This window comes from Caballeronia sp. GAFFF2 (genome assembly GCF_023631485.1).
In the GTDB taxonomy this organism is placed as follows: Bacteria; Pseudomonadota; Gammaproteobacteria; order Burkholderiales; family Burkholderiaceae; genus Caballeronia.
Genome location: NZ_JALQDA010000028.1, coordinates 56321 through 168222 on the forward strand (window position 1 = coordinate 56321; position 111902 = coordinate 168222).

Annotated in this window: 113 protein-coding genes; 52 read left to right on the plus strand and 61 right to left on the minus strand. The window is 62.3% G+C overall.

Annotation, left to right across the window (positions count from 1 at the left end; genetic code table 11):
* The first annotated feature begins 12 nt into the window (after positions 1 to 12).
* Positions 13 to 1947, plus strand: coding sequence for a PAS domain-containing hybrid sensor histidine kinase/response regulator (locus NCT04_RS20715; RefSeq protein WP_250467513.1), 1935 nt, complete (start codon positions 13 to 15; stop codon positions 1945 to 1947).
* Positions 1948 to 2035: 88 nt separating this feature from the next.
* Here the strand turns inward: NCT04_RS20715 and NCT04_RS20720 are convergent, their stop codons facing one another.
* Positions 2036 to 3133: an FUSC family protein gene (locus tag NCT04_RS20720; RefSeq protein ID WP_250467514.1), complete on the minus strand. Its 1098-nt coding sequence runs from the start codon at positions 3131 to 3133 to the stop codon at positions 2036 to 2038.
* Positions 3134 to 3215: 82 nt separating this feature from the next.
* Complete coding sequence (locus NCT04_RS20725) at positions 3216 to 4139, minus strand: LysR family transcriptional regulator (RefSeq protein ID WP_244828769.1); 924 nt, start codon at positions 4137 to 4139, stop codon at positions 3216 to 3218.
* Positions 4140 to 4255: 116 nt separating this feature from the next.
* On the opposite strand from NCT04_RS20725, the gene NCT04_RS20730 reads away from it, so the two are divergent.
* Positions 4256 to 4690 carry a VOC family protein gene (locus tag NCT04_RS20730; RefSeq protein ID WP_244828770.1) on the plus strand — a complete coding sequence of 145 codons (435 nt, stop codon included), beginning with the start codon at positions 4256 to 4258 and terminating at the stop codon, positions 4688 to 4690.
* Positions 4691 to 4875: 185 nt separating this feature from the next.
* Here NCT04_RS20730 and NCT04_RS20735 read toward each other — a convergent pair whose 3' ends face one another.
* From NCT04_RS20735 to phnG, 9 genes are all read right to left on the minus strand, one after another.
* On the minus strand, positions 4876 to 5145 hold the full coding sequence (locus NCT04_RS20735; protein WP_244828771.1) for a hypothetical protein: 270 nt from the start codon (positions 5143 to 5145) through the stop codon (positions 4876 to 4878).
* A 269-nt stretch (positions 5146 to 5414) separates the two neighbouring features.
* Complete coding sequence (locus NCT04_RS20740; protein WP_244828773.1) at positions 5415 to 6779, minus strand: MFS transporter; 1365 nt, start codon at positions 6777 to 6779, stop codon at positions 5415 to 5417.
* A 168-nt stretch (positions 6780 to 6947) separates the two neighbouring features.
* Positions 6948 to 8081, minus strand: coding sequence for an alpha-D-ribose 1-methylphosphonate 5-triphosphate diphosphatase (locus tag NCT04_RS20745; RefSeq protein WP_250467515.1), 1134 nt, complete (start codon positions 8079 to 8081; stop codon positions 6948 to 6950).
* A complete protein-coding gene (gene phnL, locus NCT04_RS20750) occupies positions 8075 to 8848 on the minus strand; it encodes a phosphonate C-P lyase system protein PhnL (protein WP_502800687.1) in 774 nt (257 codons plus the stop codon). Before phnL ends, NCT04_RS20745 begins: the two co-directional genes overlap by 7 nt.
* Positions 8849 to 8858: 10 nt before the next feature.
* A complete protein-coding gene (gene phnK / locus NCT04_RS20755) occupies positions 8859 to 9629 on the minus strand; it encodes a phosphonate C-P lyase system protein PhnK (protein WP_250467516.1) in 771 nt (256 codons plus the stop codon).
* Positions 9626 to 10492 carry an alpha-D-ribose 1-methylphosphonate 5-phosphate C-P-lyase PhnJ gene (locus tag NCT04_RS20760; protein WP_244828776.1) on the minus strand — a complete coding sequence of 289 codons (867 nt, stop codon included), beginning with the start codon at positions 10490 to 10492 and terminating at the stop codon, positions 9626 to 9628. Before NCT04_RS20760 ends, phnK begins: the two co-directional genes overlap by 4 nt.
* Positions 10489 to 11580, minus strand: a complete 1092-nt coding sequence (locus NCT04_RS20765; RefSeq protein WP_244828777.1) for a carbon-phosphorus lyase complex subunit — start codon at positions 11578 to 11580, stop codon at positions 10489 to 10491. The genes NCT04_RS20760 and NCT04_RS20765 overlap by 4 nt, the downstream gene beginning before the upstream one ends.
* Positions 11580 to 12203, minus strand: coding sequence for a phosphonate C-P lyase system protein PhnH (phnH, locus tag NCT04_RS20770; RefSeq protein WP_250467517.1), 624 nt, complete (start codon positions 12201 to 12203; stop codon positions 11580 to 11582). Before phnH ends, NCT04_RS20765 begins: the two co-directional genes overlap by 1 nt.
* Positions 12200 to 12679, minus strand: a complete 480-nt coding sequence (phnG, locus tag NCT04_RS20775) for a phosphonate C-P lyase system protein PhnG (RefSeq protein WP_244828779.1) — start codon at positions 12677 to 12679, stop codon at positions 12200 to 12202. Before phnG ends, phnH begins: the two co-directional genes overlap by 4 nt.
* A gap of 158 nt (positions 12680 to 12837) precedes the next feature.
* Between phnG and phnF the strand changes: the two genes are divergently transcribed.
* The 4 genes from phnF to NCT04_RS20795 are packed head-to-tail and all read left to right on the plus strand — an operon-like array spanning position 12838 to position 15737.
* Positions 12838 to 13596 (plus strand): phosphonate metabolism transcriptional regulator PhnF, encoded by a 759-nt coding sequence (gene phnF / locus NCT04_RS20780; RefSeq protein WP_250467518.1) that lies wholly within the window; start codon positions 12838 to 12840, stop codon positions 13594 to 13596.
* Complete coding sequence (locus NCT04_RS20785) at positions 13593 to 14291, plus strand: DUF1045 domain-containing protein (RefSeq protein ID WP_250467519.1); 699 nt, start codon at positions 13593 to 13595, stop codon at positions 14289 to 14291. The genes phnF and NCT04_RS20785 overlap by 4 nt, the downstream gene beginning before the upstream one ends.
* Entirely contained in the window at positions 14288 to 14854 is a 567-nt protein-coding gene (gene phnN, locus NCT04_RS20790; RefSeq protein ID WP_244828782.1) for a phosphonate metabolism protein/1,5-bisphosphokinase (PRPP-forming) PhnN, read from the plus strand. Before NCT04_RS20785 ends, phnN begins: the two co-directional genes overlap by 4 nt.
* A 55-nt stretch (positions 14855 to 14909) precedes the next feature.
* The gene (locus NCT04_RS20795) at positions 14910 to 15737 is read left to right on the plus strand and encodes a CHAD domain-containing protein (protein WP_250467520.1); all 828 of its coding nucleotides are present in this window, start codon (positions 14910 to 14912) and stop codon (positions 15735 to 15737) included.
* Positions 15738 to 15743: 6 nt separating this feature from the next.
* On the opposite strand, the gene phnE is transcribed toward NCT04_RS20795, so the two are convergent.
* The 4 genes from phnE to NCT04_RS20815 form a co-directional block, all read right to left on the minus strand.
* Positions 15744 to 16514, minus strand: coding sequence for a phosphonate ABC transporter, permease protein PhnE (gene phnE, locus NCT04_RS20800; protein WP_250467704.1), 771 nt, complete (start codon positions 16512 to 16514; stop codon positions 15744 to 15746).
* A gap of 59 nt (positions 16515 to 16573) precedes the next feature.
* A complete protein-coding gene (phnD, locus tag NCT04_RS20805) occupies positions 16574 to 17545 on the minus strand; it encodes a phosphonate ABC transporter substrate-binding protein (protein WP_250467521.1) in 972 nt (323 codons plus the stop codon).
* Positions 17546 to 17574: 29 nt separating this feature from the next.
* Entirely contained in the window at positions 17575 to 18402 is an 828-nt protein-coding gene (phnC, locus tag NCT04_RS20810; RefSeq protein ID WP_250467522.1) for a phosphonate ABC transporter ATP-binding protein, read from the minus strand.
* 117 nt (positions 18403 to 18519) lie between these two features.
* Entirely contained in the window at positions 18520 to 19413 is an 894-nt protein-coding gene (locus NCT04_RS20815; protein ID WP_250467523.1) for a LysR family transcriptional regulator, read from the minus strand.
* Between the two features lie 143 nt (positions 19414 to 19556).
* On the opposite strand from NCT04_RS20815, the gene NCT04_RS20820 reads away from it, so the two are divergent.
* From NCT04_RS20820 to NCT04_RS20830, 3 genes are all read left to right on the plus strand, one after another.
* Positions 19557 to 20936: an NAD(P)H-dependent oxidoreductase gene (locus NCT04_RS20820; protein ID WP_250467524.1), complete on the plus strand. Its 1380-nt coding sequence runs from the start codon at positions 19557 to 19559 to the stop codon at positions 20934 to 20936.
* A 100-nt stretch (positions 20937 to 21036) separates the two neighbouring features.
* Complete coding sequence (locus NCT04_RS20825; protein WP_244828789.1) at positions 21037 to 22341, plus strand: MFS transporter; 1305 nt, start codon at positions 21037 to 21039, stop codon at positions 22339 to 22341.
* 103 nt (positions 22342 to 22444) lie between these two features.
* Entirely contained in the window at positions 22445 to 23197 is a 753-nt protein-coding gene (locus tag NCT04_RS20830; protein WP_250467525.1) for a Pr6Pr family membrane protein, read from the plus strand.
* Here the strand turns inward: NCT04_RS20830 and NCT04_RS20835 are convergent.
* From NCT04_RS20835 to NCT04_RS20885, 11 genes are all read right to left on the minus strand, one after another.
* Positions 23194 to 24399, minus strand: a complete 1206-nt coding sequence (locus NCT04_RS20835) for a YbfB/YjiJ family MFS transporter (RefSeq protein ID WP_250467526.1) — start codon at positions 24397 to 24399, stop codon at positions 23194 to 23196. The genes NCT04_RS20830 and NCT04_RS20835 overlap by 4 nt on opposite strands.
* Positions 24400 to 24436: 37 nt before the next feature.
* A complete protein-coding gene (locus tag NCT04_RS20840) occupies positions 24437 to 25051 on the minus strand; it encodes a TetR/AcrR family transcriptional regulator (protein ID WP_250467527.1) in 615 nt (204 codons plus the stop codon).
* A 154-nt stretch (positions 25052 to 25205) separates the two neighbouring features.
* Positions 25206 to 25514: an EthD family reductase gene (locus tag NCT04_RS20845; RefSeq protein WP_244828793.1), complete on the minus strand. Its 309-nt coding sequence runs from the start codon at positions 25512 to 25514 to the stop codon at positions 25206 to 25208.
* A gap of 39 nt (positions 25515 to 25553) precedes the next feature.
* Complete coding sequence (locus tag NCT04_RS20850; RefSeq protein ID WP_244828794.1) at positions 25554 to 26471, minus strand: MBL fold metallo-hydrolase; 918 nt, start codon at positions 26469 to 26471, stop codon at positions 25554 to 25556.
* Positions 26472 to 26482: 11 nt separating this feature from the next.
* On the minus strand, positions 26483 to 27346 hold the full coding sequence (locus tag NCT04_RS20855) for a quinoprotein dehydrogenase-associated SoxYZ-like carrier (protein WP_250467528.1): 864 nt from the start codon (positions 27344 to 27346) through the stop codon (positions 26483 to 26485).
* 34 nt (positions 27347 to 27380) lie between these two features.
* The gene (locus NCT04_RS20860) at positions 27381 to 28307 is read right to left on the minus strand and encodes a quinoprotein relay system zinc metallohydrolase 2 (RefSeq protein WP_250467529.1); all 927 of its coding nucleotides are present in this window, start codon (positions 28305 to 28307) and stop codon (positions 27381 to 27383) included.
* A complete protein-coding gene (locus tag NCT04_RS20865; protein ID WP_250467530.1) occupies positions 28304 to 29278 on the minus strand; it encodes a LysR family transcriptional regulator in 975 nt (324 codons plus the stop codon). The genes NCT04_RS20860 and NCT04_RS20865 overlap by 4 nt, the downstream gene beginning before the upstream one ends.
* Before the next feature lie 66 nt (positions 29279 to 29344).
* Positions 29345 to 30097 (minus strand): hypothetical protein, encoded by a 753-nt coding sequence (locus tag NCT04_RS20870; RefSeq protein WP_502800688.1) that lies wholly within the window; start codon positions 30095 to 30097, stop codon positions 29345 to 29347.
* Complete coding sequence (locus NCT04_RS20875) at positions 30094 to 31023, minus strand: substrate-binding domain-containing protein (protein ID WP_250467531.1); 930 nt, start codon at positions 31021 to 31023, stop codon at positions 30094 to 30096. Before NCT04_RS20875 ends, NCT04_RS20870 begins: the two co-directional genes overlap by 4 nt.
* Before the next feature lie 57 nt (positions 31024 to 31080).
* Positions 31081 to 31494, minus strand: a complete 414-nt coding sequence (locus tag NCT04_RS20880) for a c-type cytochrome (RefSeq protein WP_244828799.1) — start codon at positions 31492 to 31494, stop codon at positions 31081 to 31083.
* A gap of 122 nt (positions 31495 to 31616) precedes the next feature.
* A complete protein-coding gene (locus NCT04_RS20885) occupies positions 31617 to 33434 on the minus strand; it encodes a methanol/ethanol family PQQ-dependent dehydrogenase (RefSeq protein ID WP_244828800.1) in 1818 nt (605 codons plus the stop codon).
* 347 nt (positions 33435 to 33781) lie between these two features.
* On the opposite strand from NCT04_RS20885, the gene NCT04_RS20890 reads away from it, so the two are divergent.
* The 9 genes from NCT04_RS20890 (at position 33782) to NCT04_RS20930 (ending at position 41372) form a co-directional block, all read left to right on the plus strand.
* Positions 33782 to 34156, plus strand: coding sequence for a 4a-hydroxytetrahydrobiopterin dehydratase (locus tag NCT04_RS20890; protein ID WP_244828801.1), 375 nt, complete (start codon positions 33782 to 33784; stop codon positions 34154 to 34156).
* Between the two features lie 83 nt (positions 34157 to 34239).
* Positions 34240 to 35289 (plus strand): beta-ribofuranosylaminobenzene 5'-phosphate synthase family protein, encoded by a 1050-nt coding sequence (locus tag NCT04_RS20895; RefSeq protein WP_250467532.1) that lies wholly within the window; start codon positions 34240 to 34242, stop codon positions 35287 to 35289.
* Between the two features lie 42 nt (positions 35290 to 35331).
* Complete coding sequence (locus tag NCT04_RS20900; RefSeq protein ID WP_244828803.1) at positions 35332 to 36261, plus strand: NAD(P)-dependent methylenetetrahydromethanopterin dehydrogenase; 930 nt, start codon at positions 35332 to 35334, stop codon at positions 36259 to 36261.
* Entirely contained in the window at positions 36258 to 37430 is a 1173-nt protein-coding gene (locus tag NCT04_RS20905) for an ATP-grasp domain-containing protein (RefSeq protein ID WP_250467533.1), read from the plus strand. The genes NCT04_RS20900 and NCT04_RS20905 overlap by 4 nt, the downstream gene beginning before the upstream one ends.
* The gene (gene mch, locus NCT04_RS20910) at positions 37427 to 38425 is read left to right on the plus strand and encodes a methenyltetrahydromethanopterin cyclohydrolase (protein ID WP_250467534.1); all 999 of its coding nucleotides are present in this window, start codon (positions 37427 to 37429) and stop codon (positions 38423 to 38425) included. The genes NCT04_RS20905 and mch overlap by 4 nt, the downstream gene beginning before the upstream one ends.
* A gap of 2 nt (positions 38426 to 38427) precedes the next feature.
* Positions 38428 to 39375: an ATP-grasp domain-containing protein gene (locus tag NCT04_RS20915; protein ID WP_250467706.1), complete on the plus strand. Its 948-nt coding sequence runs from the start codon at positions 38428 to 38430 to the stop codon at positions 39373 to 39375.
* Entirely contained in the window at positions 39368 to 40204 is an 837-nt protein-coding gene (locus NCT04_RS20920; RefSeq protein ID WP_250467535.1) for a triphosphoribosyl-dephospho-CoA synthase, read from the plus strand. The genes NCT04_RS20915 and NCT04_RS20920 overlap by 8 nt, the downstream gene beginning before the upstream one ends.
* 168 nt (positions 40205 to 40372) lie before the next feature.
* On the plus strand, positions 40373 to 40882 hold the full coding sequence (gene fae / locus NCT04_RS20925; RefSeq protein ID WP_244828807.1) for a formaldehyde-activating enzyme: 510 nt from the start codon (positions 40373 to 40375) through the stop codon (positions 40880 to 40882).
* 88 nt (positions 40883 to 40970) lie between these two features.
* Complete coding sequence (locus NCT04_RS20930) at positions 40971 to 41372, plus strand: hypothetical protein (RefSeq protein ID WP_244828808.1); 402 nt, start codon at positions 40971 to 40973, stop codon at positions 41370 to 41372.
* A 66-nt stretch (positions 41373 to 41438) separates the two neighbouring features.
* Here NCT04_RS20930 and NCT04_RS20935 read toward each other — a convergent pair whose 3' ends face one another.
* Positions 41439 to 41924, minus strand: coding sequence for a dihydroneopterin aldolase (locus tag NCT04_RS20935; RefSeq protein ID WP_250467536.1), 486 nt, complete (start codon positions 41922 to 41924; stop codon positions 41439 to 41441).
* 323 nt (positions 41925 to 42247) lie between these two features.
* Between NCT04_RS20935 and NCT04_RS20940 the strand changes: the two genes are divergently transcribed.
* Genes NCT04_RS20940 through NCT04_RS20950 form a run of 3 tightly spaced genes read left to right on the plus strand, consistent with a single transcriptional unit; the run spans position 42248 to position 46337 of the window.
* Positions 42248 to 44350, plus strand: a complete 2103-nt coding sequence (locus NCT04_RS20940; protein ID WP_250467537.1) for a sigma-54-dependent Fis family transcriptional regulator — start codon at positions 42248 to 42250, stop codon at positions 44348 to 44350.
* A complete protein-coding gene (locus tag NCT04_RS20945; RefSeq protein WP_250467538.1) occupies positions 44347 to 44958 on the plus strand; it encodes a flavoprotein in 612 nt (203 codons plus the stop codon). Before NCT04_RS20940 ends, NCT04_RS20945 begins: the two co-directional genes overlap by 4 nt.
* Complete coding sequence (locus NCT04_RS20950; RefSeq protein WP_250467539.1) at positions 44937 to 46337, plus strand: DUF6513 domain-containing protein; 1401 nt, start codon at positions 44937 to 44939, stop codon at positions 46335 to 46337. Before NCT04_RS20945 ends, NCT04_RS20950 begins: the two co-directional genes overlap by 22 nt.
* Position 46338: 1 nt before the next feature.
* Here the strand turns inward: NCT04_RS20950 and NCT04_RS20955 are convergent, their stop codons facing one another.
* Complete coding sequence (locus tag NCT04_RS20955; RefSeq protein WP_244828813.1) at positions 46339 to 46890, minus strand: thioredoxin family protein; 552 nt, start codon at positions 46888 to 46890, stop codon at positions 46339 to 46341.
* A 93-nt stretch (positions 46891 to 46983) separates the two neighbouring features.
* On the opposite strand from NCT04_RS20955, the gene NCT04_RS20960 reads away from it, so the two are divergent.
* A complete protein-coding gene (locus NCT04_RS20960) occupies positions 46984 to 47238 on the plus strand; it encodes a type II toxin-antitoxin system Phd/YefM family antitoxin (RefSeq protein WP_250467540.1) in 255 nt (84 codons plus the stop codon).
* Positions 47238 to 47615, plus strand: coding sequence for a type II toxin-antitoxin system VapC family toxin (locus NCT04_RS20965; protein ID WP_250467541.1), 378 nt, complete (start codon positions 47238 to 47240; stop codon positions 47613 to 47615). Before NCT04_RS20960 ends, NCT04_RS20965 begins: the two co-directional genes overlap by 1 nt.
* A 59-nt stretch (positions 47616 to 47674) precedes the next feature.
* On the opposite strand, the gene fba is transcribed toward NCT04_RS20965, so the two are convergent.
* From fba to NCT04_RS21000, 7 genes are all read right to left on the minus strand, one after another.
* On the minus strand, positions 47675 to 48712 hold the full coding sequence (fba, locus tag NCT04_RS20970; RefSeq protein WP_244828816.1) for a class II fructose-bisphosphate aldolase: 1038 nt from the start codon (positions 48710 to 48712) through the stop codon (positions 47675 to 47677).
* A gap of 29 nt (positions 48713 to 48741) precedes the next feature.
* On the minus strand, positions 48742 to 50793 hold the full coding sequence (gene tkt / locus NCT04_RS20975; protein ID WP_250467542.1) for a transketolase: 2052 nt from the start codon (positions 50791 to 50793) through the stop codon (positions 48742 to 48744).
* A 34-nt stretch (positions 50794 to 50827) separates the two neighbouring features.
* Positions 50828 to 51700, minus strand: a complete 873-nt coding sequence (locus tag NCT04_RS20980) for a phosphoribulokinase (protein WP_244828818.1) — start codon at positions 51698 to 51700, stop codon at positions 50828 to 50830.
* Between the two features lie 99 nt (positions 51701 to 51799).
* A complete protein-coding gene (locus tag NCT04_RS20985) occupies positions 51800 to 52894 on the minus strand; it encodes a class 1 fructose-bisphosphatase (protein ID WP_244828819.1) in 1095 nt (364 codons plus the stop codon).
* Positions 52895 to 52906: 12 nt separating this feature from the next.
* Complete coding sequence (cbbX, locus tag NCT04_RS20990; RefSeq protein WP_250467543.1) at positions 52907 to 53842, minus strand: CbbX protein; 936 nt, start codon at positions 53840 to 53842, stop codon at positions 52907 to 52909.
* Positions 53843 to 53859: 17 nt separating this feature from the next.
* Entirely contained in the window at positions 53860 to 54276 is a 417-nt protein-coding gene (locus NCT04_RS20995) for a ribulose bisphosphate carboxylase small subunit (RefSeq protein ID WP_244828821.1), read from the minus strand.
* Between the two features lie 28 nt (positions 54277 to 54304).
* Positions 54305 to 55795, minus strand: coding sequence for a form I ribulose bisphosphate carboxylase large subunit (locus tag NCT04_RS21000; protein ID WP_250467544.1), 1491 nt, complete (start codon positions 55793 to 55795; stop codon positions 54305 to 54307).
* A gap of 381 nt (positions 55796 to 56176) precedes the next feature.
* Here NCT04_RS21000 and pqqA point away from each other — a divergent pair, with 381 nt between their 5' ends.
* From pqqA to NCT04_RS21015, 3 genes are all read left to right on the plus strand, one after another.
* Complete coding sequence (gene pqqA / locus NCT04_RS21005; protein WP_008354335.1) at positions 56177 to 56251, plus strand: pyrroloquinoline quinone precursor peptide PqqA; 75 nt, start codon at positions 56177 to 56179, stop codon at positions 56249 to 56251.
* Between the two features lie 96 nt (positions 56252 to 56347).
* Positions 56348 to 56932, plus strand: coding sequence for a DUF447 domain-containing protein (locus NCT04_RS21010; RefSeq protein WP_244829730.1), 585 nt, complete (start codon positions 56348 to 56350; stop codon positions 56930 to 56932).
* A gap of 33 nt (positions 56933 to 56965) precedes the next feature.
* Positions 56966 to 57667, plus strand: coding sequence for a (5-formylfuran-3-yl)methyl phosphate synthase (locus tag NCT04_RS21015; RefSeq protein WP_250467545.1), 702 nt, complete (start codon positions 56966 to 56968; stop codon positions 57665 to 57667).
* Between the two features lie 48 nt (positions 57668 to 57715).
* Here NCT04_RS21015 and NCT04_RS21020 read toward each other — a convergent pair whose 3' ends face one another.
* The 3 genes from NCT04_RS21020 to NCT04_RS21030 form a co-directional block, all read right to left on the minus strand.
* Positions 57716 to 58303 carry an amino acid kinase family protein gene (locus NCT04_RS21020; RefSeq protein WP_244828824.1) on the minus strand — a complete coding sequence of 196 codons (588 nt, stop codon included), beginning with the start codon at positions 58301 to 58303 and terminating at the stop codon, positions 57716 to 57718.
* 90 nt (positions 58304 to 58393) lie between these two features.
* Positions 58394 to 59494 carry a hydantoinase/oxoprolinase family protein gene (locus NCT04_RS21025; protein WP_250467546.1) on the minus strand — a complete coding sequence of 367 codons (1101 nt, stop codon included), beginning with the start codon at positions 59492 to 59494 and terminating at the stop codon, positions 58394 to 58396.
* Positions 59494 to 60525 carry an ATP-grasp domain-containing protein gene (locus NCT04_RS21030; protein ID WP_250467547.1) on the minus strand — a complete coding sequence of 344 codons (1032 nt, stop codon included), beginning with the start codon at positions 60523 to 60525 and terminating at the stop codon, positions 59494 to 59496. The genes NCT04_RS21025 and NCT04_RS21030 overlap by 1 nt, the downstream gene beginning before the upstream one ends.
* 13 nt (positions 60526 to 60538) lie before the next feature.
* Between NCT04_RS21030 and NCT04_RS21035 the strand changes: the two genes are divergently transcribed.
* From NCT04_RS21035 to NCT04_RS21085, 11 genes are all read left to right on the plus strand, one after another.
* Positions 60539 to 61267 (plus strand): HisA/HisF-related TIM barrel protein, encoded by a 729-nt coding sequence (locus tag NCT04_RS21035; protein ID WP_250467548.1) that lies wholly within the window; start codon positions 60539 to 60541, stop codon positions 61265 to 61267.
* A 235-nt stretch (positions 61268 to 61502) separates the two neighbouring features.
* Complete coding sequence (locus tag NCT04_RS21040; RefSeq protein ID WP_250467707.1) at positions 61503 to 62804, plus strand: molybdopterin-binding domain-containing protein; 1302 nt, start codon at positions 61503 to 61505, stop codon at positions 62802 to 62804.
* Positions 62801 to 64504, plus strand: a complete 1704-nt coding sequence (locus NCT04_RS21045; protein ID WP_250467549.1) for a formylmethanofuran dehydrogenase subunit A — start codon at positions 62801 to 62803, stop codon at positions 64502 to 64504. The genes NCT04_RS21040 and NCT04_RS21045 overlap by 4 nt, the downstream gene beginning before the upstream one ends.
* Positions 64505 to 65455 carry a formylmethanofuran--tetrahydromethanopterin N-formyltransferase gene (fhcD, locus tag NCT04_RS21050; protein WP_250467550.1) on the plus strand — a complete coding sequence of 317 codons (951 nt, stop codon included), beginning with the start codon at positions 64505 to 64507 and terminating at the stop codon, positions 65453 to 65455. It abuts the gene before it with no gap.
* Entirely contained in the window at positions 65452 to 66270 is an 819-nt protein-coding gene (locus NCT04_RS21055; RefSeq protein WP_250467551.1) for a formylmethanofuran dehydrogenase subunit C, read from the plus strand. The genes fhcD and NCT04_RS21055 overlap by 4 nt, the downstream gene beginning before the upstream one ends.
* A gap of 69 nt (positions 66271 to 66339) precedes the next feature.
* Positions 66340 to 66909 carry a cytochrome b gene (locus NCT04_RS21060; protein WP_244828831.1) on the plus strand — a complete coding sequence of 190 codons (570 nt, stop codon included), beginning with the start codon at positions 66340 to 66342 and terminating at the stop codon, positions 66907 to 66909.
* 25 nt (positions 66910 to 66934) lie between these two features.
* Positions 66935 to 67864 carry a pyrroloquinoline quinone biosynthesis protein PqqB gene (gene pqqB, locus NCT04_RS21065; RefSeq protein ID WP_250467552.1) on the plus strand — a complete coding sequence of 310 codons (930 nt, stop codon included), beginning with the start codon at positions 66935 to 66937 and terminating at the stop codon, positions 67862 to 67864.
* Between the two features lie 40 nt (positions 67865 to 67904).
* Entirely contained in the window at positions 67905 to 68639 is a 735-nt protein-coding gene (pqqC, locus tag NCT04_RS21070) for a pyrroloquinoline-quinone synthase PqqC (protein WP_250467708.1), read from the plus strand.
* The gene (gene pqqD / locus NCT04_RS21075) at positions 68636 to 68944 is read left to right on the plus strand and encodes a pyrroloquinoline quinone biosynthesis peptide chaperone PqqD (RefSeq protein ID WP_250467553.1); all 309 of its coding nucleotides are present in this window, start codon (positions 68636 to 68638) and stop codon (positions 68942 to 68944) included. Before pqqC ends, pqqD begins: the two co-directional genes overlap by 4 nt.
* Before the next feature lie 15 nt (positions 68945 to 68959).
* Positions 68960 to 70159: a pyrroloquinoline quinone biosynthesis protein PqqE gene (gene pqqE, locus NCT04_RS21080; protein ID WP_250467554.1), complete on the plus strand. Its 1200-nt coding sequence runs from the start codon at positions 68960 to 68962 to the stop codon at positions 70157 to 70159.
* A complete protein-coding gene (locus NCT04_RS21085) occupies positions 70156 to 70857 on the plus strand; it encodes a response regulator (protein ID WP_250467555.1) in 702 nt (233 codons plus the stop codon). The genes pqqE and NCT04_RS21085 overlap by 4 nt, the downstream gene beginning before the upstream one ends.
* On the opposite strand, the gene NCT04_RS21090 is transcribed toward NCT04_RS21085, so the two are convergent.
* Positions 70785 to 71822, minus strand: coding sequence for an ATP-binding protein (locus tag NCT04_RS21090; protein ID WP_502800689.1), 1038 nt, complete (start codon positions 71820 to 71822; stop codon positions 70785 to 70787). The two genes, NCT04_RS21085 and NCT04_RS21090, sit on opposite strands and share 73 nt — an antisense overlap.
* 164 nt (positions 71823 to 71986) lie before the next feature.
* Here NCT04_RS21090 and NCT04_RS21095 point away from each other — a divergent pair, with 164 nt between their 5' ends.
* Entirely contained in the window at positions 71987 to 74341 is a 2355-nt protein-coding gene (locus tag NCT04_RS21095) for a TonB-dependent receptor (RefSeq protein ID WP_250467557.1), read from the plus strand.
* Between the two features lie 9 nt (positions 74342 to 74350).
* Here NCT04_RS21095 and NCT04_RS21100 read toward each other — a convergent pair whose 3' ends face one another.
* The 4 genes from NCT04_RS21100 to NCT04_RS21115 form a co-directional block, all read right to left on the minus strand.
* Positions 74351 to 75334 carry a glycosyltransferase family 2 protein gene (locus NCT04_RS21100; protein WP_244828838.1) on the minus strand — a complete coding sequence of 328 codons (984 nt, stop codon included), beginning with the start codon at positions 75332 to 75334 and terminating at the stop codon, positions 74351 to 74353.
* A gap of 104 nt (positions 75335 to 75438) precedes the next feature.
* A complete protein-coding gene (locus NCT04_RS21105; protein WP_244828839.1) occupies positions 75439 to 75846 on the minus strand; it encodes a hypothetical protein in 408 nt (135 codons plus the stop codon).
* Positions 75847 to 75979: 133 nt separating this feature from the next.
* A complete protein-coding gene (locus NCT04_RS21110; protein ID WP_250467558.1) occupies positions 75980 to 77044 on the minus strand; it encodes a beta-propeller fold lactonase family protein in 1065 nt (354 codons plus the stop codon).
* Positions 77045 to 77212: 168 nt separating this feature from the next.
* On the minus strand, positions 77213 to 77758 hold the full coding sequence (locus NCT04_RS21115) for a DUF3280 domain-containing protein (RefSeq protein ID WP_244828841.1): 546 nt from the start codon (positions 77756 to 77758) through the stop codon (positions 77213 to 77215).
* Positions 77759 to 77916: 158 nt separating this feature from the next.
* Here NCT04_RS21115 and NCT04_RS21120 point away from each other — a divergent pair, with 158 nt between their 5' ends.
* The 3 genes from NCT04_RS21120 to NCT04_RS21130 all read left to right on the plus strand — a co-directional run bounded on the left by NCT04_RS21120 (position 77917) and on the right by NCT04_RS21130 (position 79185).
* Positions 77917 to 78231, plus strand: coding sequence for a hypothetical protein (locus NCT04_RS21120; protein WP_250467559.1), 315 nt, complete (start codon positions 77917 to 77919; stop codon positions 78229 to 78231).
* 1 nt (position 78232) lies between these two features.
* On the plus strand, positions 78233 to 78607 hold the full coding sequence (locus NCT04_RS21125) for a VOC family protein (RefSeq protein ID WP_250467560.1): 375 nt from the start codon (positions 78233 to 78235) through the stop codon (positions 78605 to 78607).
* A gap of 329 nt (positions 78608 to 78936) precedes the next feature.
* Entirely contained in the window at positions 78937 to 79185 is a 249-nt protein-coding gene (locus tag NCT04_RS21130) for a hypothetical protein (protein WP_250467561.1), read from the plus strand.
* Between the two features lie 12 nt (positions 79186 to 79197).
* Here NCT04_RS21130 and NCT04_RS21135 read toward each other — a convergent pair whose 3' ends face one another.
* Positions 79198 to 79743, minus strand: a complete 546-nt coding sequence (locus NCT04_RS21135; protein WP_250467562.1) for a J domain-containing protein — start codon at positions 79741 to 79743, stop codon at positions 79198 to 79200.
* Positions 79744 to 79877: 134 nt separating this feature from the next.
* Here NCT04_RS21135 and NCT04_RS21140 point away from each other — a divergent pair, with 134 nt between their 5' ends.
* The 3 genes from NCT04_RS21140 to NCT04_RS21150 all read left to right on the plus strand — a co-directional run bounded on the left by NCT04_RS21140 (position 79878) and on the right by NCT04_RS21150 (position 82633).
* Positions 79878 to 80429 (plus strand): phosphonate degradation HD-domain oxygenase, encoded by a 552-nt coding sequence (locus tag NCT04_RS21140; RefSeq protein WP_250467563.1) that lies wholly within the window; start codon positions 79878 to 79880, stop codon positions 80427 to 80429.
* A gap of 83 nt (positions 80430 to 80512) precedes the next feature.
* Entirely contained in the window at positions 80513 to 81949 is a 1437-nt protein-coding gene (locus NCT04_RS21145; RefSeq protein WP_284509390.1) for a DHA2 family efflux MFS transporter permease subunit, read from the plus strand.
* A 117-nt stretch (positions 81950 to 82066) separates the two neighbouring features.
* Positions 82067 to 82633: a transglycosylase SLT domain-containing protein gene (locus NCT04_RS21150; RefSeq protein ID WP_250467564.1), complete on the plus strand. Its 567-nt coding sequence runs from the start codon at positions 82067 to 82069 to the stop codon at positions 82631 to 82633.
* 112 nt (positions 82634 to 82745) lie between these two features.
* Here the strand turns inward: NCT04_RS21150 and NCT04_RS21155 are convergent, their stop codons facing one another.
* The 3 genes from NCT04_RS21155 to rarD all read right to left on the minus strand — a co-directional run bounded on the left by NCT04_RS21155 (position 82746) and on the right by rarD (position 85134).
* The gene (locus tag NCT04_RS21155) at positions 82746 to 83141 is read right to left on the minus strand and encodes a hypothetical protein (protein WP_250467565.1); all 396 of its coding nucleotides are present in this window, start codon (positions 83139 to 83141) and stop codon (positions 82746 to 82748) included.
* Positions 83142 to 83266: 125 nt separating this feature from the next.
* Complete coding sequence (locus tag NCT04_RS21160; RefSeq protein WP_250467566.1) at positions 83267 to 83593, minus strand: hypothetical protein; 327 nt, start codon at positions 83591 to 83593, stop codon at positions 83267 to 83269.
* A 554-nt stretch (positions 83594 to 84147) separates the two neighbouring features.
* Positions 84148 to 85134 carry an EamA family transporter RarD gene (gene rarD, locus NCT04_RS21165; protein ID WP_250467567.1) on the minus strand — a complete coding sequence of 329 codons (987 nt, stop codon included), beginning with the start codon at positions 85132 to 85134 and terminating at the stop codon, positions 84148 to 84150.
* Between the two features lie 325 nt (positions 85135 to 85459).
* Between rarD and egtD the strand changes: the two genes are divergently transcribed.
* Positions 85460 to 86428, plus strand: coding sequence for an L-histidine N(alpha)-methyltransferase (egtD, locus tag NCT04_RS21170; protein ID WP_250467568.1), 969 nt, complete (start codon positions 85460 to 85462; stop codon positions 86426 to 86428).
* A 1-nt stretch (position 86429) separates the two neighbouring features.
* Here egtD and NCT04_RS21175 read toward each other — a convergent pair whose 3' ends face one another.
* The 5 genes from NCT04_RS21175 to NCT04_RS21195 form a co-directional block, all read right to left on the minus strand.
* Positions 86430 to 86726 carry an acylphosphatase gene (locus NCT04_RS21175; RefSeq protein WP_244828851.1) on the minus strand — a complete coding sequence of 99 codons (297 nt, stop codon included), beginning with the start codon at positions 86724 to 86726 and terminating at the stop codon, positions 86430 to 86432.
* Positions 86727 to 86808: 82 nt separating this feature from the next.
* The gene (locus NCT04_RS21180) at positions 86809 to 87948 is read right to left on the minus strand and encodes a hybrid sensor histidine kinase/response regulator (RefSeq protein WP_250467569.1); all 1140 of its coding nucleotides are present in this window, start codon (positions 87946 to 87948) and stop codon (positions 86809 to 86811) included.
* Positions 87949 to 88641: a chemotaxis protein CheB gene (locus NCT04_RS21185; protein ID WP_244828853.1), complete on the minus strand. Its 693-nt coding sequence runs from the start codon at positions 88639 to 88641 to the stop codon at positions 87949 to 87951.
* A 2-nt stretch (positions 88642 to 88643) separates the two neighbouring features.
* Positions 88644 to 89480 (minus strand): CheR family methyltransferase, encoded by an 837-nt coding sequence (locus NCT04_RS21190; RefSeq protein WP_244828854.1) that lies wholly within the window; start codon positions 89478 to 89480, stop codon positions 88644 to 88646.
* 30 nt (positions 89481 to 89510) lie between these two features.
* Positions 89511 to 92669 (minus strand): response regulator, encoded by a 3159-nt coding sequence (locus NCT04_RS21195; RefSeq protein WP_250467570.1) that lies wholly within the window; start codon positions 92667 to 92669, stop codon positions 89511 to 89513.
* A gap of 172 nt (positions 92670 to 92841) precedes the next feature.
* Between NCT04_RS21195 and hpnA the strand changes: the two genes are divergently transcribed.
* From hpnA to NCT04_RS21210, 3 genes are all read left to right on the plus strand, one after another.
* The gene (hpnA, locus tag NCT04_RS21200; protein ID WP_250467571.1) at positions 92842 to 93852 is read left to right on the plus strand and encodes a hopanoid-associated sugar epimerase; all 1011 of its coding nucleotides are present in this window, start codon (positions 92842 to 92844) and stop codon (positions 93850 to 93852) included.
* Between the two features lie 222 nt (positions 93853 to 94074).
* Positions 94075 to 96327 (plus strand): NADP-dependent isocitrate dehydrogenase, encoded by a 2253-nt coding sequence (locus NCT04_RS21205; RefSeq protein WP_250467572.1) that lies wholly within the window; start codon positions 94075 to 94077, stop codon positions 96325 to 96327.
* Positions 96328 to 96523: 196 nt separating this feature from the next.
* On the plus strand, positions 96524 to 97039 hold the full coding sequence (locus NCT04_RS21210) for a hypothetical protein (protein ID WP_250467573.1): 516 nt from the start codon (positions 96524 to 96526) through the stop codon (positions 97037 to 97039).
* A gap of 16 nt (positions 97040 to 97055) precedes the next feature.
* Here NCT04_RS21210 and NCT04_RS21215 read toward each other — a convergent pair whose 3' ends face one another.
* Entirely contained in the window at positions 97056 to 98258 is a 1203-nt protein-coding gene (locus NCT04_RS21215; protein WP_250467574.1) for a glycosyltransferase, read from the minus strand.
* A 463-nt stretch (positions 98259 to 98721) separates the two neighbouring features.
* On the opposite strand from NCT04_RS21215, the gene ispH reads away from it, so the two are divergent.
* Together ispH and hpnH are read left to right on the plus strand one after the other, a co-directional pair.
* Positions 98722 to 99693: a 4-hydroxy-3-methylbut-2-enyl diphosphate reductase gene (gene ispH, locus NCT04_RS21220; RefSeq protein ID WP_250467575.1), complete on the plus strand. Its 972-nt coding sequence runs from the start codon at positions 98722 to 98724 to the stop codon at positions 99691 to 99693.
* Between the two features lie 13 nt (positions 99694 to 99706).
* On the plus strand, positions 99707 to 100861 hold the full coding sequence (gene hpnH, locus NCT04_RS21225) for an adenosyl-hopene transferase HpnH (protein WP_244828861.1): 1155 nt from the start codon (positions 99707 to 99709) through the stop codon (positions 100859 to 100861).
* A gap of 62 nt (positions 100862 to 100923) precedes the next feature.
* Here hpnH and NCT04_RS21230 read toward each other — a convergent pair whose 3' ends face one another.
* From NCT04_RS21230 to NCT04_RS21240, 3 genes are all read right to left on the minus strand, one after another.
* On the minus strand, positions 100924 to 101319 hold the full coding sequence (locus NCT04_RS21230; RefSeq protein ID WP_250467576.1) for a type II toxin-antitoxin system VapC family toxin: 396 nt from the start codon (positions 101317 to 101319) through the stop codon (positions 100924 to 100926).
* On the minus strand, positions 101316 to 101555 hold the full coding sequence (locus NCT04_RS21235; RefSeq protein ID WP_409014904.1) for a type II toxin-antitoxin system Phd/YefM family antitoxin: 240 nt from the start codon (positions 101553 to 101555) through the stop codon (positions 101316 to 101318). The genes NCT04_RS21230 and NCT04_RS21235 overlap by 4 nt, the downstream gene beginning before the upstream one ends.
* A 170-nt stretch (positions 101556 to 101725) precedes the next feature.
* Positions 101726 to 102340 (minus strand): MlaC/ttg2D family ABC transporter substrate-binding protein, encoded by a 615-nt coding sequence (locus tag NCT04_RS21240; protein WP_244828862.1) that lies wholly within the window; start codon positions 102338 to 102340, stop codon positions 101726 to 101728.
* Between the two features lie 255 nt (positions 102341 to 102595).
* On the opposite strand from NCT04_RS21240, the gene hpnN reads away from it, so the two are divergent.
* Together hpnN and NCT04_RS21250 are read left to right on the plus strand one after the other, a co-directional pair.
* A complete protein-coding gene (gene hpnN, locus NCT04_RS21245) occupies positions 102596 to 105256 on the plus strand; it encodes a hopanoid transporter HpnN (protein ID WP_250467578.1) in 2661 nt (886 codons plus the stop codon).
* Complete coding sequence (locus NCT04_RS21250; RefSeq protein ID WP_244828864.1) at positions 105253 to 106203, plus strand: MlaA family lipoprotein; 951 nt, start codon at positions 105253 to 105255, stop codon at positions 106201 to 106203. The genes hpnN and NCT04_RS21250 overlap by 4 nt, the downstream gene beginning before the upstream one ends.
* Before the next feature lie 70 nt (positions 106204 to 106273).
* Here the strand turns inward: NCT04_RS21250 and NCT04_RS21255 are convergent, their stop codons facing one another.
* The 5 genes from NCT04_RS21255 to hpnD form a co-directional block, all read right to left on the minus strand.
* Positions 106274 to 106744: an acyl-CoA thioesterase gene (locus NCT04_RS21255; protein WP_250467579.1), complete on the minus strand. Its 471-nt coding sequence runs from the start codon at positions 106742 to 106744 to the stop codon at positions 106274 to 106276.
* 121 nt (positions 106745 to 106865) lie between these two features.
* Entirely contained in the window at positions 106866 to 107522 is a 657-nt protein-coding gene (locus NCT04_RS21260) for a phosphorylase (RefSeq protein WP_250467710.1), read from the minus strand.
* A gap of 74 nt (positions 107523 to 107596) precedes the next feature.
* Complete coding sequence (gene shc / locus NCT04_RS21265; protein WP_250467580.1) at positions 107597 to 109576, minus strand: squalene--hopene cyclase; 1980 nt, start codon at positions 109574 to 109576, stop codon at positions 107597 to 107599.
* On the minus strand, positions 109576 to 110853 hold the full coding sequence (gene hpnE / locus NCT04_RS21270) for a hydroxysqualene dehydroxylase HpnE (protein ID WP_250467581.1): 1278 nt from the start codon (positions 110851 to 110853) through the stop codon (positions 109576 to 109578). Before hpnE ends, shc begins: the two co-directional genes overlap by 1 nt.
* Positions 110853 to 111701 carry a presqualene diphosphate synthase HpnD gene (gene hpnD / locus NCT04_RS21275; protein ID WP_244828868.1) on the minus strand — a complete coding sequence of 283 codons (849 nt, stop codon included), beginning with the start codon at positions 111699 to 111701 and terminating at the stop codon, positions 110853 to 110855. The genes hpnE and hpnD overlap by 1 nt, the downstream gene beginning before the upstream one ends.
* Positions 111702 to 111902 lie beyond the last annotated feature (201 nt).

The following is a 111902-nucleotide window of genomic DNA, read 5'->3' on the forward strand; positions in this document are numbered from 1 at the left end:
CCCATCAGAACCATGACTACCTTGCGCACTGCCAGGCCAGCGGAACCGGCGTCCGACAAGCCGAATGACTCGACTATCGAAGACGAGCGCTATCACACGCTTGTCGATGCCATCGAAGATTGCGCGATCTTCATGCTCGACCTCAATGGCTGCATTACCACCTGGAACACGGGCGCGCGCAAGATCAAGGGCTACGAGGCGCACGAGATCATCGGTCAGCATCTGTCGCGTTTCTATACGGCGGATTCCGTGGCGCGGGGCTGGCCCGAATACGAGCTGAAGGAGGCGTATGCCACTGGCCGTTTCGAGGACGAAGGCTGGCGTGTTCGCAAGGACGGCACGCGTTTCTGGGCCAATGTCGTCATCACGGCGGCGCGCGACACGCGTGGCGAGATCATCGGCTATGCAAAGTACACGCGCGATCTCACCGCGAAGCGCGCCGAGGAAACCAAGCTGCGGCTTTCCGAAGAACGCTTCCGCCTGCTCGTCGAAAGCGTGAGCGACTACGCCATTTGCATGCTGAGCCCGGAAGGCGAGATCGAAAGCTGGAACATGGGCGCGGTGCGTATCAAGGGATATCTGCCGGCGGAGATTCTCGGCAAGCACTTCTCCCTCTTCTATTCGCCCGAGGACATCGCCGCGAACGTGCCCGCGTTGCAATTGCAGACCACCATTCGCATGGGGCGCATCGAGACCGAGGGCTGGCGCGTACGCAAGGACGGGTCGCTGTTTTGGGCGAACGTGGTAATCACGGCGGTGTATGACGAGCATCGGACGCTGCGTGGCTTCTCCCAGGTCACGCGCGACATGAGCGAAAGAAAGCGACTGGAGCAACTCGAAGTATCGTCGCGACGCATCAGCGAGTTTCTCGCCACGCTCGCGCACGAGTTGCGCAATCCGCTCGCGCCCGTGCGCAATGCCGTCGGCGTCATGCAGATGGAAGCGGATATCTCGCCGAGACTCGCTTCGTGCCGCGACATCATCGACAGACAGACTTCGCATCTCGGCCGACTGGTCGACGATCTGCTGGACATGGGCCGTATCACCACCGGCAAGATCGAACTGCGCATGGCGCGCGTGGGCGTGACCGAGATCGTCGAACGCAGCATGGAACTCGTGCGCCCTTTCACCGACGACCGCGCGCAGAGCATCACCACCGAATTGCCGCACGAGCCTATCGTCGTCTTGGGCGATGGCACGCGGCTCGTTCAGGTCGTGCAGAATCTGCTCAACAACGCATCGAAGTTTTCGCCGCACGGCAGCAGCATCCACATCTGCGTGGAACGCGAGCGCAACGCCTTGCTGCTGAAAGTGTCCGACCGCGGCCGTGGCATTTCGCAGAAGGGTTTGACGGCTATCTTCGATCTCTTCGTACAGGAAGATCATTACCTGAACCCAGGCGAAGCCGGGCTCGGCATTGGTCTCACGTTGTGCCGTTCCATCGTCGAAATGCACGGCGGCACCATCTCCGCCGCGAGCGATGGCACCGGTCGCGGCAGCACGTTCACCGTGCGATTGCCCTACGCGCCCGCCGACGATGTGCCCATTGCCGGTTTGCTGGCAGCGCCGGCCGCATCGGGGACATTGCGTATCGTCGTGATCGATGACAACGTCGATTCCGCCGACAGCCTCGCCATGCTGCTGCAGATGAAGGGGCACGAGGTGCGCATTGCTTATCACGGCACGGAAGGTATCGACGTCATCCGGCATTTTCCGCCCGCGCTGATCCTGCTCGATCTGGCTTTGCCGGATATCGACGGCTTCGCGGTGCTGCGCTCGCTACGCTCGCAACGGCTCGTCGGACGCGCGATGATCGTCGCGATGACGGGCTTCGGTCAGGAAGGCGACAAGGAACGTTCGGCGCAGGCGGGCTTCGACGGGCATCTGGTGAAGCCCGTGGACCTGCAATTGCTCGACGAGGTGGTGGCGAAGGCGAGTAAGCGCTGACGGGTTCATGCTTTGCCGTGCTTTGCCGCTTTGCCGTGCGAGGCCCGTGCCATGCCGCTTCGTCGCTGCGTTCTGCCACCGCGCGTGGTTAGCCGACCTCGCGCAACGGGAAGATCAACTTCGCCGCAATGAGCCCGAGAGCGCCGCCCAGAAACGTCTCCCACGCGCGCGCGGCGAGCAGCGGTATCGAGTGAATGCCGCTCGCGGCCATCGTCACGATGAGCGTAAAGGCGAAAGCGCCGCACGCAATGTCATAGCGCTCGGGCAGCGCCATGGCGTAGACGATCATCGCGAGGGCAGCCATCGCCCAGATGAAGAGCGGCGCGTGTTCCGCAAGCGGCAGGCAAATGAGCCCGACCGGCACGCCCACGAGCGTGCCGTAGATGCGCCGCCGCACGCGCTGTGCCGTGCCGACAGCCGAAGTCGCGACCACGTAGACGCAGGCCGTGATCGCCCACGCCGATTCCGCCATGCCGAACGCCGCGTTCAACAACGCCACGACGAGCGCGCCGCTCGCCGCCTGCAGACCCATGGCAAGCGCGGGAGAAACCTGCCGCCGCCAGTAAGCCGGCTCGGACGCGAGCGCGGGCAACACCACCGGATGCTCCGCCGGCCCGCTCAGCACACGCGGCACGATTGCCGCGATCATGCCGATGACGAGCGCGAGCGTAATCGCCCATGAATCGCCCGGTGTCAGGTTCATCGAGTAAGCGACCAGTTGACCGATGTAGAACTGTGAGCCGACGCCCGCGCCGAGCAGGCCGAAACGCTTGAGATAGCCCGCGAGGAACGCGCCCGTGACGAGCACGAACTCCGCGCCGCCGCGCCCCATTTCGTGCAGCCACGGCCCGAAGAGCGCAAAGCTGAGGGCGCCAAGCGCGGCCGCGATGCACAACACGGCGAGATCGCGGCTCGAATCGGCGCGCGCGCTGCGCGCTTCTGACACGCTTGCCCAAAGCGCGAAGGCGGCGGCCAGCATGCCAACGGAGACGCTGGCAGGCACGTCGCGCGTCACGTCGTGCAAGCCGCCGAGCGCGGCCGCGAGCCCATACGCGGTCACGAGCCGCAATCCCTTGATACGCCGATGCGTGCCCGGGTCCACGCGATCCAGCCAGGCAAGCCCCGCGCGCAAGAAGCCGAGCGGCGGTGCGGCGTCAGTGGTGTCAGTGTGTTGCTCGTCGCTCATGGACATCCGCCACGAAAGGACAAAGGAAAAGCGTGCGCGGACAACGAAGGAGACGACTCGAGGGCCGCGCCTGCAACGCATTCTAGGCGCTGTTTTTTACACGCGCGCGCTTGCGCGCCGGAAGCGGCGTTTCCGGCTTGCGACTGGCCGCATCGGCGATGCAATCCGCGAGTTGTGCCGCCGCGTCTTGCCGTCCCTTGCGCGAACGCTCGACCAGCCCGATCTCGCGATGGAACGTGTCGTCGCCCAGACCGAGCGCGACGACGCCGGCAGGCCACGGGCCGATGCCATCGGATACGGGCAAGAGCGCAACGCCCAAGCCGCGCGCGACCATTTGCGCGATGCCTTGCAACTCGTCCACTTCGATGGCGTCGCGCACCGCTATGCGTTGCTTGCGCAAGAACGTTTCCACTTGCCGTCCGCCGAACGAACGCCGGTCGTAGCGGATGAACGGCGCCGTCTCGATTACTTCGCGCCAGGCGGCGCGCTTCATGGCGGCGGGCGCAAGCAACACGAACGGTTCGGCGACGAGCGTGCGCCAGCGCAATTCGGAAGGTATCGCGAACGGCGGACGAATGATGACGGCCATGTCCGTTTCGCCGGCATCGACCTGTGCGAGCAGCGACAGCGACACGCCCGGCACGAGCCGGATGCGCCACGCGGGCAGCACGCGTCTGAACGCGCCGATGGCATCGGGCAACAGCGCCGCATGCGCCGATGCGATCGCGCCGACCGACAACGCGCCGCCACGCCCGTCGACGCCCTCGGGTTCGGCGAGGCGCGTATAGAGCGCCATGAGTTCATCCGCGAGTTCCAGCGTGCGGCGGCCCGCCTTGTTGAGTGTGGCGGAGCGTCCGGTGCGGTCGAACAAGGCGAAGCCCAAATGCGCTTCGAGACGCTGCATCTGCGCGCTCACCGCCGACTGCGTGAGCCCGATGTGCGCGCCCGCGCCGGCAAAGGTGCCGTGGCGCGCGACCGCAATGAAAGTAGTGAGTTCGCGCAGCATATTCATTCATCGATAAATTTGGGGCTGACTCCCGCAATATATCGTTTTTCAGCACTTTTATTTGTGAATAGAATCTGGGTCAAACGCTGTCGAACCCCACAAAAAGGAGTTGCACCATGAGCACGACTCAGGCCGCCATGCCGCCTTTCCATCTTGCTTTCCCCGTTCACAGCCTTGCGTCCGCGCGCGAGTTTTATGGTGATCTACTCGGTTGCCCCGAAGGCCGCAGTTCACCGGACTGGGTCGATTTCGACTTTTACGGACATCAGATCGTCGCGCATTTGGCGCCCGAGGAAGTGGGGCATCGCACGACGAGCGCTGTAGATGGCGATGCCGTGCCGGTGCGTCACTTCGGCGTCGTGCTGTCGATCCCGCAGTGGGAAGCGTTGGCCGAGAAGCTGCGTGCGGCGAACACGCGTTTTATCATCGAACCGCATGTTCGTTTCAAGGGCGAAGTGGGCGAGCAGGCGACCATGTTTTTCCTCGACCCGTCGGGCAATGCGGTCGAGATCAAGGCGTTTGCCAATATGGCGTCGTTGTTTGCTAAGTAAGATACGGCTTTGATTTGTGTGCTGAAGCGCGCAGCATGATGGCCAGTTTTGCATTGTCATAGCGCGTTCATACGCGCTCTTCTCGATGGCGGATTCCTCTTCGAATTGAATCGCCATGTAAAACGGGACGCTCTTGAGCGTCCCGTTCACGTTTGCAGCGGCTGTTCCGCCGATTATTTCAGACCTCAGTTACCCGAGCCGCTCGCGCTGACCGGTGCGCCTGCGGTGCCGGGCGTGGCCGTGCCGCCAGGCGTGGTCGACGGACCGGGCTTCATCGACGACTGGCTGCTGTGCGTGGCCTTCGAATGAGTCTTGTGCGCATGCGTCGTGGTCGTTTGGGCGTTGTCGCCTGCTTGCAGGCCCGTATTCGAGCTGGGAGGATTGTCCTGTGCGAATGCAGATGCGCAAACCAGGGCGAGTGCGCCAGCGGCGCATGAAATGGCGATACGCTTCATATCGAAAAACTCCTTTTTGCGGTTGCAAGATGCGATGTTGTGCGGCTTGTGGTGCCTCCTTGCTGCTGCGGTGTTGACACGCAGCGGCAAGTCGCATGTTCTTCATCAGCACACGACATGCCACGGTCTGACGATTGGCAAACAGGAGTGCGATGAGTGAAAGACTGGTGGCCATGGCCTCTCGGCAAAGCCCCACATCCAAAACAATTCGCCCCGCGCGACCAACGTCCACGCAGGGCGATTCGACATCATCCAGACACAACCCATCCTCAATGCCCGACCGGCTCCGTAGCCTTCAAATCGCTCGGCAACGCGGCCTGCGGATGCGCGGCCTGCTTGATCAGCAACGCCACCGCCGAGATCAATCCCGCGACGCCGATCACCGCGAAGATGCCGCCGAAGCTGAAGTGCAATCGCGTCAGTTCAGCCACGAGAAACGATCCCGCGATACCGCCGAAGCGCCCGATGCCCAGCATCCACGCCACGCCGGTGCCGCGTCCCTGAGTCGGATAAAACGATGCCGCGAGCGCGGGCATCGACGATTGCGCCGTGTTCATCAACACGCCAGCAAGAAACACGATCAGCACGAGCAGTCCCACGTTGCCCACCGCCTGCCCGATGAAGTACACGCTCACCGCGGTCAACGCATAGCACGCGGCAATGATGCGGTTCGGGTTGAAGCGGTCCATCAACACGCCGCACAAGACAGCGCCCACCCCGCCGAGCGGGAACAACGCGGAGATCAGCGTCGCGCGCTGCGGACTCAGGCCAGATTCCTTGAGGAGAATCGGCATCCAGTTGATCGATGCATAAAAGATCACGAGGCCCATGAAGTATGCGAGCCACAACATGATCGAACCGACGATATACGAGCGCGACAACACCACGCTCACGCCGCCCTGCCCCTGCACCGCGGGCGCCGTCTCCGTCATGAAGAACGATCCTGCGTTGGCCGCCGCCGATGAAATGCGTGCAAGCGTCGCACGAATCTTCTCGGCCGGCTTGTTCTTCGCGACCATGTAGCGCACCGATTCCGGCAGGCTGATGAAGAGCAGCACGACGAGCACGAGCGGCGCCACGCCACCGAGCAGCAGCACGCTGCGCCAGCCGAAATGCGGAATCATCCATGCCGCGAGAAAGCCGCCGAATGCCGCGCCCAGCGGAAAGCCGCAGAACATCAGGTTGATGAGCGTCGCGCGGCGCTTGTCCGGGCAGAACTCGCTCATCATGGTGACGGCATTGGGCATGGCGGCGCCGAGGCCGAGGCCCGTAACAAAGCGCAACGCCGTGAGTTGCGTGAGGCTCGCCGAATACGCCGATGCAAAGCACGCCACGCCGAACAGCAGTACCGAGGACAACAGCATCAGCCGTCGTCCGAGCCGGTCCGACAACGGCCCGGAAAGCAGCGCGCCCGCCGCGAGCCCGAACAACGCAGCGCTCAGAACAGGCGCGAGCGCGGGCCGGCTGATCTGCCATTCGGATACGAGCGATGGCGCGATGAATCCGATGGCCGCCGTATCGAAACCATCCAGCAGCACGATGACGAAGCACATCACGAAGATCAGCCACTGGAAGGGCGAAAACGGGTGCTCGTTGATGAACGTCTGCACGTTCACAGCAGGACTTCGGCTCACTTCATTCCCTCGTCGATGATTGGCAATCGTCGTTCGACTATTGTTCGTCAGGCGAACAGCGATTCACATAGCGAACTAATTCATGCGCGAGAGTACTGAAGTCTGCATGCCTTCGCAACGCGGGCTTACCCGTGTATGTCGGTTGCCTTGCGCGGGGCTGTCGGCGTTTTAAGAAACGCGCTGCCCGTTGCGATAAGTCTCGCGCGGCACAGGCAGACCGTCCGCCAGCGCGACGCGCACGAAGTCGGCGCGCAAGCCCGTCACGATGGCCCCACGGTCGGCGAGTCCGGCCGCGTGCGCGGGTGCCCAAGAAACCGTGGCCACCGCGCGCGGCAAGGTCCATCCCGCCTTCTCGACGAGATCGAACACCGCGATGAGCAGGCTCGAAGGCACGTAATCGGACGAGAGGATGTCGAGCAACCCTTCGCGAGCGAGTTCGAGCGCCGACACGTTGCCCGAGTGCGAGCCGCCACGCACGACGTTCGGTGCGCCCATGATCGTGGCGATGCCATGTTCGCGCGCGGCACGGGCTGCATCGAGCGTGGTCGGGAATTCCGCGAGCGCAATGCCGTCGCGCGCGGCTTCTTCCACATGCTCGATGAGCGTGTCGTCGTGGCTTGCAAGCGAGATGCCCAAGCGCCGACAACGCGCGACGATGTCCGCACGATGCGCCGCCGCGTAACGCGCCTGATGCTCGGCCAGTTGCGCGAGCACGTCATTCGCGTGTTCGTCGCTCCACTTGCCGTGACGTTCCTGATACTTGCGCCACTTTTCATGGTCCTGCCACTGGCGCTGACCCGGCGTATGGTCCATCACCGATGCGAGCCTGAAGAGCGGATGCGCGCTCAGTGAATCGAATACCTCGACCACGTCCGTCGTGCCGACTTCGCAACGCAAGTGCAGGAAGTGATCGGCGCGCAAGAGTCCGCGTTCGACGAACTTGCCGATGGACTGCGCGCAACGCACTTGAAGTTCGCGGCCACGCACGCCGTCTTCGGGACGCGAGCCCACACCGAGCGCATCGAACACGGTCGTGATGCCGGCCGAAGCCACTTGCGCGTCATGCACGATGATCGCCGCTTCGTGATTCCACAGCACGCCGGGACGCGGCGCGAGATGCTTTTCGATGTTATCCGTATGCAGTTCGACGAAGCCCGGCAGCAGATAGTCGCCGTCCCAGTTCAACGCGTCGCGCGTCGCCGTATTTCCCGGCGATACATCCGCGATACAGCCCTCCTCGATGCGCACCGTGCCCGTGAATTCCTCGTTGCGCGTGACGATGCGCGCATTCGTAATCAGCATGTCTGCAATGCTCCGTCTTCGGATGAGTTGACCACTACCGGTGTTGCAAGGCGCACGATGCGGGTTGCCACGCGCTCACGCGTATCTTCGTCGTGAAAGATACCGACGATGGCCGCGCCCCGCTCGCGCGCCTCGACGATGAGATCGGCCACGACGTCGCGGTTCTGTGCATCGAGCGACGCCGTGGGCTCATCGAGCAATAAGACAGGATGCGCCGCGATCAGCCCGCGCGCAATGTTCACACGCTGTTGCTCGCCGCCGGAAAACGTCGCGGGCGCGAGCGACCATAAGCGTCGCGGTACGTTCAGCCTTGCGAGCAGGACGCTCGCGCGCTCACGTGCTTCGTCTTCATCGACGCCGCGCGAGACCAGCGGTTCCGCGACGAGATCGAGCGAAGAGACACGCGGGATGGCGCGGAGAAACTGACTCACGTAACCGAGCGTGCTTTTGCGCAAGCGGATGATGTCGTGCGGCTCGGCGTCGGTCAGCACGAGATGTCGTGAAGCGCGGCTGTCGTCGCGAATGGCGATACTGCCGCGCGTCGCGAGATAATTGCCGTACATGCAACGCAGAAACGTACTTTTGCCGGCGCCTGAAGCGCCCGCGAGCACCACGCATTCGCCGCGTTCCACATCGAGCGATACACCCGCGAGCGCCACGATGCGCACACCGCCCTGCTGATGCAGCGTGAAGGTCTTTTCTATGTCGCGTGCGCGCAGCATTAGCTCCGTGCGCGTGGCGAACGCTTCTTCGTCTGTCATAGTCATCTGTTGCACCTCAAACCGGCAGCACGGACGCCACCAGCGTCTGCGTATAAGGATGTTGCGGATCATCCAATATCTGATCCGTGAGACCGCTCTCCACCACGCGCCCGTCCTTCATCACCATCAACCGATGCGCGAGCAAGCGTGCCACGCCGATATCGTGCGTGACGATTACAGCGGCGAGATGCAGCTGGTTCGTCAAGGTACGCAGCAAGTCGAGCAGACGCGCCTGCACGGATACGTCGAGACCGGCGGTAGGTTCGTCCATGAAGACGAGTCGCGGCCCGGTCACGAGATTGCGCGCGATCTGCAAGCGCTGCTGCATCCCGCCCGAAAAAGCCGAAGGCAATTCGTCGATGCGCGTCGCATCGAGCTCGACACGGCCCATCCAGTCCGAAGCCGTCTCGCGCAAACGGCCATAGTGGCGCGCGCCGATGGCCATTAACGGCTCGCCGATGTTCGCGCCCGCCGACACGTTGCGCCGCAATCCATCGCGTGCATTTTGATGCACGAAGCCCCATTCCGTGCGCGACAAAAGTCGCTTGCGTGGCTCGCTGAGCGTGAGCAGATCCAGCGTTTCTCCTACACGCGTGGTGTAGTCGAGCGCACCTTCATCGATGCTGCTTCTGAGCGCAAGCGCGTTCAATAGAGTCGACTTGCCCGAACCCGACTCGCCCACGATGCACAACACTTCGCCCGGATAGACCGCGAGGTCCACATCGACGCAACCGCCGCGTCCGTCGTAGCGTTTGGTGAGTCCGCGCGCATTCAAGAGCGTCTTCATTGCGCCGCCTCCTTTGCCTCTTGCTCGTCGCGGCGGCTGTGACAATAGTCGCTATCGGAGCATACGAACATGCGCGCGCCTTCGTCGTCGACGATCATTTCATCGAGAAAGCTCTCACGCGACCCGCACAGCGCGCACGCATGGTCCCACTTCTGCACGCTGAATGGATGATCTTCGAAATCCAAACTCTTCACCTTCGTATAAGGCGGAATGGCGTAGATGCGCCGCTCGCGTCCCGCGCCGAAGAGTTGCAGCGCCGCGTTCATGTGCATCTTCGGATTGTCGAACTTCGGAATAGGCGAAGGCGCCGCGAGGTAGCGATCGTTCACCAGCACTGGATAATCGTAGGTCGTCGCAATGCTGCCGTGCTGCACGATATCCTCGTAGTATTTCACGTTGATGAGACCGTAGTCCGCGAGCGCATGCAGTTTCCTGCACTCCGTCACGCGCGGCTCCAGCCTGTAGAGCGGTTCGGGCATCGGCACCTGGTACACGAGAATCTGCGCTTCCGTGAGCGGCGTTTCAGGAATGCGGTGACGTGTTTGCACGATGGTGGCGTCCGCGGTGCGCGTGGTCGTTGCCACGCCCGCCGTGCGCGCGAAGAAACGGCGAATGTTGACCGCGTTGGTGGTTTCGTCGGAGCCCTGATCGATCACCTTGAGCGTATCGTCCGCGCCGATGATCGCCGACGTCACCTGCAAACCGCCCGTGCCCCAACCATACGGCAGCGGCATTTCACGCGAGGCGAACGGCACCTGATGCCCCGGCACCGCAACGGCCTTGAGCAAGGCGCGACGAATCATGCGCTTGGTCTGCTCGTCCAGATAAGCGAAGTTATAACCTTCGGTCAGCGCGTTGTTCATGCCGTCTTCTCCTTGCCGTGCGATGCACGAAGTCGCCGCAGCAATTCTAGTTCCGACTGAAAGTCCACGTAATGCGGCAGTTTCAAGTGCTGCACGAAGCCCGATGCCTCGACGTTGTCGCTATGCGAGAGCACGAACTCGACATCCTGCGTGGGTGAGCCGATGCTCTCGCCCAACTCTTCCGCTCGCAAGGCACGATCGACGAGCGCCATGGCCATGGCCTTGCGCTCCGAATGCCCGAACGCGAGACCATAGCCTTGCGTGAACTTCGGCGGCACTTCGCCGCTGCCCGCGAACTGGTTGATCATCTGGCATTCGGAGATGTCGATATCGCCGATCTCCACGGCAAAACCGAGCTCATCGATATGCATTTCCACGGCCACTTCACCGTGACGAATCTCGCCTGCGAATGGATGGCTGTGCGCGTAGCCGCGCTGCGTGGCGTATCCCATTGCCAGCAGAAAGCCTTCGTCGCCGCGTGCAAGGTTTTGCAGACGCGTTGCACGATCAGCGGGAAACGCAAGCGGTTCGCGCGAGAGGTCGCCCGGCTCCGGTGAATCTTCCTGCGCGCGTTCCTGCTCGATTAGCCCTTCCTTGTTGAGCATCGACAACACGCGCGGCATATCGTTCGTGGCTTCGGCGTGGTCGCTGGAAGTCGTTGCATCGCTAATCACTTCCCCTTCGGCCAGCAAGCTGAAGTCGATCAGACGCTGGGTGTAATCGTAGGTGCCGCCCAGCATCTGCCCGCCCGGAATATCCTTGAACGCAGCGGAGATGCGCCGTTCCACGCACATCGCTGCCGTGTCCACGGGCAAGGTGTAGCCAAAGCGCGGCAACGTCGTGCGATACGCACGCAGCAGAAAAATCGCCTCGACCAGATCGCCTGCCGCCTGTTTGATGGCGAGCGCCGCGAGTTCTTCGTCGTAGACCGAGCCTTCGGTCATCACGCGCGCCACCGCGAGACGCAACTGCTCGCGAATCTGCGCGACGCTCAGCTCGGGCACCTGCAAGTCGCCGCGCCGATGCTTGGCGAGCACATCCCATGAACGTTCGATGGCTCTTTCGCCACCCTTCACCGCGACGTACATCAGTTCACCTCCACTTGCGTCGTGCGCGGCAAGCCGACGAGCGCGCCACCCGCCACGAAATAGCAATCCATGCCGCATGGAAACTGCGCGGTTAGCGCCGCGCGCTGTTGCCAGAAATCGCGCGTGAGTCCCGCAATGGCGACACTGCGCTTGTCTTCGATCCCCGGACCGCGCCACACGAGCGGCTCGCCTTCGGTCAACGAAGGCACGCGAATGAAAAGCGTCGCCGCATCTTCCGGCGTTTCCGGTTCGCCAGACGAGAAGGCATCGAGCGCGGGCAACGCGGCTGCATCGCCGAGATAGGCGAACGCGGCTTCGCTGTGATTCGGCGTGAGCGGCGCGCTTGCATGAAAGCGCAAGGCATCGCCGAATGCGGCGTTCCCGCCTTCGATGAATACAGGCGTCGAATAATCGGCGAGCGCGAGCAGCGACGCGAAAGCTGCAAGCGGCACGCGGTGTGCAAGCGCATCGCGCATGGCGTGATTGTTCGGCAACGCGGCATCGATCGCGACGATGCTGCCCGGACGTGACAACGCTTCCAGCAAAGCGCGAAAGACGCGTTGGGCATCGTGCACCGGGTCGTTGAAGCCGGGCACGAGAGCGGCCATGTCGATCTGCATCATTCCCCTCTCACCATCGTAAAGAATTCGACCTTGGTCGTAGCCGCTTCCGCTTCCTTGCGGCGCCGTTCGTCGGCGAGACGCGCGGCCAACGGTGCGATCACTTCCGTCTGCAAGCGCTGCGCATGCGCGGGCGTCTGCAGCAGCGCGTCGATCAGCGCTGCAAGCTTCGCGCGCTCCTTATCGCGGCCCATATGCACCGCGACACCGACCGGCGCGCTGCCGTCTTCCATATGCAAACGCAGCGTGGCGCGCGTGACGGTAGTCTCGCCGAGATTGAAGGCATCTCCCGAGCCGCCGATGCGCGCCCGCACCATTGCCAGGCCGATATCCGGCGCGCGCAACCAGTCGAAGCGCGGCACACTCATGCCTTCGAGCGCGGCCTGCAAACTCTCGCGCGGCGTGCGCGCCAGCACCGCCATCCATTCGCGGCGGTCGAACGAACGAGCCTCGTCGCGCGGCTCCTCTCTCTGACTCATGGCTTTCCCTGATGATTTGTACGTTGCGGGCATCTTAAGCTACGCGGCTTTCGTCCGGTCGTCTAGACGTCTGGATAAGTGGGCTTTCATATTTCCATCACCATTTGCGCACTACAATGCCCAACAGCGATATTCAAACCGACGGGAATGACACCTACATGACATCGAACGAAAACGCGGCGCCGGGACACGCCGTCGAACGCGGCGCGGGGGTCGCGGTCTGGCGGCAGATCGAGCAAATACTCTCGGCGGAGATCGCCTCGAAGAGCTTCGGCGAGGAAGGCCGTCTGCCGAGCGAAGCGGAACTGGCGCGGCGCTTCGACGTGAATCGTCATACCGTGCGCCGCGCCATGCTGCGTCTTGCCGCAACGGGTCTCGTAAGCGTCGAACAGGGACGCGGCACCTTCGTGCAGCCTGGAGCGATCGACTATCAGATCGGCAGGCGCACGCGCTTCACGGAAAACATTCGCCGTCAGAAGCAGACGTCCACGGGCGTCGTGCTCTCTTCCGAACGCGTGAAGGCCGACCCTACCGTCGCGAAGGCGCTCGCTCTGCGTGCGGGCACGCTCGTCTATCAGCTCGAAACGCGTCATGACTCCGACGCCGTGCCGCTGACCTACGCACGCAACTGGTATCCCGCCGCGCGTTTTCCCGAGCTTCCCACGGTGATCGAAGCGACAGGCGGCATCACTGCGGCGCTCGCGGAGTTCGGCGTCAAGGACTATATGCGCAAGTGGAGCCGTATCGGCAGCGTGTTGCCTTCGTCGGATGTCGCGCGGCGCTTGCAGATCAACCGGCAGCAGCCGGTGCTGTGGGTCGAGAATGTGGATGTCGATGAACGCGGCGTGCCCGTCAAGTACGGCGTGACTCACTTCGCGGCAGATCGCGTGCAGTTGATGGTCGAGCACGATCTATGAGCGCTGCATGGAGTGACGAAGCGCGCATCGCACTGTATTACGCGCCGCCCGCCGCATCCGCATGGTGGCGTGCTGGTTGCGAATGGCTCGGGCGCGACGCGGAAAGCGGCCTCTCGATGGAAACGGCAGCGCACGACATCACGCGCGCGCCGCGCCGCTATGGTTGGCATGCGACCATCGTGCCGCCGTTCCATTGCGCGAGCGGCGTGCAACCCGCCGATGTGCTCGCGGCCGCGCGTGCCTGGGCGTCGTCGGTCACGCGCTTCGAGATGCCGGTGCGCGTAGCGGAAATGGGCCGCTTCGTCGCGTTGCGCGCATCGGAGGAAAGCGACGACGAACGCTTGCGCGCGATGGCCGCAAGCGCGCTGCAAGCGCTCGCAGCAGTGCGCGCAATGCCATCGGCAGGGGACAGCGAGCGGCGCATTGTCGATGGCATGAGCGAGCGGCAAATCGCACTCGTGCGTGAATGGGGCTATCCCTATGTCTTCGATGAATACCGCTTCCACATGACCGTCTGCGATTCGCTCGATGACACCCACGCGCGCGGTTCGGTCGTATCGGCATGGACGCGCAAGATCGACACGCTCGGCGCGCTGCCTGTGCATGGCGCGGCGCTTTTCGTGGAAAGCGCACCGGGCGAGCCGTTCACCTTGTGGCAGCGGCTGCCGTTCAACGACGTACGGGAAGGGGCATGAGCCAGAACGACACACTCGATAGCGCACGACTCATCTATGTCATGGGCCCGTCGGGCGCGGGCAAGGACTCGCTGCTCGGCTTTGCGCGCGAACGCGTCGGCGCACGCGTGATGTTCGCGCATCGGTACATCACGCGTGCGGTCGGCGACGGCGAGAACCACATTGCGTTGACGCATGAAGAATTCAAGGCGCGTCTTTCGTACGGACTTTTCTCGATGCATTGGGAAAGTCACGGCCTATGCTATGGCATTGGCATCGAAGTGGATGCATGGCTCGAACGCGGCAGACCGGTGGTCGTGAACGGTTCGCGTCAACACGCGGATGCCGCCCTCGCCCGCTATCCGCATGCATGCTTCGTTTATATCGATGCCGCGCCCGCGGTGCTGGCCGCGCGGCTAGCAAGGCGCGGACGTGAAGACGCGCGGCAGATCGAAGCGCGTCTTGCGCGCCGTCCTTCCCTCGAACTGCCCAGGCATGCGCGCGTGGTGAACATCGACAACTCCGGGCTTCTGGCCGACGCGGGCACGCAATTTCTCCGCGCCATAGACGAGACCGGCTCATAATCGCCGGAACGTTTCTTGCGAACGCCCACGACATTCCTTCGATAAAAGATTACCTATGAAATCCGGACGATCGAAAGACACGTTGTCAGGCGTCACCGCCGAATCGCAGTTTCGCACTTATGCTTCACCGCTCGTTGAAGAAGCGCTGCAGCACGCGCATGAACTGGAACAGAGCGATGATGCCGAAACACTGCACAAGCTCAGGATAGCGCTACGGCGTCTGCGCAGTCTCTTTTGGGCGTATCGCCCGATCCTCGACGATGCCTTCGACGACAAGCAGCGCGCCCTCTTGCGTTATCTCGCGCAGGCAGCCGGCAGCACGCGCGATTGGGACATCCTGATCGAATTGATGAGTGAGCATGAAGACACGGATCTCGCGCAGGCATTGCGCGGCCATCGCGATGCAGCATTGAGGACCAGTAAAGAGACACTCAATAACGCGGATATCAAGGGCGTCTTGCGCGAAGCCGTGGCGGAAGCCAACCGCGAACTCAACACTGCAAAAAAGCGCGTGGCTATCGAGCGATTCGCTTCTGACAGAGTTCGTAATGCGCGAAGACAATTGAAGAAACGCATCAAGCGCGTGCGGCAAGTGAAGCGCCCGGAATATGCCGCGCTGCACGAAGTGCGCAAAGCGGGCAAGAAAGTGCGCTACCTGATGGAGTTCTTCATGCCCCTGCTTGCCGAGAAGGAACGCGGTGGACTAAAGCAGCTGAAGCGTCTGCAAAAGCATCTGGGCGCATTGAACGATGTCGTTGCGAGCCGCGATCTCCTCGACAAGAGCGACGCCTTGCCCAATGCCGCCGCCGCGAAGCCAGCCTTGCGTACTTTGAAGAAGCAACAAAAGCGCCGCATGAAGCAGGCGCTCAAGTCCCTTCGATAACGCCTTCTAGATCACGCGCTCGCGCACCCATCCCGACGCCAGATCGATCAGCGATACGATCACCACGACGATCAGCATGACCGCTGCGGTCTGCGCATAGTTGAACGAGCGGATGGCCTCGTAAAGCACTACGCCGATGCCACCCGCGCCAACCATGCCGACGACCATCGCCGAGCGCACGTTCGACTCGAATCGATACAGCGCGAACGAAATCCACAGCGGCAGCACTTGAGGCAACACGCCATACACGATCTCGTCGAGACTGCTCGCTCCCGTGGCGCGCACGCCCTCGGCGGGACGCGCATCCACCGCTTCGACCGCTTCGGCGAAGAGCTTCGCCAGCACGCCCGTGGTATGCACCCACAGCGCGAGCACGCCTGCAAACGGCCCCAGCCCGACCGCGACGATGAACAGCATGGCGAAGACCATCTCGTTGATCGCGCGGCACGCGTCCATGAGCCGCCGCACTGGTTGCGCGATCCACACCGGCGCGATGTTCTGCGCCGACAGCAAGCCGCACGGCACCGCGCAAATGAGCGCGAGCGCCGTGCCCCAGACAGCGACGGCGAGCGTCACGATCATCTCGTGCGCGTACGTGCGCCATTCCGTGAAGTCGGGCGGAAAGAAGTCGCGCGCGAACTGACTCATGTTGCCGGATGCGCCGAGCAGATCGAGCGGACGCATGTCCGCGCTTTGCCACGACGCGCCGAGCACGGCGATAAGCACGATCCAGCCGAGCATCGACACCCAGCTACGCTTGCCGCGCGGCGCTTGCATAGGCGCTTCCTCGGGCCTGCTCACGCCCGCGGCAAAGGTCGAGATATCGAGCGGCTTCATCACTTCGCCGCCGAGCCATCGAGCGCGGACAACTGCTGATCGAGCGATGCGATTTGCGCTTTCTTGTCGGCGTCATCCAGATGAGCGTTGTTCTGCACCTGTTCCTTCTTCTGAAAGAGCGCCATCTGACGAATGGGCACGAGCTGCGCATTGGACGATGCCGCGAAGCCCGAATAGCCGGAGATCGCCGTCATCACGGACTGTTCGCGCGGGTCCTTTTCGCCGTAGTGAATGAAGAAGTTCAGCAGCTTGTCCTTCGTTGTCTGCGGCAGATCGCGACGCCACACGAGCGGGTCTGACGCGATGAGCGGCGACTTCCACAGCACACGCACCTTCGGATATAGCTCGGGATGCTGCGTCTTGATGGTGTCGAGCATGTCGGTGTTGTTGGTCGCGACATCGATCTTGTCGTTGACGACCGCGAGCATGTTGGCTTCATGGCTCGAAGGCAACACGCTCTTGAACGAGGTCTTCGCCGAAAGCCCGTTCTTCGCGAAGAGATAATATGAAGGCACCAGCGTGCCGGAAGTGGAGTTCGGATCGCCGAAGCCCAAATTGATATCGTGGCTGTTCTTCAGCACCTGATCGACGCTCTTCCACTTGCTATTGGCGTTCGTGATAAGCACGGAGTAGTAGCCCGCCTCGCCGCTCTTGTACTTGACCTTCGCAAAGACTTCGCCGTTGGAGCGGTCCACCGCTTCGATGGCGGACGCGTTGCCGAAGAAGCCGATCTGCACCTTGTTGAAGCGCATTGCTTCGATAATGCCCGCATAGTCCGTGGCGAAATACGCCTTCACATCGAGACCGGTCTGTTTGTTCAGATCGTCGATGAGCGGTTGCCAGCGTTGCTTGAGCGCCGACGAAGAATCCGTCGAGATGATGCCGAAGCTGAGCGTATCGGCAAAGGCCACCGAGTTCAGGAAGCATGACGCGAGTGCCGCGCCGGCCAGGAAGGTACGGGCTGATTTCATGGAGATGCGGTCCGTAGTTTGATTGCGATTCAGGATGTGGCGACAGAGGCAAAAATCGCGGAGAGATGTTCACGCTCGTCGTGATCGGCCAGCAATTCAGCGGCGGCCGCGCCGTACAGTTCGCGCAACAGCATGGGCGTGAGCTTCGCGGATGCGCCGTCGTAGACCACGCGGCCATCGCGCAAGGCAACCGTGCGCGTGCAGTACTTTATCGCTATGTCGATCTGATGCAGCGACACGATCACCGTGAGTCTGTGATCGCGATTTAGCGACTGCATGAGCTCCATCACGCGCCGCGCAGATTCGGGATCTAGCGAGGCAATTGGTTCATCCGCGAGCACGATGCGCGCACGCTGCACGAGTGCACGCGCGAGCGCCGCACGTTGCTGCTGTCCGCCCGACAGGTTGCTCGCGCGTTCGAGCGCATGTTCGCCAATACCCATCGCGGTAAGCGAGTCCATCGCCAGCGCGCGTTCGTCGCGCGGAAAACGCCCTGAGAGACGCCGCCATAGCGACACACGCGTAAGCGCGCCGATGAGTACGTTGGTGATTACCGAAAGACGTCCCACCAGATTGAACTGCTGAAACACGAAGGCGACGTCGCGACGAATGGCGCGCACTTCACGCACGATCTTGCCGTTCTGCTGAATCGGCCTGCCGAGCAGCGTCACATGCGAGGGCGCCGCATCCGATGCGATAAAGCCCGCGATATGGCGCAAGAGCGTCGATTTGCCCGAGCCCGACGCACCGATGAGCGCGACCATTTCGCCCTCTTCCACGCGCAGATCGACGGCATCAAGCGCCTTGCGGCCATTGCGAAACGTCTTGGTGAGACGCTCGATACGAATTGCGTCCATGGCTTTCCTCGTCTGCCGCTGTAACGTTGGGCAAATTCTAGAAAGGCAACATGACGAGAAAGTGACGCTGATGAGACGTCTAGATGAATACATCACCTGGCGCGTGCGGCCGGGAGTTTATTCTTCGAGAAACCACGTGCCTTGGCACTCGGTGCGAATGAAATCCGCAAGCAGTTTGACGCGTGCGACATCGCGCGTTTCGGCAAGCGTCACGAGCCAGTAAGAACGACTCAGCGCAATTTGATCCGCAAAAAGCCGCACCAGGTTCGGTTCCCTGCGCGCCATGAAACACGGCAGCACGCCGAGACCCACGCCGCCCGCGACGGCGGCCGTCTGACTGATCACGTTGGAGATGCGAATGGTCGGCGTGAGCGTGCTCGATACCTGCGGCAGATAGTTCAGTTCAGCGGACCACATCTGATCCTCGACATAGCCGACCCACGGATGCGTGAGCAGATCGCGACGCGTGACGATTGCCGCATGTGTCGCGAGATATTCGCGCGCGGCATAGACGCCCAGCGCATAGTCCGTGAGCTTGTGCGCATAGACGCGCCCTTGCGCTGGCCGCGTCATGCTGACAGCGAGATCGGCTTCGCGCTTCGAAAGACTGAACATGCGCGGATTCGCGATCAATTCGATCTCGAGTTGCGGATGCATGGCCGAGAGCTTGGAAATACGCGGCGCGAGAAAGTAAGTACCGAAGCCTTCCGGCGTGCCGATGCGCACGCTTCCCGTCAGACCAATGGACGCATCTTCGAGACGATGCCGCATGTGCAATGCAAGGCTCTCCATGCCTTCCGCATCGCTTAGTACGCGTTCGCCTTCGGGGGTCAGCACAAACCCTAGGGAACTGCGGTCGAACAGTCGCACACCGAGTGCGGTTTCAAGCGCGGCCACACGCCGGCTCAGGGTCGAATGATCCACGCCCATTTGCTGCGCGGCCACGGTGAGCCTGCCCGCGCGCGAAATGGCGAGAAATGCCTGAATGTCGTCCCAGTCGAAACCACGCATGAGGATTTCTGCACAGAGCGATTGCCGATTTGCCCATTCTATTGCAAGAAACACGCTGCTATCTTTTCTTCAACTCTGCGAATGCGGAGCAGACGATGCGGCTCGATCGTCACGACACTAAAGCCTGAATGGAGACAAACAGCATGTCGCTCATTGCGAAACTCAAGGCGCGCGCGCAGGAAGGCAAGCCGGTCAAGGTCGGCCTGATCGGTGCGGGCAAATTCGGTTCGATGTATCTCTCGCAAGCGCCGCGCACGCCCGGCATTCATCTCACCGGCGTGGCCGATCTCTCGCCCGAGCGCGCGCGTGCCGCGCTCAAACGTGTGGGCTGGGATGAGGCGCGTTATTCGGCGGCATCGTGGAACGAAGCCATCGGCAACGGCTCGACCTATATCACCGACGACGCCGATGCCATGATCGCAAGCGACCATGTCGATATCGTGATCGACGCAACGGGCAGCCCCGCCGCGGGCATTCATCACGCGCTGCTGTGCTGCAAGCATCGCAAGCACATCGTCATGGTGAACGTGGAAGCCGATGTGCTCGCAGGCCCGCTGCTCGCACGCCGCGCACAAGAGGCGGGCATCATCTATTCGATGGCTTCGGGCGATCAGCCCGCGCTCATCGCGGAACTCGTGGACTGGGCACGCACCATCGGCTTCGATGTGATCTGCGCGGGCAAGGGCACGAAGTATCTGCCGATCTACCATCAGTCGACGCCCGATACCGTGTGGGGCCATTACGGCTTCACCGAGGAACAGGTCGGCTCCGGCGACTTCAACGCGCAGATGTTCAACTCGTTTCTCGACGGCACCAAGTCCGCGCTCGAGATGGCCGCTGTTTCCAACGGATGCGATCTGCGTCCGCCCGCCGACGGCCTCGCGTTCCCCGCGTGCGGCGTGGACGATCTGCCAAGCGTGCTGCGTCCCGCATCGGAAGGCGGAATCCTGCCGCATCGCGGTAGCGTGGAAGTAGTGTCGTCGCTGGAACGCGATGGGCGCCCCGTGTTCCGCGATCTGCGCTGGGGCGTCTACGTCGTCATCGAAGCCTCCACGGACTACGTGCGCGACTGCTTCTCGCAGTACGGTCTCAAGACCGACAGCACGGGTCGCTTCGCCGCCATGTACAAGCCGTATCACCTGATCGGCCTGGAACTGGGCCAGTCGATCGCGAGCATCGCCGTGCGTGGCGAAGCAACCGGCGCGACAACTGGCTTTCATGGCGATGTCGCCGCCACCGCGAAGCGCGATCTGCGCGCGGGCGAGCGGCTCGACGGCGAAGGCGGCCACACCGTGTACGGCAAACTGATGCCCGCTGCGGACTCGTTGCTGCTGGGTGCGTTGCCTATCGGCCTTGCGCACAACATGGTGCTGCAACGCGCCGTGCCTGCGGGACAACCCGTGCGCTGGAGCGATGTGGCATTCGACGCAAGCAAGGAAGCCGTGCGGGTACGACGCGAGATGGAAGAATTCTTTCGCGCCGAGATGAAGCTTGAACTACCGGCGCAAAAGCTCGCGAGCTAGTTCATCGATGAAGACATTTTGATCCGCGGCACGCCCGGTCCATCTCATGGTCCGGGCGTTCGCCATCTCTAAACGCCCGGCAAAGGGCGACGGAGGAGACATGAGCCAAATCAGCGAAACTCTCGGCGTTACGCAAGCAGGCAGTGCGGACGTCTACCGCAAGATCACGTGGCGCATCATGCCGTTCATCGTGCTCTGCTATCTCTGCAACTATCTGGACCGCGTCAACGTGGGCTTCGCGAAGCTGCAGATGCTTTCCGATCTCGGCTTTTCGGATGCGGTGTATGGCCTCGGTGCCGGTATCTTCTTTATCGGCTACTTCATCTTCGAGGTGCCCAGCAATCTCATCCTGCATCGCGTGGGCGCGCGGCGCTGGATTGCGCGCATCATGATCACGTGGGCGATCGTTTCGGCGCTCACGCTCGTGGTCAAGACGCCGTTCCAGTTCTATCTCGTGCGCTTCTTTCTCGGCATCGCGGAAGCGGGTTTCTCACCGGGCATCATGCTATATCTGACGTACTGGTTCCCGGCGAGAAAACGCGGCTTCGCCTATGGTGTGTACTACATCGCCATTCCGCTTGCCGGCATCGTGGGGGGTCCGTTGTCGGGCTGGATACTGACCGCGTTCAAGCATTCGGCCGTGATGTCGGCGTGGCAATGGCTGTTCCTCATCGAAGCAATTCCAGCGTTTATCGTGGGTTTCGCCGTGCTCTTCATGATGGTCGACAAGCCAAGCAAGGCACGCTGGCTCACCGACGACGAGAAGCGTCTCGTGACGCAAGCAGTCGAGCGCGAGGAAGGCGACAAGACCGCGCACCACGACGCCCGCGCGTTCCTTTCCGACCGCAACATCTGGAAGCTTGCCGGCGTGTACTTCTGCCAGATCATCGGCCTCTATGGCATCAGCTTCTGGCTGCCGTCGATCATCAAGGACACAGGGCTCAAGAACGTCGAAGTGATCGGCTGGCTCTCGGCGATTCCGTATATCGTCGCGATTCCCGCGATCATTCTCACGGGCATCAGCGCCGACAAGTTCCGCTCCCGGCGCATGCACTTTTCCATTGCGCTCGTGATCGGTGCAATAGGCTTTGCGGCAAGCGGATACGTGGGACAGCAACCCGTGCTTGCGGTCATTGCGTTGAGTGTGGCGGCCGCTGGAATCTTGTCCGCGCTGTCGCTGTTCTGGGGCATTCCGGCTGCGTTTCTTGCGGGAACCTCGGCGGCGGCGGGCATTGCAGGAATCAATTGCGTAGGCAATCTCGCGGGTTTCGTGTCGCCGTATATGGTCGGGTGGCTCAATGTCACGACGCATAACAACAGCATCGGACTTTATGCGGTTGCAGTGTTCATGGTGATCGGCGCATTCGCGGTGCGTTCGATTTCCGGGAAGCTAGCGGATCATTGAAATCGAGCGACGAACGAGCCGCCTGCCGTTTTCAACGAACATGGCAGGCGGCCGTGCTTTTTGCAACGCTGCAAGGGCCGGCGCGCGTCGATAAAATGGGTGCATGACCGACTCGTCTTCACAATCCTCGAGCACGCCGTCGCGCGCACCCGAACACGACCTGCCGCTGCACACGCCCAGCACCGCATCGCTCGGCGTGGCGGCCGCCATCGCCATGATTGCGTGGCTCGCGCTGGCGGCGCAGACGGATATCACCATCGCGCGCATGGTCGGACGCGGCTTTACCGTGATCGACGGCATTGCGCGTACCACCAGTTATCTCACCAACCTCACGGTGTTCTTGACGGCGTTATGCTTCACCTGCGTGGCCATACGCGCGAACGCGCCCATTGCGCGCTTCTTTCGTCAACCGACGGTGGTAACGGCGGTGGTCGTGTATATCGTGTTCGTGGGCATTGCCTATAACGCGTTGTTGCGATGGCTATGGACGCCATCGGGTTATCGTGCGCTCGTCAATGAATCGCTGCATACGGTCGTGCCCGCGCTCGCTGCGCTTTACTGGGTGCTCTTCGTGCCGCGCTTTCATCTGTCATTGCGGCGCTGCGCCTTATGGCTCGTCTATCCGCTCTGCTATCTCTTCATTACGTTATGGCGCGGCAGTGCATCCGACTTCTATCCCTACTGGTTCATCAACGTGGCGGAACTCGGTTACGAGCGCGTGTTCTTCAACTCGGCCATGCTAGTCGCCAGCTTTCTGATTCTGATGAGCGTATTCATCGTCATCAATCACAGACGCCAGGACTTGCGCATATCCGACCCCGACATGGAATCGGACGACACGGGCCCATCGCGTTAGTCACGATTCACGAACAGATCGGCGACGAATGCGGCAGTCAATGCCAGCGCGCCGCATGCGAAGATCAGCGCGTAGTTGTTATGCGTATGCGAGAAGAGAAACGAGTAGCCATAGCCGCCGACCGCCTGAAAGAGCGCGAACGCCGAAGTCGCGCGACTCCATGAGGCGCGCTGCTCCGCGTGATCGTGCGGCAGCAATTCATGCACGCGGCCCAGTGCAAGCGGCACGATACCGGGCGTGAAGAGCCCGAGAATCACGGTCGCAAGGCCGATCACATAGGCATGGCCCGACATCGCGAGCAGCGCGGCTGCAGCCGCCTGCACGATCAACGCGTAGCGGTACGCGCGGCCAAAGCCGATCCGGTCGCCCAGATTTCCGCAGATGAGCGGCCCGAAGATAGCCGCCACGCCATACAGCACCCAATAGCTCGCACCGACGCCGGCGCCGCGTCCGATCCCTCGCGCGATATAGTCCACGAGCAGAATCATCGCGGGCACGAGACCCAGTGCGTTCGCCGCGTATTGCGCGTAAAGCAGGCGCAGACGCGTGCCGTCATGACGCGCGCCATGCGCCTCCCTGGTCACGGCAGGCACGGGAGGATTCGTCGATGGCCAGCCGAACCAAGCGACAACCGTCAACACAAGCGAGAACACGCCGAGTCCGATCCACGTCGCCTGCAAGCCGTAATGCAGCAGCCGCGGAATGAGCGTGCCCGATGCCGCGATGCCGAAGCCCAGCCCGAAGAAGATCATGCCGCTTGCAAAGCCGCGCCGTGCGGGCGCGATATGCGGAAGGATCGTGGTTGCGACGAGCACCATGATCGCGCCGCCCGAAAGTCCCGAAAGAAAGCGCCAGCCGAAGAACCAGGCAATCGACAACGGAAACGCGCATGCGAAAAACGCGGCCGTGGCAATGGCCATCAAGAGGCGCAACGCGAGCCGGTTGCCGAGCGTCGATGCCATGGCCCTGCCGAACAACGCGCCCGCGAGATAGCCCGCGAAATTGGCTGCACCCAACGTCACGGCTTGCGACGACGTGAACCAATGCGCTTCGATAAGCGGTGGAATGAGCGGCGTATAAGCGAAGCGCGCGAGACCTATTGCGACGAGACTCGCGCAGAAGCCCGAGAGCATGGCGTAGATGGAACGCATGTCGAGTGAATCCGATTGACCGGCGCGTAAGGCCGACGCTTGATCCTGCATGATGTTGACTCCCGGAGCGAATGGCGTGACGTGTGTTCTAACGTGTGGCGAACTTCGCACGCATTGGCGGAAGTTTCAGCAGCATGAGCGTGGGAGCGACAGCCGCCACGAGCAGCTTCGGCTGAGGATCGATACGCGCCAGCACGCGCACGCCGAGAAGCACGGCGAGCAGACTCGTGGCGGCATCGGTTGCGGACATCATGCGTTCGATCTCGCCGCTTTTGAACGCGGCGGAAAGACAGCGCTCGAAGAAGCCGCGTAACAACTCGACTTCCTTCGCGATGAGTTCGTGAAACGCCTCGTCCTCGAGCGGCGCCGCGAGCGCGGCATTGACCAGCATGCAGCCGCGCCGGCGTTCATCCGATACCGAGCGCTCGACGATCTCGCGAAAGAAGCCCGCAACGGCGTGCGCAGGCGTGCAAGAGGCTTCGAGACGCTCGATACGCTCGCGCAACGTATGTTCGAGATAGTGATCGAGCGCGCGCAAAAAGAGCGCGCGCTTGTCGCCGAACGCGTTGTAAAGGCTCGGTTGCGTGAGACCCGTCAGTTGCACGAGGTCACGGGTGGACGTACCCTCATAGCCGTGCGTCCAGAACGCTTCGGCTATGGTGTTCAGCACATCGTCTTCGTCGAAATTGCGCGGTCGCGCCATGATGCAGGCTCCATTCCATGGTTGCGTCACTTTTTATATCGGGCGCCACAGAACGAATTATATATCGATGGATACAAAACCTGCTAGAACCGTCGTCCAACGAAAAAGCCGGCGAAGCGCCGGCTTTTTCGTATGCGGAAAAACAACCGTGCTATCAGGCGTCTTTCGTGTCGAACATCAGCAGCTCGACGCCCGCCTGCGCGAAATTCGCCAAATCGCCAGCGGTCTTCTGGCCTTCAGGCGACCCGAGCGCGGACTCGATCGCTTCGAGCGATTCGAATTCGAGCAGCGCGACTAGGTAATACGGCGACTCGCCTTGCGCGGTAGCAACCGGCCCCGTGCTGATCTGGTAACTCTTTAGGCCCGGCAACGTCTTCGCCAGCGGCGCGTGCGTGGAGGCGTAGTAGTCGTCGAATGCCTTCGTATCGGACGGATTCTTGTAAAGCGCAACGAGCTGGGCCATCGTCTTGTCTCCCGAGTGTTTGTCATGAACAACAGTGCGTTACTGCTTCTCCAACTGTAGATAAATACGTTGCACGTTCTGCGGCTGCGCTATGCCATAGAGCTTGTAGCCGCGAAAGGCGGGCAAGTCGACGGTATGCATGGCCTCGGTCAGTCCCATGCCGCTCCGATATGCGCGTCTGACCGCGCTGTCGAGTTCGCGCAGATAAAGGCCTGTCTGCATGATGTCGTCGTTGCTCAACGGCGGTCCGAACGCCGGAACGATAGTCTTCGATTCGAGTCCGCGCAGATTCTCCAGCGCCGCGAGCCAGCCATGAATGTCCTCGTTGCGCAGTTCGGGGATGCGCCCGTTCGAGATCAGACTACCCGCGAACAACACGCCGCTTTGCGTATCGAGCACGGCCAGATCGCCTGGCGTGCTTGCCGGTCCGAAGTGCAGCAATTGCAGCTTGCGATCGCCATTCACGACTTCCGTGGTGCCTTCCACCGTTCGGTCGGGAACCGTGACGCGCGAGCCTGCCATCTCGTCTTCACCGAGGGTCTTTCGCAGGTTCGCGAGACAGATTGGGCAACGTTCCCGGATCAACTGAGCCGTGCGGTAATGCGCGAGAATCGGCACGCCCTGATCGCGGAACGCCGCCGCGCCAAAAACGAACTCCGGTCCTTGATGCGTGATGATCACGAGCGTGACGGGTAGCGGCGTGACTTTGCGAATGGCTTCGATCATCGCGCGTCCGTAGCGGTACGAAGCTCCCGTATCGATTACCGTCACGCCGCTCGGTCCCACGATAAAGCCGTTGTTCGCGACCATGCCGTGATTCGCGGGCGCGACAGCATCGCCGTCACCGATAAACGCATACACGCCCGGCGCCACTGCGACGGGCGCGGGCATGCCGCTCATCGCCGCATGAACGACGGCGCAAAATGCGAGGAACAACGCACCGATGAGCGCACGCAAGCCGCGCCCCATCATTTCATGGCCGAGGTTTGCGTGCCCGATTGCGTCGTGATCGCAACCTCGCCGTCGAACCGCTTGTTCTTCGTGTCTTCAATAGCGACCTTCAATTCACCGTTTTCCGTCGGCAGAAAATAGAAGCGGAAGTTGGGGTTCTCGCTGATCGAGAAATTCACGTTGGCGGTCATCACGGGCTTGCCGCCATAAGTCACGGCAACCTTGCGCACGAAGTACGCGGTCGCATAGTTGCGCGTGACCTGATCCATCGCCATGCCGGTGCGATTAGGATGGCGCACCATCAATTGCGCGAGTTCGGGCTTGCCCGCAATAGGGGCGCCTTCCGCCTGCAAACGTACCTGACCCGCCGCGCGTTCGGCCGCGTCTTCGTCCTTGCCCGCAGGCGCGGAGCAACCACCCGATGCCTTGATGAAACGCACCGCGCTATACAGATGTCCATCGTTCGTTTCGGCGATGGCACGCATGAACGTGTAATCCTCTACCCGCACCCGTGTCTCGATGCTGGCAAGTCCGGAGTCTGGCGTGAACTCGAAAGAACCGGCGTAGGGCTCGGGATTTTCGTCGATGAAGAGATAAATCTTCTTGATGTAATGCGTGCTCGTCTGCGGAAACTGCGCGCTGATCGCAATGGGTACGACGGCGGCATCGGCGGCGCGTTTGGGTGCATCGAACTTGATGACGGCATCGCCTTTCGTGTCGATCGGCCGCCCTTTGAACGCGCCTTCCTTGAAGTCGAGCCAGCGCGCCACCTTGTCTGGATCGTCGTCGGGTTGCGCCGCATGCGAAGCGTAAGGCGCAAACATGGTGAGCGCCGCGACAAACCCTAAGCCTGCGCGTGCGCCAAGCCTGATCGTCTTCATGGTGTCCTCCTTTGCTGCAACGCGGCGTGCGCCGCTACTGCTCCCACTCCAGTTCAGCATAGACAGCGGTGACGTTGCGCGCGTGATAGGCATCGTAGAGCCGCCACTTGTCGCGCTCGCCGAGACCGATGGTATCCACGGCCTGCTGAATCGTTTCGCCGCGCTTGATGGCCGCACGCACATCGCGCGCCAAATTCGCGAGGTACTGTTGCTCGTCGTCGAGCGAGCGCGGATACGGCGCGTCCAGGTCGCCATGACCGGGTACGACATGCCGCGGATTCATCTGCTTAATGCGGGCGATATTGTCAAGCCAACCGGTCACGCTGCCATCCACCACGGGAATGCAATGCACGAAAAGCAGGTCGCCTAGCCACAGCGTGCCGCTCTTCTCATCGTATACCGTCATGTCGTTGTTGGTGTGCGCTGTTTTCCAAGTTTGCAGCGTGAGCGTGCGCCCGCCGAGATCGAGCGTGGACGTGCCGTCTATCGTCATCGTCGGTGCAATGATTTCGCTGCCGGTCGCTTCATCGCCCAGTTCGCGTTTCAGCGCACGCAGGTAGTTCTCCGCGCGCAATGCCTCCGCCTGCGCAAGCTTGGCGCTGCCCACGTATTGCGGATGGTCGTCCTTGAAGGCCGCATTCCCGAAGATATGATCCGGGTGCATGTGCGTATTGATCACGTAGCAGACGGGCAAGGGCGTCACCCTGCGCACCGCCGCGCGCAATGCGCGCCCTTCTGCGAGCGTGCCGCCGGTATCGACCACAGCCACACAACGCTCGCCGACGATGAAGCCGACGTTCGCAATATCGCCGCCGTTCGCAGGCGTGGCAAGCTCGTCGTGTCCGCGATGCACGTAGTTCCCCGGCGCGAGTTCCTTCACCGTAAGCGAGGCCTCTGCAAACGCAAGCGCCGATGCCGCGCACAGCACAAGGAACGCGGCGAAGCGTAAAGCAGCGCTCATCGGACCTTGTCCGCATCGGCGAGACGTTTTGTTCGGCGCAGGCCGAACTGTTCGTACTCGCGCTCGAGGAAAGGCTCGGCGTGTTCGAGAAGAAAGCGCCGAAACGCAAGGCACGTCGGCGAGAGTTGCTTCGAGCGCGAATGCACGAGTTGCCATGTACGTTCGACGGGCGTGCCATTCACGTCGAGCACGGCGATCTCACCCGTGCGCAATTCGAGCCCCAAGGTATGCAACGAAATGAGGCTCACGCCCATGCCCGCCATCACGGCCTGCTTAATGGTCTCGTTGCTGCCGAGCGTGACGCTGCGCGATGGCGTGAAGAGGTTCTGCCTAAACACATGCTCGGCAACGGCACGTGTGCCGGAACCAGATTCGCGCAGGAGGAAAGTATCGTTGGCAAGCTCCTGCAAATCGAAGCGTCGCGCAGTTTTCAGCGGATGCGAAAGCGGCGCGATGATCACATGCGGATGGTAAGCGAGCGGCTCTGCAGTCGTGCCAAGTTCGGGCGGCGGGCGGCCCATGATGGCAAGGTCGGTCGCGTTGTCCTGCAGGAGCCTCAACAAGGTCTCGCGATTACCGACCGAAAAACGCACATCGACCTTGGGAAACTGCTGCGAATACAGCGCGAGCAACTTGGGCGCGAAGTAAGTCGCGGAACTCACGATACTCACCGCAATCGATCCGCTGTCGGCTTGCGTAAGCGACATCATCGCGTCTTCGGCGTCCTTGATCTCACCGAGAATTCTGCTTGCATGATGCGAGAGGCGTTCGCCCGCTTCCGTCAGCGAGAGACGCCGCGCCACGCGTTCGAAGAGCGGCAAGCCGACCGCCTCTTCCAGTTGCCTGATCTGCATGGATACCGCGGGCTGCGTCAGATGCAGTTCCTCCGCTGCACGTGCGAAGCTCGGACAGCGCGTCGCTATCACGAAGATCTGCAACTGGCGCAAGGTGAGAGAGCGGATGAAGTTCACAGCGGCGTATCCGTGAGGCGTTCCTGAACGATTTAGCGGTTTGCCTCGGCGCTCGTGCAATCCACCTCAACGACTGGCCCGTGGCGCGTTGCCGACTTTTCCTCCCGGTGTAGCCATGTTCTTGAGCGCGCCCGAATAAGCGACCGTTTCCTTCTGCAGCGGATGCGCGAAGTCGTTCCCCGCGCCCGGCACTTCGGTGCGAATCAAGACGACGTGTCCGGGAACATCATCGGCAACGACGAAGGTGTAGCGCTTGTTCGTGTATTGCTGCAGACGTTCCGCATTGGGATCGTTGAGGAAGGGTTGAATGACGATCTGCTTCGCTTTCACGTTCCTGGCCAGCCCGAGCGCCTCGCCGGAAACAGGCGTAATCGCCGGGTTTGCCGCAAGCGCCAGTCTCACTCGCTGCTGAAAGTAGCGACGCTGGCCGCCCGTCAACTCCTGCATCTCCGTGATGTCATGCTCCAGGAAATAGATGATCACCGGATTGCACGGCAGCCCCCCTGGCACGTCCACATTGCCCGTGCGATCGGACACACGCGCATCGTTCTTCGTGTTGCCCTTGCTTACCACGAGCACGCGGACCGTGTCCTTGACCTTCGTTGGCGGCCCGGAAAAATCCACCGCATAGTCGAGCTCGGTTTGCTGATCCACGCCATCCAGATGCGGCTCCATGAACAGCAAGCGTTCGGCTGGCGCAATCTCGGTGGCAGGCGCGGAAGCAGGCGGTGTATCCGCCGCGAACGAGGCCGGCGGCATCAGAGAGATGAAGCCGCCAAGCGCGCAGGCGAGGGCAATACCTCGAATGTCAAACCTCATTGCGTGGAGGCCGGCTGCAGCGGCTGCAGCGGCAGCAACGGGACCTGATAGCTCGTCAGTATCTGATCGATCTTCGGCTGGTTCGACGCAATCCAGTTATCCACCTTGTCGCGCCATGCTTTTTCGCCGTAACGCACGCCCATCGAAATTTCATAATCGAAGCGAATGCCGGGTTGCGGTGCGAACGGCACGAGGCGCGCCTTGTTATCCGAGAGCTTCACGAAATAGCCTGCAATCGGGCCCCAGACGAAAGCGGCATCGACATTGCCTTGCGACAGATCATGCTCGATCATCTCGCCGGGAAAGGCATCGGGATCGCCGCTTTGCCCCTGATACGACACCGCCTGTTCGATCAGATTGTGTTGCAACAGCCAGTCAGTCGCGGGACTCTTCACGAAGATGCCGAGCTTCATCTTCTTCAACTGATCCGGCGGCAGATTCATGAGATCGGCCGGCGACTTGATGCTCGCGTACTCCGGCCGGTTCGGGAACACCATGGCATAGGTCGAGTGCAGATAAGGGCGCGTGGTCGCGGTGAGTTCATAACCTTTGGGCACGCCGATAATCAGATCGCACTTGAACTGATCCGTGCTCGGTGCCTTGTCGCGCAGCGTATTGCGCACGAATCCCATGCGTTGAGGATAAAACGTGTATTCGAGCTTGTAGCCGAAGTCGCTTGCCATCTGGCTTGCGATCTTGTTCTCGAAGCCTTCGCCCTTCTGATTCGACAAAGGCATGTTGTTCGGATCCGCGCACACGCGCAGCACGCCGTCCGCGCCGTCGTTGTTAGGCAAGTTCGGCGGCGGTGTACCCGCGCCCTGCGCGAAGACCGTTTGCGCCGTGAACGCGAGCAACGCCGCGCATACCGTGTTCGATACGGCCGGGAATCGGAACGAAGCGGCGCGGCTTCCATTACGATCTGACATCGATACCTCCGGGTTCAAATGCAACTTCATGCAACATCGGACAAGCAACGAACGCAATCACTTCGCATCGAGCGCTTGTAAATCGCCCGGATTGATCTTGCCGTCTGAGCGTCCCTTCAGATACGCAAAGAGATTCTCCCAGTTTTTCTGCATCATCTGGCTCGCGCTGAAATCGGGCATACCCTTATCCACGCGTCCGCCAAACACGGTGCGATGAAACTCGTTCTTGTCCAGCGTCTTGAAAGCATCGACGAGCGACGGGCCGACGAGACCCTCCTGCTTCGCCCCGTGACAACGTTCGCACGCGAGCGCGCGCCAGGTACGCCATCCTTGCAGCGTATCGGCATCGACCTTGTTGCCATCGACGACCTTGTACGCCACGGGCTTCATTTGTCCCGGACTCGTCTGGGCAAACGAAGCGCTGGACGCCGCGAGCGCAATCGACAGCAGCAAGAGTGATCGGCCTTTCATTCGCTTGTCTCCTTGAATATCTCGTATGTGGGGTGTTCGCGCGCGGCGGACTCCCTGACCGCCGCGCGTCATTACGCTTCGAATCGAACTAGTTGCAGGCTAACGAAACGGCTGATACGTAATCAGCCCGCGCTGCCCGGAATGGCAAACACGAAGAGCGTGCCGCCGAGTGCCGTGTACTTTGCAAGCTCACGATAGCCGCCCACCGCGCCCAGGCCTTCCGCCGACTTTTCGAGTCCCGCTGCCATGCCGATGCCGGCCCAGCCGCCGATGCCCGAATACACGCCGATGAACTGCTTGCCTTGGTATTGATAGGTGAACACGTTGCCGATGATCCCGGACGGCGTCTTGAACTTCCACAGTTCCTTGCCGTCCTTGATACGCACGGCCTTGATGTAGCCTTCGAGCGTGCCGTAGAACGCCACGCCGCCTGCGGTTGCGAGCGCGCCGGACCACACCGAGAACTTCTCCGTCTTGGACCATGCGATCTTGCCCTTCGACGCATCCCACGCGATGAAGTTACCCATCGCGCCGTTCTCGTTCGGACCAGGGAACATCGAGAGCGTGGCGCCGACGAACGGCTGACCCGACACGTAGTCGACCTGGAACGGCTCGTAGTCCATGCAGACGTGGTTCGTCGGCACGAGGAACAGGCTCGAATTCGGATCGAATGCGGCGGGTTGCTGGTCTTTCGAGCCCAACGCCGCCGGGCAGATGCCCTTGACGTTGTGATCGGGACCGGCTGCCTGCGTGGAGTAGCTGGCGTTACGAATCGGCAGGCCGCTCTTCAGATCGACGCTATTGGCCCAGTTCACCGCCGGGTCGTACTTCTGCGCCACGAGCAGTTCGCCGCTTTCTCGATTGAGCGTATAGCCGAAACCGTTACGGTCGAAGTGAACGATCGCCGGCGTCTTCTTGCCGTTGATGTTCAGGTCCGACAGGATCATTTCGTTGACGCCGTCATAGTCCCACTCGTCGTGAGGCGTCATTTGATAGACCCACTTCGCCTTGCCGGTATTCAGGTCGCGCGCGAAGATCGACATCGACCATTTGTTGTCGCCGGGTCGTTGCGTCGGGTTCCACGTGCCGGGGTTGCCTGTACCGTAGTAGACAAGGTTGAGCTTCGGGTCCCATGCATACCAGCCCCATGTGGTCCCGCCGCCATACTTCCACTGATCGCCCTGCCAGCTCTTGAGCGACGAGTCCGCACCGATGGGCGCCATCTTGCCGTCGGTCCAGGTCATCGTTTGCTGCGGGTCCATCAGCATCTCATTGTCGGGCCCGGTGCTGTAGGCCTTCCAGACTTCCTTGCCGTCCTTGATGTTGTAGGCAATGAGCCGGCCGCGAACACCGAACTCGCCGCCGGAGATGCCCGTCAACACCTTGTCGCCGAAGACGTGCGGCGCGTTGGTGTTGGTTTCGCCTTTCTTCGCATCGCCGTTTTGCGCGGTCCATACGACGTCGCCGGTCTTGGCGTCGAGCGCGACGAGCTTCGTGTCGGCTTGCTGCAGGAAGATCTTGCCGTCGCCATATGCGAGACCACGGTTGACCGTATCGCAGCACATCACCGAGATGACCTGATTGTCTTGCTTCGGCTGGTATTGCCAGATGAACGTCTGGTCCTTCAGACTGATGGCGATAACCTTGTTGGGAAACGGCGAATGGATATACATCGTGTCGCCGATGACGAGCGGCGAGCCTTCATGGCCTCGCAGCACACCGGTGGACATGGTCCAGGCAACCTGTAGCTTGCCGACGTTGTTCTCGTTGATTTGCTTGAGCGTGCTATAGCGGTGATTGGAATAATCGCCCGCTTGCGCCGCCCAGTTCGAAGGATTCTTGATTGCGGTGTCGAGTTGCGAATCAGCCTGCGCCACGTACGAATTGAGGCCTGCCGTTGCGACCACCGCCAGTCCAAGAACCAGGGTGCGTAAGTTCATGTCTCCTCCAGAATGATGATGCCTCCGACCCGGGAATGACCACGCTACCGTTTGCATCGTGCGCGCCTTCTGAATGCAGGTAACGAGATTCGCTTGTGCCCCGGTACATTGCCGGGATCTTGCGTGACCGGGCATTTGCATATTCCATGCCGGTTTGCGAACGCTTGTTTTGTGGCGTGCGAATGGCGGCGTGCGACACATACTGTGTCAAATACGCGAAAGGCTTCATGTGATGGAACAGCAACGCTTGCTCAGGTGTCACATGACGCGTCGCAGCATTGCGCAGCGCCGCTTCACGATCAACGCACGCGGCGCATACTCGGTGTTTTCCATAAGGAGGCAACGTCATGGCTCAAGCAGAGAAGGTCTACTCGGATGAAGAGGTGCGGGAACGGCTTACGGGTCCGCTCGCGCATTGGTATCTCGAGGACGGATGGCTCAGGCGCAAGTTCAAGACCGAGAGCTGGAAGGGCACGCTCATGGTCGTCAATACGGTCGGGCATCTTGCCGAAGCGGCCTGGCATCATCCCGACCTGACCGTCTCTTATGCGTTCGTCGTGGTCAAGCTCAAGACGCATTCGGCGAAGGGCATTACCGACAAGGACTTCGCGCTCGCCACGCGTATCGAAGACGTGGTGCAGTGGCAGCCAGGCAAGGAAGACGGTCCGCTCGACGGCACGCCATCCGACGATCAACGCTTCCGCTATATCAAGTACGACTAGCCCGGCCACGCGGCGCGTGCAGTCTTGGTATAACTTTTGCCTAACAGGGAAGCCCAAAACCCCCTGAAGGAACACGAGCCGCGATGCCAAACTCACCCCGACGCTTATCGCCTTTACCGGCGATCACGGTCGAAGCACCCGCGCGCCTGCATCTCGGCTTCCTCGATCCGAACGGCTCCTCAGGCCGCGCCTTCGGCAGCCTCGGGCTCGCGATAGAAGGACACGGCACGCGTCTCACCGCGCGCATCGCTCATGGCACGCGGCAGCAGACGGCGCAGATAGAAGGCCATGTCACGGAAGCGCAGAAAGAGCGTATCGCTCATTACCTTCAGCAATTGCAGGCGGCGCTCAATGAACCGCGTGCCGTCGATATAGACGTACACGAAGCACCGCGCTCGCATACGGGCCTCGGCTCGGGCACGCAGCTCGCCCTGACGCTCGGCACCGCCTTCGCACGAGCAACCGGTCACAACGGAACAAACACCACGGACATCGCGCGCATACTCAAACGGGGCGCGCGCTCCGGCATCGGCATTCATGGCTTCGATCACGGCGGCCTCATTCTCGACGGCGGCCGCGACGTGCGCCACGCATCCGCGAATACGTTGCCGCCGCTGATCTCGCGCCAGGCCTTCCCCGATGACTGGCGCGTGCTTCTGATCGACGACACCTCGCGCGAAGGTCTGCACGGTGACGAAGAAAGGCGCGGACTTGCCGCACTCGATCCCTTCCCTGAAACACTCGCCGCGCATCTCAGTCATCTCGCGCTGATGCGCATCCTGCCCGCCGCCGCCGAAAGCGACTTCGACACCTTCGCCGACGCCATCAGCGACTTGCAGCAGACCATCGGCGAATACTTCGCGCCCGTGCAAGGCGGCGTGTTCGCAAGCCCCGCCGTGGCGCGCGCGCTCGAAGCCGTCGCCGCCGAGCAGAAGGCCGGCATCGGGCAGACGTCTTGGGGACCGGTCGGCTTCGCGTTCGTCGCAAGCGCGCAGGACGCCGAACGCGCACTCGCGACCGCGCAACGCGTGACGCTTCGCGCACCCCTCACCTTTTCCATCGCTACCGGCCGCAATCGCGGCGCGACATGGCGTGCCGCCAACCGCCGCGAGCAAGGCGCGGATGCTGCCTGAACCTGCGTTCATCAATTCCAAATCGACCACGAGTCCATCGACATGTCCGAAGCTTTCGAAAGACCTTATGTGCTCCACATGTTCACGAGCACGCCGCAGATGAGTCCGTTCGATGTCAACATGGCGGCCGATGCCGGCTATCAGATCGTCGTGCCTTACTGCAATGTCGATGAAGATATCGTCGTGCAACTCACGCAGGATGCGATCTTTTCACGCGGACCGAAGGGCGTATCGCGCACGGGCATCTTCATAGGCGGACGCGATGTCATGCTCGCCGCCGACATGCTCGAAAAGGCGCGTCAGGCGATGGTCCCGCCCTTCGAGGTCTCTGTCTTTACCGACCCATCGGGCGCCTACACCACGGCCGCCGCGCTCGTCGCGCTCGCGGAAAAACATCTGAAGGCCGTGCATGGCGTCGATCTCGGCGGCAAGCGCGTCTTGATACTCGGCGGCACGGGCGCGGTGGGACGCGTCGCGGCCGCGATGGCCGCATCGCTCGGTGCGGATGTCGTCGTCGCGAGCCATTCGAGCCAGTCCCGCGCGACCCAGGTGAGCGACGAGATCAACCGGCGCTTCGACATTGCCACGTCCGGCGTTGCGACCGGCACGCCCGAGCAATTGCATCGCGAACTGGGGCGTGCGGAAGTCGTCTTCGCCACCGCAGTTGCAGGCGTGCAGGTGATGAGTGCCGCCGATCTCGCGCATGCCAAGAACCTGCTGATCGCGGCGGACGTCAACGCGGTGCCGCCCGAAGGCATCGCGGGCGTCAACGTGATGGACAACGGCAAGCCGCTCGCGGGCGCGGCACGCGCGGACGCCATCGGCATCGGCGCGCTCGCCATTGGCAACGTGAAGTATCAGGCGGAGCATCGGCTCTTCTTGCGCATGCGTACCGGCGGCAAGCCCGTGTATCTCGGCTATCCCGAAGCATTCGACGAAGCGCGCGCGGTCGTCGCGGGGCTCGGCTCATGATCCATCCCGTTGCAGCGCGTGCGCCACGCGTCGCCGTGGCGGGGCTTTCAGCCCGGCTGCTCGCGCAATCCGCCGCGCGTGCCGGGCTCAACGTCGTGGCGCTCGATATCTTCGGCGACCGCGACACGCGCGAGAACTCGGGCATGTGGTTCGATATCGGAGGGGATGGCTTGTCGATAGACCGCACCCGTCTTTTCGATGCGCTCGAATGCGCCGCGCGTCTGCCGCGCATGCTGGGGCTCATCGTGACGAGCGGGCTCGAACCGCTCGCGAATGAACTGAGCCGCATGCCGCATATGCCGCGCTTCATCGGCAATGGCGTGGAAGCGGCCGCGGTGCGCGACCCGCGCCGCTTCTTCGCGCTGCTCGACGACGCGCAGATCGCGCATCCGGCAGTGCGCTTCGACAGGCCCGCCGATGCGCGCGGCTGGCTCATGAAGCGTTCGGACGGCTGCGGCGGCACGCATATCGAATGGGCGGAACACGCTGACAACGCTCCCGCCGATGCCTATTTTCAGCGTCTCGCGCAAGGCCGTTCGATGTCCGCGCTCTTCGTCGCGGCGCGTCGCGAAGCGGCGATCATTGGCTTCGCGGAACAGTTGAGTATCGAAACGGGGCGTCTGCCTTTCGTGCACGCGGGTTCGCTCGGGCCGATCGCATTGCCGCCAGGGATAACCGAGCGCATCGTTGCCGCCATCGAAACCATCGTGTGGAAGACCGGCTTGACGGGACTCAACAGCATCGACTTTCTGCTCGATGACGACACGTTTCAAGTCCTCGAAGTGAACACACGCCCCTCCTCGACGATGGCGCTCTACGAAGCCGCATGGCCCGATGAATGGCCGCGCGGATTGATCGGCGCGCATCTCGACGCATGCCTGCACGGCGCGTTGCCGCGTTCGGCGCTTGCATCGTCGCGAACGCCGGCGTCGATAGCGGGCCAGCGCGTGGTCTTTGCACCCGCGTCGTTTACCGTGTCGCGCCTCTTCAGCGATGCGTGTTTCGAAGACCCCGCGTGTCACGACGTGCCGCTCACCGGCGCGCGCATCGAAGCGGGCATGCCGGTCTGCACGGTCACCGCAGCCGCGCCCACGCTCGACGCCTTGCGCAATGCACTGACAAATGAAAGCGCGCGGCTTCTGCAACGCATCGACTCATACTGCCCATGACTTCATCGAATCAACTCAGCGTCAACGCATCGAGCGCGAGGCTCGTGGATCGCCTGATCGACGACGCCGCGCGCTTGCGGGTGGAAGTCACGCGCACGCCGGCTGGCACCGTTATCGTCGATGCTGGCGTGAACGCCGCAGGCAGCGCCGAAGCGGGCCTCTTGATCGCGCGTATCTGCATGGGCGGGCTCGGGCGTGTCGAGTTGCGCAGCGCTTTCGATGCCGCGCCTTCCTGGCCGAGCTATATCGAAGTGCAGACCTCGAACCCCGTGCTCGCGTGTCTCGGCAGTCAGTACGCGGGCTGGAGTCTTTCGGCGACGAAGGAACAAACGGGCGGCAAGAAATTCTTCTCGCTCGGCTCGGGGCCAGCGCGCGCGCTTGCAGGCAAGGAGCCGCTCTTCGACGAACTCGCGTATCGCGACCATCACGAACGCGGCGCGCTCGTCATGGAAGTGGACCGCTTGCCACCGCAGATCGTCATCGACAAAGTACTCGCGGATTGCGGGCTCGCGGCGGACAAGCTCGTCATCGCGGTCACGCCGACGCAGTCTGTGGCGGGCACGGTGCAAGTCGTTGCACGCGTGGTGGAAGTGGCGCTCCATAAGACGCATGTGCTGGGCGTGGACCTGAGCGAGATCGTGGAAGGCAGCGGCACCGCGCCCTTGCCGCCGCCCTCGCCCGACGCCATTCAGGCGATGGGCCGCACCAACGACGCCATTCTCTACGGAGGCCGCGTGCATCTCACCGTCAGGAGCGATGCCGTGGCGAAGCGCCTTGCCGCCGAGTTGCCTTCGGCGAATGCGCGCGATTACGGGCGTCCCTTCGCGGAAATCTTCACGTCGTTCAACTACGACTTTTATCAGATCGATGGCGCGCTCTTCGCGCCCGCCGAAGCGTGGGTATCGAGCCTAGATAGCGGCGCGACCTATCGCGGCGGCAAGCTCGATCAGGCGCTGCTCGATGCGCAATGGCGCGGCAAGAAGGACGCGGCATGACGATGGTATCGCGCGTCGCCATCATGACCGACGAAACCGGCTGGCACACGGGCCGGCTGAAGAAGGCGTTCCGCGCGCGCGGCGTCGAGGCGCGTTGCGTCGATCTCGCGGATTGCCGTATCGACACCACCTGGCCACCGTTCGGCCTCGCGATTCCCGGCTTCGGCCACGCCCTGCCCGATGCGGTATTCGTGCGCGGCATCGCGGGCGGAACCTTCGAGCAGGTCACGTTGCGGCTCGGCATTCTGCATGCGCTGCGCGAATGCGGCGTGCCGGTCTATAACGACGCCCGCGCGATCGAGCGCAGCGTGGACAAGTCGATGACGAGCTTTCTGCTCAACCGCTACGGCGTGCCGACCCCGGCCACATGGGCCGGCGAATCCACGGCGCATGCGCAACGCGTGTTGATGCGCGAGGCGGCTGCGGGCAGGCAGGTCGTCATCAAGCCGCTGTTCGGCTCGCAAGGCAAGGGCTTGAAACGGCTCGGCGCGCGCTCGCGCGGGCAGGCGTGCGCGCCGTTGCCATCGCTCAAGCCTTTTAGTCAGGTCGCATATCTTCAGCGTTATGTCGATAGCGGCGAGCCCGGTTTCGACTGGCGCGTGCTCGTGATCGGCACACAGGCCGTGGCCGCGATGAAGCGCGTGGGCGGCGAGGACTGGATTCATAACTTCGCGCGCGGTGCACGCTGCGAGCCCGCCGAACTCACGCCCGCGCTCGCGGAAACGGCGGTGCGCGCAACCGCTGCGCTCGGCCTGGATTACGCGGGCGTCGATCTCATCGCGCCGGAAGGCGGCCGGCCGCTCGTGCTCGAAGTGAACGGCGTGGCGGCGTGGCGCGGGCTGCAATCGGTGACATCGCTCGATATCGCCGCGCTGCTCGTCGACGATCTGCTCGACCGCAAGCTCGCGGCATCGAAAGGAAACCTCGCGCGGGCGAGCGGCGATGCCTGAGCTTCATCACATCAAAGCGGCTTTTCTGCGCGCATGCCGGCTCGATGTGGAAACGCGCAAACCGGGCAACGTGAGCACGGCGAGCGCCGGACACGGAATGATCGCGAGCCAGTTCGTCGAAAGCGCTCAAGCGGCTGCAATCGGCTTGTTCGAGCCGAATGCAAGCGTCGGCACGCGCATTCTCGAAGCGGTGCGCCGCAGTTTCGACGTTGCAGGCTGCAATACGAACCTCGGCATCGTGCTCTTGTGCGCGCCGCTGTGCGTGGCTTTCGAAGAAGCCGCTCCACGCGATATCGCCGCTTGGCGCACTGCAACGCAAAGCGCGCTGCATGCGCTCGACATGGAAGACGCGCGCCTCGCTTACCGCGCGATTGCGCTGGCCAATCCGGGCGGCCTCGGCGACGCGCCGGAACAAACCATCCACGCCGCGCCTACTATTGACCTGCGCGCGGCGATGACGCTTGCCGCCGACCGCGACAGCATCGCGCGGCAATACGCCAATGGCTTCGCCGATATCTTCGATACCGTCCGATTGATCGATGCATCGACGGCACAGGAAGCCATGCTCGACGCGTTCCTCATCTTCCTGCGTTCATGGCCCGATTCGCACATAGTGCGCAAGCTCGGCGCGGCGATGGCGCAAAGTGTCACGCGCGATGCAGCTTTACATCACGACCGATGGCGCGCCGAAGGAAGTTTTCACGACTGCCCCGAATTCGACTCGTGGGACGCCGAACTGAAGGCGCGCGGCATCAACCCCGGCACGAGCGCGGACCTCGCGGTTGCAACCTTGTTCGTGGCGCTCGCGATGGGCGCGTTTGCCGATTGATTTGCACGAAGCGCGCCGGTCGCGGACAAAAATTGGCACGGAACATGTTAGGAACTTCGCGTTTATGCAGTCCGCTTTGCGCGGTGCGAACGCCTTGAGACGGGTTTGAGGATCGTGCTTCGGGAGCGAGTCAGACGTCCCTAGAAACAAATCCATTGGAGGAAGAGCATGGCCAAGATCAACCGCGTTCTGGTAGGAGAGTCGCTCGTCGGCGATGGCAACGAAGTCGCTCACATCGACTTGATCATCGGACCGCGAGGTTCCGCTGCCGAGACCGCGTTCTGCAACGCGCTGACCAACAACAAGGACGGCTTCACATCGCTACTCGCCGTGGTCGCACCGAATTTGCTGACCAAGCCGAACACCATTCTCTTCAACAAGGTCACGATCAAGGGCGCGAAGCAAGCCGTGCAGATGTTCGGCCCGGCGCAGCATGCGGTGGCGCTCGCGGTCGCCGACAGCGTGGAGGACGGCACCATTCCCGCCGACGAAGCCGACGACCTTTTCATCTGCGTCGGGGTTTTCATCCACTGGGAAGCGGATGACGACAAGAAGATTCAGGAGTACAACTACAAGGCAACCAAGGAAGCTCTCCAGCGTGCGGTGGCGGGCGAGCCCAAGGCTTCGGAAGTCGTTTCGAAGAAGGGATCGGCGGCGCATCCGTTCGCAGCGAACTGATCGTCTGTCGTGGCCGGCGCGGGGCTTACATCCGCGCCGGCTGCTTTCGAATCAAACATGAATCACGGATGAATACGAGGCTTATCGCATGACCCCACGTTGCTGCGCGTTGACGGTGCTCACTTGCCTCTCGCTCGCTTCGCCGCTTTCGTTCGGCGCGACGGCCGCGGCCAAGGACGGTGCTTCCGCTTCGCGACATGATTATCCGACCGAGGGACGCGTCGAATACGTGCTCGGCTGCATGGACGACAACGGCCACGACTTCGCCAACGTCTACAAGTGCTCCTGCGCCATCGACAAGATCTCCCAGAGCCTCACCTACGACGATTTCGTCGAGCAGATGACGTTCTCCAAGTACGCCTCGCTTGGTGGCGAAGGCGGCGGCGAGTTTCGCGTGGATCGCGCCAAGGCACAGACGAAGAAGTACCGCGAGCTTCAGAAGGACGCATTCAAGGCTTGCGGAATCGTGCAGAAGGCGGCGGCTCGATAAGCCGGTTCAGCCGTTTCATGCAGATGCTGCCGGTGTCGTCAGTGACGCACCGGCAAGACTCGACGCTCATTCCGGCATATAGCCGCGCCCGATCCACGCGAGACTCACGCCGCCACGCGGCGATGCCGTCGCCGCGCTCCGCCGCCTTTCGATGACGACGCCCACCGCTTCGACATCCTCGAACTTGGCCGGCTTTTCGAGCGATACCCTCACCCAATGCGCGCCGAAGTCCGCGATCACGCGCTGCGCGATCTGTTCGGCGAGCGCTTCGAGCAACTGCACATGGTGCGCTGCCAGGAGCCCGAGAATCGCCTCCCGCACCGCAGCATAATTGATTGTATCTTCGATACGATCCGTGACGCACGCGCGCAGCGAGGGCACGCCGATCGCGAGATTCATGCGCACCGGCTGCGGGTCGTGCAGTTCGCTCTTGTCGATGCCGATCACCGTCTGGCCCGTGAGTCCCTCGATATAGACGATATCCATGTGAGCCCCACGGGATGCATCGGCGTCCGCCTGAATGGCGTCGCGAATCGGTTCGAATTTGCCCATATCGTCGTCTCCGGAACGGCATCGAAAAATCTGTAAGCTCCAAGCAAGAAGCGGGCAAGAACGCTTAAACCAATGCGACTACTTATTGAACCAATGCGTCAGAGCATGTAAAGTTTTTGAGAACCGTGCTGGCCGACTGAAGGCAATCGGGCACTACGGCCACGAGGCGCGCGCGTGCGGTTATCGGCAAATACAAGTACCAATAGAGTAGCGAGACCCGCAGCGCCAGCGGAAAACACAACAGATTCGACTTTCGACGGCTGTGCCGTACGCGTAAACACGTACGAGCGCAGCCGGAACGGACGTCACGGAGACACGGCCCCATGTCGTTGCTAGCAGACGTAGATACGCATGTCAGGGAAGTGCTGAATATCGTGAACAATCCGCTGGCGTCACGCCGCACCAGCGCTTCGGTCGCGCAATCGTGGACGCGCTGCCTGACGGAGTTCAGGCTCGACCCCGGCCATTTCGTCATGCCACCCGTGCTCACGCAGCGCGAACTCACCGAGCGCCGCGAGGCCGCGAGCGATCTCATCGCGTGCTCGAAGCTGGAGATGACGACGCTTTATCAGCAACTGGCCGATCCCGAACTCGCTGTCGTACTCGTCGATGCGGACGGCGTGATCGTTCATCAGGTGTCCTCGGTGCCGTTCGGCGAGGCCGTCGCCGCCGATGGCTTGCGCGTGGGCGCCGTGTGGAGCGAGCGCGAAGCCGGCACCAACGGCATGGGTACGTGTCTGATCGAGCGCGACTGCATTGCCGTGTGCCAGCACGAGCATTTCTATCCGCGCTATACGTCGCTCACGTGTTCGGCCGCGCCGATCTTCGACGATCGCGGCACGGTGGTCGGCGTGCTCGATGTCACGAGCCGCTCGAAGCTCCTGCAGCAGCATTCGCTGGTGCTCGTCGGCATGTCGCGGCAGATGATCGAAAATCGTTTGATCGATGCGCGCTACCGTCACGCGAACATGATTCATTTTCATAGCCGGCCGGAATTCGTCGGCACGCTGCACGCGGGCAAGCTCGCTGTCAGCGACGACGGCGTGGTGCTCGCCGCGAGCCGCAGCGCGCTCTTTCAGCTCGACCTGCGTTCGCCTGCGGAGTTGTACGGCAAGCGCATCGAGGAAGCGTTCAACGCATCGCTCGAAGACATGATCGCGCGCAGCATTCGCGGCTCGTTTCATCCGGTGACCGTGTACAGCGCGAAGGCCAACACGCGCTTTTTCCTGACCGCGCAGACGCCGCGCGAAGGCATGCGCGACACGAGCCGCATTCTCCTGAACGATCCCGTCACGCGCGATTCTTCCGCGCCGGGATCGCGCGTAAGAGCGCCAAAACGCGATGCCCAGGATGTCCGCGACGTTCGTGATGGTGCGAGCTTCGGCGCGGGCCGCCTCGACAAACTCTCGCATCTGGAATTCGGCGATCCGCGCATGGCTTCGCAGATTCAGCTTGCGGCGCGCGTGATCCAGCGCAAGATTCCGATCATCTTGCGCGGCCAGACCGGCACCGGCAAGGAAGTGTTCGCCAATGCGCTGCACAGCATCAGCCCGAACGGGTCGGGTGCGTTCGTCGCGGTGAACTGTGCATCGTTGCCGGAGAATCTCATCGAGAGCGAGTTGTTCGGGTATCGCGCGGGCGCTTTCACCGGCGCGCAGCGCGAAGGCCGGCGCGGCAAGATCGTGCAGGCCAATGGCGGCACGCTGTTTCTGGATGAAATCGGCGACATGCCGCTCGCTCTGCAAGCGCGTCTCTTACGCGTACTGGAAGAGCACGAGGTGACGCCGCTCGGTGCTGAAACCACCGTGAAGGTGGACTTTCAGCTCATCAGCGCGAGCCATAGAAACCTGATCGAACTCGTGCAGACCGGCCTCTTTCGCGAGGATTTGTACTATCGGCTGAACGGGATCGAGATCAATCTGCCGCCGTTGCGCGAACGGGCCGATGCGCTCGCGCTCATCTGCCATATCCTCGAAACGGAAACGTCCGAGCCGCCTTCATTGAGCGTCGAAGCGCGGCAGGCGCTGCTGAGTTATGCGTGGCCCGGCAACATCCGGCAGTTGCGGCATGTGCTGCAAATGGCGATTGCGTTGTGCGACGGTCCCGAGATTCGCTGCGCGCATCTGCCGCCGGAAATCGTCAACGGTGTGTCGGCGCAGACCGCGACGCAAAGCGCGCCGCGCACGCCGAATGTCGCCGCTACGTTCGCGCATCTCACCGAAGACGCCGATACGTCCACGCTCAACGCCATTCAGTTGCGTGAGCGCGAGACCGTGCTGCAATTGCTCGACGAACATCGCTGGAACGTGAGCAACGTGGCGAAGGTGCTCGGCATCAGCCGCAACACGTTGTACCGGAAGATGCATCGTCTGCATATCAGGTTGTCGCACGACTCGCCCAACGCAGCGGATCAAGCCGACGCATGACGGAACGGTCCAGCGAACCCACGCCCGCGCGCCGGCTCGACGAATTCAAAGCCGACGCGCGCTTTGCGTGGTGCGTCACGGGCTCCGGCCATATGCTCGAGGAATCCATCGAGCTTGCGCTGCGCTTGCCGGGCGTCGACATGTTCTTGTCGTCCGCGGGCGAGGAAGTGCTGCCGCTCTACGGCTGGACCCTCGCGAAACTGCGCGAACGCTTTCGCGTGTTTCGCGATAACAGCGCGAGCAGCGTGCCCGTCGGCATGCTATATCAGGGCGACTATCACACCGTCGTGATCGCGCCCGCAACGAGCAACACCGTCGCCAAGTGCGCGTTCGGCATCTCCGATACGCTCCCGACCAATCTCTTCGCGCAGGCCGGTAAGCAGTGTGTGCCGGGCATCGTGTATGCATGCGATACGGAACCGAGCGTCATCACGCATGCGCCGCGTCAATGGGTCGAACTGCGGCCGCGCGCCATCGAATTCGGCAACGTCGAACGGCTTGCGCGCTTCGAACTCACGACGGTCGCGCGCACGCTCGACGACTTGCGCCGCGCTCTCGATCAACGGTTATCCGAACTGAAGCTCGCATGGAACACATCGTCTTCCTGACCGGACGGCTCGCCGAGCGCAGTCTTCATCAGGTGCTGGAAGGCATCGCACCGACTTCGAATCAGGACTCGCCATTTTCGTGGGAAGTGCGCGAAATCGGCTTGCAGGTCGCGGGGCTGATGACGGCCGACATGATCCGCCGGCGCGTGGTGCCACCGCTCACCGAAGGCACGCACCGCGTGATCGTGCCCGGCCGATGCCGTGGCGACCTCGACATGCTCTCCGCGCATTTCGGCGTGAAGGTCGAGCGCGGTCCCGAGGAAGTCAAGGACTTGCCGCAGTTCTTCGGCCGCGAGGCGCGAAAGGTGGATCTCTCGCGTTACGAGACGGAAATTTTCGCGGAGATCGTCGATGCGCCGCGTCTCGATCTCGCTGGCATCGCGGCACGCGCGCTTGACTATCAGGCTCAGGGCGCGAATGTAATCGATATCGGTTGCCTGCCCGCGACGCCGTTTCCGCATCTGGAAGATGCGGTAACGATGCTCAAGGAACGCGGTTTTCGCGTAAGTGTCGATTCCATGCTCACCGATGAACTCGTGCGCGGCGGACACGCGGGCGCCGATTACGTGATGAGTCTAAATGTGGATACGTTGTGGGTCGCCGACGAAGTGGCATCGACGCCGATACTCGTGCCGCGCGAACCGCTCGACGTGGCATCGCTCGATGCGGCCATCGACATCATGCAGCAACGCGGCCGTTCGTTTCTCGCCGATCCGATTCTCGATCCGATCCCGTTCGGGCTCGCGGCATCCATTGCGCGCTATGTAGGCCTGCGAGAACGCTACGCCGATGTGCCGATCATGATGGGCGTCGGCAACGTGACCGAGTTGACCGAGGCGGACACGAGCGGCATCAACGCCGTGCTGTTCGGCATGGCGGCGGAGTTGCGCGTCGCGGCCGTGCTGACCACTTCCGTGAGTCTGCATGCCCGCCGCGCCGTGCGTGAAGCCGATGTCGCGCGGCGCGTGATGCATGCGGCGCGTGAGACACAGACCTTGCCGAAGGGCATATCGAGCGACTTGTCGGCGCTGCATTCGAAGCGGCCGTTTCCTTATAACGCCGAGGAGATCGGCGCGCTCGCGGCGGCGGTGCGCGACCCCAACTTTCGCGTGCAGGTTTCCGCCGATGGCATTCACGTCTACAACCGCGACGGGCATCGCCTTGCAATCGATCCGTTCGCGCTTTATCCCGATCTCAAACTCGAAGCCGATGGCGGACACGCGTTCTACATGGGCGTGCAACTCGCGCGGGCCGAGATCGCGTGGCAACTCGGCAAGCGCTTCGATCAGGATCAGCCGCTCGATTGGGGATGCGAGGTAGATCGGCCCGAAGAGGACTTGAGCGCGTGGCATGCGCCCGGGCCCACCAAAAAACGCTGAGTCACGACGCTTTCCATTTGATCGAGCAGCCGAGCGCGGGGAGTTGCAGAGCCTGTGTGGTGCCATGGACCGCGATGTCGCGCATGGCTTCGTAGAGATCGCGGCGCGCATCGGGCAACGGTTCCTTGCGCGATGCATCGATTCTGCCGCGATAGCGCAGCTTCAGCTCATGGTCGAAACCGAAGCATTCCGGCGTGCAGACGGCGCCGTATGCATGCGCGACTTGCTGCGTTTCATCGAAGAGATACGGGAACGGCAGGCGTTGATCTTCGGCGAGGCGCACCATGGCGTCGAAATCGTCGTCGGTGTAGACGCTTGCATCGTTCGAGTTGATGCCGACGACGTTCACGCCTGTTTCACGTAGCTGGATGGCGTCGCGGATGAGGCCTGGCAACGCAGCTTTCACATACGGGCAGTGATTGCACATGAACACGATGACGAGGCCGCGCTCGCCCTTGAGACTGTCGAGCGTGCGGGTCGTGCCGTCGGTGGCGATGAGCGCGAAAGTCGCGGCATCCGCGCCCGGTTCGCCCGGCGGAGATTCGGTCGGCATGAGGTTGCTCCCAATTGGCTGTTCGGCATATCGACGAGGCGTTTCAAACCGTCTAGCATGTTGAAACGCTAACTTAGTTATCCGGAGCACAACATGATGCACACCGTCAGCATTGAATATGCTAAAGCTAACTTTTCGCAACTTATTGAGCTGGCGCTAAAGGGGGAAAGGGTTGAAATACAAGACGACTCGGGCCCGTCCTTTACGCTCAGCTGCATTCGTCGAGTCAAGGGCAGGAGGATTGGCATCGCGAAGGGACTCATCTCGCAAGAAGAGGTCGATGCGATAACCGAAGCGTTGCTTGCGCCGCTGCCCAACGACATACTCGCCGCGTTCGAGGGCCGGTAATGCGACTGTTGCTCGATACGCACATCTATGTCTGGTCCGTGACCGAAGACCGACGGCTTCCAAAGAAGGCACGCAGTCTGATCGAAGATGCAACTGAAATCTACGTCAGTTCCGCAAGCATCTGGGAACTGGCTATCAAAGCCGCTCGCGGCAAGCTTGAACCGCGTGTGCAGCAAATCCTCAACGGAGTGGATGACCTTGCTTATGCCGAACTTACCGTGAGTCATATGCATGCGCTTGCAGTACGTGACCTACCGCTTTTTCACTACGATCCCTTTGATCGTCTGCTGGTCGCGCAAGCTGCGAGCGAGCTTCTGCGATTGATTACCTCCGATCGACTTCTCTCGCCGTACCACGACTGCGTCACCGTCGTTTGATCGGTCTCTGCTTTGGTTGAGAGCCAAAGCAGAGACTATTCACGCAACTGACCAGCCCCTCAGTGATACCGCCTCGCCATAGCCTCCAACGCCATCGGCTTGATCCTCGCCGCTTGCCCCGCGCACCCGAACGCCTCGAACCGTTCGATACATAAGTCCCTCGCCGCCGCCGTCGCCGCCTTCAAAGCGTGACGCGGATCGAACTCCGAGCGCGCCGATGCCATCGCGCGACGCATCGCGCCCGTCATCGCAAGGCGAATGTCCGTGTCGATATTGACCTTGCGCACGCCATTCGCAATCCCGCGCCGTATCTCCTCGACCGGCACGCCGAACGTCGAACCAATCTCGCCGCCGTGCTCGCGTATCACCGTCAGCCACTCCTGCGGCACCGAAGACGAGCCATGCATCACGAGATGCGTATCCGGAATGCGCGCGTGTATCTCGGCGATGCGGTCTATCGCGAGAATATCGCCCGTCGGCTGACGGCTGAACTTGTAAGCGCCGTGCGACGTGCCAATGGCAATCGCCAGCGCATCGATGCCCGTCGCTTCGACGAAGGCGCGCGCTTCATCGGGATCGGTGAGCAAGCGGTCGTGACTGAGCGCGCCCTTTGCGCCCACGCCGTCCTCTTCGCCCGCAAGGCCCGTTTCGAGCGAACCCAGGCAGCCCAGTTCCCCTTCCACCGATACCCCGACCGAATGCGCCGCATCCACCACGCGGCGGCTGACTTCGACGTTGTAGTCGTAGTCCGCAGGCGTCTTCTGGTCCGGCATGAGCGAGCCGTCCATCATCACGGACGTGAAGCCGGAACGGATCGCCTGCTGACACACCGAAGGGCTCGCGCCGTGATCCTGGTGCAGCACCACCGGAAGCTCCGGATGCGCCTCGATGGCCGCCAGCACCAGATGCCGCAGATACGTCTCGCCCGCATACTTGCGCGCGCCCGCCGACGCCTGCAGGATCACCGGGCTTTGCGTCGCCTCGGCGGCCTGCATGATCGCGTGCACCTGCTCCATGTTGTTGACGTTGAACGCAGGCACGCCGTAATCGTGCTCGGCCGCGTGGTCGAGCAATTGTCTCAATGCGATAAAAGCCATCGTCATGTCTCCGTTGGCGGGAATAGAAATCAGGCAGCGACGCGCTTCGCTTCATCGACTAGCGCTTCCGTCGTCACACCGAAATGCGCGAACAGTTCGCTCGCAGGTGCGGACTCGCCGAACCGGTCGATGCCGATCACACCGCCCTGCAAACCAACGTACTGCCGCCAGAATCCGGTCACGCCCGCTTCTATTGCCACGCGCGGCACGCCCTCGGGCAGCACGCGCTCGCGCCACACCTGACACTGCCGGTCGAACACGGTGGTGGACGGCATCGACACCACGCGCGCCAAGATGCCTTGCGCCTTCAGCGGCTCGACCGCCGCGAGCGCCAGCGACACCTCCGAACCGGTCGCCATCAACACGACGCGGCGCGCATCGCGTTCGCTCGTCGGTGGCCAGTCAACGAGCACATAACCGCCGCGCTCTATACCATCGATCTGCGCTTCATCGCGCGGCACGAAAGGCAGGTTCTGCCGCGACAGCAAGAGACACGAAGGCCGGTCGCGCTCGACCGCGCTGATCCACGCCTGCGCCGTCTCGACCGTATCGCACGGGCGCCAGACATCGAGACCGGGAATCATGCGCAACGTGGCGGCGTGCTCGATAGGCTGATGCGTCGGGCCGTCCTCGCCAAGGCCGATCGAATCGTGCGTAAAGACGAACACCGCGCGCGTCTTCATCAACGCGGCCATGCGCAAGGCGTTACGCGAGTAGTCGGAGAACGTGAGGAACGTGCCGCCGAACGGCAGATAGCCTTTATGCAGCGCCACGCCGTTCAGCACCGCGCTCATGCCGAATTCGCGCACCCCGAAATGGATATAGTTGCCCGCAATGCCATCTTCACCGTTCGATACGACGTCTTTCGCGTCCTTCCATCGCGTGAGATTGGAGCCCGTGAGATCCGCCGATCCGCCGAGCAGTTCAGGCAGCGCGCGCGCGAGTCCTTCGATGGCCATCTGCGATGCCTTGCGTGTCGCGACCGTCTGACCGGCGCGGTCGGCATCGCGCACGAGTGCATGCGCGGAATCGCGCCAATTCGCGGGCAACGCGCCGCGCGCACGGCGTTCGAACTCCGCCGCTTCATCCGGATACACGCGGCGATAAGCCTGCAGACGCGCGTTCCAATTCTCTTGCGCCGCCGCGCCCGCTTCGCGCGCATTCCAGCGTTCGCGTATCGAAGCGGGAATTTCGAATGGCGCATGCGGCCAGTCGAGCGCGCGCCGCGTCGCTTCGACTTCTAGCGTGCCGAGCGGCGCGCCGTGGACATCGTGCGTGCCGGACATCGCCGGGGAGCCCTTGCCGATCACGGTCTTGCAACAGACGAGCGTCGGCTTCGTCGATACGCGCGCCTGCTGCAGCGCATGCGAGACCGCATCGGCGTCGTGGCCATCGACTGCGCGCAGCACGTTCCATCCGTAAGCGGCGAAGCGTTGCGGGGTGTCGTCGGTGAGCCAGCCCTGCACATGACCGTCGATGGAGATGCCGTTGTCGTCGTACAGCACGACGAGCTTGTTCAGACCCAATGTGCCCGCAAGCGATGCCGCTTCGTGCGAAATGCCTTCCATTAGACAGCCATCGCCCGCGAAAACATACGTGCGATGATCGACGATCTCATGCCCCGGCCGATTGAACTCGCGCGCAAGCAAAGCCTCGGCGAGCGCCATGCCGACCGCATTCGCGAGTCCTTGCCCGAGTGGTCCCGTCGTGGTTTCGACACCGGGCGTCACGCCCACTTCCGGATGTCCCGGCGTCTTGCTGCCCATCTGCCGGAAGCGTTTCAGTTCTTCTATCGGCAAGTCGTAGCCGGTGAGATGCAGGAGCGCATAGAGCAGCATGGAACCATGACCATTCGATAAAACGAAGCGGTCGCGATCCGGCCAGTCGGGGTCCGCGGGATTGTGCTTCAGATGACGGCCCCACAGCGCGACGGCAATCTCCGCCATGCCCATCGGCATGCCGGGATGTCCCGAGTTCGCTTGCTGGACCGCATCGACCGCGAGCATGCGCAGCGCGTTGGCCATCTGTCGAATGTCGGGTGTGTGACGCGCTTTGGGCAAAGCTTCAGCGACGGCGCTCATGAGCGGCCTCCTTCGATGCAATGGTGGGAAATCTTTAAGCGCGCGCGCGTCGGTCGCGCAGCTGCAAAATCATCGGCGTGAAGATGAGCTGCATGGCGAGTCCCATCTTTCCCCCCGGCACGACGATCACATTGGGCCGCGACATGAAAGAGTCATGCAGCATGGTCAGCAGATAAGGGAAGTCGATGCCCTTGGGCCGCGCGAAGCGAATCACGACGAAGCTTTCGTCGGCCTGCGGAATCTCGCGTGCCGTGAACGGATTCGATGTATCCACGGTCGGCACGCGCTGGAAGTTCACGTGCGTATGCGAAAACTGCGGACAAATGTAGTTCACGTAATCGGGCATGCGGCGCAGGATCGTGTCGACCACGGCTTCGTGCGAATAGCCACGCAGGTTCTGATCGCGATGCAGCTTCTGAATCCATTCGAGATTGATGATGGGCACGACGCCCACCAGAAGATCGGCGTGACGCGCGACATCCACCTTGTCGGTCACCACGCCGCCATGCAGCCCTTCGTAGAACATCAGATCGGTATCCGCCGTGACGTCTTCCCAGGGCGTGAAGGTGCCCGCGTCCTGTTTGAAGCGCGCGGCTTCGGCGTCGTCGTGGATGTAGCGGCGAAACTTGCCGCCGCCCGTTTCACCATAGGTCGCGAACAACTGCTGCAGTTCTTCGAGCAGGTTGGCTTCGGGTCCGAAATGACTGAAGTTCTGCAGACCGTCGCGCTCGCTTTGCTTCAAGGCTTCGCGCATGCCGAGGCGATCGTAACGATGAAACGCATCGCCCTCGACGATCTGCGCGTTGATGCGCTCGCGTCTGAAGATATGCGTGAAGCTCTTCATGACGGTGGTCGTGCCGGCGCCGCTCGAACCGGTCACGGCGACGATCGGATGTTTGGTTGACATGCGCTTGCCTCCCTGTTGACCGAAGCGCACATCGAAGCGCCTGCTCCGGTCTTATGTATAGCCGAGCCATCCATGTGTTCTGTGCGCTTGCAACCGTTTTTAAGCGGGCGTCTCCGGCAGAAACAGCGAGCGCTCGTTGAAAAGTGGTGACGAAAACGGCTTGTCTTCGCCCCGGTCGTGCTCGCCGTGGTAGCGATGAATGCGCGCGACTTCATTGCGCGATCCCAGAATGACCGGCACGCGTTGATGCAGCGCGCGCGGCGTGAGATCGAGAATGCGCTCGCGACCCGTGGTCGACAGTCCACCCGCCTGTTCGATCAGAAAACTCATCGGGTTCGCTTCATAGAGCAGACGCAACCGGCCTTCCATTGCAGGCGTCTTGAAGTCGCGCGGATACATGAACACGCCGCCGCGCATGAGAATGCGATGCACCTCCGCGACCATCGACGCAATCCAGCGCATGTTGAAGTCCTGGCCGCGACAGCCCGTTCTGCCGTCCTTGCATTCCTGCACGTAACGGCGCACCGGCGGCTCCCAGAAGCGTTCGTTCGATGCGTTGATCGCGAACTCGCATGAATCCTCGGGAATGCGGATCTCGGAATGCGTGAGCACGAAGTTGCCGACGTCGCGTTCGAGCGTGAAACCGTGCGTGCCATTGCCGACCGAGATCACGAGCATGGTCGCCGGACCGTAGATCGCGTAGCCTGCCGCAACCTGCTCGCGGCCGGGTTGCAGGAACGCGGCTTCATCGGTGATGACGTTGTCGGCGCTGTTCTTTCTCAACACGGAGAAGATGGAACCGACCACGCCATTGATATCGATGTTCGACGAGCCATCGAGCGGATCGAAGGCCAGCAGATATTCGCCGCGCGGATACGTTTCGGGAATTGCATAGACACCGTCCATTTCCTCCGACACCATACCCGCGAGCAGACCGTCCCATTCGCAATGCTGCAGGAAGATGTCGTTGGTCACGAGGTCGAGCTTCTTCTGCTCTTCGCCATGCAGGTTGATGCTCGACGCCGATCCGTGCTGCCCGCCGAGCGCCCCGCGCGTGAGCGCTGCCGCGATCGTCTTGATGGATGCAGCGACGTCGATCAGCAAGGCCGAGAGCCCGCTTGCGGCATCGGGGCCAGGCTTGCGGTCGAGCGTGTCGATCAGAAACTTCGATAAGGTCGTGCGTCCGTCCTGCATCGCGCTCTCCTTCTAGGGTTGGGATTCGGCAAACACGCGGCTCGCGCGGATATCGCTCGCGTCGAGCTGCATCAATGCGTTAGCGTCGGCGGGACCGCTGCCGCGTTCGGCCGCGGCAAACAAGCGATTCGCCTGACGCAGACGCGCGCGGTCGAGCGCATTGCGTACCGAACGCGCGTTGGCGAAATTCGGCAACGCGATCCGGCGCGAAAGATAGTCTTCGAAGGCGCGGCGCGCGTCGCCGCCGAAGCGGTAATGCATCGACGAAAGCATGTGCTCGGCGATCTGCAACAGCTCGTCGGGCGCATAGTCGGGAAACGCAATGTGATGCGCAATGCGCGAACGAAAGCCGGGATTGCTTTGAAAGAACGTCTCCATGCGTCCTTCGTAACCCGCGAGAATCACGACGAGATCGTCACGCTGGTTCTCCATGGTCTGCAGCAGAATCTCGATCGCTTCCTGCCCGTAATCGCGCTCGTTCTCCGGGCGATAAAGGTAATACGCTTCATCGATGAACAGCACGCCACCCATCGCGCGCTTGAGCACTTCACGCGTCTTCGGCGCGGTATGTCCTATGTATTGACCGACCAGATCGTCGCGCGTCACCGAAACCAGGTGATTGCGGCGGATATAACCGAGTCTGTGCAAGACCTGCGCCATGCGCATGGCAACGGTCGTCTTCCCCGTGCCGGGGTTACCCGAGAAGCACATATGCAGCGTGGGCGCACCGGACGCGATGCCTAACGTTTCGCGCGCACGCTCCACCAGCAGATGCGCCGCGATCTCGCGGATGCGCGTCTTCACGGGCGCGAGGCCAATGAGGTCGCGATCCAGCTCCGCCAGCACTTCGCCGATGCGCGATTCGCGATACAGCGCCATGAGGTCGGCGCCGGGCCGCGGCTGCGCTTCTAGGCTCAACCGTTCTTCGAGCGTGGCTTCTGCGCTCATGGTGACTGCCTCCTCGCTCAATAGCGATCGCCCGCGGGTCTGTCGGTGGCATACGTGCGGATCGAGTAGCGCTGCACGCGGCCATGCACGTCCTGACGTTCGAGCCGGAAGCCCTTCTCGTCGGATGGCCGGTTGACGATGAACGAAAGCCGCATGGTCTCGAAGCCGCGCACCGAATCGAACGCATTGACCTTGATGTACTGCTGCGGATACGTCTTCCTGCAGGCGTTGACTTCCATCATCACGCCTGCTGCATCGTGCAGGTCGAACATGGGCAGGCCCCACATCTCCCAGTACGTATTGCGCGGATGCGGGTCGTCGGTGTACTCCACCGAACAAGCCCAGCCCTGATCGAGCGCGTAGTTGATCTGCGAGGAGATTTCTTCATCGGTCAGCGGAGGAAGAAACGAGAACGTTCCCTGAGTCAGTTTCATGGTCTGATTCCCTTGAAGATGAGATGCGTCAGGCAGGCGTCGCCGACACCGCGTAGTCGGGCGTATCGGTGGATGCATAGTTGAAGGTCACGTCGCGCCACGTATCGAGCGCGGCCTTGAGCGGCGTGCACCAGCGCGCGGCGGCTTCGAGAATGTCCATGCCCTCGTTGACGATGTCGCGCCCTTCATTGCGCGCCTTGACCATTACTTCGAGCGCCACGCGATTCGCCACGGCGCCCGCCTGTATGCCTTGCGGATGCCCGATGGTCCCGCCGCCGAACTGCAGAATGGCGTCGTCGCCGAAGAGGTCGAGCAGCTGATGCATCTGTCCCGCATGAATGCCGCCCGACGCCACCGGCATGACCTTGCGCAAACCGGCCCACGGTTGATCGAAGAAGATGCCGCGCGACAAGTCCACTTCGTTACGCGACTCGCGCAGCACGTTGTAATAGCCCTGCACGGAGAGCGGATCGCCTTCGAGCTTGCCGACCGCCGTGCCCGCATGCGCATGATCGACGCCCGCCATGCGCAACCATTTCGCGATCACGCGAAACGAGATGCCGTGATTGCGTTGCCGCGTAAAAGTGCCATGCCCCGCGCGATGCAGATGCAAAATCATGTCGTTTCTGCGCGCCCATTTCGACATCGACTGAATGGCGGTCCAGCCGATCACGAGATCGATCATCACGATGCACGAGCCGAGTTCCTTGGCGAACTCCGCGCGTTCGTACATGTCTTCCATCGTGCCCGCGGTGACATTGAGATAGTGGCCCTTCACTTCGCCGGTCTCGGCTTGTGCGCGCGCCACGGCTTCCATTGCGAAGAGGTAGCGGTCGCGCCAGTGCATGAAGGCTTGCGAGTTGATGTTCTCGTCGTCTTTCAGAAAGTCCAGGCCGCCCTTCAGACCTTCATAGACCACGCGTCCATAGTTCTTGCCCGAGAGGCCGAGCTTGGGCTTGACGGTCGCGCCAAGCAACGGGCGTCCGTATTTGTCGAGCCGTTCACGCTCGACGACGATGCCCGTCGGCGGCCCTTGAAACGTCTTCAGATACGCAACCGGAATGCGCATGTCTTCGAGCCGCAGCGCCTTCAAAGGCTTGAAGCCAAAGACGTTGCCGATGATCGATGCCGTGAGATTCGCCACGGACCCCTCCTCGAACAGATCGAGGTCGTAAGCGATATACGCGAAGTATTGCGGATCGTCGGCGCGTGCATTGGGCACGGGTTCCACGCGATACGCCTTTGCGCGGTACATGTCGCAAGCGGTGAGACGGTCGGTCCAGACCACCGTCCACGTCGCCGTCGACGATTCGCCCGCAACGGCTGCCGCGGCTTCTTCAGGATCGACACCCGCTTGCGGTGTGATGCGAAAGAGCGCGATGACATCCGTATCCTTCGGCACGTAATCGGGCTGCCAGTAACCCATCTCGCGATACTTCATGACGCCGGCCGCATAACGCGAGCGCGGATCGGACGGATTGCGCGCTGCCTCTACAGCAGCCTTGTTGAAGTCGTTCATTCCGTTTCCTCGACAGTGGAGATGAGAGGACGTTCGCTCGATGGCGCCCGCCGCGCTGTTGTGTTCGCCTGCTGTGAATGCAGAGTAGGCTCGCGGCTTTCAGAAAGGAATTCACGATTAACTTGCACGAGGCTAAGCAATCCCTTATCTACTGTCCCGTTCGCGAAGCCTCGCCACGCCGATGGAACACTTTGCTGCGTTTTTGTCACAGTGCCGGCTTGCAATGCCTTTTGCCGCCCGGCCGTGCTATTTGCGGGCGTCACGGCACGCATGGCATGACGCTTGCGTGAACCATTCGCGCCGGCGTCTCCCGGCTGTGTGACGAATGCATCCGTCAAACGTGCAAGCGAGGCAACCACCGTCATTATTGGAGGATCGACTATGCAATGGACCACGCCCAGCTTCACCGATATGCGTTTTGGTTTTGAAATCACGATGTATATCGCCACCCGCTAAAGGCGGATGAACCCGCACGGCGCTGCATCGCTCGAAGTTCAAAGAACGATGCGGCTCGCCCGTGCGGTTATGAACAACCGAACGACGCGCGCCGCCATGATCTACGAGACCATCGTCACGACAGCGAATAGCGATGGCCGGCCGCACATCGCGCCCATGGGCGTGCGTTTCGAAGACGGCCTCGCGATCCTTGCGCCTTTCAGGCCGTCCACCACACTCGACAATGTCATCGCCACACGCAGCGCCGTCATCAACTTCACGACGGACGTGCGCGTGTTTGCTGGCTGTGTCACCGGCATCGCGCGCGACTGGCCCACGGTTCCGGCCAATGCGGTGCCGAGCGTGCGGCTTGCCGACACGCTTGCGCATACCGAACTGCGACTCGCCGATATGAGCGAGGACGAGACGCGTCCCGTGCTGCGCATGGAATGCGTCTATCGCGAAACGCATGCGCCGTTCGCGGGTTTCAATCGCGCTCAAGCGGCGGTTGTCGAAGGCGCGGTGCTCGTGAGCCGGCTTTTCATGTTGCCGCCGGAGAAGGTGGATAGCGAGATCGCTTACTTGCGCATTGCCATCGACAAGACCGCGGGCGATGCGGAACGCACGGCATGGAACTGGCTCTTGCAGGCTATCGATGAATATCGCGCCAGGGCGCTCAGCACGTCGGCCCTTGGTTCCTGATTACTCTCTGAAGCACCCCCTTGGAGTCTGACCATGACCGCATTGCTCGCGAGCGTCCGCTCGGCCGATGAAGCATTCGATGCCGCGCAGGCAGGCGCGGAACTGATCGATTTGAAGGAACCGGGCGCGGGCGCGCTGGGCGGTGTGAATGTCGATGAAATCGCGCGCATCGTTGGCGCGTTGCGCGCGCGTTACGCGGTGCGGCCGATTAGCGCCACTATCGGCGACTTGCCCAACGACGCACTCGATGAGATCACCACGCGTGTGCTCGACGTCGCCGCGGCGGGCGTCGATTACGTGAAGGTCGGCGTGAACGCCGGGCCCGGTGCGGTCGAATGTTTGCGTCATCTGGCGGGCTTGCCAGCGGCCGTGGTGCCCGTGCTGCTCTCCGACGAAGGCGTGGACCGTTCGCTTGCGGCGCTTGCCGTGCAACTCGGCTTCGTGGGTATCGTCTTCGATACCGCTCACAAGGACGGACGCACGCTGTTCGATTGTGTCGATGTCACCGTGCTCGCGGAGTGCATGGCCATCATGCGCAGACGCGGCGGCATGACCGCGCTCGCGGGTTCGCTCGGATGGAACGATCTCGAACGCATCCGTTCGTTGAGGCCCGATATCGCGGGCTTTCGCGGCGCGTTATGTGATGAGAACACCGGACGCGCGGGACGGCTCGATCCGCTGCGCGTGACGCGATGGGTCAATGCGCTGCACGGCGAACGCGCGCTCACGCTTTGACGCATGCATTCCCGGCGCCTGGAATAAAAGCGCCGGGCATTCGAGGCATCAGACAGCGAGATTCAAGAGCCTGTCGCGCATGACGTTCACATCGCCCTTGCTGAAAATCTCCACGACGTAGTTGGCATCGCGCACATAGGCCGGAAAGCGCTTGTCCACGATGCCCTCGTTTGCGAGCGTCTCCAAGGGCGCGTTCGCTTCGACATCGCATGACTTCACGATCATCAGCCGCTCCGCATTGAGTCTCGCGGAAAGCCATGCGGCGAGACTGTCGGAAGTCGTGTCCCAGTTGGTCATCGAGTCGGGCGTGGAGCGCATGAGATCGGTTGGCACCCACACCGCCACGCGGCCATCGCGCAATGCGCGCCGGATGCGTTCCTCGTTCGACGCCAGCACGAGCTCAGGCGCCACGCCTTGCATGAGAATGGCGTACTGCGCCATGGCGAGCAGACACATGTTGTGTGCCGCCAGGTCATCGAAATGCCATTCGCTTTGATACTGCCGCACGGCATCGGCAAAATCGCCGCCGCCCGGAACGATCACGACCCGCCCGCCACCCACTTCCCATAGCTGCGTCAGCCACTCGCGCAGCGCAGGGTCGTGACTCAGGCTACCCCCGATCTTCACCACCCACATGGCCGTTATCCTCGTTCGAGATTGACCGCTTTCATGCTGCCGCCGGGCCACGCACCCGGTTCGTCGCCGCTCTTCTTTGTCGCCTGTCCATCACGTCGATGCCATGACGCTGCCCGCCGTCGCACGCTCCGTCGCCGATGCCGCGAGCAAGCCCACGGCCACGCTCGGCGCGCACGTCGAAACCCATTCGGCACGCTCGGTGTCGTTGTCATCCACACCAGCCAGCCGCGCAAAATCGATATAACCGCGCGCCTCCTGACGCGCCAGTGCCGTGGCGAGGAAGCGCCCACAGCCCGCACCGACGATCGGTGCACGAGCCAGCGCTTCATGCTGCGCACTCACGCGCGCAAGGTTCGTTTCGAGCGTGCGCAACTGTTCGTGGCGCCACGCGTGCGCGAAGCGGCGCCATTCGGCATCGCTCGCGTCGGCTGCATCGCGGCCGATCATCCTCGCAATGCGCGTGCGGCTCGCGGCCTCGGTCTTCGGACCGTTGTCGGCGCTTGCATGCTGATCGTGTTGCGGCCACAGTTCGCCGGTCAGGCGATACACATCGGCGGAAGTCGCGAACCATTCGTTCATCACGCCGGTGGTCTCGCCACGAAATGCGATACGTTGCGCAACGCCGCACAAGGGCGTGCGCACGACACCCTGATAAACGAGCTCGCCGCTCACGAGCCGCTCGGCGTCGTTCGAGCCGCGCGCAACCACGCGTCCCGCCACGATGGGAATGATGTCCGTGGTCGTGCTGCCGATATCGACGAGCACCGCATTCGGCACGCACGACGCGACCCATTGCGCGGTCGCAAGCCAGTTCGCCGATGCCACCTTGCGCCAGCCATCCGCGCAGGCAGAGCGCGCGAGCCAGCCTGCTTCGCCCGCGTAGAACAGCGTGCGCGGGCCGAGCCGCTGCGCAAGGGTGCGCGTGAGCGTGCGCACGCCCTCGGCGCGGTCGCTGAAGAGATCGACCATTTCGCCTGTCATCGTGACCGCGTGACGCGCCGAAGCATGCGCGGCATCGGGCCAGCGTTCGAACACGTGATCGATGGCGCGTTCGAGATGCGTCATGCCCTGCCACAACGGACACGCCCATTGCGCGACATCGGCGAGTCCGTTCTCGCGGGTCGTCATCGACACCTTGACGTGCGCGCCACCCACGTCCCAGCCGAAAACCGGCGCTTGCCGATGCGTCATCAGGACGCTCCCTGACAGACACGCAACGGACCCGAATCGCGTTCATCCGCAAAGCCCGCGACGTGATGCGCCGCGAGTAGTTCCGCCGCGAGATTGCGCGAGAACGCGTGGCTCAAGCCTGCATAAGCAACCGTCAAACGCGGGTTGACTTCGATGACCACGGGCCCGCGCGCCGGGTTCCAGACAACGTCGATGCCCGCGAAGCCACGCAGCCCCGGAAACGCTTCCGCCACACGTAGCGCGAGCCGTTCGAGCGCGCGCCCTTGCGGCCCATGCCGATCGATACGGTTTACATCGACGCCATCGAACTGGACGATGTGCTTACCGGTCGCATGCGAAAGCCCGATGTTCTGGCGGTTGATCGAGACCACGCGCGCGCCTTCGTCGTCGCAAATCAGCGAGACGCTGAGCGGTTCACCGTCGACCCACGCCTGAAGCACGGGATTGCGGCCCGCTTCCGCGCGCGCTTGGTATTCGGCGCGGGCGGCGTCGAGTTCGTCGTAGACGTAGGTATCGAGGCCGCCTGCGCCGTCATCTGGCTTGACGACCCAGCGGCGTGCGTCGTCAGGCGATGCATCGTCGGGATCGAGTGCGGGCGTGACCGCGATGCCGCGCGCCGCGAGACAAGCGGCCGTCGCGCTCTTGCTCGATGCCGCGCGAATCGTTTCCTTCGCGCAGCCAAGCCAGCGCGCGGCGCCCACGGCATCGAAAAGACGCAGCAGCAAACCATCGCATTCCGGCGCGATGATGCACGCGTAGTCGTTGGCGCGCGCCATGCGGGCGACGAAGCGCGTGACGGATTCGCCCGGCTCGGCCTTGCAGTGCGCGTAGGCGGCATCGACATGCTCGAAGCGCGAACTCGCGATGGTCACGTCGATGCCCGGCAACGCGCGCAGATCGGCTGCGATGGCGTCGCGCATCACGCGGCCCTCGACGATCAGCGCGCTCAGGTCCGCAAGACTGCCCGCGCCCGCGACATCGGGATCGATGCCGCCGCCAGTGAGATACTCGAACACAAAGATCTTGGTCAAAGGAAAGCCATCCATGCAGGTGATACCCGTTCTCGATCTGCTCGACGGCCACGCGGTGCGCGCGGTGCGCGGCGAACGCTCAGGCTATCGGCCCATCCGGTCCTCGTTGTGCACGACGAGCGCACCCGTCGATGTCGCCACCGCGCTGATCCACGCGACCGGCTCACGCACGCTCTACATCGCGGACCTCGGCGCGATCCTCGAGCGCGGCGATCACGCGCCTGTGCTAGCCGCCATTTGCGATGCTTTGGGCGACGGCGTTTCCATCTGGCTCGATGCAGGCTATACCGGCTTCATGCCGATGCAGGCCTTGTTCGAGCGCATCGCTTCATTCAGGCGCTCGTCCTCCCGTTCTCGTGTCGTCCCTGTATTCGGCACCGAAAGCCTGCTCGATCCGAACGCCCTCGAAGAAGCCCTTGCCGCAAACCATGACCCGATCCTCTCGCTCGACTATCACGCAGGCCGCGCGCTCGGGTCGACGCCATCGGGCAGCGACTGGTGGCCGTCGCGCGTCATCGTCATGACGCTCGATCAGGTCGGCGCGTGCGCGGGACCGGACTTGACCACGTTCGCCGCAGTGAAGGCGCTCGCGGGTTCGCGCGAACTCATCGGCGCGGGCGGCATTCGTCATCGTGATGATCTCGTGGTTGCGGAGCACAGCGGCGCCGCGGCCTGGCTCGTTGCTTCGGCGCTTCATGATGCGGCCTTGCTATTTGGCCAGCACCGTTCGTCGGAAGGTTGACTCAATATCCATGCCAAGCGCGGCACGCGCCGTTATGTCTCATCAAACACGACGCCAGAGCTTTGTAAGCGTGCGGGATGCCACTGTTGCAACCGGGCGCGCATGGGTGACAGTGTGTTTCATTGCGGAACAATGCCGTTGCAGATGTGGGTAATGCAGTATCGGCAGCGCGACCTGTCGACCACGCATGGAGCACCGCGTGAAATCGGCATGGACCTTGCTCTTTTGCAGCCCCATGCACGCATCTCCCACAACATCGAACGCGGCTTCGCAGTCGTCGCCCGAGGAAAGAGGGCAACGGAACTGGACCTGCCCGTTCTGCCCATTGCTATGCGACGACATCTCGCTGAAGCTCACCGGCGATCAACAACTCGCGGCGACAAACACCGATTGCCCTCGGCTTGCCTCGTCCCTTGCAGCGCTCGACGCGCCCGGCGTGCCCTGCCCGCCGACGGTAGACGGGCAAGCCACCGATCTCGCGTCGGCGCTCCAGCGTGCCGCGCAAATCCTGTCCGTGGCGAAACGGCCGCTCTTTGGCGGACTGGCAACCGACGTAGCCGGCGCACGCGCGCTCTATGAACTCGCCGCCCAGAGCGGCGCGATACTCGATCACCTGCACGGCGATACCCTCGCCGCCGCGAACCTCGCGTTGCAGGACCGTGGCGCGTTCTTCACGACGCTCTCGGAAGTGCGTTCGCGTGCCGACCTCATCGTGGTTGTCGCGTGCGAACCGGCGCGGCGCTATCCGCGTTTCTACGAGCGCATTGCGGCCAAAGATCGCGGCGTGGATATCGTGTTCGTCGGGTGCGGCGTCGATCCCGCAGCGGGCACGCGTGTCGAAGCGCGACTGGAAAACGCCGAACCGTTCGACATGCTCGCCATATGGTCCGCGCTGGTGGAAGGCCGAAAGCCCGCAGCGCTGAACGACGACACGGGCGCCGCCAGCGAACTCGCCGCGCTTACCGAACGCATTCTGGCCGCGAAATACACGGCCATCATCCATGAGCCGGCGGCGCTGCCGGGCCCGCACGCGGCGTTGGCCATCGAAGCGTTGAGCCGTATTGTCAAGGCGCTCAACAAGACGACGCGTGCCGGCGCGCTTGCGCTTGGCGGCGACGATGGCGCACTCACGGTGAATCAGGCCGTCACATGGCTCTCGGGTTTTCCGCTGCGCACGCGCGTGGCCTACGGCTTGCCGCTCGATCACGATTCATGGCGCTATCGCACCGAGACGCTTGCGAGCCGCGGCGAGATCGATGCGCTGTTATGGGTGTCGAGCTTCGCGCCCGAAGCGCTACCTGCATCGCTTGACGATGATGTGCCTGCCATCGTCCTCGGCCATCGTGCGACGGTTGTCGGCACGCGTCGCGCGCCTACCGTGTTCATCCCCGTGGCCACGCCGGGCATCGACAGTGGCGGGCACTTGTTTCGCGTGGACGGTTCCGTGATCGCGCCGCTTGTTGCCGCGCGCGATGCCGCTTATCCCACCGTTGCGGCAATCGTACGCGAACTGACGCAAGCCGGGAGGCCGTCATGAGCCTCACGCGTCTGCGCGGCGGCGTGGTCTTCGACCCCGTCAACAAAGTCGATGGGCACAAGCGCGACATCTATATCCGCGATGGCCGCATCGTCGCGGATGCAGCGGGCGAATCCATCGCGCCCGAACGCGACTTCGACGCGGGCGGCATGGTGGTGATGGCGGGCGGCATCGATCTGCATTCGCATATCGGCGGCGGCAAGACGAATCTGTCGCGGCTGCTATTGCCCGAGGATCATCGCAACGATCCGCTCGCAACGCGACGCAACGACGACGAAGGCCGTTATCTGCGCCTGCCTTCATGCGGCACATGCACGCCCGGCACGCTCGCCACCGGCTACCGTTATGCGGAAATGGGCTACACGGCCGCGTTCGAACCCGCGATGATCGCCTCCAACGCGCGCCACGCGCATCTGGAAATGGGCGATACACCGATCATCGATCACGGCGCTTACGTGATGATGGGCAACGACGAACTGTTCCTGCGGATGCTCGCCGCGCGGGAAGAGTTCGAACGTCTGCGCGATTACGTGGGCTGGACCGTCAACGCGAGCAAGGCGCTCGGCGTGAAGGTGGTGAATCCGGGCGGCATCTCGGCATTCAAGTTCAATCAGCGCTCGCTCGATGTCGATGAAAAGCACGTGCATTACGGCATCACGCCACGCGATGTGCTGCGCACGCTCACGCGCGCGCTGACCGAGTTGCGGGTGCCGCATCCCTTGCATGTGCATGCGAGCAATCTCGGCGTGCCGGGCAATCTCGAATCGACCATCAAGACGATGGATGCCGCCGAAGGCCTGCCAATCCATCTCACGCATATCCAGTTTCATAGCTACGGCACGGAAGGTCCGCGCAAGTTTTCATCGGGCGCGCGCGCGATTGCCGAAGCGGTCAACGCACGGTCCAACGTGACCATCGACGTCGGGCAGATCATGTTCGGCCAGACCGTCACCGCGTCCGGCGACACGATGATGCAGTTCAAGAACGCGCCGCTCGCGCATCCGCGCAAGTGGGTGCTGGGCGATATCGAATGCGATGCGGGCTGCGGCGTCGTGCCGTTTCGTTATCGCGAAGAGAGCTTCGTGAACGCGCTGCAATGGATCATCGGCCTTGAAATCTTCTTGCTCGTCGACGATCCGTGGCAAGTGTCGATGACCACCGATCATCCGAATGGCGCGCCTTTTACGAGCTATCCGCATCTGATTCGCTTGTTGATGGACAAGTCGTTTCGCGACGAACAACTCGCCAAGCTTCACGCCGATGCCAAAACCGCCAGCGCGCTTGGAAACATCGAGCGCGAGTTCTCGCTCTACGATATCGCGATCATCACGCGCGCCGGCCCCGCGCGTCTGCTCGGGCTCACGGACCGCGGACATCTCGGCGAAGGCGCGGCGGCGGATATCGCGGTGTATCGCGAAGACGCGGACCGCGAACGCATGTTCACGTCACCCGCCTTCGTGTTCAAGGACGGCGAACTGATCGCGCGTGACGGCACATTGCTCGCCACGCCCACGGGCGGCATTCATTACGTGCAGCCCGAATACGACCGCGCTATCGAAAAGCGCGTGCGCAAATTCGCCGAAGCGAATCTCGCGAGCAAGTTCGAGAAGCTAGCCATCGGCGACGACGAAATCTGCGCGTGCTGCAATGGCGGACGGCTCTTGCCGGTCGCGTGCTTCGACGCAAGCGGGGGTCGATGAATGACCGCGCTTCGCATCAACGACACACAGATAGACGACACCTTCGCCGAAGCCTTTCCGATGAAGGCGACGCGTCTTGTCATCACCGCGCACACGCCGACGTGGGCGCGCCACGCGGCGAATTCGTTGACCGGCTTTGCGACCTCCGTGATCGATTGCGGCTGCGAGGCGGGCATCGAACGTGACATGAACGGCGATGAAACGCCCGACGGCAGGCCCGGCGTCGCGGTGTTGATGTTCGCGATATCGTCGAAGGAGCTCGCCAAGCAGATTGCACGGCGCGTCGGTCAGTGCGTGCTCACCTGTCCTACGACGGCGGTTTATGGCGGCATCGATCCCGCGACGAGCCGCGCGCCGCTCTCCGACAACGCGCCACTCGGGGCAGGCTTGCGCTTTTTCGGCGACGGCTATCAGATCTCGAAGATGCTCGACGGCACGCGTTACTGGCGCGTGCCCGTCATGGATGGCGAATTCGTTTGCGAGGAATTCACGGCGACGGTGAAGGCTGTCGGCGGCGGCAATCTGCTGTTGCTCGCGCGCGACCTGAATAGCGCGCTTGCCGCGGCCGAGGCAGCGGTCGCGGCGATGCATCGCTTGCCCAACATCATCACGCCGTTTCCGGGCGGCGTGGTGCGCTCGGGTTCGAAGATCGGCTCGAAGTACGCGGGCGCGTCGGCATCGACCAACGATGCGTTTTGCCCGACGCTCGTCGGCTTGTCGAAGAAGAGCGAGTTGACGAGCGACGTGGCTTGCGTGCTGGAGATAGTCATCGACGGATTGGCCGATGCGGACGTGGGCGCCGCGATGACGGCGGGCATGGCAGCCGCAACATCGATCGGCCGCGCGGGCGGCGTGCTGCGCATTTCAGCAGGCAACTATGGCGGCAAGCTCGGACCGTATCACTTCAAGCTGCATGAATTGGCGGCGGGCATCGACGGGAGCCGCGCATGAACGCCATTACATTGCGCGTGAAAGGTGCACCCGGCTTTCGCGTGGATGCATCGACATTACTACCGTCGGCGCTTGCTTCCTTATCCACCGATGAATTGACGCATCTGGAATTGCAGGGCGCGGGTGAACGTTGCGCGCTTGGCGAACTGTTCGACATCGCTAGAGCCGATGCAAACACGCCGTCCCTGCTCGTCGAAGGCGATGCGCGCTGGCTCGATCGCATCGGCGCGAAGCTCGCCGAAGGCACGATCGAAGTGCATGGCGATGCCGGCGACCACGCGGGCATGGGCATGACAGGCGGTGCGTTGCACGTTCATGGCAACGCGGGCGCATTCACTGCATGCGAGATGCAAGGCGGTCGCCTCGAAGTGCGCGGCAATACAGGCGATTTCGCGGCAGGTGCATTAGCCGGCGACATGGACGGCATGAGCGGCGGAACGCTCGTGATTCACGGCAACGCGGGCGCGCGTCTTGCAGACCGTATGCGACGAGGCACCGTGCTCGTCGCCGGCAATGCAGGCGACTTCGCGGCGTCGCGCATGGTAGCGGGCAGCGTATGCATTGCAGGCAAGACCGGCGCGCATGCAGCCTACGGCATGCGGCGCGGCACGCTCGTGCTATTTCACGAGCCGCGCATGGCGCCGACGTTCACCGAAGGCGGTCACGGCTTCGATGTCTTCTGGGCGCTCTTCACGCGCATGCTGGCCCGCGAGGTGGCGCCTTTTGCGACACTCGACTCGCGCGCGTTGCCTCGACGCTACGCGGGCGATCTCGCTGTCGACGGACGCGGGGAATTGCTGATCGCCAAGCGTTGAGCAGACGATAAGAATGGACCCGGTGGACCTGTTACCAAGAGACCGAACCCCTTCCAACGGAGAGACGCCATGAGCGCAGCGAAAACGCCCGCTGCCATACGCCCCGGCGTGAAGGCGTCGGACGAGCATTTCGCCCGTCCGCTGATCGCGCTGCACTGGCTGATCGCCATCGCCATCATCGCGATGCTGTGCATCGGCTTCTATATGGTCGGCCTGCCGCGCGGGCTGGCCTTCAAGTCGTCGCTCATCAACTTCCATAAGTCGCTGGGCCTGACCGTTTTCCTGCTGGTGCTGCTTCGAATCGTAGTGCGACTGGTCTACGGCCGGCCGCCTCTACCGCCGATGCAGACGTGGCAACGCGCCGCCGCGAGCATCACGCAGGCTCTTTTATACGTTGGCATGGTGGCAATGCCGCTCACCGGATACCTCGGTTCGTCGTTCAACAAGTTCGGCACGCGCTTCTGGGGTGTGCTTCTGCCACAATGGGGCTGGGACGACAAGGCGTTACGCGGCCTGTTCTTCGGCATCCACGGCTATCTGGCGTGGATCATGGCCGCGTTGGTCGTCTTGCATTTTCTTGGTGCGTTGAAGCATCAGTTGATCGACCGCGATGGTCTCTTGAGAAGGATGTGGCCATGACGGCACTAGTTTTGAGCGAGGCGTTATGAAGATCCGCGTGCTGGGTTCATCGGCGGGTGGCGGATTTCCGCAATGGAACTGTAATTGCCGCAATTGCGACGGCGTGCGGCGCGGGACCATTGCTGCCCGGGCACGCACGCAGTCGTCGATTGCGGTCAGCGACAACGGCGAAGACTGGCTGCTCGTGAACGCATCGCCGGATATTCTCGCGCAGATCGCGGCGAATCCTGAACTGCAGCCCGCGCGGCGCGTGCGTGACACCGGAATCGCCGCGGTGATCACCATGGACGCGCAGATCGATCACGTCACCGGACTCTTGATGTTGCGCGAGCGCGGCGCACCGCTGCCGCTCTATACGACCGACGCGGTGTGGCAAGACCTTTCGACAGGCTTTCCCATTACGTCGATTCTTTCGCATTACTGCGGCGTGGAGCAGCGGCGTATCGCGCTCGATGGCACTTCGCTCACGGTGCCCGAACTGCCGCGTATTGCCGTCGATGCGCTGCCGCTGTCGAGCAAGGCGCCGCCTTATTCGCCGCATCGGGAGGCGCCCGAGCGTGGCGACAACATCGGCCTCATGTTCACGAATACGGCCACGGGCAAGCGTGCTTTCTATGCGCCGGGTTTAGGGACACTCGAACCGCATGTGCTCGATGCCATGCGCGAAGCCGACCTGTTGCTCGTCGATGGCACCGTCTGGACCGACGACGAGATGATCCGCCTCGGCCTCACGAAGAAAACCGGCGCCGACATGGGCCACCTCGCGCAAAGCGGCGCGGGCGGCATGATCGAGGTGCTGGATTCGATCGACCGCGAAAACACGCGCAAGGTGCGCAAAGTGCTCATTCACATCAACAACACCAATCCGATCCTCATCGAGGATGGACCCGAGCGGCGCATACTGTCCGAGCACGGCATAGAAGTCGCGCATGATGGCATGACGTTCGAGCTTTGAATTCCGGAGAAACTGGATGTCCGATTTTCCCGCCACGCCGATGCTCAATCCCACGACCGGCCCGATCTTCACCGCGTTGAAGGAAGCCGGCCCCGCCTGGACGCGCGAACAGTTCGAAGAGCAACTGCGCGCGAAAGGCACGGCGTATCACATCCACCATCCCTTCAACGTGAAGATGAATAGCGGCGGCTGTTCGCCGGAACAGATTCGCGGCTGGGTGGCGAACCGCTTCTACTATCAGATCAACATCCCGCTGAAAGATGCGGCCGTCATGGCGAATTGTCCCGATCGCAAGACGCGCCGCCGCTGGGTGCTGCGCATTCTGGATCACGACGGTTACGAAGATCAGCCTGGCGGCATCGAGGCGTGGGCGCGTCTGGGCGATGCCGTCGGCCTCTCGCGCGACGATCTCTGGTCGCTCAAGTTCGTGACGCCGGGTGTGCGCTTCGCCGTCGATGCCTACGTGAATTTCGCGCGTCGTGCGCCGTGGCAAGAGTCGGTGTGTTCGTCGCTCACGGAGATGTTCGCGCCGCAGATTCACAAGGACCGGCTTGCGACGTGGCCCGAGCACTACAAGTGGATCGAGCCGGACGGGCTTGCGTATTTTCGTTCACGCGTGTCGCTTGCACAGCGCGATGTCGAACACGGGCTCGAAGTCACGCTCGCGCATTTCAACACGCGCGAGCAGCAACAACGCGCGCTCGACATCCTGCAGTTCAAGCTCGACATCCTCTGGACCATGCTCGATTCGATCGAAAAGGCCTTCCCGCAATGAGCGACGCCAATCCTCCTCAACGAATCACGGAAGCGGTCGAAGCGCCGGACGACGCGTTGCGCCCGCAACTCAAGCGCCTGTTTCGTCTGCAATGGGAACCGGCGCAGGACGCGCATGTGCTGCTTTATCCGGAAGGCATGGTGAAGCTCAATCAGAGCGCGGCGCAGATTCTTTTGCGCTGCGACGGCACGCGCGATATCCCGAAGCTCGTCGCCGATCTCGAAGAAGCGTTCGGCGCGAGCAATCTCGGTGACGACGTGCGGGCCTTCATTGCCGGAGCGCGCGCGCGCGGCTGGCTTGCGTAAGTGCTGGAGTGAAGCATGACTGACTTGTCCGAACCGATTGCCAAGCCGGACCCCGAAGCAGCGGTCATTCCGCCGCCGTTATGGTTGCTTGCGGAACTGACGTATCGATGCCCGTTGCATTGCGTCTTCTGCTACAACCCGGTGAACTACGCGGATCACACGCGCGAACTCAACACCGATCAATGGCTCGACGTGTTGCGTCAGGCGCGGGCGCTGGGCGCGGCGCAATTGGGCTTTTCCGGCGGCGAGCCGCTCTTGCGCGACGACCTCGAAACACTGGTCGGCGAAGCGCGCAAGCTCGGCTTTTATACGAACCTCATCACGTCGGGCATCGGTCTCACCGACAAGCGTCTTACCGCGCTCAAGGACGCGGGGCTCGATCACATTCAACTCTCGTTTCAGGACTCGTCGCAGGAACTCAACGACTTCCTTTCCAGCACGAAGACGTTCGATCTCAAGAAGCGCGTGGCCGGCATGATCAAGGCGCACGACTTTCCGATGGTGCTCAATTGCGTGCTGCATCGCTATAACCTGCCGCATATCGGACGCATTATCGACATGGCGCTCGACATGGGCGCGGAGTATCTCGAACTCGCGAACACGCAGTATTACGGCTGGGCGCACGCGAACCGCGCGCAGCTCATGCCGACGGCCGAGCAACTGCAGGAAGCGGAAGCGGTGGTCGAGCGTTATCGCAAAGAGATTGGCGACCGGTGCAAGATCTACTTCGTCGTGCCCGATTACTACGAGCGTCGTCCGAAGCGCTGCATGAACGGCTGGGGCTCGGTGTTTCTCGGCATTGCGCCCGATGGCGCCGCCTTGCCTTGTCATACGGCGCGCTCGTTGCCTGGCCTTACGTTCCCCAACGTCACGGAGACGCCGCTCAAGGACATCTGGTACGAGAGCGATGCGTTCAATCGATTTCGCGGCTTCGGCTGGATGAAAGAACCCTGCCGCAGTTGCGACGAGAAAGCGATCGATCTCGGCGGCTGCCGCTGTCAGGCGTATCTGCTGACGCAAGATCCCGCGAACGCGGACCCGGTCTGCGACAAGTCCCCGCATCACGAGCGCGTGATCGAAGTGGTGCGGGCCGCCACGATGCGTCAGGAGCCGGAAGAAAAACCGATCATGTTTCGCAACGATGCGAATTCGCGGCGCATTGCCGCCGAATCGCGCGAGAACAATTCGAACAAGAACGGAGAGAGACAACCATGACTGCCGACATCGCCGTGCTGCTGGTGGACGATCATGCCGTAGTGCGCGAAGGCTACAAGCGCTTGCTCGAATTGAGTCCCGACGTGAGCGTCGCGGGCGAGGCGGGCAACGCGGCGGAGGCGTATCAGAAATTCTGCGCCTTGCAGCCGGATGTCGTGGTGATGGACCTTGCGCTGCCCGGCGCGAGTGGAATAGAAGCCATGCGCCGCATGCTCGCGCGCGAGCCGCATGCGCATGTCCTGATCTTCAGCGTGCACGAGGAAGCCATCTTCGTGCGCCGCGCGCTCGATGCGGGCGCGCGTGGCTACGTCACGAAAGCGAGCGCACCCGATGTCCTGGTCGAAGCGGTACGCTCCGTCGCGCGGCGCGTGTGTTACTTAAGCCCGGACATTTCACAGGCGCTGGCGTTGCGCGCAACCATTCAGGAAGGACCGCCCGGACGTCAGCTTTCGGCACGCGAATTCGAGGTGCTGCGGCTCTTGGTCCAAGGCTATACATTGCCGAGTATCGCGGAAAAACTCGGCTTGAGTCAGAAGACAGTGGCGAACCATCAATCCGTGATCCGGCAGAAATTCGGCGCCGATAACGGCGTGCAACTCGCGCAAATAGCAAACCGGCTAGGCCTTCATTTCGCCGATTTCACCGACGCGCCGTTCGCTCCTTCGTTCAGTTCGCTAGGCAACGGCAGTCCCGCCTGAGCCGGAACGCGCGCGCAAAACAGGAAGCCTGCACCGGGTTGACTGGCGATATGAAATTCGCCGCCGAGCGCTTCCACGCGTTCGCGCATGCCGATGAGACCCAACCCCATGCGCGGCTTCGCGAGATCGACGCCCGGTCCATCGTCGGTCATCGTCACCACGATCTCGCCTGCCGGCGCACGCGCCAGATAAATTTCGACGCGTGAATCGCGCGCGAATTTCGACACGTTGGTCAGCCCTTCCTGCACGAGACGATAAAGCGTGATGTTGAGCGCATCGTTGAGATTGTCGAAGTCGCCATCGACGGCTAGCGTAAACACCGCATCGGGCAAGCGCTCGCGCCAGCCGTCCACGCAATGTTCGAGTGCGGTCGGCAGGCCGAATTCATCGAGACCGATCGGACGCAGCTTGCGGATCATTCCGCCGATTTCGCGATACACATGCGTCGCGCTTTGCATGAGCGCAAGCGAAAGACGATGCACTTCAGGCTCGCGTTCGAGCGATAAATCGCGGATACGCCCTGCATCGAGCGAAATGGCGTTGAGGTACTGACCCAGTTCGTCATGCAGCTCGCGCGCGAGATGCCGGCGCTCGGTTTCCTGCGCGGCAATGGCCTGACTCGCGAGCCTGCGGTTTTCCGCGAGCAGATGCTCCGCCTGTTCCTCCAGCGCCCGGCGCCGCCGAACTTCACGCTGCGCCTGACGGTAGCGCCGCCACGCGAACCACGCGAAACCGATTGCGAGCACGACGAGCGTGGCGGGCAATTCATCGAGCTGGAAACGCTCGGCGCTGCGCGTCCATCGGTAGGTGAACTCGTTGAAGTCGAAGGCCGCGAACAGCATGCCGGCCAGCACCGTGATAAGGACGACGCAGGCGAGATCGCTCCATACGGTCGAGCGCATGGAACGCGCGGGCGGGCGTTCGGAGAGCGAGGGAAGAGATTCGTTTGGTATCACGGAATGCATTCTACGCACGGCTTCATCCTCGGGCCCGACACCGTTTGTGCGATTGGGAACGCTTCCCTGCTGAATCGGGAAAAGCTCCCGGTGCGCGCGCGTGTTCTTATGCGACGCTTTCAATGAAAGGAACTTACCTCAAGCCGACATTGCAATAACAAGAGGAGACGACGATGAGAAGCATGCCGCGCGAGCGCAAGTCAGCGCATCGGTTCAAACCCCGAGCCGGATTGCGGCTCGTGTTCGGCGGTGCGTTCGCCAGCATCACCGTCGGCGCATGGGCGCAGGCGGCAAGCGCTCCAGAGGTGCCTCCCGCCGTTGTGGCACCGGTCGTCGAAGCGAGTCCGCCGCCGAATACCGACTTGCCCACGGTAGTCGTGGTGGGCACGACACCGCTCATCGGCGTCGGCACGCCGCTCGAAAAGGTGCCCGCGAACGTGCAGACCATCAAGGGCAGGCAGATCGACGCGCAGCATTCCCAGACCATCACCGATTATTTGCAGAAGAACGTCGGCAGCGTCGATATCAACGACGCGCAAGGCAACCCATCGCAGACGGACATTCTCTATCGCGGCTTCACGGCTTCGCCGCTGCTCGGCACGCCACAGGGCCTTTCGGTATTTCTGGATGGCGTACGCATCAACGAGCCGTTCGGCGATGTCGTGAACTGGGACCTGATTCCGCAGGCCGCCATCAGCACGATGCAGATCATTCCCGGCTCGAACCCGACGTTCGGCTTAAACACGCTGGGTGGCGCAATCGCGGTGACGACGAAGAACGGCCGGGACAACCCTGGCGGCGCGGTGGATGTGAGCTTCGGTTCGTTCGGCCGCAAGGTGGCGCAGTTCGAACAAGGCGGGTTGATCGGCGATCATCTCGACTACTACTTCACGGCCAACATCACGAACGATAACGGCTGGGCGGCGCAGAATTCGAGCCGCTTGCGCCAGGCCTTCGGCAAGCTGCGCTACACCGACGCCGATACGACCATCTCCCTTTCGATGGGCGGTGCGGACAACACGCTAAACGGCTCGCAGACGATACCGCGCTCGTTTCTCAACAACTTCAAGCAAGCCTATACGTTCCCAGATACCAACGAGAATCAGGTCGGCTATATCACGCTGTCGGCGGATCGTTACATCACGCCGAACATCCAGTTGAGCGGCAATCTGTACTACCGTCACTATCGCAACAAGAACGTGAGCAGCAACGTCAACGACGACTTCGGCACCGTGGAGGGCGACGATGACGACGATATCGATCTCACGCAGGCCACCAACGACCAGTCGGTGATCGTCACGGACAGCTATGGCGCAAGCCTGCAACTCACCTTGCTCAACAAGCTCTTCGGCAAGGACAACCAGTTGGTGATCGGTGCGGCGGGCGACTTCGCCAACTCGCATTTTTCGCAATCGTCGCAGGATGCCGAATTCACGGATAGCCGCGCGACCATCGGCATGGGTCCGTTCGTTCCGCAGACGGACGCCAAGACGCGCAATCAGAACTGGGGCATCTACTTCGAGAACACCTTCTCTTTCACGCAGCAATGGTCCATGACGCTCGCCGGGCGCTATAACTGGTCGAAGGCGGTGATCGGCGACGAGAGCGGCGTGCAGCCATTACTCGATGGCAATCACACGTTCTCGCGCTTCAATCCGGCTATCGGTTTCAACTGGAATCCGACGCGCTCCTTCACCGCCTACGCCACGTATAACGAAGGCATGCGTTCGCCGACGGCTATCGAACTCGCTTGCGCCGACCCGGCCGCACCGTGCTCGCTGCCGAACGATTTCATCGCCGACCCCGACCTCAAGCCGGTGATTTCGCGCACCTTCGAAGTGGGCGCGCGTGGACGCCTTGGCAACGCGACGACATGGAGCGCGGCGGCCTACAGCACGACCCTTTCCGACGATATCCAGTTCGTCAGCAGCCAGGGCGCGGCAAGCACGCTCGGCTACTTTCAGAACGTGGGCAAGACGCGCAGGCAAGGCTTCGAACTCGCGGGCCGCACGCAATGGGGACCGGTCGGCATGGCCGCGAGCTATAGCTACGTGAACGCGACTTATCGTTCGACATGGACCGAGAGCAGCGCCAGCAATTCGAGCGCGGATGACGGCGGCAATATCACCGTTCACTCCGGCGATCGCATTCCGGGCATTCCGGCGAATACGGTCAAGGTGCGACTCGACTACAACGCGCTGCCGCAATGGAATATCGGCAGCAACCTCACGTATCGCAGCAGCATCTTCGCGCGCGGCGACGAGAACAATCAGGACACGAATGGCAGCATTGCCGGCTACTTTCTGATCGATCTCGATACGACCTACAACGTGACCAAGCAGTTGCAGGTCTATGCGACCGTAAAGAATCTGTTGAACAAGCGCTACGCGAACTTCGCCATTCTTGGCGAGAACTTCTTCAACGGACCGAATCACACGTTCAACGGCGCGGATACCACCAACGAGCAATTTCTGGGTGTTGGCGCGCCGCGTGGCGTGTGGGTGGGGATGCGCTATGCGTGGAAGTGAGTGTGCCGCTCAAGCATGCTTGAGTTGACTCATCGCTTCCGCAATCGCGCGGTGACAGCGGAACTTGTCCTCTTCGCTACGAGGATAGGTCTGTGCTGACGCCCGCCATTTGCGATCGAGCATATCGACCATTCGATACTCGAGTTCGAGTGCGCTTACACCATAGCGCGTGTCGATCTGCGAAAGGGCGACGCCGCCCGCGCGATACGCGTCGATCAATGTATCGAGTTCGGCTTCCGGCTTGAGTGGCCAATCGTGCAACGTACACAGGCGTTGCACGTCATGTCCGGTGAGACGCGGAAAGAACGTGGGAAAGATACGCATGAAAAGGCGCTTCTTGGCTTCGTAGAGCTTTACGACATCGAGATTCAACGATGTCATCTCTCGATGAATCCGGTATGCCGTCAAAGGCTCTGCAAGGTTGGCGAAGCGCGCGCCATGTAGCATGCAGTCGAACCAGAAGCCGAGATCATCCACAATGTGCAGATTCGGATCGTAGCGAATCTCGAAGCGCTGGATGAACGCGCGCCGGAACATCACGCTCGGATTGGCGAGGTAAGCCGCGCCGATCATGAAACGCGCCTTTATCTCGCCGTCTTCGAGCGGAAAATTGCTGACGGTGGAATCTTCACCGAAGTGGCGGATTTGCGTGCCGAGCACGGTGACATGCGGATGCGCATCGAGATATTCCGCTTGCTTACGAAGTCTGCCCGGCTCGGCAATGTCATCGTGATCGATGCGCGCAATGTATTCGCCACGGCATAGATTAAAGCCACGGTTTGCGTTGCTCGCGCGCCCCTGATTATGCTCGAGGGAAAAGATGCGAATGCGCGCGTCGTTCAGGCTGCGCACGCGTGCAAGCGTGTCGTCATGGCTCGCGTCATCGAGAATCAGGACTTCGAAATCGGCGTCCTGATTCAGCAACGATTGCAGCGTTTCGACGATGAAGCGCTCTGCGTTGTAAGTCGGGATGACGACGGATATCTTTGGCATGTTGAGCGCAGCGGCTTTTCCGCGGTCGGGTTCGGCTCGACATTATCCGCGCCTTCTTGCTTCGAATTGTCAAAGATGGTTTTATCAGCCATCCGAATTATTTTTCAACGCGGCTTGAAGGGATAAACCTTAGCTGGCCTGCGCTGCTGCAATTCCGCCAGATAGTTTTCGACAAAGCGGCCAAGCGCGTTGGCCTTGAGTTGTTCGAGCATGCGCATGGCGTCGCTTGGCGATTCGGGACCCATGACGAGTGCGCCGACGCCAAGCTCACCCAGATGCACGACGAGCGCGCATGAAGAAAGCGAACCAGCGGAGAAGAGGCGGATTGCTTCGGCGGCATCGTCGTCTATTTCGATGTTAGCAGCGCGCGGGTCGCAACGAAACTCGCCATGCTTGCCGACGTATGCGGGTAGCCAATGACAATTGGCAGTGCCGCCTTGAGCTGCGATCAACAGACGCTTACGTGAGGGCGAATCCAGGAGCTCCTGGAAAGCCTCGGCCAATGTGAACATGGTGCACCTCGCCGTCGAGCCTGTCCCGATACTACCAGCGCTCTCTTGAGCGGCGCGGATTCCTTTACGAAACGATGCAAGGCACAAACCGAAATGGCCGCGCATGGCGGCCATCACGTTTCATGCATCAAGCTCAACGCCCTTCGATCGATCCCGCGCTCGGCGGATACGTCACGATGCCCCATGCGAGCGGTAGACCACCGATCTGCTTGACCGTCTGATAGTTCGATGCATCGAGCACATACACGGCGTTGGACCGTCCACATGCAAAGAGAATCTTCGAGCCATCGGGCGTGAAGCTGAAGTGCCAGCAACGTTGACCAATCGGTACATCGCTTAAGCGCTCGAAGCTTTTGCCATCGAAGACTTGCAAGGTCTTGTCGCGCGAAGCGGCAACGAGAAGACGCTTGCCCGAAGGATCGAACGATACGCCATACGGGCCCGTCTTCGTGTCGACGGTCTTGACGATCTTGAGATCGGCCGCATCGAGCACGGTGAACTTGTTCGTGTTCTCGAGCGTCACGACATACTGCTTGCCATCCGGCGATACCTTGATGCCGCGTGGGCGCGAACCTTTCGGCAACGTGACCGTGCGCACGAACTTGCCGCTGCCCACGCGATACACCGACACCGTGTCGTCACCTTCATTGGTCACGAGAATGGACTTGCCATCGGCCGAGAATTCCACGCCTTCCGTTTCGTGTCCGCTCTTGACCGAGCGCAGAACCTTAAGCGTCTTGAGATCGACGATGGCGATCTCGGCGGGCGGCGCATTGGGATCGTCATCGTCCTTTTCGAGTTGACCAGGCTTCGGGGGACCGCCGGATTCGCCCGGCTCGTAGGTCACGTAAGCGAAGCCGCCACGCACGCGCACGAACTCCGGATTCTTGCCGATCTTCACGCGCCGCACGACCTTACCCGTCGATGTATCGATCTCCGAAAGGTCCGCTGTCTCCTTGTTCGCGACGTAAAGGCGTGTTCCTTCCTTGTTGAGACTCAGGCCGCGCGGACCGTCTTTGCCCACATCGAAAGTTTGCTTGAGCGAGAGATCGCCCAGATCGATGACGCCGACACCGGCGGACTCGGTCGTCACGTAGGCGGTGGGCGTGGCCGCGTGCGTGGAGCTTGCGGCAAGCGCGAGCGTCGGCGCGAGTACCGACGCGCAGGCAAAGCGCGCCGCCCTGTATCTGGCTTGCATGGTCGTCTCCGGCTTTGATTCGTGTTCGAATCGAATTTGTTTTGACAGGCACCGCGACCGCGTCGAACGGGCGTGCCCGAATGGAACTTAGCCCAACATGCGCCGCTCTGGCAACGCCGGAAGGCGGGAGAAACTCCCGAATTCGTTTCCGTGGGTTCAATCGCCGCGTCAGGGCTTCATCGAAGGATCGTCGGCGAGCAGGACGACGAGCGCCTTGGCGCCACGCTGCCACGAGAGATCCGTGTTGCCGCGTATATCGACGGAACGCTGAAAGAGCGTGGCGCCGCTCTTGGCATCTTCCACACGAAGGTTCATGTTGAGGATTAGATTACTGATCTTCTGCACCCAGCAAATGCCCACGCGCTCCACGCCAAGTTGGCGCGCTACGCGCAGTTCGCAGCCGTTGCAGGCGCTCATGTCTTGCGCCCCTTGAAGCGACGCGATGAGATCCTTGGCGGGCGCGTTATCGGCAATGCGGAACAGGCCACGCTCACGCATGTCGTCGCGCAGCGCGGTGCCGATCATCGCGAGGCGCTGGCTCTGGATGCGGTTGATGTCGGCATCGTTATACGCGGCGTTATCGTCGATAAGCGTGCAGTCGATGAGTGCAAGCGACGGCTTCTCGTTCTGCGCACCGGCGTTGCCTGTAGCAAAGCCTAAGCTTGCGATAACCACGAGAAACAGCGCACGCACTACGCGACGGATGACGGTCATGGTTGAAGTCTCGTCGGGCGAAAGGCCCGTGGCTCAACATAACGTCCAACGCGCTGCGGAGCAAGCGTATCGTTCGTTTCAACGCGCTTAAACATGGATTCATCGCGCCAACAGGAGTAACGTTGAATAGCCCGCGCGAAGATGGAAAGGAGGCGATCATGCCCGACGACCCCACGCCGAAGTGTCACGTTTTCGAATACGAAGGCTTCGAGATTCATGCACTGCCGCAAATCAAGGCAGCGCCTGAATCCGCGTCTAACAGCTACCTTTATATTGCCTATGTATGCAGACCCGGCGCGCATGCGGATACGCCTGGCGACGCCGTGCATTTTCATTCCGATGGCGACGACGCGTTCAAGACTCCCGACGACGCAGCCGACGACGCGCGGCATGTCGGCCGAAGTATCGTCGATGGTACGCATCCGGATTTGAACGTGCTGCCGCTCGTGTCGCATCATCATCACACTGGATGACATGACCGATTCGAATCAAGACGAACCGCGCATCGAAAGTCTCAGCGCCGTTACGCTCGCCACGCACGATATGCCTCGTGCCGTCGCCTTTTACGAAGCGCTCGGTTTTCGTATCGTGCATGGCGGCGCGAACGAGGCATTCACTTCTTTTGCGCTAGGTACGTCCTTTCTCAACATCACAACCGAAACACATGGTCCCGTTCAATGGTGGGGCCGCTTCATCATTCATGTCTCCGACGTGGATGCTTTTTATCGCCGTGCGCTTGCCTGCGGAATGAAACCGCACTTCGCGCCGCGCGATGCGCCCTGGAACGAGCGTTACTTCCATCTCACTGATCCCGACGGCCACGAACTGAGTTTCGCACGGCCGCTCTAAAAAAATGCCGCGCCGCGGCACGGAACTGGCTCTTACACAAAGGACGGATAGCGCACGCATCGGATCATTGATATGACCGTTCGCGTACATACCCGTCCATCGCGTTGAATGACCATTCAATCGACTCGAAGCCGTACTCCGCCAGTTCAAAGTGAGCGTGTTGCTATTTCGCAAACTTGGAGCAGGCGCCTGGTTTTCAGGCGTAGAGTTAAAGTGCTTTGTCAGGTACGTGATGCATTGCGGCATAGTTATTTCAGTGGCGGGGCGTAAAGCCTTGAGCGAATCTGGCCGTTAGCCCGAACATGAATGCCGCGTGTTGGAGACTCGGAATGAAATGCACGAAAGAGCAATCCCTTCGCTATCAGGTCGAAAAATGGCTGGCGCCCGGAAGCACGCCGGTCCATGTCAGGCAATTCAGTCGCACGCGCGCAGACCGGCGCCGCTTCGTTTGTGTGGAAACGTTGCAGGGCGCTGCATCGCGCGCGCTGTTTTTCTTCCGTCACGACGACGGCCACTGGTGTGTGTATCCGCCCGCGCCGCGTCACCGTAACATGCGTGGCGAAAGACTGGCCGCGTAGCACGGCATCGATTTAAAGCTTCAGGTTGTTGAGAAACTGGAACCACATGGAACCAAGCGGATTGATCGTGGGACCCGCCGGTTTCTTTTCAACGACGAGTTCTTCGGCTGGCTCATCGCCAGCCGTCTGTCGCGAATCATGCAGCGCTATCGCGCTATCCGCGATTTGCCGCGCTTGCACTTCATCGCATTGCTGTCCAAGCAGCGCGCCAAAGACGACATCGCGGTTATGCCCTTGCGATGCGAACCGCATGGCGAGCGATACATATTCCGCATAGAGCGCCTCGCGTACTTCACGCTCCTTCGCTTCGCGCTCTGTTTGTGCCTTATGTAGACGCGCGACTTCCTCCGCGAAAATGCGATCGTAGACTTCGCGTTGCGCGGGATCGGAAAGTATGGCGTAGGCTTCCTTGATCTCTTGAAACGTCGCGCGCGCGGCGTCTTCGTTGCCCGCGTTGCGATCTGGATGCGAGCGCATCGCGGCCTTGCGATAAGCGCGCTTGATCTCTTCCTCGGTTGCGTGCTCGCCTACTCCAAGCGTTTCGTATAACGTTGCCATCTGCATTGAATGATTGACGGGTCGAAGGGCATCGTAACACGCTGAAAACAGTGGTTTTATGCAGGTGCGCAATGCCATCGGCACGTCATGAAGACTCGCGACAATCACCGTTTCTCCTCGCACTGCACAGGAAGATGGCGCTCTCCCTCAACGACATCCGGCATCTCTTCGACACCTACGGGGCGCTTGCCTATAGCGGCGAGCCCGTCACGCAACTCGAACACGCGCTGCAGACAGCGTATCTCGCGGAGCAGGCGGGCGCGCAACGCGAGTTGATCGTCGCGGCATTGCTGCACGACCTCGGGCATCTGTTGAATTTGCAGGGCGATACGCCGACTACACGCGGTATCGACGATCTCCACCAGTATTACGCGCTGCCGTTCTTACGCCCGCTGTTCGCGGATGCCGTGCTCGAACCGATCCGCCTTCACGTGGATGCCAAGCGCTGCCTCTGCGCGGTCGATGCCTCATATCACGCGCTTCTTTCGCCCGATTCGGTGCGCAGTTTGCAGCTGCAAGGCGGCGTATTCGATGCCGACGAAGCGCGCGATTTTCTGGCGCGCCCGTTCGCCGAAGATGCCTTGGCGTTGCGCCGCTGGGATGACGAAGCGAAGGACGCCGCACGTGGCACGCCGCCGCTTGCTCACTATCTGGAATACGCCGAAGACATCGCACTGCGGAATTGAGAGGCGACCCGCGCGCCTCCGCGGGCTTCGCGTAGACTGGCGGGCATGCACTCGTCATCCACTCGAAATGCCTTGCAGCGCCCATGCAGCGTGCGAGCACACACTGCATCGTGAACGACGGCAACTTTCGCATCACCGCTGCCGTCGTGGCCTCGGCGCTCTTCATGCAGAACATGGACGGCACCATCGTCGCGACCGCCATTCCCACGATGGCGCGCGACCTGCATATCGATCCCGTCCATCTGAGCAGCGCCATTACCGCTTATCTAGTTGCGCTCACGGTCTTCATTCCGGCGAGCGGCTGGGTGGCCGACCGCTTCGGCGCGCGGCGCGTTTTCATGTGGGCAATCGCCACGTTCACGCTCGCGTCGATCGCTTGCGCGGCGGCGGCGAATCTTCCGCAACTCATCGGCGCGCGCATCGTGCAAGGTCTGGGTGGCGCGATGATGGTGCCCGTCGGCCGCCTGATCCTCTTTCGCGGCGTGAAGCGCGAAGAGCTGCTGCAAGCGACCACGTGGCTCACCATGCCCGCGCTTGTCGGTCCCTTGCTTGGGCCGCCGCTCGGCGGCTTTCTCACCGATGCGCTCTCCTGGCGCAGCATCTTCTGGGTCAACGTGCCAGTCGGCGCGATCGGTCTCGTCCTCACGTGGAAGCTTTTGCCGCGCTCGCCGCCTGAAAGCCGCACACCGCCGGATTTGCGCGGCATGCTGCTTTCAGGGACATCGCTGAGTCTGTTCATGATCGGAATCGAAAGCGCGGGACGCGGCGTGATGCCCGAAGGGCTGCCCTGGGCATGCGTCGCGGTCGGCCTCCTACTGTTCTGGGCAACCGTCGTTCACTGCCGGCGCGTGGAGAATCCTGCCATCGACTCCTCGCTGCTTGCCATTCCGACATTTCACGCGGCCACGGTCGCGGGCAGCCTCTTCCGCGCGGGCGCCGGTGCGCTGCCTTTTCTCGTGCCGCTCACCTTACAGACCGGCTTCGGTTACAGCGCGTCCGCTAGCGGACTGGTGACTTTTGCAAGCGCGCTGGGCTCTTTTTGCATGCGTCCGATGACCGCGCTCGCACTCCGGCGATTCTCCGTGCGCGCGGTTCTGTGCGCAGGCAGCGTGATCTTTGCGCTGGTTCTGGTCGTGTGCTCGACGATGTCGCAGGCTTGGCCCGCAGCAGCCATTTTCGTGCTGCTCCTCGTCGGCGGACTAGGCCGCTCGCTCAGTTTCGCGACGATGGGCGCGCTCGCTTTCGCCGATGTTCCGAAGCCGCGCCTCGCCGCCGCGACTTCGTTTCAGGGCACCGCGCAGCAGTTGATGAAGGCGCTTGGTGTAACCGTCGCGGCCGGGACGATTCAAGCCACGATGCTGATTTCCGGCAGCGTTCAGACCGAACGCTGGCAACTAGCGAGCGCCTTTTTGGCGACGGCGGCAGTCGTCCTGATGTCTCTTCCAATGTTCGCACGTCTCTCCGATGAAGCCGGCGCCGGCATCTCAGCGCCCACGGCGAAGCGCGCAGAGCGCACCTGATTTACCGGGTAAGCAATACCGAATTGCAAAAATATTCATCATATTTAAGACAAGCCCATGATCCGCAAGACTTTTTTATGAAGCTATAATGCGCTTTCCTCAAGATTACCCAGTCCGATGCGTCGAAATATTCTCTCAATCCTTTTACTGATCAGCCTCGCACAAGCTGCAAGCGCGCAAGAAGCCGTGCGGCCCGGCGGCCAAAACGACACGCAGGCGCCCTCGGGCAACGACGTAAAAACAGAGCAAGTCAGTCACAAGATTTCGGAATTGATCGTTCGCAAGTTCGGCGTCGCACGCGAGAAGGCGCAGACCATCGCATCGGCGGTAATGGCGTCTTCATCGAAATACTCGCTTCCGCCGGCATTGTTGCTTGCGATCATTTCCATAGAATCGCGCTTCAAGGAAACGGCCCACGGCCCGAACGACGCAACCGGTCTCATGCAGGTCGTGCCTTCCGCTCACAAGAAGTTGGTTCGCGATGTGGATTTGACAGAGCCGGAAACCAATATCGAAGTGGGTTCGGCTATCCTGCACGGCTATCTGAAGTCCGCACAGGGCGATATCGACGCCGCGCTGAAGAGCTACGGCGGTTCACGCGCTTATGCCGAGAAGGTCAGTTTGCGCGTCAAGACATTCGAGCCGGCAGCGGCGGCAAGTGCAGCGTCCGCGACCGAGCAGTAAAACGTTATTCCCAATTCAATCTTTCGTTCTTCGCGCGCCGCTGCATAGCGGATGCCGCAACCTGCCCCGGCGATCGCACCCGCATGCGCGCTAGCGTACACGTACCACGACATCAGTAGCTCTTTTGTGCACCGTTAGCGTTGCCGGTACTGTCCGGCGTGCTGCGCTGCATGGTTCCCGGGTTCATGTTGTTGTTTACCCCGTTGTTCATGCCACTCTTCGCGCCTGTGCCGGTCCCGCTCGTGCCATCCGACGAGCCGCCGACACCCGTGCCTGTTGCGCCGCTCATGCCGACGCCACCACCCTTGCCCGACGCGCCCATGCCAGCGCCAGCGCCTGCGGCGCCATTGCCGCCCGCACCTGCCGACCCCATGCCCGCGCCACCGCCACCGCCTGTGCCGCCGCCCGCACCACCACCTGCGCCGCCTCCGCCTCCGGCCTGCGCGTAGACACCGCCCGAAAGACCCAACACCAGTGCCGAGATCACCAGCTTCTTAGTCGCGTTCATAGCAAGTCTCCAAAAGTTTGCGTTTCACGTGTCCATCCATCGTCCGTCCAGGCCGCAGAGACGCTGCAACGCACGTGGACTTGTTAACGCAAACGTCGTGCCGCGTGGCGGCAATGGTCGTGCAATCAATATCCGTAGCCAGCGGGCGCGCAGGGCACGTAGGCGCGGCGATAGCCGTCGTAGCAATAGCCGGGAGGCACGGCAGGTTGCGCGTACACAGGCTGCGCATAAGCCGGTTGCGCATAAGCCGGCTGTGCGTAGACAGGCTGCGCATTCGCCACCGAGCTCACGATGGCGCCCAGCACAGCGCCGCCGATCAACGCGCCGACAATCGCGCCGCCATTGCCGCCACCACCGTGGCCGCCGTAGCCGCCGCCGCGCCCGTGGGCCGACGCCTGTCCTGCCACCGACAGACTTCCGATCATCAACAAGACAAGTGCTGCGCGTTTCATGAGACTCTCCAATTCCCGTGAGCCGGGTTTGTAGAGTCATCTTAAGCAGGCGATGAAGAAATAACTGATGCAGTTGGTAACCGTACATTTCAACGCTTACAAGTTGGTCCTGCGGCAGGCATTCGTTCGGATATCGAAGTATTTCCACGGCGCTGCTATAAATGCCGGCATATGTGTTTGGCCGTAACACTTGGCATGTTGAATCGGTAAAGACTTTCCACGACGCTCGGCGTTATAACGCGCCGTTTCATTTGCTCGCGACTCGTTACCCTTTGTCACCAGACGGACGTCAACGCGCCACTGAAGCGCGGCGTTTCATCTGCATCGCGACGAAAAAAACAGCGCATCAAGGTTTAACGGGGCGCAGCGAAGGTGCCGGTGGGGAGCCAAAACGAAGGCCGACAAGTAACAAGTCGCGAAATCCAGCGACGCAAAAAACGGCCGCCGATGCAAACAGTAGACGCAGCAGGCAGTCAGGGAGGCTGCGCGTAGGCGCATCGCGCATCGGTTGCATCGATGCGTTCAGGCAAGGCGAGTTCACGGGCTCGCCTTTTTTATTGCGTCGGCTCCACGCGCTCGCTGTGTTCCGCGCCAATCTCATGCTCGATACTCGCGTGATGTTCGCTGACCGGCAAACTCGCCGCCGACATGCGTTCACGCCGTAGCACCCGCGCGCTGTGCACGGCGGTCAGCGCCACGGCAATCCAGATGGGCACATAGGTTCCCAGTTGCGTCGCTGAGAACGGCTCGCCGAGTACGAGCACTGCCACGCCGACCAGCAAGACTGGTTCGACATAGCCCAAAATGCCGAAGAGCGCGAGCGGCAAATAACGGCTCGCGCGCAGGTAAGACGCGAGCGCAACCGTGCTCAACGCGCCGAGTCCGGGAAGCAACAGCATCCACAAGCGCGCGTCGCTTGCAGCCATAGAAAACGAATTCCGTGCGAACAACATGACGATTGCGACCGGCGCGAGCAACATCATCTCTATCGCGAAGGAAACGAGCGGGTCCGCGTTCAGGCGTCGCCGCAAGATGAAATACGGTGGATAGCCGAGCACGACGACGAGCGTCGGCCAAGCGAACGCATGCGACATGACGAGCTCATGCGCCACGCCAAGCGCCGCCGCAATGACGCCCGCCCATTGCAGACGATCGAGCGCTTCGTGATAGTAAAAGCGACCCAGAAGGACCATCCCGAGGGGCAACAAAAAGTAGCCAAGCGACACTTCGAGCGCGCGTCCATGCAACGGCGCCCAAAGAAAAATCCATAATTGCAGGCCAAGCAAGGCGGCGACCGTGGCGAACGCCAAAAGCAGACTCGGGGTTCGAGCAAGCTTTCCAATGAGCGCGCACAATTGCGGCCAGCGATGACGCAAGGCGACGAGCAGCAGCGCGCCGGGCATGGTCCACACGATGCGCCAGGCGAAGATGTCGAGGCCATCGAGCGGCGCGAGCCATTTGGTGTAGCCCGACATGAGCGCGAAGAGCGCCGATGCGACAACGGAAAGCGCGATGCCGCGCCCGAGAACGTGCTGATTCATCAATGAGTGAAAGCTCGAGCGAAGCGGGAACTGCGCATTCTAAACGCTGTGCATCGACGCTATTCAGAGCGTGCTTCAAACTTCGCCTTGGGTCGTGCGCGTTTTTTGCTTTGCTAGTTCGCTTTTCGCGCCGGATGAACTTCACCGAGCGCGACGCTGTCTTCAACCCGTCATGCCGATGGGCAACTCTTCATATCTAACCCAACGGTTTCACCTGCCTGATTCGAGCGAAGCCGCTCACGTCATTGCATCAGCAGCATCCAAGCGCCGCGCCGTTGCAACGAAGGACGGCACGCGAATAAAACGCCGCATAGATGGAGACGTCATGATTCAACCCGCCCTATCCACCCGCGTCGACAGCGCCTTTGCCGAGGCCGTCCGCGCCGGGTTGTCGAAAGAGCCGCAAAAAGAATTGCCATCCATGTATCTGTATGACGAAGTGGGCTCGGCCCTCTTCGAAGTCATCACTGCGCTGCCCGAATACGGCGTGACGCGCGCCGAAGAGCGCGTGCTCACGGAACATGCCGCCGATATCGTCGCGGCAATGCCGGGCAACGTGAAGGTCGCCGAACTCGGCAGCGGCAGCGGCCGCAAGACGCGCCGCATTCTGGAGGCGCTTTGTAAAAAGCAGCCCACCGCCTATTACCCGATTGAAATATCGCGCACCGCTTTGCAGTTGTGCCGCCGGGAACTGGGCGATATCGAGCGCATTTCGATCGTCGGTTACGAGCGCGATTATCTGGCCGGCTTGTCGGAAGTCAGCGCAAAGCGGAAGGAAGGCGAAAGGCTGCTTGTGCTGTTTCTCGGCAGCACCATCGGAAATTTTTCGCGGCTCGCGGCGACCAAGTTTCTACAGTCGATACGCAGCATGCTCGCTCCCGGCGATGCCCTTTTGCTCGGCACCGACCTTCTCAAACCGCTGCCGACGTTGATCGCCGCGTACGACGATCCCATCGGCGTGACGGCTGCATTCAACCTGAACTTGCTGGCGCGCATCAACCGCGAGCTGGGTGGCGATTTTCCGCTCGATGCCTTCGAGCACGTCGCGCGCTTCAATTCCGAAGCACGCAGTATCGAAATGCATCTGCGCGCCAGGCGTGCGCTGACGGCGCATGTGCCAAGTGCGGATCTGCGTGTCGAGTTCCGCGAAGGCGAGACGATCTGGACGGAAAGCAGCCACAAGTACGCCGCCGATGAAGTCGCGCCAATGGCCGCCGACGCGGGCTTCGAATGCTCGCATCAGTGGCGCGACGAGGAATGGCAGTTCGCGGAGAGTTTGTTGGTGGCGCGTTGATTCAGTGCTGCTCGAAGCGCTCGTAGCGCTTTTCGACGTAGCGTTCTTCGCTGAAGAACTCGGTGACGCGGGCATGCGGCGGCCCGCGTCGCAGCCATTCGAGCATCAAGTCGACTTGATTGGCCGCGCCTTGTACGATCGCCTCCACCGAGCCGTCTTCGAGATTCGCGACCCAGCCGCGCACGCCGAGCGCATGCGCGCGCCTCACGGTGTGATGTCGAAAGCCCACGCCCTGCACGACGCCCTTCACGTGCACGTAATAGGTTTCGATTCTCGTATCCAGATCCGGGCCAGGCATCGCGCATTCCCCTCGTAAGCGTTGATAGGCCGCATTGTAGACGGCGTATCGAAACGCTTCAGGATCAGCTCGATTTCGCGCTTCAGCTGAGACGGAACGGCTGCGCGGAATCCGTGCGTTCGCCAGGACGCGGACGCGGCGTGCGCGGCAGATGCACTTCGAACACCGTGCCCGCCTGCGCGGACGATTGCACCGTCACGTCGCCGCCATGCATTTCGGTGATTTCGCGCGTGATGTAGAGGCCGAGCCCGAGGCCGCTGGACTCGCTCTGACGCCGCCCCGAGCGATACGGCGCAAAGATGGTCGGCACCACTTCAGGCGGAATCTCGCCCGCGTTCTGCACGACGATGGTCACGTCGTCCTTGCCGCCTTCGAGACGCACTTGAATGGCCGAGCCTTCGAGCCCGTGCTGCAACGCGTTGCCGATGAGATTCGAAAACACTTGCGAAAGCAGATCGCCGTCGCCTTGCAAAAGCGTATCGCCGTGGCGCAGCACGAAGATGCGCCCCTTGCCTACGCGCGCCTCATATTCCTCGACGATATTCTTCGCGAGCGTCGCGAGTTCCACGGAACGCGGCTGCAAGGTCACGCGGCCGCCGCGCAGACGCGCAAGGTTCAGCAACTGATCGACCATGCGAACCATGCGCATGCCGCTCGACTTGATGCGGTTGCCGATATTCGCGACATTCTCGTCCGGCACGAAGCGCGCGAGATATTCCGCCGAAGCGATCACGGCCGACAGCGGCGTGCGCAGGTCGTGACCGAGCACGGCCATGAGCATCTCGTTTGCATCGAGCAGTTGCTGTACGGTTGCGAGCTGCGTCGCGAGTTGCTGCTTTTGACGCTCCATCTGAATGAAGACATCTACCTTCGAATTGAGGATGCGCGAATCGAACGGCTTGTAGAGAAAGTCCACCGCGCCCGCTTCGTAGCCGCGAAACGTGCGGTTGCCGTCCTGCGCGGTCGCGGTCAGAAAGATGATCGGCACATGCGCAGTACGCGGACTGCCGCGCATGAGTTCGGCAAGTTCGAAGCCGTCCATGCCGGGCATGTTGACATCGAGAATGGCGAGCGCGACGTCGTGCTTGAGCAGCAGTTCGAGCGCGGCCGGTCCCGATTCCGCCTTCAGCACCGAGAGATCCGGCCGGGCCAGCGACGCCTCGAGTGCGGTGATGTTGTTGCGGATGTCATCGACGATCAGCACATAAATGGGTTGCGTCATTTAGCGGCTCCCCTTGCCTGCATTGCCTGTTTTGCTTCCTGCGTCGCTTCCAGCTTCATTGCCTGCCTCATTGCCTAACTTATTCTCTGATAAGTACCCGATGCGCGTGGAAAGACGCGTCACCATTTGCTCCAGCGTCAGGACCTCTCGGACCGCGCCGTTTTCGATAGCCGCAAGCGGCATCGCGGACGACGAAGCCGTGCGCGGGTCCTGCGCCCAACACGCGCCGCCCGCATCGCGAATCGCCAGCGCGCCGCGCGCGCCATCGTCGTTGGCGCCCGACAGCACGATGCCGAGCAGCCGCTCGCGATACGCGTGCGCCGCCGATTCGAACAACACATCCACCGATGGCCGCGAAAAGCGCACGGGCGGATCGACCGACAGCGCGATGGAAGGCGCCGCGCCATCTTCCGCCTCGACCAGCATGTGATACCCCGGCGGCGCGAAATACACCGTGCCCGGCGCGATCTCGTCCTTGTCGAAGGGTTCGCGCACAGCGATTGCACAGCGTTGCGCGAACAGGTCGGGCAACAGGCTCGGCTGACCCTGCCGCACATGCACCACGACGAGAACCGACGGCGCGAACGCTTTCGGCAGCGCCGGCAACAGCAGATTCAGCGCCTCGACGCCGCCCGCCGACGCGCCGATCACGACGGCGTCGAAGACGAGCGGGCGCTGCATCTGTGTGCTCATCGCTATACCTTCTGATAAAGCCGCTCGCGCGGATTGAAGTCGGCGAACTGGTCCGCATGTTTCGAAAAACGCAGGCTCTCCTTGCTGCCGAGTCCGAGAAAGCCGCGCCGCACGAGCGACTCGCTGAAAAGGCCGAGCGCGCGGTCCTGCAACGCCCGGTCGAAATAGATCAGCACGTTGCGGCACGAGACCAGATGCGCTTCTAGAAACACGCTGTCCGTGGCGAGGCTGTGGTCCGCGAACACCACACGCGACTTGAGCGTCTGCGAGAATTTCGCCGCGCCATAGGCCGCGTGATAGTAGTCGGAGAGCGAACGCTTGCCACCCGCCGCGAGGTAGTTCTGGCTGAACCCCGCCATGCGATCCAGCGAATAGATGCCGTTTTCCGCTATACGCAAGGCTTCCGCGTTGATGTCGGTCGCGTAGAACACGGTGCGCTCGGCAAGCCGTTCCTCGGCGAACAGCACCGCGAGCGACCACAGTTCCTCGCCGCTGCTGCATCCCGCGACCCATACCTTGATCGAAGGATAAGTCTGCAGAATCGGCACGATCGTCTCGCGAATCGCACGAAAATACTGCGGGTCCCGGAACATCTCGCTCACCTGCACGGTGAGGTACTGGAATAGCCTGCCGAAGAGCGACGGGTCGCGCAGAATGCGCTCCTGCAATTGCGAGAGCGTCGCGCATTCGAGATCGCGCACTGCCTGGCCGAGCCTGCGCCGCAGCGAACTCACCGAATAGTGCCGGAAGTCGTGCTGATACTTGAGGTAGATGGCCTCCAGAATCAGCTTCAGTTCGATATCGAACGTGGCTTCTTCGTCGTGCATGCTTTCGTTCATCAAGTGGGCCGTCTGATCTGACATCTCACGTCAACGCTGCCGCAACCAGACGCGGCACAGCGATACGAGCTTATCGACATCGATGGGTTTGGATATGTAGTCGTCCGCACCCGCCTCGAGACATTTCTGGCGATCGCTCTGCATGGCCTTCGCCGTCAGCGCGATGATCGGCAGGCGCGCGTGCTCATGCTGCTTGCGAATCTCGGTCATGGCGGTGAGGCCGTCCATCTCGGGCATCATCACGTCCATCAGAACGAGGTCGATCTCGTTGGGACGCGCGAGCGCTTCGAGCGCCTCGCGGCCGTTGCGCGCGATCTCCAGCGTGGCGCCGAGCGGCTCGATCACGCGCGACAGCGCGAAGATATTGCGCACGTCGTCTTCGGCGAGCAGGATCGTGCGGCCTTCGAACACGTCGTCGCGCTGACGCGCCGCGCGCAGCATGCGTTGCTGCTCGGGCGGCAACGCGCTTTCCACGCTATGCAAGAAGAGCGTCACTTCATCGAGCAGACGCTCCGGCGACTTCGCACCCTTGATGATGATCGATTTCGAATAACGGCGCAGGCGCTGCTCTTCCTCTTGCGAGAGCATGCGGCCCGTGTAGACGATCACTGGCGGCGAGCCATGTCCGCTGCTCGTCGAAACGCGTTCGAGCAGTTCATAGCCGGAACCGTCGGGCAGCGCCAGGTCCATCACGACGCAATCGAACGCGGCGCTTTTCATCTCGTCGAGTGCTTCGGCGATGGAGCCCGCTTCCACGATTCCCACGGTTTCGCTCGCGAGCAACGCATGAATGCTCTGACGTAAAGCCGGATCGTCCTCGACCACGAGCACGCGCCGCATGCCTTGCGACGAGCGCGCTTCGAGCTTGAGGATGGCCTGCGCGAGATCGTCGCGTGCGCTCGGTTTGAGCGTGTAGCCGATTGCGCCGAGATGCAGCGCGACATCGGCGTGATCCGTCGCGGAGACGATGTGGATCGGGATATGACGCGTGAGCGGATCGTGTTTCAGCCATTCGAGCACGGTGAGGCCCGACTGGTCTGGCAAGCCGATGTCGAGCAGGATGCCGTTGGGTTGCAGCGAACGCGCCAGTTCCACGCCTTGCGTGGCGCTTGCCGCATGCACGCAATCGAAATCGAGTTCATGCGCGAGATCGTAGAGGATATGCGCGAAAGGCTGATCGTCCTCGATGACGAGAATCACGCGCCCCGGCCGCTTGCGGTCCGCGCGGTCGTCGGCGATACCTTTTGGCTCGGGCATCGACGCCTGCGGAGGTTGCGGCGCCGGGCGTTCTTGCGGAGCCGGCGAAGGCGCAACCGGCACCAAGGCAGGATCGCGCACGGCGGCGGGCTCGGGCTCGCGCATATGTCCGATGGTGTCGAGCTTCGCGGTGACGGTGCCTTCGCGCGTGGCGATCGGCAGCGTCACCGAGAACACGCTGCCTTTGCCGACTTCGCTCGATACGCCGACCGAGCCGCCGAGCAAACGCGAGAATTCGCGCGAGATCGAAAGGCCGAGTCCGCTGCCGCCGTATCGACGGCTCGTGGTGCCGTCCGCCTGCTGGAACGCCTGGAAGATCAGGTCTTGCTTGTCGCGCGCAATGCCGATGCCCGTGTCGCGAACCTCGAACCGCAGTGCCTGTTCGTTCGCGCGTTCCACCGCGATCGTCACGCTGCCGCGCTCGGTGAACTTGAACGCGTTGGACAGCAGATTGCGCAGCACCTGCAAGAGCCGCTGGTTGTCGGTGACGAAATACTCCGGCACGTTCTCGCCATGCACGGTGAAGAAATCGAGCCCCTTGCTGGCCGCGACCGGCGCGAAGGATTGCTTGAGCGCTTGCAGAATCGAATCGACGGAAGCGGGCGCGAACTGCACATCCATCTGGCCCGCCTCGACTTTCGAGAGATCGAGAATGTCGTTGATGAGCGAAAGCAGATCGCTGTTCGACGAGTGGATGGTCGCCGCGTAGCGCACCTGCTCGTCGGAGAGATTGCCTTGCTTGTTGTCCTGCAGGAGCTTGGCGAGGATCAGCGAACTATTGAGCGGCGTGCGCAATTCATGCGACATGTTTGCCAGGAACTCCGACTTGTACTGGCTCGCGCGCTCCATCTGCAACGCGTTCGCGGTCAGTTCCTGCTGCGCCTGAAGCAGTTCGGCCTTCTGCCGTTCTAGGTTCTGCGAATGCTCTTCGAGCTGCACATTGGTCTGTTCGAGTTCGGCCTGCTGCTGTTCTAGCCGCGCCTGCGAGTCCTGCAAGGCGCGGCCGCGTTCTTCGAGTTCTTCGTTCGAGACGCGCAGTTCTTCCTGCTGCACCTGCAATTCCTCGCTCTGCCGCTGTGTCTCTTCGAGCAGTTCGACGAGCCTCACGCGATACCGCGCCGAGCGCAACGCCATGCCCATCGCTTCCGATGCCATTTCGAGCAACTCGCGGCTGTCGTTGAAGCGTCCTTCGTCGCCGACAAAGCCGAGCTCGACCACGCCCATCACTTCGCCATCGGCCATGACGGGCGCGACTACTACGCTCGACGCCGCAACCGTGCCCAGCGCGGAGCCGGCTTTCAAATAGTGCGCGGACGCATCGCGCATTTGCAGGATGCGCTTGTCCTCGACCGCCTGACCCGCAAGCCCGACGCCGCGCGCAATGCGGCGCGGCGCGCTGTCTTCGTCGGGAAGCGCCCAGCCGGCGACGCGCGTGAGCGTATCGGCTTCGAACGTATAAACCACGCCGACTTTTGCGTTGACATACGGAACGAGCGAACGAAGCATGCTGACGCCGATCGAAGCCGGAGACTGTTCGCCGCGCAATTGCAGGCTCATCTGCATGATGCCCTGCTGCAGCCACGTGGTCCGTTGTACCGCGAGCCGCGATTTGATATACAGGTGCGCCACCGCCGACACCACGAGCAACACGAAAATGCCCATCGCGCGATTGAGTTGCAGGACTTCGTGGTTTGCGGTGGGTTCAGCGTTGGAGAAGACGTAGCCGCCGATCATCAGCACCGAAGACGCGCCCGCGACGATAATCGGCGCAGGCGGCTTGTCGAGCCACATGCACAGCACGACCGGCAGCACGTAAAACACCCAGATCGCGAGACGCGTGGGCGTGAGCAAGTCGATGGCGAACACGACGGCAAGCGCGATCGCAATGGCAAGGTAAATCCACGAGGCGTGGCTTCGAGTGTCTTGGGGCATCGTTGACCAGGATGTTCATGTTTTGCAAAAGCGCCTACAAAGCAGGCAGGTCCGGACCATAGCACGACCCGCAAGCCCTTGTCATATCTGGCTTTGCGGGTTCTTGACGCATCCATTGTCGCGCGGCACTTGTTACGAAAAAACGGCCGCGCAAATGTAAGGCGAGGTAAGAATGACTGAATTTTCCGGCTCACGCGTGCTTGTCACGGGAGCCTCGGGTTTCGTGGGTTCGGCGGTTGCGCGGCTCGCTATCGAGCGCGGTTTCAAGGTGCGCGTGCTGCTCCGCGCCACGAGTCCGCGCAAGAACGTCGAAGCGCTCGATGCCGAGATCGTCGTCGGAGACATGCGCGACGAAGCCTCGATGCGCGCCGCAATGAAAGGCGTGCGCTATCTGTTCCATGTGGCCGCCGATTACCGGATCTGGGCGCCGGACCCGGGCGAAATCGAGCGCGCGAACCTGCAGGGCACCGAGGCGACCATGCGCGCGGCGCTGGCCGAAGGTGTGGAGCGCATCGTCTACACGAGCAGCGTGGCGACGCTCAAGGTCACGAGTTCGGGCGCAATCTCGGATGAGACGAAGCCGTCGGACACGGCGAGCACCATTGGCGCGTACAAGCGCAGCAAGGTGATGGCGGAGCGCGCCGTCGAGCGCATGGTCGCGAATGACGCGTTACCGGCGGTGATCGTGAATCCTTCGACGCCCATCGGTCCGCGCGACGTGCGGCCGACGCCTACCGGGCGCATCATCGTCGAAGCGGCGACAGGGAAGATTCCCGCTTTCGTCGACACGGGCCTGAATCTCGTCCATGTCGATGATGTCGCCAACGGCCACTTTCTTGCGCTCGAACGCGGCAAGATCGGTGAACGTTATATTTTGGGGGGCGAGAATCTGCCATTGCAGCAGATGCTCGCGGACATCGCCGGATTCGTCGGGAGGAAGCCACCGACCATCAAGCTGCCGCGCGGGCCGCTTTATCCGCTCGCCGTGGGCGCGGAGATGTTCGCCAAGTTCAGCGGCAAGGAGCCGTTCGTGACGGTGGACGCGCTGCGCATGTCGAAGAACAAGATGTATTTCACGTCGGCAAAGGCGGAGCGGGAACTAGGCTACAGCGCGCGGCCATATCGCGAAGGGCTCAAAGACGCGCTCGACTGGTTCCGTGCGAACGGCTATCTGGGCAGTTGAGGGCGCAACGTTCCGCATTGCGAGACTGGCTCAACTCTTCTATAAGACCTAAAAATTTCCAAGTTATTGATTTGAAATAAAAATGCTTTGTTTTACGCCCGCGCGGCGACCAGCTTTCACACGCGCGCCCCTCAAAATCATGCAAAATAGCGGATTCACGGCCGGAAGGGTGAATGCAGCCGGCGCTTTTTTCCAACCTGTTCTGCGAAGTCGAGACAAGCGATGAGTAATCAGCAACCCACTATCATCTACACCCTGACCGACGAAGCTCCGCTGCTCGCAACCAGCGCCTTTCTGCCGATCGTCCGCACTTTCATCGCGCCGGCCGGCGTCAATGTCGAAACGAGCGACATCTCGGTCGCCGCGCGTATCCTCGGCGAGTTTCCCGAGTTTCTGAGCGAAGAACAGCGCGTGCCGGACAATCTCGCCGAACTCGGCAAGCTCACGCAGTTCGAAGACACCAACATCATCAAGCTGCCTAACATCAGCGCGTCGCTGCATCAGCTGATCAGCGCGATCAAGGAATTGCAGTCGAAGGGCTACAAACTGCCCGACTATCCCGAAGAGCCGAAGAACGACGAAGAGAAGGCCATTCGTCAGCGCTACTCCAAGTGCCTCGGCTCGGCCGTGAACCCGGTGCTGCGCGAAGGCAACTCGGACCGCCGCGCGCCGCTCGCGGTCAAGAACTTCGCGAAGAAGCATCCGCACAGCATGGGCGAATGGAGCATGGCGTCGCGTACGCACGTCGCGCACATGAAGCATGGCGACTTCTATCACGGCGAAAAGTCCATCACCAACGACCAGGCTCGTGAAGTGCGCATGGAACTCGTCACGAAGCGCGGCGAAACCATCGTGTTGAAGCCGAAGGTCAAGCTGCAGGAAGGCGAGATCGTCGACAGCATGTTCATGAGCAAGAACGCGCTCGTGGCGTTCTACGAAGACCAGATGGAAGACGCGCACAAGACGGGCGTCATGCTTTCGCTGCACGTGAAGGCGACCATGATGAAGGTCTCGCACCCCATCGTGTTCGGTCATGCGGTCAAGGTGTTCTATAAAGACGCGTTCGCCAAGCACGCGAAGCTCTTCGAGGAACTCGGCGTCAATGTGAACAACGGCCTGGTCGATCTCTACTCGAAAATCGACACGCTGCCGGAATCGCAGCGCGATGAAGTCATCCGCGACCTGCACGCCTGTCATGAACATCGCCCGGCGCTCGCCATGGTCGATTCCGCGAAAGGCATCTCGAACCTGCACGCACCGAACGACGTGATCGTCGACGCGTCCATGCCCGCCATGATCCGCGCGGGCGGCAAGATGTGGGGCGCCGACGGCCGTCCGCAAGACACCAAGTGTCTGATCCCGGAAAGCACGTTCGCGCGCATCTATCAGGAAATCATCAACTTCTGCAAGACCAATGGCGCGTTCGATCCGCGCACCATGGGCACGGTGCCGAACGTCGGCCTGATGGCGCAGAAGGCCGAAGAATACGGCTCGCACGACAAGACTTTCGAGATCAGCGAAGCCGGCACGGCGCGTATCGTCGATAACGCGACCAACGAAGTGCTCGATTCGCTCACGCAGGAAGTCGAGCAAGGCGACATCTGGCGCATGTGTCTCGTGAAAGACGCGCCCATTCGCGACTGGGTCAAGCTCGCCGTCACGCGCGTGAAGAACTCGGGCACACCGGCTGTGTTCTGGCTCGACCCGTACCGTCCGCACGAAAACGAGCTCATCAAGAAGGTCGAGACGTATCTCAAGGACCATGACACCACGGGCCTCGACATCCAGATCATGTCGCAGGTGCGCGCCATGCGTTACACGCTCGAACGCGTGATCCGCGGCATGGACACGATCTCGGTGACGGGCAATATCCTGCGCGACTACCTGACCGACCTGTTCCCGATCATGGAACTCGGCACCAGCGCGAAGATGCTCTCCATCGTTCCGCTGATGGCGGGCGGCGGCCTGTACGAAACCGGCGCGGGCGGCTCGGCGCCGAAGCATGTCAAGCAACTGGTCGAAGAAAACCATTTGCGCTGGGATTCGCTCGGCGAGTTTCTGGCGCTGGCGGTATCGCTGGAAGAACTCGGCATCAAGAACGACAACGCGCGCGCGAAACTCGTCGCGAAGGCGCTGGATGCCGCCACCGGCAAGCTGCTCGACAACAACAAGAGCCCGTCGCCGAAGACCGGTCAGCTTGACAATCGCGGCAGCCAGTTCTATCTGGCCATGTACTGGGCGCAGGAACTCGCGAACCAGTCGGAAGACCGCGCACTCGCCGAACTGTTCGCGCCGCTCGCGAAGCAACTAGGCGACAACGAGCAGAAGATCATCGACGAACTCAACGCCGTGCAGGGCAATGCGGCGGATATCGGCGGGTACTATCAGCCGGACCCGGCCAAGCTCGAAACGGTGATGCGTCCGAGCAAGACGCTCAACGCAGCACTGACCGAAGCACAGGCACGCGCGAAGTAAAGTAGTCGGCGCCGTCTCGAAAGGCGTCTTCCGGAGCAATCCGGAAGACGCCTTTTTCTTTGCGGCGGGGAACGGCGAAGCGCTTCATCGGCAGCCGTTTCCAAGCATTTCGTTACAACGTGTGCCCGGTGGCTCCTGACGGAGAAGGTAAAATCACGGTCTCGCTGCCAGCATCGAAAGACACAGATACCTTCGCATGAATCTACATGACCAGCTCGGCGCGCTGGAGTCGAGCCTCGACACGCTCCTCCAGTCCGCTACTTCTCCAGACGACCAACCCGCTCCGCTGCCCATGCGCGTGACGAGCGCGGAGCCCGTCGCGCCCGCTGCGGAACCTGCGCCGCTCGGCGCGGAAGCCGAGCGCGAGCAAGCCGCAAGACCCGCGGAAAAGCCTACGCTGACCGTCTCGCGCCCCGACCGCGATGCAATCGAAATGACGATCGCCGGCCAATCGGTGCTGCTGAGTCCCGAAGGCGTGTCGGAGCTGATCGAGGAATTGGCGAACGTGCGTGCATCGATGACGCCGGATCAGCCTGGCGGCATCGCGCCCGGCTGGCGTTTCGCGGCAACGAAAAACCCGCTGATGGCCGTGCAGAAGCACGCAAACGGGGATCGACTGCTCATCATGCGTCACGGCGGACACGGCTGGGTGCCGTTCACGTTTTCGCCGCACGCCGTCGTCGAGATGTATGCCCTTCTGACGAAGAAGTAACGCGCGTTCAAGTCGGTCAGGAGCCTTCCTGCGTCGGCGCCTGCACGCGCGCCTTCCACTGACCGCCCTTGCCGCTCCAGTAACGCACGGCCGAGCCGATCGTCGCGCTCACGTAGAACAGCGCCACCAGCGGCAGGAACGGCGCCCACAGCAGCGAACGCCGGTAGTAGCGCAGCATCGGCCCATACGCAATGCACATGAGCGCCCACGCCGCGCAGGCGGGCCAGGCACGCGCGCCCATCGTGAGCGCCAACAACGGCGGCGCGAGGTAGATCACCACCATGCCCAGCACCGTACCCGCGAGCAGAAGCGGCGAGTAGCGCAACTGCGTGAACGCGGTGCGCGCGATCATGTTCCAGATTTCGCGCCAGTGATCGTACGGACGCAGCGACTCGCTCGATTCGGCCAGATCGAGCCGAATGGGCCGCGCGCCATTGCGCCCCGCGCGATGCTTGATGCGCGCGGCAAGACTGCAATCGTCGATGAGTTCCTGCCGGATCGACTCGATACCGCCCGCCTCCACCAGCGCCGAACGGCGCACCAGCATGCAGCCGCCGGCCGCACCCGAGGTCGTTTTCCGCACGTCGTTGACCCACGCGAACGGATACAGCTTCGCGAAGAAGAACACGAACGCTGGAATCAGCGCCTTCTCCCACGGCGAGTCGCAGCGCAGCCGCACCATCAGCGAGACGAGATCGCGGTCTTCTAAAATCGTGCGCGCGACGAGTTGCGTGGCGGCATCGGCCGGATGGTAGATGTCGGCATCGGTAAGCAGAAGGAATTCGGCGGGCAGGCCGAGCGAATCGATAGCACCGATGCCCTGCGACTGCGCCCATACCTTGCCCGACCAGCCAGGCGGCAACGGTTGCGCGGTGAGCACGGTCAGGCGGTCATCGAGCCCGAGATCGCGGGCGGCGGCGAGTGCGGCGGCGGCGGTGCCGTCGGTGCTGTGATCGTCCACGACGATCACGTGGAACGCGCCCGCGTAGTCTTGCCTGAGCAGCGAGCCGACCGCGCGGCCGATCACGTCGGCCTCGTTACGCGCGGGCACCACGGCCACGAGCGCCGGCCACGCGCCGCGCCGGGCGATTTCGGCTTTGCCGACCGCGTGCACGGTCGTCGCGGAAAGCGCGGGTGCGGGCTGGGCACGCCAGAAGCCGCCACGGGCGAACAGCAACACGATCCAGATCAGAAATGACAGCCAGGCGATCAGTAGCATGAGATGAAAGTCGAAGGCGGCAGCTCGGACGACCGAGTGCGCTTGCGTTGAATCAGGTCGGATCAGGGATTGCAGCGGGCCGGGGCGTTGCGCCAAAAATACACGAAGGAATAACGCGCGGGGCACGCAAACAAGGCGCAAACGACGCAATCGCACCGTGGCGAGCGAGCGCCCCGCCCGGAGCACCCGACAGTTTAATGGGATATGCCGGTCGCCGTATTGCCGCGTGCCGCAAGGCTCAGCCGGAACGTATGCGACAAGCACCCATAAAGGGAACGAGTTAGAATACGCGGTCATCTTCGGCATGCAGACCGAACCCGGCACGTCGTTTTTTCCGGTCTGCATTCCGGGCTCGCCACGCCGCCCGTTTGCGGCATGGCCGGCACGATAATGTGGTCCCATGGAACGCGCGAGCATCGCGCCGCCTGATCCGAAACCCGCGCCAGTCGGAGTTCGTTCGAATATGCGTATCATCCTTGCTCAACCCCGCGGCTTTTGTGCGGGCGTGGTTCGCGCGATCGAAATCGTCGATCGGGCGCTGGAACGGCATGGCGCACCGGTGTATGTGCGTCACGAGATCGTTCACAACCGTCATGTCGTAGACAATCTGCGCGGCAAGGGCGCACGTTTCGTCGAGGAGCTCGACGAGGTGCCACACGGCGCGGTCGCCATTTTCAGCGCGCACGGCGTCGCGAAGAAGGTGGAGAAAGACGCGCTGTCACGCGGGCTCGACGTGCTGGACGCCACTTGCCCGCTCGTCACCAAAGTTCACGTGCAGGGCCGGCAGTATGTCTCGCAAGGCCGTACACTCATTCTGATCGGCCACGCGGGGCATCCGGAAGTGGAAGGCACCATCGGGCAGATTCCGGGCAAGGTCGTGCTGGTGCAAAGCGAGGCGGAAGTGGAAACGCTAGCTTTGCCTGTCAATGCCCCGGTCGCCTATGTCACGCAGACCACGCTTTCGGTGGATGACACACGCGGCATCATCGACGCCTTGCAGCGCCGTTTCACCGATATCGTGGGTCCGGACACGCGCGACATTTGTTATGCCACGCAGAATCGCCAAGCCGCCGTGCGCGAGTTGAGCACTCAGGTCGATGTCTTGCTCGTAGTAGGCGCCACGAACAGTTCCAATTCGAACCGGCTGCGCGAGATCGGCGCGGAAACCGGCGTGCCGAGTTATCTCGTCGCCGATGGTTCGGAAGTCAAGGCCGAATGGTTTGCAAAGGCGCAGACTGTCGGCATCACCGCGGGTGCTTCGGCGCCCGAGGAAATGGTCAACCATGTGATCGATGCCCTGCGCGCGTTCGGCCACGTCGAAGTCACGACGATGGAAGGCCGCGAGGAAAAGGTCGAATTCAAACTCCCCGCGAAGCTGTTGCAACCGCTCGCCGCCCTGGCGACCACGGCAGCGACGGCCACCCGCGAAGAATAAGGAGAGCAAGCAATTGTCTATTCCGCTGCTTCAGAAAGTCCGCGTTGGCGCCTATATCTTTCGCCAGCATTTTTCGCGCAACAAGCGCTACCCGCTCGCACTGATGCTCGAACCGCTGTTCCGCTGCAATCTGGCGTGTAACGGCTGCGGCAAGATCGACTATCCGGATCCCATTCTCAACCAGCGTCTGTCGCTGGAAGAGTGCCTGGGCGCGGTCGACGAGTGCAACGCGCCGGTCGTTTCCATCGCGGGCGGCGAGCCGCTCTTGCACAAGGAGATGCCGCAGGTCGTGAAGGGCATCATCGCGCGCAAGAAGTTCGTGTATCTCTGCACGAACGCGCTGTTGATGGAAAAGAAGATGGACGATTACGAGCCGAGCCCGTACTTCGTCTGGTCCGTTCACCTCGATGGCGACCAGCAGGCGCACGATCACTCGGTATCGCAAGACGGCGTCTACGACAAGGCCGTGAAGGCGATCAAGGAAGCGAAGCGGCGCGGTTTCCGCGTGAACATCAATTGCACGCTGTTCAACGACGCCAATCCCGATCGCGTCGCCAAGTTCTTCGATACGCTCGGTCCGATGGGCGTGGACGGCATCACGGTGTCGCCCGGCTATGCTTATGAACGCGCGCCGGATCAGCAGCACTTCCTGAACCGCGACAAGACCAAGACGTTGTTCCGCGAGATTTTCAAGCGCGGCAACAACGGCAAGAATTGGTCCTTCAGCCAGTCGGCCATGTTCCTGGACTTCCTCGCGGGCAACCAGACGTATCAGTGCACGCCGTGGGGCAACCCGGCGCGCACGGTGTTTGGTTGGCAGCGTCCGTGTTATCTGCTCGGTGAAGGTTACGCGAAGACCTTCAAGGAACTGATGGAAACCACCGAGTGGGAAAAGTACGGCACGGGCAACTACGAGAAGTGCGCGGACTGCATGGTGCATAGCGGCTTCGAAGCCACCGCCGTGATGGATACCGTGGCGCATCCGTTGAAGGCGCTTGGTGTGTCGATGCGCGGCCCGCGTACGGAAGGCGCGTACGCGAAGGATCTGCCGATCGACAAGCAGCGTCCGGCCGAGTACGTGTTCTCGAAGCACGTCGAGATCAAGCTGGAAGAGATCGGGCGGATGTCGAAGGGCAAGGGATCAAAGGCAGCCGCCGCGGCGCATTAATGGCCGAGGGTGGTTGATGGAAGGGCGGATGACTCTGGTTGTCCGCCCTTTTTGTTTTCGGGTTACCAAATGGTCTTGACGTGTTGATAGTCGCGAATTCTCCGGTCCTTCGTGACCAGAGGTGCAGAAAGCGAACGCGCCGTCGCCACGATCATGCGGTCTGCCGGATCTTTGTGGAACTCGCCCGGCAAATCGGCGGATTTGACTGCGATGTTTCGGTCCACGGGGACGAAGCGCACGCCTTCTATTCGACTCACTTTGTCGAGCCAGTCGCCAACGTCCGCGGAGAGGACAACCCGGCCTCGCTTCACCAACATCGCGATTTCCCATGCGGTCATGGTCGAGATCACAATCTCCCCGCCTTCCTCCAATTCTTGCTCGATCGCTGCCCGAGCTAGCTTGCCGAGCGCCGCTCCGCTCACCCACCACAGCAACGTGTGCGTGTCCAGCACGATCATTCCAGCGCCTCCCAGTCGTCCTCGCCGACGGGCTCCATGGGGTCGTCATAACGCAACACGCTTCCGCGCAATTCCTCCAGCGGCGTGAGGGATGAGTTGTCGTAGCGCCGCACTTCAAGCACGGGCTTGCCATGGTCTGTCACGATCATATGTTCTCCTGTCGATTCCACGAGACGAAAGTACTCCAACGCTTTCGCCTTGAACTCGGATTTCGAAACTCGCTTGACAGCCATGATAATGCCCCTGGTCACGTAACGATAGTCATTTTAGACTCGGCCAAATGGTATAGGAAAACGGGACAAGCGCGTCATAAACAAAAAAACGCGACGGCTCATCACCGTCGCGTTTCTTGTTACATGAGTCTGGCTGGTGCAGGTGGCGTCGCGGGCGCTATTGCGCCTCGATGTCACCCCGCCGAGCGCGAATTGTGCTCCGACAGATACTTGATCAGCCCATCGACACCGTCTTTCTGCAGTTGCCCCGCGAATTGTTGCTGATAGACCTGGATGAGCCACGCGCCCATCATGTCGATGTCGTAGATTTTCCAGCCTTGCGCCGTCTTACCCAATCTGTAACGCACCGGATTGTCGCCGCCAGTCGAAACGACGTGCGATTCGACCACGACGTCGCGCGCGTTTGCATCGGCCTTGGGCGACTCGAAGCTAAACTTGACGTCCTGATCGCGTAATTGCGACAACGAAGCCGCGTAGGTCCGCACAAGCAACGTCTGGAACTGGTCGTAAAGCTGTTTCTGCTGCTCGGGCGTGGCGCTGGCCCATGCCTTGCCCACCGCTATGCGCGTCGTGCGCTGGAAGTCGGTGGCGGGCAAAAAGCGCGTTTGCACGAGTTGTGTGATCTTCGCCATGTCGCCGCCGCGCGCTTGCGGGTCGGCCTTCATCGCGTCGACGGTGCCTTCGACAGCGGCCTTGACGACGGCGTCGGGGCTAGTTTGCGCGAAAGCCTCGCCGGACAGGCCGAGGGCAAGGAGAAATGCGAAGCAAATGGACAGATAGCGTTTCATGGCACCCGTTCTCTGAAAGAGTTCTGAGGTTGGAATTGGTATGGGGACGGCGCAATACCCGGTAACGCCGATGCAGCCGGCACGCGTCGAGCCAGTATATCGACACGCGGGGGCATCGACAGTTCAAGACGCATGGCGCGTTCGTGCCCGGCATCGACCGGTATACTTGCGCGGCATCGCCGGACGCCGGCGCGCATCATCTCGCCGGCAGCACGCGGCCCGCAAAAATAACAGGACACACCAGGTAGCGTCTTCATGCTGACGTCCAACATTACTCGCTTCGTCACCATCGCCATACGCCGTCCGGCGTGGATTATCGCCATTTCGCTGCTGCTCGGCGTGCTGAGCACGATTTATGTCGTCCATCACTTCAAGATCAGCACCGATGTCAGCCAACTCATCGAGAACGAGCCGGAGTGGGCCGCGCGCAGCAAGGCAATCGACGCCGCGTTTCCGCAGCGCGGCGCCACGCTACTGATCGTCGTCGAAGCCGCGGCCCCCGAATTTGCCGATGCCGCCGCGAACGCACTCGCCGCCGCGCTCAAGCAGGAGCCGGCGCGCTTCAAGTCGGTGTCGCAACCTTCAGGCGGCGATTTCTTCGAGCACAACGGCCTTTTGTACTTACCCACCGCCAAGGTCGACGAAGTCACGAAGCAGCTCGTGCAGGCGCGTCCGCTCATCAACACGCTCGCGCACGACCCGACACTCACCGGCCTCGCGCAGACGCTGAATACCACGCTCAATGTGCCGCTGCTGACAGGCCAGATCAATCTCGGCCAGATGGCCAGCTTGCTCGGCAAGAGCGCGACCGTGCTCGACGGCGTGCTGGCCAACCAGCCGGTTGCCTTCTCTTGGCGCGACGTGGCGGATTCCGCAAAGAGCACCGGACCGGCGCGCGCCTTCGTCACCGTGTTGCCGGAACTCGATTTCAACGCGCTCAAGGCGGCGGCGGGCTCATCGGACGAAATTCGCGCCGTGGCGGCCAGGCTGAACCTCGACAAGAAGTACGGCGCGACGCTGCATCTGACCGGCGCGCAACCCCTCGCCGACGAAGAATTCGCCTCTGTGGCCGATGGCGCCGAGCTCAACGGCATCCTCACGTTCCTGGTCGTACTGGTCATTCTGTGGGTTGCGTTGCGCTCCAAGCGCATGATTCTCGCGGTGTTCATCACGCTCTTCGTCGGGCTCGCGATCACGGCCGCGCTCGGCCTCATGATGGTCCACGCGCTCAACATGATCTCGGTCGCGTTCATGGTGCTGTTCGTGGGTCTGGGCGTGGACTTCGGCATTCAGTTCGGCGTGAAATACCGCGAGGAACGGCACAAGCACAAGCGGCTCGACGTGGCGCTCGCCGAAACCGCGCGGCATGTGGCCGTGCCGCTGACGCTCGCCGCCACCGCGACTGCCGCAAGCTTCTTCTCCTTTCTGCCGACCGCGTATCGCGGCGTGTCGGAACTCGGGTTGATCGCGGGCGTCGGCATGTTCGTCGCGTATATCACCAACATGACCTTGCTGCCCGCGCTCATCAAGGTGTTTGCGCCGCCGGGCGAAGCAAGCGCGCCGGGCTTTCCGGTGCTCGCCCCCGTCGATGAATTTCTCGACCGGCATCGCAAGCCAGTGCTGATCGGCACGCTCGTCGTCGTGATCGGCGCGTTGCCGCTCCTGTTCCATCTGCACTTCGACTTCAACCCGCTGCATCTGAAAGATCCGCATACGGAGTCGATGGCGACGCTCGCCTCGCTCAAGGATTCACCCGAGGGCGCGGTCAACGATGTCGCGGTGCTCGCGCCTTCGCTAGCGGAAGCGGATCGCATCGCGGCGAAGCTCCAGAAACTGCCGGAAGTGGATCGCGCGACCACGTTGTCGTCGCTGATTCCGGCCGATCAGCCGGCAAAGCTCGCGCTCATCAAGGCTGCCGCCGATCAGTTGCTGCCGGCGCTGAACCAGCCGGTGGCATCGCCCGTGACGGATGAAGTGCGCGTCGCCACGCTCAAGCGCGTCGCGGGTGCGCTGTCGCTCGCGGCCGACGATCACCCCGGCGCGGGCGCGGCCGAAGCGCAGCATCTCTCCGCCACGCTCAAGAAGCTCGCCGCCGCCGATGCCGCCACGCGCGATCGCGCCGACCACGCGATGGCCGAGCCATTGCGCCTCGCGCTCGGCCAGTTGCGCGCGCTGTTGCAGCCGGTCGAGATCACGCGCGCCACCTTGCCGCCGCAAATGGTCGAGACGTGGGTTACGCCGAGTGGTCAGGCGCTCGTCGATGTCTCGCCGAAAGTGCCGCCGGGCGCCGATCCGAACGACGACACCCTGCTCGCCCGTTTCGCCGATGCCGTGCGCCACGCCGAGCCGAACGCCATAGGCGGTCCGATCTCCGTGCGCCATTCGGCCGAGACGATCATCAAGGCGTTCCAGCAGGCGGCGATCTACTCGCTGATCGCGATCACCGTGTTGTTGTGGATCGCCTTGCGCCGTTTGGGCGATGTTTTACGAACTTTGGTACCGTTGCTCGTCTCCGCGATCGTCACGCTGGAACTGTGCGTCGTCTTCAGGATGCCGCTCAACTTTGCGAACATCATCGCGTTGCCGCTCATGCTGGGCGTCGGCGTGGCGTTCAAGATCTATTTCGTGATGGCGTGGCGCTCCGGCCAGACGCGCTTGCTGCAATCGAGTCTCACGCATGCCGTGATGTTCAGCGCGGCAACGACCGCAACCGCGTTCGGCAGTCTGTGGTTTTCGCATCACCCCGGCACATCCAGCATGGGGCGGCTGCTCGCGCTGTCGCTTTTGTGCACGCTGATCGGCGCCGTGGTATTTCAGCCGGTATTGATGGGCAAGCCCCGCCGTGTACGCGCAGCCGATCGGGCGAAGCTGCGCGCGAGCCAGCGGCACGACAACCTAAGAGGAATCGAAGAATGAGAACGGCTTTAGCCGCTGGTGCGCATCGCAAGCTGGCCACGAGTGTGGTGATTGCGAGCGCGCTTTTGGTCGCGGGATGCGCGACCGGACCGGACCGCAATCCGCGCGATCCGCTCGAACCGATGAACCGCACGATCTTCAAATTCAACGACACGCTCGATACCTACGTCGCGAAGCCGGTCGCGCAGTTCTACGTGGACTACACGCCGAGCCCGTTCCGCACGGCTGTCAGCAACTTCTTTTCAAATATCGGCGACTTCAGCAACTTCGCCAACAACCTGCTGCAACTGAAGATCACGGACGCCACGCAGGATTTGATGCGGATCGCCATCAACTCGGTGTTCGGTCTTGGCGGTTTGATCGACATTGCATCGCCGGCCGGTTTGCCCAAGCATCATCAGGACTTCGGTTTGACACTCGGACACTACGGCGTGCCGTCCGGCCCGTATCTCGTGATTCCGCTGCTCGGCCCGAGCTCGTTCCGGGACTCGACGACGTGGCTCGTCGACTGGCGCGTGAACCCGATCAGCTACGCGGATAACGAAATCCGCTGGCCGCTGTACGGCATCAATTTCGTGAGCGCGCGGGCCGATCTGATCGGCGCGACGGATCTTCTCTCGCAGGCCGCGCTCGACAAATACGCCTTCGTGCGCGATGCCTACACGCAGCGCCGGCAGTACTTGTTAACGGGCGGCGGTACGGCGACGTTGCCCGATTATGGCGATGAAGGCGCATCCGCTCCCGATGCCGCGAGCGCGCCGGGCGTTCCTGGCGCGACGGGCGGCGGCAGCGCGGCGCAAGGTCTGCCGAATTACGCCGATCCGGGCGCGGCCGCCGCGCCAGCGGGCGGAATGGGCGGCAAGTCGCCAGCGCCGGCGGAAACCACGCCGTCGAGTTCGAGCAAGGATCAAGACGTGCCGCAGTACGAAGATCCGGGCGCAAAGTAAGCCTGTGTTGCCAAGGCTTTTCTCAGCTTCAAAATGAAACGGGCGCTTTGCAGCGCCCGTTTCAATTGCCTCAGTGCGTTTCTTCCGCGGCTTCCTGCATGTAGTCATCGCTCGATGCCTTCGGCGCTTCCACCACGCGCTGGTCGCGTCGATAGGCTTCGAACAACTCGTCCGCATAGCGAATCGCCGTGCGGCCATGCGGCGCCGGGTCGCCTTGCGCGTCGAGGTTCACGAACACCATTTTCTCGACCGTGAGAATGCTCTTGCGCGTGATCTTGTTGCGCACTTCGGCGCGCAGCGTGATCGAGGTGCGGCCGAAATGCGTCGCCGTGATTCCCAGTTCGATGATGTCGCCCTGCCGCGCCGACGTCAGAAAATTAATCTCCGACATGAACTTGGTCACGACGCGCTGATTGCCCAGTTGCGAGATGGCATAGATCGCGGCTTCCTCGTCGATCCAGCGCAGCAGGCTGCCGCCGAACAAGGTGCCGTTCGGATTCAGGTCTTCGGGCTTGACCCATTTGCGAGTGTGAAAATTCATTTGCGCTTCCTTTTCTGCTGACCCTGCGCACGTGACTGATCGCACGCAGTTTTGTTAGGGTTTTCCCTGATTATACGCAGATGCGGGTTAACCCGCAGAAAGCAAGCGGCACGTTACGCGGTCAATCGAACGCTAGTGCATGCGCGGTTTCAAGCGCGTGACGCGCTTGTACGAGCGATGTTCGCGCGGCGCGGGCATCGGCGGCGAGACGCAGCATGGCGCCGAGTTGCGCGGGCTGACGCGCGAGTTCTCGCAGTATCGGACCGATGGCAGTGGTGCCGTCATCGCGCAAACCAGCCGTGGCCGCGGGCGGCAGCGTGCGCCATGCCGGATCGACAATCGCGCGGCACACGGCGAAGGGCAGACCGCGCGCAAGGGCAATCGCCCCGGCGATATGCGATTCCATATCCACCGCGAGCGCGCCCGTCGACGAATGCAACGAGCGTTTCTCCGCTTCGCTCTTGACCGGCGCGGCGACGCCGGCCATGACGCCGCGCCGCGTGAGGCGCTGTAGCGGCGTGCCCGCGAAGGCATCGACGATACGCGCGGACCAGGCGTCGTCGGTACGCAGTTCGCCGAAGGGTCCGCACACGCTGCTGGCCACGATGAGCGCGCCCGGCTCCAGATCGGGCGCGAGTCCGCCCGCTGTTCCGAAGCTGATGACACCCGTGCAGCCGCGCGAAATAGCGTCCGACAACGCGCGCTCCAGCCAGTCCGAGCGCGCCGCGAACACGACTTCCACGCCGCGTCCGCGCACGATCTTCGCCTCGAACGCCATGCCGGTCACGGCAATGACCGGCAAGCCGCCCGCCGCGTGGCGCAATGCGTGGAGCGAGCGCGCGTCGGGCGCGTTCACACGGCCGCCGTCACGCGCGTCAGGCCTTCACGCGTCATGTTGCGATATCGCGCGAGCGCCCACAGCGGAAAAAACTTGCGATAGCCGTGGTAGCGCAGATAAAACACGCGCGGAAAACCCGTCGCGGTGAAGCGCGTCTCGTCCCACAAACCGTGGCTTTGCTGCGTGCGAACGAGATAGTCGATACCGCGCGCCACCGCCGGGTGCTCGATCTGGCCCGCGGCCATCAGCCCGAGCACGGCCCACGCCGTTTGCGATGCCGTACTCGGCGCCTGTTCGTATCCGCGATAGTCGAGCTTGTAGCTTTCGCCGCCCTCGCCCCAGCCGCCGTCCGCGTTCTGAATGCGAATGAGCCATTCCGCGCCGCGCTTAACGCGCGAGTCGGTAGGCGCCGCGCCGGCCGCGTTCAGCGCGCACAACGCCGACCAGGTGCCGTAGATGTAGTTCATGCCCCAGCGGCCGTACCAGCTTCCGTCGCGCTCCTGGTCCCTCACGATGTAGTCGTACGCGCGCCGCGCCGGTTCGCTGTTGGCGGGCGTTTCGCCGAGTTGCGCGAGCATGGAAAGGCAGCGCGCGGAGACATCGACGGTAGGTGGATCGAGCAGCGCGCCGTGGTCCGAAAACGGGATGTTGTTCAGATAGAACTGCGTGTTTTCCGGTTCGAACGCGCCCCAGCCGCCGTCGCTGCTTTGCATGCCGACGACCCATTCGCGTCCGCGCGAGATCGCTTCGGCGTAGATGGCCGAGCCGTTTTCGCGGTCCGCGCGTTCCATGGCCATGGCGACGACGGCGGTGTCGTCGACATCGGGGTAATGCGGGTTGGCGAACTGGAACGCCCAGCCGCCGGGCCGCACGTTCGGCCGGCGTGAAACCCAGTCGCCGCGCGTGTCGAGAATCTGCAGCGGCAAGAGCCATTCGAGACCGCGCCCGACCGCCGCGCGCGCCTTCGGCATGCCGGTTTCGAGCAGCGCATGCGCCACGAGCGACGTATCCCAGACGGGCGATAAACACGGTTGGCAGTACGCCTCGCCGTCCTCGGCTTCTTCGATGACGAGCAACTTGTCGAGCGACTTGCGTGCGATCGCGCGATGCGGATGCTCCGGCGGATACCCGAGCACGTCGTACATCATCACGGAATTGGCCATCGCCGGGAAAATGGCGCCCAGGCCGTCTTCGCCGTTCAGGCGTTCATCGACGAAACGCACCGCTTCCTCGATCGCGCGCTGACGGCCCGCTTTCGGGAACGCGTTGTCGGTTGCGCGCAAAACGGTGTCGACCACGCGGAAAAAGCCGAACCAGCCGCGGCTCTGATGCGGTGCGCGGCTCGGCATGCCGGTATTGACCGGCGCATCCAAGAACAGCTCGTCGATACGCACGCCACGCGGATTCTTCGCCACCGGCCGCTTCGCATTCAACACGAGCAGCGGCACGATGACCGTGCGCGCCCAATACGAGACCTTCGACAGATGGAACGGGAACCACATCGGCAGACGCATTATTTCGACGGGCATCATCGGCACCGCGCGCCACGACACGACGCCGAAAAGCGCCAGCAAAATGCGCGTGAACACGTTGACCTTTTCCGCGCCGCCCGCGGCGAGAATCGCGCTCCGGGCGCGCTGCATATGCTCCGCGTCGGGCGAATCGCCGATCATCTTCAGCGCGAAATACGCCTTGACGGTGGCGCTGACGTCCATCGCGCCGTCGGTGAAGAGCGGCCAGCCGCCGTCTGCACGCTGGATACGGCGCAGATAGCGGCCGATCTTCGCTTCGAGCGTCGGATTCGCTTCCTCGCCGAGATAGTGGACGAGCAGCACGTATTCAGCCGGCATGGTTGCGTCGGCTTCGAGTTCGTACAGCCAGTAGCCTTCGGGATGTTGCGCCGCGAGTAGCGCATCGGTGGCTTCGGCGACGGCATGGTCCAGCGCGGCTTTCGATACCGGCGCGCCCACGGCCGACAGGGATAAATCGTTCATCAGCGTTCCATCGATGGGTTCATCAGCACGTCCGCCGCCTTCTGGCCGGAGCGGATCGCGCCCTCGATCGTCGCGGGCAGACCGGTCGCCGTCCAGTCGCCCGCGAGCGTGAAGTTGTTCCAGCGCGTGCGCGTCGCGGCCCGCAAGCCTTCCTGCGACGGCACGGCGGCAAATGTTGCGTGCGGGTCGGCCACGACCTGCCAGGGCGGCATGGGCTCGGCGGACATCCGCACCGCGCGCGCCACTTCCTGCCAGACCGTGTGCGCGAGTTCGTCGTGCGGCGTTGCGAGCAAGTGATCCGCGGCAGCGATTGTCGCGCTCAGTCTGCCGTCGTTGGCGAATAGCCAATTAGCCGTGCCGTTGACGAGACAGGTGATCGGCCCGAGATCGGACGGCGCATCGACCGCGAAATGCACGGTGACGATGGCGCGAAACTCGTCCGGCGCGACGAGATCCGGCACGAGGCGACGCGCGGTTTCGGACGGCGTGGCAAGCACGAGACCATCGCCCGGTGCGAGCACGACCGGCTCGGCGCGATCTTCGAAAGCGATGGAGCTTACCCGTTCCTGCGAATCCGTGCCCGAAAAGGCGATACCCGCCACGCGCGCGCCCAGCCGGATGTCCGCGCCGCCGTACTGCAAAAGCCGCAGCGCGGGTTCGACGAAAGCATGCGCAAGCCCGTTACGCGCGATGAGCGGCCGGCATGCCTGTCCGCCCGCCGCGACCGTCTCGCGCAACAGATTGGCGGCAAGCGCCGCGCTGGCTTCGGCGGGCTCGGTGTTGAGCATGGCGTGCAAGAGCGGGCGCACGAGCGCGTCCCACACGGGGCCCTTGGCGCGCATCGAGTCCCCGACGGTGCGGCCCGGCTTCGCAAAGAAGAGCGGCAACAGCGCGAAGTAGTCGGCGGGCTGAGTGTCTGGCGTGCGGACGTTGGCGTCGAAAATCCAGCGCGGCAGGCGTCCCGGTGACATGCGAATGGTCCACGCCGCGCCATCGGCAAAATCGAAGAAAGGGTAGTCGGGCTGGCTCGGGCCGATGAGCGTATCGGCGGAACCGATCGCACGCAAAAAGCCCAACGCCGCATGGTTGCCCGACAGCAGCAGATGATTGCCGTTGTCGATGGTCGCGCCGAGTCTCACGTCGAAATAGGAACGGCAGCGTCCGCCCGCATGCGCCGCCGCCTCGTGAAGCACGACGCGCGCGCCGCGCCGTTGCGCCTGAACTGCTGCGGCAAGGCCCGCTAGGCCCGCGCCGACGACGTGTACCAGCCGTGACATCAGAGAAGATTGCGCGCGACGATCCACAGCAGCCGCGCACGCGGCGTGCGCACGCGCGTGCGCGGCAGGTCGAAGCCGCGTTTCAGATTGGCGTCGAGCACGGCGTGATACGCCGCCGACATGATGCGCGGCGCGCGCACTTCGTGGCGCGGCGAAGCGGCCATGATCGTGTCCGACTGCGCGTAATGCCCTTTGGCGCGTTCGGCGATGACGGCGCACACGCGCGGCAGGCGCGCATCGGCGACGATACTCGCCGCGTCGCTCGTCGAGATGCCTTCGCGCGCGAGCAGTTCGCGCGGCAGGTAGACGCGGCCGATGCCCGCGTCTTCGTCGATATCGCGCAGGATGTTCGTCAGCTGCAGCGCGCGGCCAAGATGGTGTGCAAGCCGTCGCCCGGCGTCCTCATGCATCCCGAAGATTCTCACCGATAGCCGGCCCACCGCGCTTGCCACGCGGTCGCAATAGAGGTCGAGCGTGGCTTCGTCGGGCGCGACGATGTCGCATGCGGCGTCCATGGCCATGCCGTCGATGACAGCGTGGAAGTCGTCGCGGGAAAGCTGGAAAGCCTGGATGTGACGCGTGAGCGGTTCGAGCGATTTTCGCGGCGCGCCGGCATAGCACGCGTCGATGTCTTCGCGCCAGCGGTCGAGCGCGATTGCGCGTTCGCGGCGCGGCAAGTTGCCTTCGTCGGCGATATCGTCGACCGCGCGGCAAAAAGCGTAGATCTGATACATCGCGTCCCGCTGGTCGGCGGGCAGGATGCGCATCGCAAGATAAAACGAGCTGCCGGATGACGCCTTCGCGGCATCGGGAGCAGATTCGTCAGCGATGGTGTGGGAAACGGCCAAGACGGACTCCGCGAGTTCTTTCGCTATCGCGCCCCGAGGGCGAATTGTTGGATGACGCCAGCCTCGACGATTCCGGGTGCGCGCGGAACGGCTTGGCGCTGAGTGGATCGAGTCGATGAATGCCGGCGGGCCGGTGGCAAGTACGCCGGAAGCGGCAAAGAGTATAACAATTCTTTGGCGATCGAGCCTGCGCCTTGACCG

Bases quoted from the DNA above. Each gene is read 5' to 3' on its own strand.
- NCT04_RS21010 (WP_244829730.1), top strand. From the start codon at position 56,348: ATGATCTACGAGACCATCGTCACGACAGCGAATAGCGATGGCCGGCCG.
- NCT04_RS21100 (WP_244828838.1), bottom strand. From the start codon at position 75,334: ATGCCAAAGATATCCGTCGTCATCCCGACTTACAACGCAGAGCGCTTC.
- phnK (WP_250467516.1), bottom strand. From the start codon at position 9,629: ATGAAGACGCTCTTGAATGCGCGCGGACTCACCAAACGCTACGACGGA.
- NCT04_RS20905 (WP_250467533.1), top strand. From the start codon at position 36,258: ATGATCCATCCCGTTGCAGCGCGTGCGCCACGCGTCGCCGTGGCGGGG.
- NCT04_RS20980 (WP_244828818.1), bottom strand. From the start codon at position 51,700: ATGTCAACCAAACATCCGATCGTCGCCGTGACCGGTTCGAGCGGCGCC.
- NCT04_RS20725 (WP_244828769.1), bottom strand. From the start codon at position 4,139: ATGCTGCGCGAACTCACTACTTTCATTGCGGTCGCGCGCCACGGCACC.
- NCT04_RS20930 (WP_244828808.1), top strand. From the start codon at position 40,971: ATGACCCCACGTTGCTGCGCGTTGACGGTGCTCACTTGCCTCTCGCTC.
- NCT04_RS20860 (WP_250467529.1), bottom strand. From the start codon at position 28,307: ATGAGCGCTGCTTTACGCTTCGCCGCGTTCCTTGTGCTGTGCGCGGCA.
- pqqE (WP_250467554.1), top strand. From the start codon at position 68,960: ATGACTGACTTGTCCGAACCGATTGCCAAGCCGGACCCCGAAGCAGCG.
- pqqB (WP_250467552.1), top strand. From the start codon at position 66,935: ATGAAGATCCGCGTGCTGGGTTCATCGGCGGGTGGCGGATTTCCGCAA.
- NCT04_RS20820 (WP_250467524.1), top strand. From the start codon at position 19,557: ATGTCGCTCATTGCGAAACTCAAGGCGCGCGCGCAGGAAGGCAAGCCG.
- NCT04_RS21230 (WP_250467576.1), bottom strand. From the start codon at position 101,319: ATGATCGTGCTGGACACGCACACGTTGCTGTGGTGGGTGAGCGGAGCG.
- NCT04_RS20825 (WP_244828789.1), top strand. From the start codon at position 21,037: ATGAGCCAAATCAGCGAAACTCTCGGCGTTACGCAAGCAGGCAGTGCG.
- NCT04_RS20735 (WP_244828771.1), bottom strand. From the start codon at position 5,145: ATGAAGCGTATCGCCATTTCATGCGCCGCTGGCGCACTCGCCCTGGTT.
- hpnA (WP_250467571.1), top strand. From the start codon at position 92,842: ATGACTGAATTTTCCGGCTCACGCGTGCTTGTCACGGGAGCCTCGGGT.
- pqqC (WP_250467708.1), top strand. From the start codon at position 67,905: ATGCTCAATCCCACGACCGGCCCGATCTTCACCGCGTTGAAGGAAGCC.
- NCT04_RS20900 (WP_244828803.1), top strand. From the start codon at position 35,332: ATGTCCGAAGCTTTCGAAAGACCTTATGTGCTCCACATGTTCACGAGC.
- NCT04_RS20985 (WP_244828819.1), bottom strand. From the start codon at position 52,894: ATGCAGGACGGACGCACGACCTTATCGAAGTTTCTGATCGACACGCTC.
- NCT04_RS21025 (WP_250467546.1), bottom strand. From the start codon at position 59,494: ATGACGCATCGGCAAGCGCCGGTTTTCGGCTGGGACGTGGGTGGCGCG.
- NCT04_RS20720 (WP_250467514.1), bottom strand. From the start codon at position 3,133: ATGAGCGACGAGCAACACACTGACACCACTGACGCCGCACCGCCGCTC.
- NCT04_RS20955 (WP_244828813.1), bottom strand. From the start codon at position 46,890: ATGCCGACCGAATCTCCGCCGGGCGAACCGGGCGCGGATGCCGCGACT.
- NCT04_RS21040 (WP_250467707.1), top strand. From the start codon at position 61,503: ATGCACGCATCTCCCACAACATCGAACGCGGCTTCGCAGTCGTCGCCC.
- NCT04_RS21175 (WP_244828851.1), bottom strand. From the start codon at position 86,726: ATGCCTGGCCCGGATCTGGATACGAGAATCGAAACCTATTACGTGCAC.
- ispH (WP_250467575.1), top strand. From the start codon at position 98,722: ATGCGTATCATCCTTGCTCAACCCCGCGGCTTTTGTGCGGGCGTGGTT.
- tkt (WP_250467542.1), bottom strand. From the start codon at position 50,793: ATGAGCGCCGTCGCTGAAGCTTTGCCCAAAGCGCGTCACACACCCGAC.
- phnG (WP_244828779.1), bottom strand. From the start codon at position 12,679: ATGAGTCAGAGAGAGGAGCCGCGCGACGAGGCTCGTTCGTTCGACCGC.
- NCT04_RS21240 (WP_244828862.1), bottom strand. From the start codon at position 102,340: ATGAAACGCTATCTGTCCATTTGCTTCGCATTTCTCCTTGCCCTCGGC.
- NCT04_RS21185 (WP_244828853.1), bottom strand. From the start codon at position 88,641: ATGAGCACACAGATGCAGCGCCCGCTCGTCTTCGACGCCGTCGTGATC.
- phnF (WP_250467518.1), top strand. From the start codon at position 12,838: ATGACATCGAACGAAAACGCGGCGCCGGGACACGCCGTCGAACGCGGC.
- NCT04_RS21000 (WP_250467544.1), bottom strand. From the start codon at position 55,795: ATGAACGACTTCAACAAGGCTGCTGTAGAGGCAGCGCGCAATCCGTCC.
- fae (WP_244828807.1), top strand. From the start codon at position 40,373: ATGGCCAAGATCAACCGCGTTCTGGTAGGAGAGTCGCTCGTCGGCGAT.
- NCT04_RS21115 (WP_244828841.1), bottom strand. From the start codon at position 77,758: ATGACCGTCATCCGTCGCGTAGTGCGTGCGCTGTTTCTCGTGGTTATC.
- NCT04_RS21090 (WP_502800689.1), bottom strand. From the start codon at position 71,822: ATGCATTCCGTGATACCAAACGAATCTCTTCCCTCGCTCTCCGAACGC.
- NCT04_RS20765 (WP_244828777.1), bottom strand. From the start codon at position 11,580: ATGTACGTCGCGGTGAAGGGTGGCGAAAGAGCCATCGAACGTTCATGG.
- NCT04_RS20940 (WP_250467537.1), top strand. From the start codon at position 42,248: ATGTCGTTGCTAGCAGACGTAGATACGCATGTCAGGGAAGTGCTGAAT.
- NCT04_RS20965 (WP_250467541.1), top strand. From the start codon at position 47,238: ATGCGACTGTTGCTCGATACGCACATCTATGTCTGGTCCGTGACCGAA.
- NCT04_RS20890 (WP_244828801.1), top strand. From the start codon at position 33,782: ATGGCTCAAGCAGAGAAGGTCTACTCGGATGAAGAGGTGCGGGAACGG.
- NCT04_RS21190 (WP_244828854.1), bottom strand. From the start codon at position 89,480: ATGAACGAAAGCATGCACGACGAAGAAGCCACGTTCGATATCGAACTG.
- phnL (WP_502800687.1), bottom strand. From the start codon at position 8,848: ATGACTATGACAGACGAAGAAGCGTTCGCCACGCGCACGGAGCTAATG.
- cbbX (WP_250467543.1), bottom strand. From the start codon at position 53,842: ATGAGCGCAGAAGCCACGCTCGAAGAACGGTTGAGCCTAGAAGCGCAG.
- NCT04_RS20855 (WP_250467528.1), bottom strand. From the start codon at position 27,346: ATGAAGACGATCAGGCTTGGCGCACGCGCAGGCTTAGGGTTTGTCGCG.
- NCT04_RS20945 (WP_250467538.1), top strand. From the start codon at position 44,347: ATGACGGAACGGTCCAGCGAACCCACGCCCGCGCGCCGGCTCGACGAA.
- NCT04_RS20795 (WP_250467520.1), top strand. From the start codon at position 14,910: ATGAAATCCGGACGATCGAAAGACACGTTGTCAGGCGTCACCGCCGAA.
- NCT04_RS21130 (WP_250467561.1), top strand. From the start codon at position 78,937: ATGAAATGCACGAAAGAGCAATCCCTTCGCTATCAGGTCGAAAAATGG.
- NCT04_RS20745 (WP_250467515.1), bottom strand. From the start codon at position 8,081: ATGCTGATTACGAATGCGCGCATCGTCACGCGCAACGAGGAATTCACG.
- NCT04_RS21015 (WP_250467545.1), top strand. From the start codon at position 56,966: ATGACCGCATTGCTCGCGAGCGTCCGCTCGGCCGATGAAGCATTCGAT.
- NCT04_RS20830 (WP_250467525.1), top strand. From the start codon at position 22,445: ATGACCGACTCGTCTTCACAATCCTCGAGCACGCCGTCGCGCGCACCC.
- NCT04_RS20835 (WP_250467526.1), bottom strand. From the start codon at position 24,399: ATGCAGGATCAAGCGTCGGCCTTACGCGCCGGTCAATCGGATTCACTC.
- NCT04_RS21250 (WP_244828864.1), top strand. From the start codon at position 105,253: ATGAGAACGGCTTTAGCCGCTGGTGCGCATCGCAAGCTGGCCACGAGT.
- NCT04_RS21095 (WP_250467557.1), top strand. From the start codon at position 71,987: ATGAGAAGCATGCCGCGCGAGCGCAAGTCAGCGCATCGGTTCAAACCC.
- NCT04_RS21255 (WP_250467579.1), bottom strand. From the start codon at position 106,744: ATGAATTTTCACACTCGCAAATGGGTCAAGCCCGAAGACCTGAATCCG.
- NCT04_RS20840 (WP_250467527.1), bottom strand. From the start codon at position 25,051: ATGGCGCGACCGCGCAATTTCGACGAAGACGATGTGCTGAACACCATA.
- NCT04_RS20870 (WP_502800688.1), bottom strand. From the start codon at position 30,097: ATGAGGTTTGACATTCGAGGTATTGCCCTCGCCTGCGCGCTTGGCGGC.
- NCT04_RS20730 (WP_244828770.1), top strand. From the start codon at position 4,256: ATGAGCACGACTCAGGCCGCCATGCCGCCTTTCCATCTTGCTTTCCCC.
- NCT04_RS21160 (WP_250467566.1), bottom strand. From the start codon at position 83,593: ATGAAACGCGCAGCACTTGTCTTGTTGATGATCGGAAGTCTGTCGGTG.
- NCT04_RS20885 (WP_244828800.1), bottom strand. From the start codon at position 33,434: ATGAACTTACGCACCCTGGTTCTTGGACTGGCGGTGGTCGCAACGGCA.
- phnE (WP_250467704.1), bottom strand. From the start codon at position 16,514: ATGCAAGCGCCGCGCGGCAAGCGTAGCTGGGTGTCGATGCTCGGCTGG.
- NCT04_RS21055 (WP_250467551.1), top strand. From the start codon at position 65,452: ATGAACGCCATTACATTGCGCGTGAAAGGTGCACCCGGCTTTCGCGTG.
- NCT04_RS20880 (WP_244828799.1), bottom strand. From the start codon at position 31,494: ATGAAAGGCCGATCACTCTTGCTGCTGTCGATTGCGCTCGCGGCGTCC.
- NCT04_RS20995 (WP_244828821.1), bottom strand. From the start codon at position 54,276: ATGAAACTGACTCAGGGAACGTTCTCGTTTCTTCCTCCGCTGACCGAT.
- NCT04_RS21020 (WP_244828824.1), bottom strand. From the start codon at position 58,303: ATGTGGGTGGTGAAGATCGGGGGTAGCCTGAGTCACGACCCTGCGCTG.
- NCT04_RS20875 (WP_250467531.1), bottom strand. From the start codon at position 31,023: ATGTCAGATCGTAATGGAAGCCGCGCCGCTTCGTTCCGATTCCCGGCC.
- phnC (WP_250467522.1), bottom strand. From the start codon at position 18,402: ATGGACGCAATTCGTATCGAGCGTCTCACCAAGACGTTTCGCAATGGC.
- NCT04_RS20915 (WP_250467706.1), top strand. From the start codon at position 38,428: ATGGTATCGCGCGTCGCCATCATGACCGACGAAACCGGCTGGCACACG.
- NCT04_RS21195 (WP_250467570.1), bottom strand. From the start codon at position 92,669: ATGCCCCAAGACACTCGAAGCCACGCCTCGTGGATTTACCTTGCCATT.
- NCT04_RS21150 (WP_250467564.1), top strand. From the start codon at position 82,067: ATGCGTCGAAATATTCTCTCAATCCTTTTACTGATCAGCCTCGCACAA.
- NCT04_RS21045 (WP_250467549.1), top strand. From the start codon at position 62,801: ATGAGCCTCACGCGTCTGCGCGGCGGCGTGGTCTTCGACCCCGTCAAC.
- hpnE (WP_250467581.1), bottom strand. From the start codon at position 110,853: ATGTCACGGCTGGTACACGTCGTCGGCGCGGGCCTAGCGGGCCTTGCC.
- NCT04_RS20785 (WP_250467519.1), top strand. From the start codon at position 13,593: ATGAGCGCTGCATGGAGTGACGAAGCGCGCATCGCACTGTATTACGCG.
- NCT04_RS21140 (WP_250467563.1), top strand. From the start codon at position 79,878: ATGGCGCTCTCCCTCAACGACATCCGGCATCTCTTCGACACCTACGGG.
- NCT04_RS21210 (WP_250467573.1), top strand. From the start codon at position 96,524: ATGAATCTACATGACCAGCTCGGCGCGCTGGAGTCGAGCCTCGACACG.
- NCT04_RS21105 (WP_244828839.1), bottom strand. From the start codon at position 75,846: ATGTTCACATTGGCCGAGGCTTTCCAGGAGCTCCTGGATTCGCCCTCA.
- NCT04_RS20960 (WP_250467540.1), top strand. From the start codon at position 46,984: ATGATGCACACCGTCAGCATTGAATATGCTAAAGCTAACTTTTCGCAA.
- NCT04_RS21110 (WP_250467558.1), bottom strand. From the start codon at position 77,044: ATGCAAGCCAGATACAGGGCGGCGCGCTTTGCCTGCGCGTCGGTACTC.
- NCT04_RS21205 (WP_250467572.1), top strand. From the start codon at position 94,075: ATGAGTAATCAGCAACCCACTATCATCTACACCCTGACCGACGAAGCT.
- NCT04_RS20920 (WP_250467535.1), top strand. From the start codon at position 39,368: ATGCCTGAGCTTCATCACATCAAAGCGGCTTTTCTGCGCGCATGCCGG.
- shc (WP_250467580.1), bottom strand. From the start codon at position 109,576: ATGAACGATTTATCCCTGTCGGCCGTGGGCGCGCCGGTATCGAAAGCC.
- NCT04_RS21120 (WP_250467559.1), top strand. From the start codon at position 77,917: ATGCCCGACGACCCCACGCCGAAGTGTCACGTTTTCGAATACGAAGGC.
- NCT04_RS21180 (WP_250467569.1), bottom strand. From the start codon at position 87,948: ATGACGCAACCCATTTATGTGCTGATCGTCGATGACATCCGCAACAAC.
- hpnN (WP_250467578.1), top strand. From the start codon at position 102,596: ATGCTGACGTCCAACATTACTCGCTTCGTCACCATCGCCATACGCCGT.
- phnH (WP_250467517.1), bottom strand. From the start codon at position 12,203: ATGATGCAGATCGACATGGCCGCTCTCGTGCCCGGCTTCAACGACCCG.
- NCT04_RS20715 (WP_250467513.1), top strand. From the start codon at position 13: ATGACTACCTTGCGCACTGCCAGGCCAGCGGAACCGGCGTCCGACAAG.
- NCT04_RS21215 (WP_250467574.1), bottom strand. From the start codon at position 98,258: ATGCTACTGATCGCCTGGCTGTCATTTCTGATCTGGATCGTGTTGCTG.
- NCT04_RS21145 (WP_284509390.1), top strand. From the start codon at position 80,513: ATGCAGCGTGCGAGCACACACTGCATCGTGAACGACGGCAACTTTCGC.
- NCT04_RS20845 (WP_244828793.1), bottom strand. From the start codon at position 25,514: ATGGCCCAGCTCGTTGCGCTTTACAAGAATCCGTCCGATACGAAGGCA.
- NCT04_RS21035 (WP_250467548.1), top strand. From the start codon at position 60,539: ATGCAGGTGATACCCGTTCTCGATCTGCTCGACGGCCACGCGGTGCGC.
- NCT04_RS21060 (WP_244828831.1), top strand. From the start codon at position 66,340: ATGAGCGCAGCGAAAACGCCCGCTGCCATACGCCCCGGCGTGAAGGCG.
- NCT04_RS21125 (WP_250467560.1), top strand. From the start codon at position 78,233: ATGACCGATTCGAATCAAGACGAACCGCGCATCGAAAGTCTCAGCGCC.
- NCT04_RS21260 (WP_250467710.1), bottom strand. From the start codon at position 107,522: ATGGCGTTCGAGGCGAAGATCGTGCGCGGACGCGGCGTGGAAGTCGTG.
- mch (WP_250467534.1), top strand. From the start codon at position 37,427: ATGACTTCATCGAATCAACTCAGCGTCAACGCATCGAGCGCGAGGCTC.
- phnD (WP_250467521.1), bottom strand. From the start codon at position 17,545: ATGAAATCAGCCCGTACCTTCCTGGCCGGCGCGGCACTCGCGTCATGC.
- NCT04_RS20760 (WP_244828776.1), bottom strand. From the start codon at position 10,492: ATGAACAACGCGCTGACCGAAGGTTATAACTTCGCTTATCTGGACGAG.
- NCT04_RS20935 (WP_250467536.1), bottom strand. From the start codon at position 41,924: ATGGGCAAATTCGAACCGATTCGCGACGCCATTCAGGCGGACGCCGAT.
- NCT04_RS21085 (WP_250467555.1), top strand. From the start codon at position 70,156: ATGACTGCCGACATCGCCGTGCTGCTGGTGGACGATCATGCCGTAGTG.
- NCT04_RS20950 (WP_250467539.1), top strand. From the start codon at position 44,937: ATGGAACACATCGTCTTCCTGACCGGACGGCTCGCCGAGCGCAGTCTT.
- phnN (WP_244828782.1), top strand. From the start codon at position 14,288: ATGAGCCAGAACGACACACTCGATAGCGCACGACTCATCTATGTCATG.
- NCT04_RS21135 (WP_250467562.1), bottom strand. From the start codon at position 79,743: ATGGCAACGTTATACGAAACGCTTGGAGTAGGCGAGCACGCAACCGAG.
- rarD (WP_250467567.1), bottom strand. From the start codon at position 85,134: ATGAATCAGCACGTTCTCGGGCGCGGCATCGCGCTTTCCGTTGTCGCA.
- NCT04_RS21155 (WP_250467565.1), bottom strand. From the start codon at position 83,141: ATGAACGCGACTAAGAAGCTGGTGATCTCGGCACTGGTGTTGGGTCTT.
- pqqD (WP_250467553.1), top strand. From the start codon at position 68,636: ATGAGCGACGCCAATCCTCCTCAACGAATCACGGAAGCGGTCGAAGCG.
- fhcD (WP_250467550.1), top strand. From the start codon at position 64,505: ATGACCGCGCTTCGCATCAACGACACACAGATAGACGACACCTTCGCC.
- NCT04_RS20895 (WP_250467532.1), top strand. From the start codon at position 34,240: ATGCCAAACTCACCCCGACGCTTATCGCCTTTACCGGCGATCACGGTC.
- NCT04_RS20815 (WP_250467523.1), bottom strand. From the start codon at position 19,413: ATGCGTGGTTTCGACTGGGACGACATTCAGGCATTTCTCGCCATTTCG.
- egtD (WP_250467568.1), top strand. From the start codon at position 85,460: ATGATTCAACCCGCCCTATCCACCCGCGTCGACAGCGCCTTTGCCGAG.
- fba (WP_244828816.1), bottom strand. From the start codon at position 48,712: ATGGCTTTTATCGCATTGAGACAATTGCTCGACCACGCGGCCGAGCAC.